Source organism: Bacteroides sp. 214 (genome assembly GCF_010501015.1).
GTDB lineage: Bacteria > Bacteroidota > Bacteroidia > Bacteroidales > Bacteroidaceae > Bacteroides.
On record NZ_QVML01000001.1, the window covers coordinates 177,188 to 292,530 of the forward strand.

The following is a 115,343-nucleotide window of genomic DNA, read 5'->3' on the forward strand; positions in this document are numbered from 1 at the left end:
TGACAAATAGTAGACAAAGTAACAGCGATAATAAATAGTAGCTTTTTCATGATTGTTATAAATGATTTTTGTGCTAAAGTACAGGTTTTTGAAAGGTTCGGATATATAAAGTTGTACACAAAACATAGAAAATTGTAAAACTCTACAGAAAAGGTGCAAATATTACACGTTGAGGCTTTTGTTTGTATTGTGCACACTCTGTAATCTTACTTCTGATTCTGTTATACATATAAGAACAGTTAAAAAACTTACCAGTTGCCACTCCTGCTCTTTTGCTCCAACTATCTTTTTGCTAAAAGCCATTTGCTTGCGATAATTCAGGGGAAACCACCCCCTGCTTCAAAAGAATCGAAGGAAAACGAGTTAAAGAAAAACATCGAAAAATAAGCTTTGAGAGGCTCTTTTTTGTGCGAATCGACGATTTGGGCATTGTGGGACGTGTTTTTCTGACTGGTTTATGTATCAAAACTCAGTCAAAACCGATATAAAACTCACTCTGATTCGTATTAAAACCCAGTCCATTTTTTTTAATCTCCTTATGGATGAACGACCGTTTGCTATAAGCAAACGCTCTGAATGCTTATGGAAGATGGGTCGCGAGCTTATGGCAAACAGTCGTTCGTCCATAAGCAAATTTTCTTTCAAACAATCGCACTCAGAAGGCTTGTGAGAGGGATTGCCTCATTCTTAAATACTCAATAGAAACAATTAGAATAATCGCAAAAGAAAGCAAATCAGGTGTGTAGGTGGGTATGCTAACCTCTTTTGCTGTCTAATTGACAGGAATGTATCTGTTTGTAAAGTATGGGAATAGTAAAAATATTTATCAATTGGATGTGCGTGCAACCTCATGAATACCCTCTTTTAAGAGTGAAAATACAATTTTTGAGTACAGAAACCGTTTATCTTACGTCTTTTAGTATAATACACAAATTACTATGAACCACATCGAACGATTTTATGCTACCGTAGAACGACGTCCGGTAGATCGCCCCGCTTCCTGGCTTGGTATTCCGGATCATGCGGCTGTACCTGCACTCCTTTCGCACTTTGGAGTAAACAATATCAATGAACTCAAAGCACGTCTGAATGACGATATTTATCCGGTTGAAATACCTTATCATTCGCCCGATAGTAATGCTATTTACGCTGCATTCAACTTTGCAAAAGGCGGAAGCCACGGAACAGACGAACGTACGCTTACCGCACCCGGATTCTTCGAAGACTATTCGGATCCTGCCGACGTAGAACGTTTCGACTGGCCCGATCCCGAGAAATATATAGACCCGGCTGAGTGTGCCCGCGTAGTGAGCGAAGTTCCCGCCGGATATGCTATTATGGGTGTATCGTGGTCGGCTCATTTTCAAGATGCTTGTGCGGCTTTCGGTATGGAAACAGCACTGATGACTATGGTCATGAACCCGGATATGTTTAAAGCGGTTATCAACAGGATCACGGATTTTTATTTACGGGCAAATGAAATATTTTACAAAGCCACACAAGGAAAAATTCATGCAGTGCTGATTGGTAATGACTTCGGTAGCCAGAACAACCTGATGGTATCGCCGGAGATGCTTCGGGAGTTCGTCTTCGATGGAACGAAAAAGATGATTGAACAAGCAAAAAAGTATAATCTGAAAGTTGTTCATCACTCCTGCGGTAGTATTTACGATGTAATTCCCGATTTAATAGAATTAGGTGTGGATGTAATTCACCCCATACAAGCCTTGGCGGCAAAGATGGAACCACAACGATTGCACGATGATTTCGGTTCTAAGGTTTCTTTCTGTGGCGGAGTAGACGCTCAATACTTGCTGGTAAACGGAAAACCGGAAGAGGTTTATGCAAAGGTAAAAGAACTGGAAGGCATATTTCCTACCGGTCTCATCATCTCGCCAAGCCATGAGGCTATCTTAACAGATATTCCTCCTGCAAACATCGAAGCTTTGTTTAATGCTATAAATAAATAGAATATATGAAGAGATATGGAAGCATCATCGGGCTTCGCCCCGAGAAACTCGAAGAGTACAAGAAATTACATGCCGAAGTGTGGCCGGGTGTCTTGAAAATGATTAAAGAGTGCGGACTGCGCAATTATAGTATTTATTACAAAGACGGTTTCCTCTTTAGTTACTACGAATACATTGGTACCGACTACGAAGCTGATATGGCAAAGATGGCTGCCGACCCCGAGACGCAACGCTGGTGGGAGGTGTGCAAACCGTGCCAACAACCGCTCGAAACGCGTGGCGATGGCGAATGGTGGGCAGATATGGAGGAGTTCTTTCACGTAGATTGATGTACTTATGAAGTCTATCTTGAAATCTTCAACCGGAAAAAGCTTCTTGGTTGCTTTTATACTTGTCTCTTCTTTGTACCTGATGTGGGGCTGTGCCCATGGCTTATTGGATGTACTGAACAAACATTTTCAGGGAGCTTTTGAGATGAGCAAGGCAGAGTCTGGCTTTGTGCAGTTCTCTACTTACATTGCTTACTTTATTATGGCATTGCCAGCCGGTTTTATTATTCGTAAGATTGGTTACAAGAAAGGTATCGTTATCGGTTTATTGCTGTTTGCTCTTGGGGCATTTGCTTTTATCCCGTCCGCTTTCCTGCATTCGCCCGTTCCGTTCCTGATTGCATTGTTTGTGTTGGCTTGCGGACTTTGTATTATTGAAACCGGTGCGCATCCTTACATAACCGTAATGGGTGCCGAAGAATATGCCGCGCAACGCATTAATATTGCAGCAGGTTTTAATGGTATTGGCTGGATTATCGGGCCTATCATAGGCGGTGCGCTGATTTTTGGCTCTTCGCCCGAAGATGAAATGGCGTTGGCAAAACCCTATATCCTTGTAGGTGTTGTAGTGCTTATTATTACCATTATTTTTGCACTAACCAAGCTCCCTCAAATAGAGATAGAACAAGATACTGTAACCGAAGGGGATGTAGCGGCAAAGAACGTGTCCATTTGGAAATACAAGGGGTTTGTCTTGGCTGTAATTGCTCAATTCCTTTATTGTGGCGCGCAAACAGGCATCTTTAGCTTCTTTATTAATTATGTTACCGAACTGGAACCGTCGCTTACAAATCTGCAAGCTTCTCAATTACTGGGATTTGGTGGCATGTTTCTATTCCTTATAGGACGTTTAAGTTGTAGTCTTATTATGCGTTGGCTCAAACCCGAAACTGTGTTGTTGACGTTTGGCTTGTTGGCATCTATCTGTATGGTAGCAGTAGTGCTTTCTATAGGAAAAGTGTCACTCTGCGCGCTCTATGCTTCGTTTTTCTTTATGTCTACCATGTTTCCCACTATCTTTGCTTTGGGAGTGAAAGGGATGAATGACAAACAAACCAAGAAAGCTTCTTCTTTCCTTGTGATGGGAGTTGCCGGCGGAGCGGTGTTCCCCATTTTGATGGGAGCAATAGGAGAAACACATATGGGACTGGGCTTTGTGTTGCCACTATTGGGATTCTTGTTTATCTCATATTTTGGATTTTGGAAGAGTAGGAGAGTTGCCGAATAATAGTTTCGGCAACACTTATTTACTTATTTCCTTGCTTTCAACCTTATCCAGCTTTATATCTTTTAATCCTTTACTGTCCGAAACAGAGAATCCATTTACTCCGCGCAATACAAAGTAGGGTGCTACCGCTGCTTTATCTGCCTTGAAGTTGCGGAAATCTATGTTCTCTACGTCCATTAATACAGCTACCGGGCGGGTATCTTCCTCTATAAACCGCATGGTAACATTATTGACTTCTATGTTTTTGGCATGGCGCACAAAGAGTCCGTAGGCAGGAAGAATCCCGAAGGTGGCAGGCTCCGGATAATCTTTTTCGCGTTCGGGAACATCATACGCATCACGTGGAGCAATCGGCTCATTGCGGGTAAAGAAGTTGTTAATCAGTTCTTCGGGTTGTTCGGCTGCGTGTTGAAGCGAAAGCCCTCCTTTGTATTCAATGTGAATATTGCTCAAAACAACGTCTTCAATGAGATGACCGGGAAGTCCGGCAATGATAGAAGCATATCGTGTATCGGCATTTCTAACCGATACATTGGATATTTGAACACGACGTATCTTGGCAACCGGAGTTGTCTCTTTTGGTCCACGGGCACGATTCCCTAAACGAATAAATAGAGGAGCGTTGGTAATATCGCGCATGGCGATGTTATTGATAGTAATGTCCTCAATAATACCACCGTCTACTGTTTCTAAAGCTAAACCACGGCAACGGTCGAACACGCAGTTGGAAATCGTAATGTTTTTGAAGCCGCCATTGGATTCGGTACCAAACTTAATGCGTCCTGTAGGACCTTCACGGTCGGGTGCATGTGTTATCGTACGCTTAAATGTGCCATCGAGTAGCGTGCCGGGGTCGTAGCCGGATACCTGGCAATTGGTGATTGTTACATTCTCTGTATCTTTTGCATAGCCAAGCCCGTAAGAGCTTTTAAGAACAATGGCATCGTCATTCAGGGTGTTTACATAGCAATTAGAAACACGAACATTGGCGCAACAATCTATGTCGAACGCGTCGCGATTGGTATCTACACGCAGGTTATCAAGTGTCAAATTATCCACACCGGTGGCAAGTAAGGCGAAGTGTCCGCACATCAGCATTGAAATGTCGCGAATGGTTACGTTTCTACACTCTTTCAGCGAAATGGCCTTATTAGCATTTCGAATTGCACCTGCACGATTGGCTCCGCGAAAGAGACCTTCTGTACCGTCTATCAATCCAAAACCTATGATTGAAATATCATGTAAACCAATTCCCCAGATTAGACTATTCTGCCAATGGCTATGCCCAAAGTCCTGATACATGTTGAATTCGTTTGGCTCTGCTTCGTCATAGCCATTTTCTTCGGTAGCTTTTGCTGCAACTATAGTTGCACCATGATCTATATAAAGAGAAATGTTGCTTTTCAGTCGAATGGAGTAGCTGAGGTATTTTCCGGCAGGTATATAAACAGTTCCTCCACCTGTTTGCGCTGCTGCTTCAATGGCTTGGTTGATGGCATCGCTGTCTATGTGTATGCCATCGCCTTTGGCTCCATATTCCTTTACATTGTAAAACGTGTTTTGTGCTGTCGTTGCACTTAATGAACAAAGAGTGGAAGCAATAAGAATGATTGTTGCGAATATATTTTTCATGTTCCTATTTTGGTTTGTGTTTCTAATTATATCCGCCAAAGTTACATCTTTTTCTTTAATGTAGCTGTGTATGAAAAGAAAAGGAGGATGCATCATGTGATGCATCCTCCTTACTATATAGGGTTTTGTTCCTTAGAACTTGTAGTCAATACCTACTCCAAATACTTTGTTGGTACGGCTGTATATGTCTTTACCAGATAAACCTGTGCCGTTGTATCCTGTTCCTGGTGTGCCGGTTGCGGCAACGCTCTTGGTGTAGTCTTCGTAATCTGTCCAGAAGTAACCAACGTTTAGTTTAACCTTTGGCGAGAAGTTGATTACTGCTCCAAATCCTACAGAGTAAGAGTCGCAATAGAAACTTGTGTCACTTTGGAAATCATCAGACAAACCATAGTTCGTATTTTGATAACCGGCACTTAGTGTTATGTATTTATGTACATCCCATTCGATACCTGCAAGATATTCGCTTGTTCCGCTTTTCAGTTTCTTTTGCTTATTGTTTGCCATTCCTGCGTCTTTATCGAAGAAGTAGTGATACTCAATTGTGGCGCGAAGGTTTGGAAGGAACTCGTAACCTAATCCTGCGGTGAGGAGGGCAGGGATATCATTGGGGGTGTTTACACCATGTGCATAATCGGCTAATGCACCTTCGGGGTCACTGTTTTTCTTTGTTTTGTTTTCAATGTTCAGGTTGGTCATAAACTCGTACTTCAAACCAAGATTGAATTTACCAAACTTTACATCGGCACCAATAATAGGGGTTATTCCCCAGCCAGTTTGGTCTACATCAAGTTCGATAGGATACAGAACAGTTTCGTTATCAGCTTTTGATATGGCAAACAAATAACCTTCATATCCGCTGTTTACATAATTCATACGTCCACCGGCAAAAACAGAAAGGATATCGTTTATTTTATAAGACAATCCCAACTGCAATCCATAAATGTATTGTTTGCCATCCATTGCAGAGTTAATGCTGTACTTATCAGGTGTAACTCCCATTGCGGCCAATCCTGCCATTACTTTGGAGTCGAACATAGGTAAACCATCGTCAAAAGAAGCCTTACCTCCACCACCGGTTACGGCAAAGCTACCCGAAATAGTCCAATCACCTTTCTTGTAAGCGGCTTGAATACTTGGAATAATAGGAGCAGAAGCGGTTCCTTTGTATTTACGTGTGCCTTGCCAAAGTGGAAAATCAGAAGCATGAATTACACGTGTTTGGAATGCACTCTGTATATTTAACGAAAAGTATGTCCCGTCTTCCAGGAAAGCAAGTCCGGCAGGGTTAGAATAAACTCCATCCAATGCAATTGAGGCACCGCGAGCAAGCATTCTGTTGAATGCGGCATGTTGATTCGTATTGGTTAAGATACCACCTGCGAAAGTTGAAATTGAAACAGTTGCCAGGAAGGCAACAAATAATGATAATCTTCTCATAATCGTTGTTGTGTTTTTATATTTCGCGGCAAAGGTATAATAAAAATGCACAAGTAGTGTAGATATGTGCAATAAAATAATCGTTTCTTGTGAAACTAATCTCTTTCTTTGCTGTTTTTTGGGGTTGAAAGCTATCAGTTCTGGCTAAATCTTTTTAATCGTTAAAAAAGAGACATTCACGAAGTCTTATCGAGATTGTTTCTTTTTTTTTGTGTATCATTGCCACACAATATATTTACATAATAATAAGATGCTTATGAAAAGAATAGCTTTCGCTTTATTCGCCCTGCTGGTTTGTTTACCAACTTTGGTTTTTGCACAAGACAATAAAAGCAAATACTTAGCAGGAGCAGTGCCTGTGGTAGATGGCAGAATTGTTTTTTCCGAAAAGATAGACCTGCCCGGAGCAAGTAAAGAACAGATTTACGAACGTATGTACTCATGGGTAGACGAACGTATGAAAGCCAATAAAAACAATAGCCGTATTCTTCTTTCTGATAAAGAAAAAGGTCAGATAGTAGCATTTGGAGAGGAATATATTGTGTTTGCTTCTTCTGCATTATCTTTAGATCGTGCTTTCACAACCTATCAGATGGTAGTAGACTGCAAGGATGCTCAAACAGAAATAACCATTGAAAAGATACGTTTTGCCTATGAAAAAGAGAGGTTCCCTGCCGAAGAATACATCGTTGATGAGGTAGCACTGAATAAAGATAAAACAAAAATTATTCGTGGTTACTCCAAATTCAGAATCAAAACGGTAGACTTTGCCGATAATTATTTTGAGAAAGCAAAGACAGCTTTGGGAATAACTAAAGTTGTACCTGTGCAACAAGTTACTTATGTAGGTGCTGCAGCACCCACTACTGTAACCACACCCGAGCCAGTTGCCACATCTGCACCTGTCGCTGTGTCTGCTCCGGTTGCTACACCTGCTCCCGTGGTTGTTGCTGAACCTATGTATGTAGGAGGCGCAGATCTTTCGGGTTACAAAAAGCTTGACCCGCAACGTATTCCGGGTAACATTATTAAGATGCTAAATGAAGACTGGATGTTAATAACCGCAGGTACCGATGCCGGATTTAATATGATGACAGCCAGTTGGGGTGGTATGGGCGTGCTTTACGGAAAGCCGGTAACAATGTGTTTTATCAATCCTACTCGCTATACTTATCAATTAATGGAGAAGAACGATACCTATACACTAACATTCTATACAGAAGCATATCGTGATGCATTGAAATATTGCGGTACAGCTTCGGGAAGAAATGAAGATAAAGTGAAAGGTTCGGGCTTGACACCGATTACCACTCCTGATGGTAGCAAGGCATTCGCCGAAGCTTGGCTTGTTATTGAATGCCGCAAGTTGGTTTCGCAATCATTGAGTCATGATGCACTTGGAGATGAGAAGCTAAAAGAGCAGTGGATGGGTAAACAACTGCACAAGATGTATATTGGAGAAATTATAAATGTTTGGGTGAAGTAAGGCGTAAGCCTTACTTCTTATGTCTGTTTGCTCTTTTTTTTCTAATTTCCGCTTTCATCTTTGCTGCTCCCGAGCCAGATTGTCCGCGAATATAGGTTGCTTTCTTGGCTTTTGTCTTTATCTTCTCTTCTTTAGGCCCTTCGTTTTTGGCTTTTCCCTTAAAAACGATGCCTTCGGTCATGGCTTTCTCTATGCTCATAGCTGAATTTATAAACGATTTCTTCGACAAAGTTACAAACTTTTAAGTCGTTGCAACTAATTATTCCATTATCTTTGCCATCATACAATATTACCAATAGATGAATAAAGGAGTATTAACCGCCGATAAAGACCCTATGGGAGCTGCTATTGCCGAGTTTCACCAAACAAAAAAAGCAGGTCGGCTTCGTGTTTTCTCTTCGCAGTTTGAAGAAGATGAGATTCCCGTCAGACAGTTATTTCGCACTGTAGATAAGATGCCTCCATTAGAGCGAAAAGCTCTGAAACTTGCCACTGGCAGTGTGCTCGATGTAGGAGCGGGTAGTGGTTGCCATGCTTTGGCTTTACAAGAAGCTGGTTTGGATGTTTGTGCCATTGATGTATCGCCACTCTCGGTGCAGGTTATGAAAGAGCGTGGTGTAAAAGATGCTCGTCTTGTAAATTTGTTTGATGAAACTTTCGTTGACTCCTTTGATACTATTCTGTTGTTGATGAATGGTTCGGGCATTGTGGGCAAGATAGACAACCTACCTTTATTCTTTAAGAAAATGAAGCAATTGCTTCGCCCCTGCGGTTGCATTTTGATGGACTCGAGCGACCTGCGTTATCTTTTTGAGGAAGAAGACGGTAGCTTCCTGATAGATATTGCCGGCGATTATTATGGTGAAATTGATTTTCAGATGCAATATAAAGAGGTGAAAGGTGCAGTGTTCGACTGGTTGTATATAGACTTCCAAACACTCAGTCTTTATGCAGCCGAAAATGGCTTTGTTGTAGAGCTTGTTGCGGAAGGAAAACATTATGATTACCTAGCTAAAATAACCCTAAAATAAATAATGATGAAAAAAATATTTCTGCTTCTAACTCTACTGTTGTGGAGCTTCAGTTACCTGTTTTCTCAAGAGAAAGAACTTACGCTAAATATTTTTCATACTACCGACATTCATGGAAACTTCTTTCCATTTGACTTTATGAATAATCGTGAGAATAGAGGTGGCTTGGCACGTGTGAGTACATTTATCGCTGAAAAACGCGCAACGATTGGACGCGATAACTTCTTGTTGATGGAAGGTGGTGACTTATTGCAAGGGCAGCCGTGTGTTTATTACTACAATTTTATTGATACCACTTCTATTCATTTGGGGGCATCAACACTGAATTATATTGGTTATGACATTTCTGTGATGGGAAATCACGATATTGAAACAGGACATTCGGTGTACGACCGTTGGGTAGATAATTGTACCTTCCCGGTATTGGGAGCAAATATTCTTAAAACAGATGGAGAGCCCTATCTTCCTCCTTACGCCATGTTTCAACGAGGTGGCATGAAGGTTGCTGTGCTTGGAATGATTACTGAGGCAATACCCGCTTGGCTTCCCGAAAATCTTTGGACTGGTTTGCGCTTTGCCAATATTGAGGAGACAGCGAGAAAGTGGATTCCTATCATTAAAGAAAAAGAAAATCCTGATGTGGTTATTGCATTAATACACTCGGGTGTGAAGAGTTCTTCGCTTACAGGATTCGATGAAAATGTAGGTATGAAGATAGCGCAAAACGTACCAGGCTTGGATGCAGTTTTCTGCGGACACGATCACTCGTTGTTTTGCGAAAAAGTAGTGAACTGCGTAGGAGATTCGGTCTTGGTTATTGACCCGGCTAATAGTGGAAATCATATCTGTGATGTTACTGTTCGGGTGAAGAAAGCAGGTGAAAAGGTAATAGAAAAGACACTAAAGGGAGACTTGGTCGATATCTCTTCGCTTGAACCGGATGCAGCATATATGGAGCAGTTTTCCAAGAGCTTTGAAACGATCAAGAATTATGTAAATGCAGAAATTGGTGAGTTTACTAATGCAATTTCGGCACGCGAATCATTCTTTGGGCCTTCTGATTTCATTGATTTGCTACATACCTTACAGTTGAAAGTAGCGGATGCGGAGATTTCTTTAGTTGCGCCACTTTCGCAAAGTACATACATTGGCGCAGGTAAAATCTATATGCGCGATATGTTCAATCTTTATCGTTACGAGAACTTGCTCTACACCATGAATCTTACAGGAAAAGAGATTAAAGACGCTTTGGAATATTGTTATGGGATATGGACAAATCAAATGACTTCCCCCGACGACCATTTGCTGCTTATACAAAAAAACACGCGTAATGACCGTTATAATTTTATAAATCCTTCGTTTGGCTTTGACTCTGCTGCAGGTCTGTTGTATACAGTTGATGTGACTAAACCTGTTGGCGAAAAGGTAACCGTTGCAAGTATGGCAGATGGTACTCCCTTCTTGTTGGATAAAACTTATCGGGTAGCTGTAAATTCCTATCAAGGAAGTGGCGGCGCGGGAATTCTGACCGAAGGAGCTGGTATTTCACGCGAAGAATTGGATAGACGAATAGTTAAATCTACGGATAAAGACTTGCGCTACTATCTCGCCGAAGAGATAAAAAAACAGCAAATAGTACATCCACAACCATTGAATCAATGGCGCTTTATTCCCGAAGAATGGGTAAAACAAGCTTCGGAACGGGATTATAAATTGATGTTTGGCAATTATTAACTTAGAAAGCAATCGCGCAGTTCACCCATTCATTGTCAAACGTGGCATTGTATTTTTTATAAAAGTTTATTGCAGGCTCATTCCAGTCCAACACTTGCCACACCATACCTTGAAGTTTACGTTCTTTTGCTTCTACTATAAGGCGCTCAAATAGTTGGGCGCCTATTTTTTTACCACGCATCTGAGGGTCTACATAAATATCTTCGAGATACATTCGTTGACCTTTCCATGTGCTGTAACGAATATAGTATAGAGCAAATCCGTGAATAGTGCCTTCCTCTTCGGCTACAAACGCCCACCAAACGGGATTGTTGCCAAAGCCACTCTCCTCAAAATGAGATAGGGTTACGGTTACTTCTTCGGGTGCTTTTTCATACAATGCAAGTCCCTTTATCAGGGCTAACAGGCGCGGACAGTCTTCTTTTTCCGCGCGACGAATCTTTATTGCCGACATGATGTTGTTATAACTATTTTTACAGGTGGCTAAGATAAAGAAAAGAATAGGTATTATCATCATATAGATTAAAATATCCTTTGCGATCAAACAAAACGGCAATGAAATATGTTTAGTTTCCATTGAGTACCAAATACTTGATCTGAAACATTTAATAACTGAATATATGTATAACATGCACGCTAAATCGGGACAAGTTGTAATTTTGATTGCCCATCCCAACTTAAAAGAATCGGTAGTAAACAAGAGTTTGCTCGATACGGTTAAGGATATTGAAGGGGTGGCGGTTTACAACTTGTATGACGAAAAATTTAAAGAGTTTAATGTGGCGGAGTGGGGCACGATACTGTCTAATGCTTCGGCACTGGTATTACAATTCCCTATACACTGGATGTCGGCTCCCTATATGATGAAACGGTGGGAAGATGAAGTGCTGACGTATGTATCAAAAACTCCGGCAATAGCAGGAAAACCACTGATGGTAATTACTACTACTGGCTTCGACGAAAGCTGCTATCGCACCGGTGGTAAGTGTCAGTTTACTATTGACGAACTTCTTCGACCGTATCAGGCTGCTGCTATACATGCAGGTATGGTATGGACGACCCCTGTTGTGGTTTATGGTGATACTGAAGAAAACATGGGAAAGGTTATAGCTAAGGGTGCTACTGAATACAAAGAGCGTGTAGAAAGCCTTATTGAAAAAATGGAACTTCATATGAGTACAGCATGGTGGTAACACTACCTCTTACCTTATATCTCTTCAACTCTCTAGCTAAAGTAATTAACTGATCTCAATTAAACCTTTTTGAAAAAGCAAAGTCAAATAATTGTTTTCCATAATAAACAAAGTAATTTATAAACAAGACAATTATGAAGAAATTTGGCTTTTTAATGGCAGTGCTACTAGTTGCAGGAAACTTGATGGCACAACAACGTCCCGGTAGAAACATGGACCCGAAAGAACGCGCAAAAACAACCACCGAGCAAATGGTTAAGAGTTACTCCTTGGATGCAGACCAACAAGAGAAAGTGTATGCATTAAATCTTGAAATGGCAGAAGGCATGTCTAAGATAACTTCGGAAAATCGCGACGAAAGACGTGCACAAATGCAAAAGGTACAAGAAAATTACACCAAAAAGCTTAAGGAAGTGTTGACAGCCGAACAGTATGAAAAGTACGCAAAGGATGCTGAAGAAAGACGCCAACGACGAGGCGGTAACCGATCAAGAAATTAGTTCGTATGCTAGAGAGAGAGAAGATCAACAACTTCTCTCTTTTTTTTGAAGCCGGATGTAGCCAAAAGCAGACTTCAAAAGAAATGAAAGTGAACCCCGAAACGAACAAAAAAGAACCTCAAAACGAATGCAAATAAGCTTTGAAAAGTAGAACTTTTCAGTTTTACTAAAATGGCTTCAATCGCTTGTCTATTTCCGTTGCTTTTTGTTCCTTTGTGTGAATTAAAGAAGAGGAAATGAATAGTATTGCCCGAATTTTATTGTTGTTAGCTTTATTGCTAATCTTTTGTGGTTGCTCCAACAAAAGCAAATCCGAACAAAAAGATGCATATGTGCTGATGGAAAGCACTGTTGATGCGCATGGCTTGCAGAAGATGCAAGAATATAGAAACGAGTTGGAAGTAACGTTCAAAGGAAAGAATTATAAAGTGTTTTTGGCTCGTACACCAGATAGTTCGCTTCCACAAGTAAAGAGCGAAACGGGTGATATGTTTCTCGATAACAAGATAGAGTTGAAAATAACCCAAGGGGGTAGCAATATCTTTAGCAAAACCTTTAGAAAACAAGATTTCTCATCGGTTGTTGCAGCTTCTTTTATGAAGAATGCTATCTTGGAGGGTATGGTGTACAATAAAGTTTCTGCACAAGGTATTGTACTTGCTGCAAGTGTTAGCTACCCGCAAACAGATTTATATATTCCTATATCCATAACAATTACTGCCGAAGGAAAAATGACTATGGTTCGTGATGAGTTGCTGGATGAAATTTATTCCGAAGAATGAAATAAACCGTTTGTTGGCGAAAATTCTCACTGTATTCTACTTCATTTCTCACTGCTTTTTTGAAAAAAATCACTGAGAATTAGGTCAAAAATCACTGAGAAAATTACAGCGTGGAGTCATTGTTTAAAACGAAAAAAAATTGTCTATTTGGACAATCTTTTTCGTTGGGTGGCTAATGGGGTTCGAACCCACGACCTTCGGAACCACAATCCGACGCTCTAACCAGCTGAGCTATAGCCACCATGTTTTCTAATGCGGTGCAAAGATATAGATATTCTTTTATTTTACAACTATCTTGCGGGAATTTTCTATAAAGATTTTCATTTTTTCCTGCTCGTTAGTGCTTAATGAGTCTTGTGGATGGTATTCGGGTATTAAGGTATGAATCTTACGATTTTGCTGATTGGGGCGTGCTGTCCACACCAGAGTATGTGCATAATTAGCTATGCGCACCGTATTGTCTTTAACCAAATCCAATCTAAACATCATTCCACCATCTCTTCCCAGTAATGACATGTTGGAAATGAAATTGCCAAGTGAATAAACCACCATGTTTTGTTCTCCGCTCAGTGTATCGGTACGTAGCTCGTAAGGTTGTATCACATGTGGATGCGCACCGATAACATGATTAACTCCTTGTTCTATCAGCCATTTTGCTAATTCTTTTTGTGTTTTATTGGGCTGAGAGTTATATTCATCTCCCCAATGCATACATGCAATAATGACATCGGGGTTTTGTGTACGCGCTATTTCAAGGTCTTGCAAGATAACTTTTTTGTCGATGTAGTTAACAATACACGGCTGTTTGGGTACTAATCCGTTTGTACCGTAGGTATAGGCAAGAAGTGAAATGCGGAAATTGTTCTTTTCGAGTAAAAGCGGATACTGTTTTTTACGTGCAATGGAGTCAGTATATGTACCGGCATGAGGTATATTGAGCGAGTCGAGTATGCTAATAGTGCGATTGATGCCTTTGGTGGCACGGTCTAAAGAGTGGTTGTTGGCAGTGAGCAATACGTCAAAGCCGGCATCTTGAATAGCAAATACGAGTTCGTCGGGCGAACTAAAAGATGGATATCCCCGATAGGGTTTGCCTCCCAAAGTTACTTCCAAATTACCAATGGCGATATCTGCCTCGCTGATTTCTTCTTTTACGTAGCGAAAACATTCAAGGTAGTTGTAGCTTTGTCCTACTCTTGCAGCATCTATCTGTGCCTGATGTTGCATAATATCCCCAACAAACAGCAAAGAAATGCTGTCGGTTGAGGATATACTGTCTGTATTTATATCTCCTTCTCTATGTTTTTCTACCTGTTTTTCTCGTGTGATGCACGAGCAAGAGAGCAGCAATAAGAGCAAGAGAAAGAGCTGCTTCATTACTTGTAAATGGCTTTCTTGCCAGCAAGTAGTGTATTCTTCATCAGCGACACAATAGTCATAGGGCCAACGCCTCCCGGAACGGGCGTGATATATGAACACTTGGGGGCTACTTCGTCAAAAAGTACATCGCCGGTTAACTTAAATCCCGACTTGGTTTTGTCCGAAGGTACACGTGTGGTACCTACATCGATAACTACCGCGCCCGGCTTTACCATGTCTGCTGTAACAAAATTAGGTTGTCCCAGTGCCGCAATGATGATATCTGCTTCCTGGCATTCCTTTACTAAATCTTTTGAACGGCTATGACAAACGGTAACGGTTGCGTCTCCCGGGTAGCCTTTTTGCATCATCAGGGTAGCCATAGGTTTTCCTACAATGTTACTACGACCAAGTACAACACATTTTTTGCCCGAAGTCTGAATTTCATAACGTTTCAACAACTCCATAATTCCATTGGGAGTAGCAGATATATAACAAGGTAGTCCGATAGACATACGCCCTACATTAATAGGATGGAAACCATCTACATCTTTGCGATAGTCAATCGTCTCAATAACCTTTTGCTCGGAGATATGTTTGGGTAGTGGCAATTGAACAATAAATCCATCTACATCCGGATCGTTGTTCAGTTCCATTACTTTAGCTAATAGTTCGTCTTCTGTTACGTCTTCTTCATAGCGCACGAGCGAAGAATTGAACCCGCACGCTTCGCATGCTTTCACTTTAGCGGCAACGTAAGTTTCGCTACCTCCATCGTGTCCTACTAAGATGGCTGCCAAGTGCGGACGCTTGCCTCCGGTTGCTACAATTTGTGTTACTTCGGCTGCTATTTCTTGCTTTACTGTATCCGAAACAGCTTTTCCATCGATGAGTTTGTATGTTTTATCTTCCATAATCGTATGTTTTTATCTTCTCATTTTAGGCATTTTACCGGGCTTAGCAGTTGTAACCATTTTCATCATTTTGCGTGTCTGGTCAAATTGCTTCAACAAGCGATTTACATCTTGTATGTTTGTTCCGCTTCCTTTAGCAATTCTTGCTCTGCGTGAGCCATCAAGAAGAGCAGGGTTAGAACGTTCGGCAGGGGTCATGGATTGGATAATAGCTTCGATGCTTTTGAAAGCATTGTCGTCTAAGTCAATATCCTTAATTGCTTTACCTACACCCGGAATCATGGAAGCCAAATCTTTTAGGTTACCCATTTTTTTGATTTGTGCAATTTGCTTCATGAAGTCGTTAAAGTCAAACTGATTCTTCGCAATCTTCTTTTGCAGACGCTTGGCTTCTTCTTCATCGTATTGTTCTTGCGCACGTTCAACAAGCGAAACGATGTCTCCCATTCCAAGAATACGGTCGGCCATACGCGAAGGGTGGAACTGGTCTATGGCTTCGAGTTTTTCGCCGGTACCAACAAACTTAATAGGCTTGTTTACTACCGTACGTATAGAAAGCGCTGCTCCACCACGTGTGTCTCCATCCAATTTGGTTAGAACTACACCGTCAAAGTCAAGACGTTCGTTGAATTCTTTAGCTGTATTAACTGCATCCTGTCCGGTCATGGAATCTACGACAAATAGAATTTCATCCGGATTAATAGCTGCTTTGATGGCTGCGATTTCGTTCATCATCTGTTCGTCTACAGCAAGGCGACCGGCTGTGTCGACGATTACTAAATCGCATCCTTTGGTTTTGGCTTCCTTAATACCATTTACGGCAATAGCAACCGGATCTTTTGAATCCAGTTCGCAGTACATGGGTACTTCAATTTGTTCGGCAAGTATACGTAATTGCTCAATAGCTGCGGGACGATATACGTCGGCAGCAACCAACAACGGGCGTTTACCTTTTTTGCTTTTCAGCATTTTAGCAAGTTTGCCCGAGAAAGTGGTTTTACCCGAACCTTGTAACCCGGACATGAGGATAACAGCTGGTCTACCTTCAAGATTAAGTTCGGCTGTTTCGCCACCCATTAGTTGTGCCAACTCGTCGTGCACAATTTTTACTAAGAGTTGGCTGGGTTTCACGGCAGTTAGCACGTTCTGCCCTAAGGCTTTTTCCTTTACGGTATCGGTAAATGTTTTGGCTACTTTGTAGTTCACGTCGGCATCAAGCAATGCTTTGCGAACATCTTTGAGGGTTTCGGCAACGTTGATTTCGGTAATCTTTCCTTCGCCTTTCAGAATCTTAAAAGATCTCTCTAATCTATCACTTAAATTATCAAACATATCGGGATTTATTTATTTCTTACTTCGAGGACGCAAATTTAAGAAAAACCCCGCAAAGTTAAATCCTTTTGTTTTGCCAATTTGCTTTCTTGAGGTAAATAATACTGGTTATTAAGAGCATGGAGTAATAAACAATCTCGCTGGTGAAGCAAATTTCTACCGGTTGGCGCAGATAAGATCCAACAAAGAGAATGTAAAGTACATAAAAGACAAGTGTAAAACACTCTAAATATAGTGCGGGAAGTGTGTTGCCTGTGCCCGATATGCTATTGAACACTACATTGGAAACCGATGCTATCAGCATGGCAAAGCTAATCACATAGATGGATGGTACGCAGTCTTGAATAAGCGAAGCATCATTGGTATAAATAGAGAGAATCGTCTGAGGAAATAATGCCATCAACCCCGCCATTACCAACATAATTGCTAATGACATCGTTGCAATTCGCTTCACTAAATTGATAACCTGCTTAATTCCTCCCGCCCCAATAGCATTACTCACCAAACTGTTGGCTGTGGTTGCAAGTGAATTAACCGGGATAAATAATATGATGTAAATGCTTCGTACGATATTTGCAATAGCCAACTCACGCTGCCCAATACGTTCCACCACTACAAAGAATACAAAGAAAGTACCCATTGAAAGGAAGTATTGAAGCATGGTAAAACAAGAGATATTCAAAATGCGCCCGAGCAGCTTAAAATCAATCGAAGTAAACTTATTCAATCCGTATTTCTTGAAGTCTACTGTTATATATGTGTATATTAGGAAGAATAGCATTGAACTTGCTTCGGCAATAACAGAAGCAATAGCTGCTCCTTCTACACCCATAGCCGGACATCCAAACTTACCAAATATCATGACATAGTCTAACCCTACATTGGTTATTGCCATAATGATGGCATTAATAGTCATTACTTTTGTACGGGTAATACCGATGTAGAATGCTCGGAATATTACATTACCGAAAGAAAAGAAGAAACCAAGGATACGCCAGTTGAGGAAACTCATCGTGGAATCGTAGATTTCTTCGGACGAAACCAATAAATACATGATGTTCCCACCAAACAGACGGCTCATGGTATAAAGGAAGGCAGCCAGCACCAACAAGAACAAGCTTCCTTGAATCATGACAGGTCCTACCTGCGCATAGTCTCCTTCTCCATTACGACGGGCAATAACAATTTGCGAACCTACACTAAAACCGAATGCTATTGTAAAGATGCAGATGTAGAAAAGCCCGCCCATCGCTGAGGCGCCGAGTGCAACTTCGCTGACATGTCCCAGAAAAGCTGTGTCGGTAACATTGATAATGTTTTGGGCAAGTAGACTTAAGAGTATAGGATAGCTAACACTCCAGATTCTTTTATTATTGTACATATAAAGGGCTTACATTTTAGAAAGCGCAAAGGTGCGTTTTTTATTCGGATGCTTGCAATGGATGCGAAATAACGATTGATGGTCCGCTTGTTTCGTTTATAATCAACTTGTATACTCCCCGGAAACGCTCAAAGAACATACGGTTGATTTCATTGCGAATAATAATCTCCTGTGTTTGCAACTCAGGGTCGGCAAGAGGAGTATTAAGAACTTCCAATAAAACATTTTTGTGGTCTTTTGAAAGCTTTATTTTTACCGTAATGGTACGTTCTTCTTTAATTTCTTCGTTTGAATAGGTGAATAAACTAAGCAGTGCGCCTATAAAGCGGGTGCTGTCTGTTTGTACATTGATTTCTTGTTGCGGATCTTTTTCAATGTTTATCTGTATTAACCCTTTATTCTTTGAGTTAGCCATGTAAAGTGCATCATTGCACAAATTGGATATTTCGTACTCGGATACAGTGTACTTCATCATGCCGGATTCCAAACGTGATAAGTCTAATACATCGTTTACCAATCTCATTAATTCATCCGAATTCTTCTTGATAATAGCTGCGTACTCTTTACGTTGCTCATCCTCCATGTCTGGGTCGGCAGCTATAAGCTGCGAAAAACCAACCACGTTATTAAGCGGTGTGCGGATGTTGTAACTCATATTAGACAAGAAGCGGTTTTTTATCTCATTGGTTTCCTCAGATGCTTTCATCGCTTCCTTTACATGTTCTTTGGAAGCTTTGAGCGACCTGCGTACTATAAATGCGCGGATGATAAAGGCTAATAATAAGGCAAAGATGGTAGCAATACTTGCAAGCACAATTTGTTGTCGTTGGTTTATAACAATCTCTTGTTCCATCATCAACTTGTTTACGTTGTAGATTTCTTGGATTTGCACCATCTGTTTATTGGATACGCTATAGCTAAGCGAGTCCTTGCGTTGTGCAAGAAACTGATATACAGCAATAGCATCGCTATAATTCCCTGCTTCTGCGAGGATTTTTGCTTTTGTAGACAGCAACTCAGTGGAATTCTCTTCGAGTCCGGCCTCTTTTAGAATGTTAATGGCTATATCAATACTTTCCAGTGACTTAGTATATTCCTTTGTTTTACAATAAAACGTTGCTTTCAGCTCATAAAACTGACCTTTGTACATATAGAATGAGTTCTCATTAATAAGCTCGTCTGCTTTTTTTATGTGTACTAAGGCTTTGGAAAGATCATTCTTTTCTTTAAGGTAATAATAAGCATTATATATTTCTACAAAGGCATATATGTTATTGTAAGATTCGCTGAAAGTAGTTTCGGCAATGTGTTTGTCGAGCATTTCTTTAAGCAATGTGTTGTACTCCATCATTTTGTTGTAGTCATTGGTATGATAGCTTGCCATTACCAGTACACCTAATAAATGAAGTCTGTTGGTGGAGTTTTCTTCTTTAGGTAAAAGTTTGTAAGCTTCTTCCAGTTCTTTTTTACCTTCTTCCCAGCGTCCCGTAGAGGAGTACGCTGTGGCAAGTGAAGTCTTGGCTGTGATAATCCCGTTTGTGTTTCCCATCTTCATGGCCTTTTCTTGTGTTCTTAAGGCATTATTGATGGAGAGTTCAAAATTTTCGTCGAAAATGTGTAGGTTATTGCGTACCATTTGTACCTCAAAGTACAAATCCCACAAGCCTAATTCTTCTGCAATAGGTTCTAGTATGTTAGCATAGTATAGCGTACTGTCTGTTTGTTGCCTATTGTAGTAATATATAGCACCAAAATAGGCTGCGCGACATTTATAATAGTCATTTTTCATACGCTCTGCCTCGTTCATCCATTGCTGTACAGTTTGTATTCCTTCGGGAGTACCTTGTTTAATAATAGCCAACTGGTTGTATAGACTTAACCGCAGTGTGTCGCCTACAGGAAGAGTTTTGATTAGGTTTTCCAAGCTATCGATATTATTATTCGTTTGCGCGCTGTAAGCCGATAGCTGAATTCCTATTATGATGGTTATGATGAGGATAAATCTGTTCATAGGTATAGTTACTTTTTCAGAGGGTGAGTAAAGCAGAATCTTGAGCCGTCGGTATAGGTTGGGTCAATCCAGATATCACCTCCCACGTGGTTTACAATTAACTGGCAGATAGATAGCCCCAGTCCTGTACCCTGTGCCATTTCATTGAGTTTCTCAAATCGTCCAAAGATCTTACTTTGTTTTTCCAAAGGTATACCACAGCCGGTGTCTGTAACAGTAAAGAGCGCTTTCCCGCGGTCGTTTATTGTTAGCTCCAGTGTGATGGAACCGCTTTGTGTAAACTTGGTTGCGTTTACCAGCAGGTTGATTAATACTTGTTGCAAACGTGCTTCATCAGTGTGTAATATGAGCTCTTCCAACTGGGTTGCAAAGCGGATGTCTACACTGGTTTGTTTTATCTTACGTACAGTATCCACTACATTACGGCAGATGGACACGGCATCATTGTCTTTAAAATTGAACTGCATCTTTCCAAACTCTAAGCTCGAAAGGTCAATTACGTCATTGATTAGTTTTAGTAGCAGCTCGGAGTTCTGTTGAATGATTTCATTACACTGATTACGGGTTTCATTGTCAATGGAATCTTCCGTCAATATCGCAGAAAATCCGGTAAGAGCATTAAGCGGTGTGCGTATTTCGTGACTCATGTTAGACATGATCATACTTTTGGCTTTTACCGATTGGTCGGCTTGATTTTTTGCATTTTCCATCTGTTTGCGCGAGCGCACCAGTAGTTTATTGCTGTATATAATATAAAGCGTTAGAGCAATGGCTAATAGCAATAGTCCACTGCCGAATGCAATGGCAAGTGAATGTTGTTTGTTGCGTTGTGTTTGTGTATCAAGTTCTATTTGGTTTACTTTATAGCTGGTACGCAAGCTATTTACCTGACGTGAATAGCTTTTTGCATTGATAGAATCTTTGGTATTGATGATTTGTTCGTATAGTTTAGTTGCCTCATTGTTCTTACCCATCTCTATTAGCAAATCGACTTTTTTTGCAGCCAGTAATGAAGATAGGGTGGTGGAGAGCAATTTCTGATTCTGTTCATTTATTCCGTTAAAAGCCAGCATTGCCTCTTTGTAATCTTTTCGTTTGCTGTAGTAGAAACCGATTGTATAGCTCAAAGATGCAGAAAGAATGCTTTTTTTCTCTTTTTGGATTTGTTCTCTTGCGTGGTCTAAATATTTTTTTGCCTCGTCCAATTGGTTGTATACGGTATAGTAATAGGCATTCAGCAAGGTAAGATATGAAAAGAGCGGATCGCCTTCCTGAATCAGTTGATTTGCTTCTTCTTTGTAGGGAGTTGCGTCTTCGTTTTCTTCCAGGCAGAGGTCTATTGTTTTTAGTAGTGTTCTTTTTTTATAGGTAACAGCGCTAGGTAGCCTGTCCCAAATGTCTATTGCTTCTTTATAAGATTCTATGGCTTCTTTTCTCATGCTTGCCGCGGCATACGCATCTCCTACACCCTGACAAGCTAAGGCAATACCTACATAATGATAATTTAGCTTGTTGGCTTTGTCGAGCATCTGTTGCACCTTGTCTATGGCAAGAGTAACATCACCCCGGGTACAATAGGCATTTGCTAATAATAACTCCAGTTCAAAAAAAGTGTTGTATTCTGCTCTTGTTTCGAAAATGTGGTTAAGGGATTCGCCCCAACAGATTACGCTGTCAAGCGGAGTTTCCTCATCATACGTTATATTTCTCTCAGAGAGAGATAACAGCGCATTAAATTTGTCCTCATTCCCTGCGTATAATGAGGTTGCTGATAGTATGATGGCTAAGGTTAATAGAAGTTTTACAATCTTCACAATAGGTTTTCTTAAAAGTTTGCGAGAATAAAGATATAACGATTTTTACAAACAAAGAACTATTTGAGCAAAAAAAGCTCAAATAGTTCTTTTTTATGTTCTATTTCTCTTGATTAGCTGTTCATGCTCATTAAAAACTCGTCGTTGTTTTTAGTTTTTTCTAAGCGGTCTTTCACGAAATCCATTGCTTCGATAGGGTTCATGTCAGAAAGATATTTGCGTAGAATCCACATGCGGTCGAGTGTTTGCTTGTCGAGCAATAAATCATCGCGACGTGTACTTGAAGCAACAATGTTTACGGCTGGGAAAATACGTTTGTTGGATAAGTTACGGTCGAGTTGCAATTCCATATTACCTGTTCCTTTGAACTCTTCAAAAATAACTTCATCCATTTTTGAACCGGTATCAATCAGTGCGGTGGCAAGGATGGTTAGTGAGCCACCGTTTTCAATGTTACGAGCAGCTCCAAAAAAACGTTTGGGCTTGTGTAGCGCATTTGCGTCTACCCCTCCCGAAAGAACTTTACCCGAAGCTGGCGAAACAGTGTTGTATGCACGAGCCAAACGAGTGATTGAGTCTAAGAAGATAACCACATCATGTCCACACTCTACCATTCTTTTTGCTTTTTCCAATACAATGCCTGCTATCTTAACGTGGCGTTCTGCCGGTTCGTCGAATGTTGAGGCTATTACTTCTGCGTTTACACTACGTGCCATGTCTGTAACTTCTTCGGGGCGTTCGTCAATCAGTAGCATAATCATATATACTTCGGGATGATTGGCGGCAATAGCGTTTGCTATGTCTTTCAGCAAGAGTGTTTTACCGGTTTTTGGCTGAGCTACAATCAAACCGCGCTGTCCTTTTCCAATAGGAGAGAAGAGGTCTACCACACGTGCCGAGAGAGAATCTCTGTAATCGTCGCGGCAGAGTTTGAATTTCTCGTCGGGAAAGAGTGGAGTCAGATGGTCGAATGGCACACGGTCTCTTACGTATGCAGCGTCTCTGCCATTAATCTTCGATACTTTTACTAATGGGAAATATTTCTCTCCTTCTTTCGGTGGACGGATAACACCTTCAACCACATCGCCTGTTTTTAGTCCAAACAATTTGATTTGTGATTGAGAAACATAAATATCATCCGGAGAAGCAAGGTAGTTATAATCTGATGAGCGCAGGAAACCATATCCGTCTTGCATAATTTCCAAAACGCCTGTACCTACTAAAATATTATCAAACTCGAAAGGCCTTTCGCGCTCCATCGGTCTGCGCTCGGGGGCGTTGGGTTGGTTGTTGCGAGGCTGATTGTTATTGTTGGGTTGATTTCTTTGACGTTGTTGCTGTTGTTGTGCGGGTTTTTGTTGTGGTTTCTCTTGCGGCTTCTCTAGTGGTTTGATGGCCTCTGCCTTGGTTGCTTCAAATTTACCAAGTAGTTCGGTTGGGAGTTCTATTTTTTCAGAAGGAAGATTCTCAATAGGAATGAAATCTATTTCCGGTTCCCGGGTAGTAACAGCTTCGGGCGCTTGAATTGTTTCAGGCTTTTTTTCTTCTGTTTGAGGTTTTGCCGATGCTTCTTCTTTGTTTAGAACTTTATCTTCTGTTGTTTCTTTTGTTGCTTTTTTGGGTTTGGTTGCAGTTTTTCTTGCTGCTGGTTTTTTTGCAACGGGAGTTTCTTCTTTTTCGATAGCAACTTTTTCTACAGGTTGTTCCGGTGCTTTCTTTTCGGCTGCAACAGCAGGCTTTTCTTCTGCTTTTTTTACCTCTCCGTTTTTCGTGGCGGTGAATACTTTTGTGTTCTCTTTCTTTACACTTACGCGAGAGCGTTTCTTCTTCTCCTCCATTTTTTCTTCCTTTATTTTGTCGGCTGCAACTTTCTTAGTTGCTCCGGCGATAGCTTGTTCGTCTAGTATTTTGTAAACAAGTTCTTCTTTTTTGAAAGAATCGGCTTTTTTAATTCCTAATTCTGTGGCAATGGTTTGAAGCTCCGACAAGTTTTTGTCGTTTAATTGGATAATGTTATACATAAAAATTAGTATGGAATAAATTTATTTTATTATTGTCTTTTTAACTAAAAAAGCATGTTGATATGCAAACAGCGTTGTTCTTGTAACTGTTGTTTGATGTTTTTTTGATGTCTTGGGATGTTTTGTTGAATAGAATTTTCAGGATTTCCAGTAAAAAAGAAGTTGCCTGTTTTGTTTCAACGGTGCAAAGATAGCAATAACTTTTGGAATAATGTTGATTTAGTGAATTTTAACGCGATTTAGGACGCTTAGGAGAGTTCTTAGAGGCAATGTTTTTTTGCCTATGGCTGGCGGGTTGTCTGCTTATGGTTCTCGGGCCGTTTGCTTATGGCATTTGCACCAAATGCTTATGGCAGACGAGACAAATACCATAAGCATTTGAAGTAAGAGCTTTAAGCTGTGTAAATTCTGACTGTTTTTTGCTTCACTTCTGACTGGTTTTCGAACCATTTCTCACTGATTTCTTACTACAAATACAGTCAGAAAAATCGGTTGTGAAGACTCTGTGAAGGATAAAAGAGGGGGTCTTCACGTGTAACTCGCTCACCATCATTTGGTTACAGCGATATGTGAAAGTGAAGACCTATTTGCTAAAACTACGTTTGGAGTATATGTAGCCCTGTTCTGTATTCGGCTATTCTTTTACTTTGACCAAAATAATCTCATGGGTAGATGGGCTTATGCGGAAGCTGTTGTCTGTTCGCTCGCCTATTATCCAAGCAATTTTATCTTTACTACAAAGAACCCATTGGTTCTCTTTTTGAGCAATTGATAACTTCCTGTCTGTGAGAAAATCACTCACCAACTTCTTGCCCTTCATACCAAACGGGGTAAATTTGTCTCCCTTTCTCCATCGGCGAATTGTATAAGGTGGCTGAAATTTATCAGCATCAAAACAAGCAATGTCTTTATTACGTGGAATAACAAAGGAAGAATCGTATGCGGCTTTCTCGTAAATCAACGTGAATGGCGGAGTGTCGCTCTTCTCTTTTTCTACAATCTGTTCAAGAACTAAAAACTCTCTATCTTTAATAGCTCGCCAACCTTTGCTGCTGATGAATTGTTTCCCCGGCTGACCGCTTAGTGCTGTGAGGATGTCGTTGATTTGCGAATCGTTGAACCCTAACGGATAGAGGATTTCAAACAACAAAGCGTGTGGAAAATCTTCTTGCAATAATTCGGCTATACGTACTCCTTCGGGCGTTTGCAATTGGGTTATTCTTTCGGTTATATACCTATTATATATAGAGGCTGCTTCTCCAAGGTGCTTGGCAGTGGCAAGAATGTTTTGCTTTGCGGCAGGATTTATGGCTTGCAATTGGGGAATTACATTTAGTCGCACTTTGTTGCGCGCATAGTCATCGGAGAGATTGGTACTGTCTGTGACATAAGGTTGCTTTATCTCTGTTAGAAAAGAAATAATTTCTTGGCGTGTCAGGCAAAGAAGTGGGCGTACAATGCTGTTGTTCTTTGGCTTAATTCCCAGTAGCCCGTTGATGCCTGTACCTCGCACCAAATTTAGTAATATGGTTTCAATGCTGTCGTCCTGATGATGTCCAACAGCTATACATGTGTAACCGTGTGTTTTTTGTAGGTCACTGAACCAGTTGTATCGCAGTTCTCTTGCTGCCATTTCTATAGAGAGCTTTTGCTGAGAAGCGTATTTTGTTGTGTCGAAGTGGATAAGATGCAGGTGGATGTTGTTCTTTTTGCAAAGTGCTTCCACAAAAGCCATATCCTGATTAGATTCTTCGCCTCGGAGATGAAAGTTGCAATGAGCAGCTTCGCAGTTATAGCCCATTGTCAATAGAAGATGCAATAATGCAATAGAATCTGCTCCGCCGCTTAGTGCAATAAGGATTTTGTCTTCTTTGCAAAGAAGGTTCTCTTGTTTGATGTAATGCGCAACTTTATCTTGAATCATTTCACAAAGATAAATTTTTCTTTTGTTTTCTGTTTTAGGAACACTATTTAATTCTTTTTTTCACTATATTTGCTTCCTGTAAACCCCCAAATCAAATCCATATGAGAAAATTATTTCCTATTGCACTTGCAGCATTATTCCTTTATGCTTGCTCCGGTGGAAATACCTCCAATCCGGTAACCGAAATTTCCCAAGAAATAACCGCAAAATATGTACCCGACAAACGTGTGGGTGTGTTCAAAATTACCTCGGAAGTAAGCGGTAAGCAGGTTCTGCTGAAAGGTAGTACAGATCACCCCGAAGCTATATCCGAACTAATAACCCGCTTGGAGGAACAACAGTTTCAGGTTGTTGACAGTGTAAGAAGATTGCCCGATGCAGGTGTGCTCGAAGGGAAAACCTATGGTGTAGTAAATATTTCTGTTTGTAACCTACGTATTAAGCCCGATTTCTCGGAAGAGATGGTAACGCAAGCTCTGCTTGGTATGCCGGTTAAATTGTTGGATAAAAGTGGCTGGTATCATGTACAAACCCCCGACAATTATCTTGCTTGGGTGCATAGGGTTGGTGTTCACCCAATGACAAAGGAAGAATACAATGCTTGGAATTTCGCAGACAAAGTAGTAGTAACCTCACATTACGGTTTTACCTATGAAAAGGCGGATGAAAGTTCACAATCTGTAACCGATGTCGTTTCGGGTAATCGCTTGAAGTACGAAGGAACAGAAAAAAACTTCTATAAAGTATCTTACCCCGATGGTAAGATGGCTTATATCTCCAAGTCTATTTCTAAAACAGAAAAAGAGTGGAGAGCGTCGTTAAAACAAGATGCCGAAAGTATTCTTAAAACAGCTAAAACACTAATGGGTATTCCATATCTTTGGGCGGGTACTTCGTCGAAAGGAGTAGACTGTAGCGGTTTTGTACGCACAGTACTCTTCTTGCACGACATAATCATGCCACGCGACGCTTCACAACAAGCCTATGTTGGCGAGCATATTGATATTGCATCCGACTTTAGTAATATGCAACCCGGTGATTTAATCTTTTTTGGTCGTAAAGCTACTGCCGAACGAAAAGAGCGTGTAGTGCATGTAGGTATTTACATTGGCAACAAAAACTTTATTCACTCGCAAGGTGATGTTCGTATCAATAGTTTTGACCCCGCACACAGCAATTACGATGAATATAACTTGAATCGTTTATTGTTTGCCACCCGCATGTTGAACGCTATCGGTACGCCTCAAATCAATACAACATTGACAAATACTTATTATTTACCTCAATAAAAATCTATATGAAACAGAACAGAAGACAATTCCTGAGAACTATGGCATTGGGTGCCGCAGGTTCGGGTATGATACTTAATGGAATAACCTCATGTGTAAATAAGCCGGCGGTTGTTTCTATTAACCGCAGAGGGCTCAATGCAAAAATGAAACTTACCTACGAGCCTTTTGAGGTGAAAATTAAACATGTTTTTGGTGTTGCGGGCAATACGCGTACTTTTACTCCCGACGTGCAAGTACAAATCGAATACGATGGTATCATTGGTTATGGAGAAGCTTCAATGCCTCCCTACTTGGGCGAGACCCAGGAATCGGTGATGAATTTCCTGAAGCTTGTAAATCTGGAACAGTTCAATGATCCTTTTCAATTAGAAGATATTCTGGCTTATGTAGATGGCATTATGCCTGGCAATACCGCTGCTAAAGCTTCTGTTGATATTGCTTTGCACGACTTGGTTGGAAAGTTGCTGGATGCGCCTTGGTATAAAATATGGGGGTTGGATAAAACGAAAGCACCATCAACAACCTACACCATTGGTATTGATACAGCCGAAGTTGTTCGCGAAAAAACAGAAGAAGTAAACGGCCAGTTTAATATCCTGAAGATAAAATTAGGAGGTCCTAACGATAAAGAAATGATCGAAGCTGTTCGTTCAGTTACAAATGTACCGCTTATTATAGATGCTAATCAAGGATGGACGGATAGACAACATGCTCTTGATATGATTCATTGGTTGAAAGAAAAAGGCATCGTAATGGTAGAGCAGCCCATGCATAAATCTAAATTGGATGATATTGCATGGATTACTCAACACAGTCCGCTACCTATCTTTGCCGACGAATCGCTGCAGAGATTAAGTGATGTGGTGGGGCTGAGAGGTGCTTTCAGTGGTATTAATATCAAACTGATGAAATGTACCGGTATGCGCGAAGCATGGAAAATGGTTACACTGGGTCGTGCTTTGGGAATGGGAGTTATGGTAGGCTGTATGGTAGAGTCGTCGGTGGCATGCACAGCAGCAGCACAATTCTCTCCGGCGGTTGACTATGCCGACCTTGATGGACCAGCGTTGATTGCGAATGATCCGTTCAAGGGCGTGTACTTTGAAAAAGGACAGATTATGATTCCTGAATTGCCTGGTATTGGAGTAGTTAAAATTTAGTCGTAGACGACCATCACGAGTATTTACTCTATTATACATAATAGAGCTATATATAATAAGGTGTGTCGCTCTTGACACACCTTTATTTTTTACCATAAAACCAATACGAATCAAATCATGAAGAATGTAATAATAATAACCAGTATCGTAGCTTTGCTTTGTGCCTGTTCCAATAAGCAGAACGATGTTAATTCCGCTTGGGAACAAGAACGAATGGAGCGTATTAAAATAGATTTCTCTCGTTCGGAAGAACAAGTGATAAACTATATAAAAAGGTATATACCCGATGTAACCACCGAGCAGATTGCCGCATGGGAAGAAAGTAAAGCATTGGAGTGTATGATGATAGATGGCGAAAAAAAATACTTCCGTAATGCAGCTCCCAATCTGTTTCGGGTAGATTCCGTAGCGCGAGCAATTAAGATAGCTAAAGATGGAGATGCACTAAGTAAAAGAGAAGAAGTAACTAAAACAGATATCCCCGCCATTATAAAAGCAGCAAAGCAAACGGGCGAAAGCCTTGTGTTGCCTCAGCGAATACGGGTGACTTATACACTGACTGTAAACGCCAATGAAGTACCCGAGGGGGAGATTGTGCGTTGTTGGTTGCCTTTCCCGAAAGAAAATCAAACGCGACAAAAGGATGTGAAATTAATAAATACTAACGAGGGACGTTATGTTATTGCTCCTGCGCAATACGAGCACAGTACAATCTATATGGAGAAGATAGCGGTAAAGGACGAACCTACCGTTTTTCAAGAAGTGTTTGAATACACGACCAGTGCGGCGTATTATACTTTGAAACCCGAAGATGTAAAGCCCTACGATACATCTACCGAACTTTATAAAAAATATACTTCGGAACGTGATACACATATTATCTTCTCATCGCGTATAAAGAAACTTGCCGAAGAACTTGCCGGCGATGAGCCCAACCCATTGTTGAAGGCTTACCGTTACTTTACCTGGATTAGTAACAATTTCCCGTGGGCGTCGGCACGCGAATATTCCACTATCACGAATATTCCCGAATATGTGTTGGATAATCATAAAGGAGATTGCGGACAGGTAACACTGCTTTTCTTGACGTTATGCCGGTATAGTGGTATCCCAGCACACTTTCAAAGTGGCTTTATGATGCATCCCGGCGCTTGGAATTTGCACGATTGGGGCGAAATCTATTTGGAGGGTATTGGTTGGATACCAGTTGATCAATCTTTTGGGATTTCTACTTTTCTGAATAATGAAGAGGAGAAGATGTTCTTCTTGGGAGGCTTAGACCCATGGCGGATGATTGTGAATAATGACTATTCCATGCCGCTGTTCCCCGAAAAGAAATATCCCCGCAGCGAAACAGTAGACTTCCAGCGTGGAGAAGTAGAGTGGGAGGGTGGAAACCTTTACTTTGATAAGTGGACGTATGACATGGATATAGAATACCTGACAGAGATTACGCAATGAATGTAAAAATGGCAGTTACTGTCGTTAAGCGCTGTTAAGTAGCATATTACCTCTGTTAAAAGAGAAGAAAAATAGATGTCAAGCTGAATAATCGAATAGTTTTTGTTGTTATTTTAACCTCAGAATGTTAAATCAAACAGAATATTAACAATATAATAAATTAAGATTATGAAGCGAACAATAAAAAACATCTTTGCAGTAGCTGTTGTAGTATTATTGAGTGCTGGTGTTGCCGGTTTGACAACATATACCATCATGCAGAATAATGCAGAGAAAGACAGCAGTGTGGTTTCTTTTAATGAGCAGTTTCAACAAAATCCAAATGTGAAGTTAGCGGCATTTACTGCTACCGAAGCACAACCGGTAGATTTGACTGTGGCAGCAGAAAATACGGTACATGCTGTTGTACATATAAAATCTACACAGCTTTCTAAAACAAAAACCATCAGACAAGCGCCAGATATCTTTGATTACTTCTTTGGTGATGGTTCAGCCCGCGAGCGTCAAATTCAAACTCAACCCCGTGTTGGTTTTGGATCCGGAGTAATCATCTCTAAAGATGGTTACATTGTTACCAATAACCATGTAATAGAAGGCGCGGATGAAATAAGTGTGATATTGAACGATAACCATGAGTATGCCGGTCGTGTCATAGGTTCTGACCCTAATACAGACTTAGCTTTGGTGAAAATAGAAGGAAAAGACTTTCCAACTATACCGGTGGGCGATTCAGATAAATTGAAGATAGGCGAGTGGGTACTTGCCGTAGGTAATCCGTTTAATCTGACGTCTACAGTAACAGCAGGTATTGTAAGTGCAAAAGCCCGTTCGCTGGGTGCATACAATGGTGGTATTGAGTCATTTATTCAAACCGATGCGGCAATCAACCAAGGAAATAGTGGGGGAGCGCTGGTTAATGCCAAAGGCGAATTGGTTGGTATTAACGCGGTATTGGCTTCTCCAACAGGTGCGTATGCCGGATATGGATTTGCTATTCCAACCAGCATTATGACGAAAGTTGTGAGCGACCTGAAACAATACGGAACCGTTCAACGTGTGATATTAGGTATTAGAGGCGGAAACATCAGTGGTGCTAATATGCCCGAAGACGCGAAAGAAAAGAGAAAAGAACTGGGTGTTGTAGATGGTGTTTATGTAGATGAAGTTATCGAAGGAGGATCTGCCGAAGCAGCAGGAGTAAAAGCGAATGACGTAATTACAGAACTGAACGGAAAAACCGTGAAGAGCTTTGCCGATTTACAAGAGGAACTTTCAAGACACCGTCCGGGCGATAAAATAAAAATCAAAGTAGTACGCGAGAAGAAAGAAAAAACACTCGAAGTAACGTTGAAAAACGAACAAGGAACCACTAAGGTAGTTAAGCCTACCGGAATGGAAATACTTGGTGCTGCTTTCCAGGATGTATCCGAAGATTTAAGAAAGCAACTACGACTTCCATACGGAGTACAAGTTACAGGTGTAGACAAAGGTAAGATGGCAGATGCTGGTGTGCGCAAAGGGTTTATTATCCTCAAAGCCAATAACAAAGAGGTAAAAACGGTAGAAGACCTGGAAGCTATTTTCAATGCAGCCGTGAAGTCGCCCGAACAGGATCAAGTGTTATTCCTTAGTGGTATATTCCCATCGGGAAAGCGCGCCAACTATGCTATTGATTTGGTACAAGAATAATAACGGATTGTAAAAAATCGCAAATCAAACTAATAAAGTAAAAAGAGAGTGCCAACTAATCAAACAAGTTGGCACTCTCTTTTGTTGAATATCTATAAAAAGTGAAATGCAAATTGATGAGATACAAATAATTTGTGCTAACTTTGCAGACTAATTTGTTTTAGAAGAATGAGACAACTAAAAATTACAAAGAGCATCACAAACAGGGAGAGTGCCTCACTCGACAAGTACTTACAGGAAATAGGTCGTGAAGACCTGATAACTGTGGAGGAAGAAGTGGAACTTGCTCAACGCATCCGTAAAGGAGACCGCGCTGCACTTGAAAAACTAACCCGTGCAAATTTGCGATTCGTCGTTTCAGTAGCTAAACAGTATCAAAACCAAGGATTAAGTCTGCCCGACTTGATTAACGAAGGGAATCTTGGATTGATTAAAGCTGCCGAAAAATTTGACGAAACCCGTGGGTTTAAGTTTATCAGTTATGCGGTTTGGTGGATTCGTCAGTCCATTCTACAAGCATTAGCGGAGCAGTCCCGTATTGTTCGTCTTCCATTGAACCAGGTAGGATCGCTGAATAAAATCAGTAAAGCCTTCTCTAAGTTCGAACAGGAAAACGAACGTCGTCCCTCGCCCGAAGAGCTGGCGGATGAATTGGATATTCCGGTAGATAAGATTTCGGACACGCTGAAAGTTTCCGGACGTCATATCTCGGTAGATGCGCCGTTTGTAGAAGGAGAAGACAACAGCCTATTGGATGTATTGATCAATGATGATTCTCCTATGGCAGACCGTACTCTTGTAAACGAATCACTTCAGAAGGAAATTGATAGAGCTCTTTCTACGCTGACCGATAGAGAAAAAGACATTATTCAGATGTTTTTTGGTATCGGACAACAAGAAATGACATTAGAAGAAATCGGCGATAAGTTTGGACTCACACGTGAGCGCGTACGCCAGATTAAAGAAAAAGCAATAAGAAGATTAAGAGGTAGTAATCGTAGTAAATTGCTCAAGTCTTATTTGGGATAAATAGACGTATCAATTTTCGAGAAAAATTAAGCAACCGGCTTTCTCTGTTACAAGGAGAAAGCCGGTTGTTCTTTTATCCCTGTTAATTAAAAGCATTTTAGTTTCGTTTTTTATGTAAATGATTATCTTTGTCCATTGAATTAAAATGAATTAAGATATGAAGTTTCTAAAAATCGCTCTTGCCATATTATTTGTTGGTCTATTATGTTCTTCCTTTTCACTAAAGAAAAAAACAGATAAAGTAGTATATGCATTTGGCGTATCTTCTTCTTTTGCTGACTCTGTGGTATACTACACCGAAATACAAGTACTGGATAGTGTGACGTTAGATAAACATGGTTTCTTACCCGAGATGCAAATGTACAGCTACCAATTGAAAAATTATTTAGAGTATCAACGTGGACTGAAGAATAGAACATGCATGATTTACTACGGTAAGAATAAACAAAAATTGGCAAAAGAGCAGACAAAAGTGTTGAGCAAAATAAAAAAGAAAAACAATGTGCTCTTTCAGGAAATAAAGAACTCGGATTTTATATTTACTAAACCACAAGAATGATCTGATGATGAATAGAATAAGCTTTGTTTTTTTACTATCCCTAGCATTTGCCTTCTTCGCTTGTGGAGGAGGTTCGGAGCCAACCCCGCCGCCACCGGATAAGGGAACGCAACGTACTGTACTTGCTTATTGGGTGGCAGATAATGGCAGAACAGATCTCTCTTCTTATGCCATTAGCGACTTTAATGAGATGCTTGTGGGTATGGAGCAGGTAGATGTTACTAAAAACAATCTGATAGTTTACTGTGAAACAAGAACGGATTACCCGCATCTGATTCATGTAACAAAAGATGCGCAAGGGCTTGTTGTGGCCGATACACTTAAGACGTATACTGAGCAAAACCCACTAAATGTAGGTGTAATGTCGTCTATTATGCAGTACGTGTTCGAAGAATATCCAGCCGAGAGCTATGGATTGATTTTTGCTTCTCATGCTGATGGATGGATTCCGGCTACTGTTTCGGCAACGCGTCATATGGGCGATTATCGGAATACGCAAATGAATGTAACCGATTTTCGTAAGGTTCTTGAAGGGCTTCCTCATTTAGACTTTATCCTATTCGATGCTTGCTATATGCAATCAATAGAAGTAGCCTACGAGTTGCGCAACTGCACAGACTACGTTATTGCCTCGCCTACCGAGATTCCCGGTCCTGGTGCTCCCTATCAGGCTGTTATCCCACTCGTTTTTGCCAATAAAGCAGATGTGGCGGTAGATATTGCTCAGGGATATTATGAATACTACGGAGCAGCAGATGGATCGCTGATTACAACGGCTACATATATCAATGGTAATAGAACGTATACTTGGCCTTATGGCGTTTCGGTATCAGTACTGGCTACCTCTACTTTAGGAAATTTGGCAGCAAAGACCAAGGCTGTTTTAACAAAATATCTGGCAAGTGAAGAATATGTAGATGCCTCTTCTTTATTTTACTATGGTCGTAATGAAAGCTCTACATGCTATTATTACGATATGGAGAAACTCATAGAACAAATTACGGGTGCAAACGCCGATTATTCAGAATGGCTCTCTCTCTTTAATGCTGCACAGCCTTATTTCAAAACAACAGTAACCAACTGCGTTAACCGCAGAAACTCTAATTGGACAAGTATGGATGGTGCTTCGGGAGTTTATATGTACGTACCTCAATCAAGAAGTCTTTCTTTGAATACATTCTATAGTACCTACGATTGGTATAGTGATGGAGGATGGGGTAGTCTAGGTTGGTAACTTCTGACTGCTTTTTACATCATTTCTGACTGGTTTTCGCTCTGTTTTTCACTGCTTTCTTTATACTAAAACAGTGAGGATTTAATAAGAAAAGAGGTCATCTCATCAATTTTGAGATGGCCTCTTTTTCCTAAATATTCGAAGCATATCATGTTTTTTGCCAGTGCATTGGCAAAGTTGTGCCAACGCACTGGCACTACTGTGCATAAACACTGGCACGACAGTGCCAACGCGTTGGCACAACCTACTTTGTTATAATGAATTTTGCACGCAGCTGTTCTTTCTCTGTGGTCAAAGAAATCCAATAGATTCCCGGAAGGAGGTTGCCTAAATCTACCGGGAGTTTGTATTCTTCTCCGGCAGCAACGGGGAGAGATGCTAAATTCCGAATCTTACGACCTTGTATGTCGAATAGGGTAAGGTTTGCCTGCGAAGAGTCTTGTGTAGTAGAGAATCGGATGAGTGCATGGTTTTGTGCCGGATTAGGATAAATACTCATTCCTGCTTCAATACTTGGCACTTTGTCTATTCCTACAATATCGGACGAGCAGTCAATGGGACCTAAATCTCTACTGGCCGTACGAGGTTTGAGCGCAGAACCAAAGACGTCCTTTTCGCCAATCTCCTGTGGGAGAGGAGCTATCAAACCAACTTTAGCCTTGCCTATCAGATTGCTTCCTTCTCGCAGGCGGGCAAACTTCTCGGGGAAGCTTCCATCTTCTCCACGAGGTGCTTTGGCATCAGCCTCTTCGAGACTTACGTAATCGGCAGTGGAGAAATTTCGTTCTACCACGTTCAACCAAGCTTTGCTGGAAGTTGACAACATAGCGTTATTTTCATCAGCAGCTCCTGCATGTATCTCAATATTACCTAAGCATACGTTATTATAATACTCGCATTGATTGCTAGATTTCTCAAACATGAAATCGTATCCATTGCCAAATCCCAAACAGTTTACAACTTTTACTCCACCGCCATGACTGTTTTGATCAAAACCTTTTACTGATCCCGATTTATTACAATTGAATGCTACAGAATTCCATACTTCATGTTTGCCTTTCGAGGAGCCACCGGTTCCGTTTCCTCCCAATTTGATTCCGTTTCCATTACCTTGGAATGAACCCGAAGCATCTACCCAATCAAATAAGCTGGCTCTACCAGAACCCCATGCCCAACAATCAATCAGATAGACCGGATAATCTGTTTCGTATAAGTCCCAAGCATCATCGGAGTTATCCCAAGCACGACAGCGGATGAACCAATTTTCGCGTCCATTGTGCATTTTGCAAGCAAAACCGTCTGCATCGCTTCCGAAATTATCTGAATCACAATTCAGGTAGGAGTCACAGTCTATAATATAATTGTAAGAGCAATAGGAACCGTCGTTATCTCCGATGCCGGGATGAGTATCCGAGAATTTATGCCCGAATCCGAGTTGGATACCAGTGTCGTCGTTCTTGTAGAGAGTGCATCGCTCTATGATATTGTGATTTCCCTCTAATTTAATACCATTATCTCCGGCTTCGGTTATATGAAGCCCGTAAATGTGCCAATAGTTTCCATCCAACTGAATACCACGCACGCTTACTTTCTTAGGTTGATCTTTGAAGTTGAGTATTGGAGTTTCGTCAGGATAAGCCATGATGGTTATTCGTTTTCCGGCTTCACCCGAGTGGTTTAAGCGGATGGTTGTTTTCGAACCGTCTTTCTTCATGTTGGGATAGTAGGTTCCTCCGCGACAAACAATGAAGTCTCCCGCAACTGCTGCATCCACAGCTTTTTGCAGATTGTACCAGGGAGAATCATAAGTTCCTTCATTCTCGTCATCTCCGTTAGGTGCAATGTAGTAGGTCTTGGCATCTGTGTCCGATCCGGTTCCCGAGAGAGTCAGTTCCGAACTTGCGCCTCCTCCTGCCAGAGTAAGAGATAGAGTGTAATCTTTCAATTCGGAGGGAGCAAACTGTACATATATAGTTTGTGCTCCTACTTTGCTTTCTGAGTATGAAATGTTGAGCGAGTTCTCAAAGCCGGTTGCCGATTGAGTTGATATCAGGAAGTCGGGTGATGAAGTCAGCGTTATAACTCCATCTGTGGAGTTCAGGTATTTTGCCGAAAAAGAGAAACTGCGTTTAGCTGTTGTTCCTGTTTTGATATCGCCAAATTTAATAGCGGTAGGTTTTAGAGAAATGCTCGGAACTTCGGCTGTTCTTTGTTCTAATCGCCCTACAGAGGTCGTCAGATAATTACAAGCATCCTTCGTACCATTAAATTCAAATACTACAAAGTGATAGGTTTCTCCTGCTTCCAGTCCATTTACTACAAAGTTATCTTCATTTCCAGCATAAACAACTATAACATTGTCATCAACCTGCTTAGGTAAATTTTTATAAGCGGTTCCATCTTCGGGTAACCAAGTGGTAGCTTCCCCTTTGGAGTAGGCTAATAGGCGATTTTCTCCATTTCCTTTGGTAAATGAAATTTTCATAGATGTTCCGGTTATTTCCGAAGCTGAGAGAGTCGCTTGCTGAGAAGGCTCGTCTCCTATGTTGGAGCTACTAATCAAAATATTATCCAGATAGATTGTAGCTGAAGTGCAGGTAAATCGAACTAATACGTTTTTAGTTCCCGGTTCTCCAACAGAGAGGGACGATGATCCATAAGAAGAAGAGGAACTTACGGTTGCGCTTCCGATGCTTTTCCAAGTGAGTCCATTGTCAATGGATTTTTCTACGTTCAGAACTTTGCCATTTCCGCTACCTCGGTGAACGAAAGAAAGCTGCGTTGGTTTATCAATAGGAGGGGTTATCAAGTAACCATTTGCAGACATTGTTGCACGTGTGCTTCCATTGTCGGTTTTTGCATAAACTCCCTTTACTTTCCATGTACCGGAAGATAAGGTATAACTGGTTTCAACGGATGGAGCTGTGGATGGTAGTCCTGTTTCGAATTTCTCGTCAATAGCTGTGTTTTGGGCAACCCCCACAATGCTGAACACAAAAATAAAGATGGATAAGAGAGTAATCTGTTTCATGTTGTATTTGTTTTATCATGTATTTGCTCCAAAAGAACAAAAAGTTTTTGATATAATAAATACATTATTTGAAATTTAGTATGGGTTTTCTTGAATAGAAGTCTTTGTGTTGCGAGATAATAGTTGTGACTAAAAAAAGAGACCATCTCGTATTCCGAGACAGCCTCTTTCCTAATCATTTTTTGTACTACTTCTTAAAAGGAAGATACCATTTCTCTTGCGTGGAGAAATCGGGCATTGGAATTCCCGATAGCTCATATTTACCGCTTAAGTTTTCTATCAGGTAAGCATTACCATCTCTTCCTTCCTTATTCATTCTACGTGCAACACGGGTTAGGTCTCCCCAGCGATGTCCTTCAAAACCGGTTTCGAGCGCTGCTTCACGAATCAGCATTTTCTCCAGAAACAGGATGGAGTCATTCGTGGTAGTTGCTGTTTCGGGAAACTCAACAGGTTCGAGCATACAACGACCGCGAACTCCACCATTATCGCGCCATGGACGACGGTAGTAAGGTTGATCGCTTTGACGTGCATCGAAGTAAAATGGTTCCGGGTAGTAATTTCCCGGTGCCCAACCGCTTTGCGATTGTTCGGCAAGCAATGCACCTTCCCACGTATAGGCATTTTTTATTCCTTTATTCAGCAAGGCATACGCCAACTTAGGATATCCGGCACGGTTAGCTGCTTCGGCATAGCGCAAGTGTAGCAATCCGGCACGATATAAGAACCACTTACCCGATTGTTCGAACGGTTTAGTGGAGTCATAGTTATATAAGTATTTCTGTACAATATACTCTCCATTAACCATTTTGAATGAAGATTCGCGTCCGCGTCCGTCAAATACAAAACCATTCTGTTGTACCTGTGCTTCCCACAATTTGTCGATGGCATATTGCGAGGGCTTTAGTTGGTAAGTACCTCTGCCATAATTGGCAAATAAATTGATAAACGGATAAGTTGGCTCAAATGCTTTATCATAACTAATTGTCCAGATAAGCTCCTGATTGGCTTTCGAGTTTTCGGCAGCTAGTTGGAACATATCCAACCATGTGTTACGATATGAGTTGATGTCATAATCCATGTAGCGGAAATAGGTAACCTGAAAAATAGGTTCATTAGAATCATTCCACGGCCATGTACGTAGTTTGTACATATTGTTGTTGCTCGAAGCATCGGTATGATCCTCATCCGTTGCCAATACAACACGATACATGGTGGCAGCATTTACGAAGTCGGCTTGACTGCCTCCTCTCCATAAATACAAGTCGCCTGCCAACAAGTATTTGTTTACGAAAAAGTTCTTCAAACTGTAACCATCGAGCGTATATTTAACCAAAGGAGAGTTAAGATAAGGATCCAATGTAGGTAGTTTCTCCATACAGTCAATCAGCTTATCCAGTAAATCATCAAATTTGATGGTAGGCAGCTTGGCTGCTTCCGTTACATCATCAATGGTTATCAATGGATCGGTAACATAAGCCACCTCGCCAAAGTGCATTCCTAGTTGCAGGTATACCCAACAACGCAATGCGGCTACATCCGAATAACGCTCAGCGTAATCTTCATTGGTCATTTTATGGGTTTTAAGCATCTCGTCCATATTGTATAATAGGTCATTACAGTTCTGAATGATGCTATAAAACAAGGTTGGGTCTGCATATTTGTTGCCTTTCGAAGGCGCACTCAAATTTATCTCCTGAAGGTCTTTGGAGGAGTTATAAGTTACATCCATTAAATCACCGCGCAGTTCGTTCAATACCACGACATGTTCTGCTAACTTCATAAACTCTCCGTACAATCCCAAAATGGCATTGTCGGCATCGGCTATTGTTTGATAATGGTTCTCATAATCCAATACTTCTTCCAAGTCTGCATCTACACAAGCAGTAAACAGGCATATCGAAGCAAAGATTGCAGTTAGTATTTTTATTCTTGTTTTCATTGTTATTGCTCTTTATTTGTATTATAATCCAAACTTAACACCCACATAGAACGTACGGCTCGAAGGAGTAACAAATGCATCAATACCATATCCTAATGGGTTTGTACTTACACTGAACTCGGGGTCGTAGCCTTTATATTTGGTTAAAGTCGCAAGATTTTCGCCTACAGCATATACTTGCAATCCGGTAAGTATGCTGGATTTTATAGGAATGTCATACGCAATTGTTAGATTCTTGAACTTAAGGAACGAACCGTCTTCAATCCAACGATCCGAGAAACGTGCGTTACCCATCGGGTCACCTAAAGTGGCTTTCGGTGTGTCGGTTGCTTGTCCTTCTACCTTCCAACGGTTCAGAACTACTTTCGTTTGGTTGGCAAGGGTAGACATCGATTCCAGTTCGCGACGTGTGTAATTATAGATATCGCCACCTACCGAGTAACTGAACATAGCTGATAATGAGAAACGCTTCCAACGCAAAGCGGTAGAGAAACCACCGTAAACATCTGGATTAGGGTCGCCAATAACTACCATGTCTTTTTCGTCAATGAGGTCGTCATTATTCATATTCACAAAGCGTACATCACCCGCACCGAATGCTAACTTACTTAGTCCGGACATATGGTGTAAGTTTTCGGCTTTAGCACTAGCTTCCGTAGCATATACGCCATCAGTTTTGTATCCGTAGAACAATCCCATCGGACTACCTTCTTGAGTTAAGATAACAGCATCGGCAATTTCCGTTTGGTAAGAGCCTCCGGGTATACTTATTACCTTATTCTTGTTGAATGAAGCATTGGCTGCTACATCCCATTTGAGCGCAGGTAAATTCAGCAAACGCGCATTAATCGCTAGTTCAAAACCTTTGTTCTGCATTTTTCCTCCATTAGAAACATAGGTAGAGAATCCTGCAATGGGTGATACCGGTGAGTAAGTAATCATATCGCTGATGCTGTTCTTGTAGTAATCCATGCTGATTGACAATCGTTCGTTCAGAAAAGCCATATCCAATCCAATGTTGAATTTCGCATTCTTTTCCGGTTTCAACGATAGGTTTACCAAGTTACCACGCACCAATCCGTAGTTTCCTAATATGTTCTGTGCTTTATAATAATGACGAGCGGCATAGTTACCTATATCATCATTTCCACTAAGAGAGTAGCTGGCACGTAACTTCAACAAATCGAATGCTGGCATGTTTCTCATAAACTCTTCCGAAGAAATTAACCATGCAGCCGATATAGCGGGATATGTTTGGTAGTTGCTGATGTTTTCACCATAACGGGAAGATGCATCAAACGAAGCAGTACCTGTTACAAAATAACGATTCTTGTAGGCGTAGTTCACATTGGCATACCAAGCCAACCAATTCCATTCGCCCAATGAACCACCTGCTTGGCGCAAGGTATTGAGACCGTAGTTGATAGATTTGAAATCATCACTGGCGGTGTTGTATCCTTTTCCCCAGTCGTCTTCCACATTTGTGTTTTGATAACGCATCCCTATAGTTGCATCCAACTTGTTGTCAAAACCGAATGAGTGCACATAGTTCAAACGAGTTTCGTTAGTCAGCATCATCAAGCGCTCCACACGGTGTTGTGTCTGGTTGGTGACGATAGCAGTAGAAAGAGTATCGTAATTAATTCCACTTTGGGGCAAGAAAATAATTTCGCGCTCCTTGCTGAAACGAAGTCCTACTAACGTACTTGCTTTCAGCCCTTTCACTATTTCATAGTCGGCTTCTACTGCACCTAAGAATGTGTAATTAGAGTTTTCCATTTCTACATTCTTGGCAATGGCTCTTGGGTTTGAAAAGCCAAATATATCCACGCCTTCTAAGTTGGGCGACATCAGATTGGATTCGTTATACACATTGGGCGACATAAACGGTGACTTTACCAACGAAGAATAAATGGGGTTCGTTGACTTCAGACTGCCATCTTCGCGCAAATTCTTTTTGCCGTATACAAAGTTCATACTGGTATGTACGTTAGCTTTCAACGACAAGCGAATATCTGTATTGATACGTGCGTTAAAACGTGTATAGTCGGTTCCTTTAATTAATCCTTCGTTGCGTTGAAATCCTAATGTAAGAGCATATACCGCAATATCATCTCCACCGGTTACTGCCAATGAATAGTTCTGTTTAAAACTTTCGTTAAACAATTCATCTTGTTGCCAATTGGTGCTTTTGTTATAGCGATAATAATCGCGATTGCCTTCGTAACCCCAGTTTTGTTCTACCGGTTTTTGCTGGTTGATGAAGGGTAAGTTCTGTATTTGCTCTGTTGTATATTTACCTGTGCTTTGATACAAATCGGTCAGGTATTTCTTTTGTTGCGAGCCATTCAGCATTGGGATGCTTGCCGGAGTCATGTTCATACCGGTTATCGCTTGGATACTGATGCGTGTAGCCACCTCTTTGGAACGAAGTGTTTCAATGATAATTACACCATTAGCCCCTTTTACTCCATATAAAGAACCACCATCTTTCAACACCGACATACGTTGAATATCTTTTATGTCGATGATACCCAGCGGAGTAGAAACATATCCATCTGCCAGAGAGACACCAGCCGACTGATTCTCAATCACTACTCCATCAATCACCAACAGCGGTTGGTTATTAGAATAGATAGAGTTAAATCCGCGCAAGAACATATTAGTTCCAGCACCTTCGGCACCCGATCGTAGTATTGTATTTAATCCGGCTACATTCCCTTGCAGTAATTCACCGGCGGTAATAACCGTAGCGAAGGAGTTATCTCCATCCAGCATGGTAACGGCATTAGTCAGTTGACTGTTATTCATATTTCCCAATGGCGTAAGCACATCTTTGTACACTGTGTTAGCCGATTGGTCGTTCAGACGTATCACGATTTCCTTTTTCCCTTTGGTAGCTACCCTTTTCTGTTGGTAGATAGGTCCACTGATAAGTAATTCTACACTATACGAAGGTACTTTAATGGTAAAATCACCGTTATCATCTGTCATTGCAGCACTTACTCCCGGAAGTGAAATTCGGATACCCGGAAGGGGTGTTGAGGTAGCAGCATCTATCACTCTACCTGATATTTTCAAATCGCTTTCGGTTGTTTGCTGTGCATTGGCAGTGCATATACCAAATGCCAAACATACTACAAGCAATATATATTTCATTGTCATATTCATTTGATTCGTTTGTTATTAATCCTCGTCATCAATAATAGGTTCCAAGCGGATGTAATCCAAGAACAGTGTTCCTGCATAACTTCCGTTATAATGAGTTGTGTTGCATACCCAGAATGTGGCATTACCCATACTTGGTGAGATAAATATCTCGGGTGCCGATCCGTCACTCATTACGTCCTCTTCGGTTAGTTCACGTTCCAAATACTGGTTGTTGCTATTGTCTACTTGATATTTGGTAAGCTGTACTTCTTTGCGAACGCCTGCTGTAGAGCTTGCTGCGAAAGCATATAGCGATCCCAAATAGTTATTCAATAGTTTGCTCGAAGAGTTGCGCGATAGCTTCGTTTTACCCGGCAATGATATCAATAGTTTCTGCCACAACTCTAGTGTGGTGTCAGGGTAACCGCCACTGTTTACATGATTGGGATTGTCGTTGTAAGACATCCAATGTATTTTGTACTTGGCAGATAATACCGGTACATTGTATTCAACATAAAAGTTGGTATTTGTAGAGCGATAGGTAGAAGTCAGGTTGTGATAGTAGTATGTAATCTTAATAACATTGCCACTTTCATCAAGTACTGGATTGCCATCTATATCCAATGAGTCGCGGTCCTGACGGGTGCTGGCTGCTACCATCATATCTTGTCCGCCACTCGCCCAAGTACGTAACCTGTTGAAGGTGTATTTTGCATCGAGCGTAGCCGACCAGTTTTCTCCTTCAATAATAATGTCTTTAATCTTGTTGTTTTTTAACTTGATATTGGCATCTTGTACAATACGCACGACACCATTAGAGGCGATATACTCCTCCTGTACGGCAGCATTACTGAAATCGACGGCTACATCTGTAAGCGCTACTTCGGCTGCGCCTTGCGGATTGATGTCTGTACCTGCGAATACTAAGTCGCACAGCAACTGATCGGCAGCGATGGAGTCGGTTCTCTCTTGAGAGTCTTGCACCATGTACTTGGCATAACGGGAAGAGATGCGTGTGAAATCTTCGTCAGTAACCAATACGAATGTATAGAGTGAATCTTCGTTGGCAAGCGGCATTTTATCCAAAAAGTGGTTACTGTAAGCCCAAACGGTATCATATATCGCAAATCCCTCATCATTCACTCCAATTTGCACACTCTTATCCATATCCATAATTCGTTTGGAGTGGCTAAGTAGTGTATCCAGTTGGATGGAGTGTCCCATTCCTTTGGCTTCCAGGTATTCGTAAATACTCATAGCAGGCTCTGTTACTTTATTTACAGAGTGAATAATACCGTTGTTGCAAAGCACATCTTTATTACTTATACTTAAACCACTTAGCGTAAGGTTCTTTCCATTAACCATTTTCAAACGATCTTTACCTGCCAGTGCTGCGGCATTGTACGCAAGGTAAGCTATGTGATTACTTACAATGTTTCTTTTATCGTCCAGACTACTGCTTGTGTATGCAGCTAATGCACTGTTATCGGGTGCCAACAACGTGAAACTATTGTCGCTTTCCAGCAGGGCGTCATATCCAGTTTCAACTACCATGTTATAAAAAGTAGAGAGGTTGGCTTGTCCTTTCAAAGCATCCAAGACTGTACCCGAAAGTTCCGGGGTGTCAATTCTTACATGGTCGTCCCACTGGTTGGTACACCCAACCAGTAGTAGCGACAATGTAGCTATAGAAAATAGAATTCTTTTATAGATTTTCATGTTCTGTATCTTTTTTGAGTTCGGCTTAATTATTCGCAAGCAAGGTCATACGGCCATATTTCGCATGGAGGTGTATTGGCATAAATCAATGATCCGGCTACATCTACCATAGGCCATATCTGATCTTCGTCTATTGGAATAAATTGAATCTGGTCATAGCGTGCTGCTGCACCACCGGCTGCAGTAGGTTCGAGGCGCAATGTGTGGCGTCCTGTACTTGTAACTTTGATAACTCCCCATAGGAATCCTGCCGATTTGTTGGTGATGTTTCTGGGGGTGTATTGCTTCCAACCTTCTTGTTCCATCTTGTCGTAGTCTAATTTGGTCTTCGCAGCATCCAAGAAGTGACGGGTGGAGTAACTCGTAGATTTGAAGATATTCGACAAAATCTGGTCTTCTTCATTCTCTTGCTTGAAGATAGCACGTACGCTGGTTCCTTTACTTTGTCTGCCGTAAGTTACCCACACTTTGTAGTTACCTTCAATCAGCAGCGGAAGTTTCATTTCAATCCATTGCACTACTTTGGTGCACACACGAATATCAACACGGTCGCCGTAGGTAAATAGATTATTGTCGTCATTCTTTGAAGGCATGCTGCAGATATAAGTTACCGAAGGTTTGTTCTGTCCGTCCCATGTCATTTCCGAAAGTTCTCCTTTTTGGAACGAAACACTTGTTCCTGTCTTGCGGAATCCTTTCAGTGCTCTCATTTCGGGTTGATCCATTTCCCAATATACACGATATGGTTTACGCTTCTTGATTTCCAAACTTCCTTCTACCAAGTGTATTACACCATTGGCACATGTTAAGTCAGAGTATTCACTTTCTTTTATTAATGGCATACCGTCTTCATCAATTTCATCTACTTTGAATTCATTGATAAGGATATCCAGCTCTTTTGTCATTTTGAAAGTTAATACTTCATTTGAACCGTACGTACTAAGTGCCGACGCATACATTAAGTCAGTAATGTATTTACGACCCGGTACGCAATGGTATTTAATGTAGTTGAGCAGCAGCTCATCATCTTCGGTCACATCGGGGGTGTTGCTGCGCAGACGAACCAGTAGGTCTTCTTTGGTTTCGATACCTAACTCAGCTAGTGCTTCATTGGTATGCAGGAAGTACGTAACATATTTCTCATCATCCTTTACCTCTGTACTCGTGGAGCTATTTACCTTAGCTAACACATCCTCAAATCCGGTTTCAAGAATCCATTCTTTCATCATGGAAAATTGAGCATCGGGTAGTTCGGCAATTGTCTCCGCTACAGTTTTTGTTGCCAGTTTCAACGCTTTATCTATGACGTTGATATAACCATTACCTAGTACAACATCTTTCGTTAATATGCGCGACTCGCGGTTTATCTCAATATACACCTCACCGCTTGCGTCCGATTTGGTCGCTGTGGTAAGGTAGTGTTTCTTGATATTTTGCGAAGGCATACGTCCATCCACAAATTCGCTGGTAGGAATACTGTCATTGATGATGTGGAAACCTACAATAGCTTCTGCCGCTTCTTTACTGATGGTTTCGAGTGACAACCCTTCTTTGTTGAGGTATTCTTTAACAGCCTCATCGGTTGGCACAAAGCAGGTGTATGAACCATATGCATGAAGCATACCGCGATAATCGGCTTTCTCAACCAACGCGAGAAAAGAAGTGAGGTTGTTTTGCTCCATATATTCGTCAATCATGGGAACCTCCGCCGTTTTGTACGTAGAGTTTGCCAGATCGTCTTCGCAAGCAATAGTACCTGCTATCAGCAGTGTCAGAACCATCAGATAGCTACACCATTTGGTGTGTGCTTTATTCATTACATTATTCAAACGTTTCATAATGGTATCATTTATGGGTTAATTTTTATAGAAATTGTTTTGTACGAGCAACGGGTTTGCTTCCAACTCATCTTTATAGATGGGCAGGTAGTGGCTCTCGTAATTCTTGTACTTTGTTTGCAAGCTCTGTACCTTTTCGGCAGGAGCACTCCACAATGCCAGTTCCATGAGGTAATCCAGCCCGTCATAATTATTGCGTTTGGCTTGACGCAATACATCAAACCAGCGTTTGCCTTCGTAAGCCAGTTCACGAGCTCGTTCTTGTAGTATAAAACGCTCCATGGTGCTACCGTCGTAGGTGGTTTCTCCATAAGTAAGGTCGGTTGCCTCTACAGCATTGGCTCTGGCACGTACCTTTTCAAGTGCTTCTCTTGCCTCTTGCATATACTCCTGACTATCGGCAGCAACAGCCATTTGAGTCAAGGCTTCCGCTTTCATCAGGTATATTTCCGCCAAGCGGTAGATAATGTAATTGGCAGTCATTTCTGTTTCAGCTCTTTCGGCTGCACCAATTCCTGTTCCGGTATATTTCCAGATGTAACCTCTGTTGGACAATAAACCTTCGCGAATGTCATAATAGTCCTTATCGTCTTTATTGGTTGGAATAAAGAATTGATCCGACAACACATCTGTTCTTGCCATAATCGTACCTCTACTTAGTCTCATTAAGCTCCAGAAAGGATTGGTATGCTCGGTAGAGAATTGCAATTCAAAGATACTTTCCACACAGTTGCCCTGAAAGTACATCACATTGAACAACTCTTGTATATCCGATTCATTGGCATGATAAACAACATCGAAATCTTCTTCTGTTTCGCCTTCGAGAAGTATCTCTTCGCGTTTTACGGGAACAAGAGCGAACTGACCCGATTTGATGATTTCATCGCACAGTTTGTTACATTCCTCGTAGTTTTCCATCCACAGATAGATGTCTGCCAGAAGTGCCTTTACAAACCAGACAGTTGCTTTTCCTTTGTTTTTTTCACTGCTGCCGTAGCTATAAGGTATATTTTTCTCGGCAGCTCTCAGGTCGGTAATTAAGGAGTTTAGAACCGTTGCAGCCGGACTTTTGGCAATGTTCATGTTTTGCGATGTATCAATATAAGCACCTTCTGTAAGTGGTACATCGCCAAAGGTACGTACCAAATAGAAATACATCAAACTACGTATTGCAACGGCTTGGGCTTCATACTCTGCCAACATTTTATCCGTAAACGAGGGGTCTTTGGCTTGTACACCCGGTGCAAATTCCAATACGGTATTACACAGGTTAATGGTGTTGTAGAAGCTGTTCCACTTGCAATATACATTTTGGTCGGAGATTTCACCCTCGATGGCACGTTGCACATCGGCTATTTTTCCGGTGGTACCCGATTGAATCAAGTCCGCGCGAAATTCTCCGTAGAAGAACATACGTGTAACGAGGTCTTTGTTTATGCAAGAAGCATAAATACCTGTTACGGCAGCGTGTACATCCTCTTTTGTACGCCAGAATTTACCTCTGGGAACTCCGTCGTTCGGCTCCAGATTGAGCCATTCTTCACATCCTCCCATTGTTAGCGCAAGTGCCGACATGAGTAGGAATACGTATATGTTTTTATATCTTTTCATTTATCGTGTGAATTTAGAAAGTTGCACTAAAGGTTAATGTTATATCTCTGGAACGAGGTACTGTGGCATCATCCACTCCTCCTGCGAAGGGGTCGGACTTAATCTTGATTTCCGGGTCGAGACCTGTGTAGTTCGTCCAGATATAAAGATTCTGTACAATGGCAGAGATGGAAGCATCTTTGAACATCGTCTTGTTCAGTAGCTTTTTGGGGAATGTGTATTTCACAGTCAGCGACTTCCAGCGCAAGAACGAGCCATCTTCCACATATCTATCCGATCCTAAGTAGTTGTACCCTTTTTTATAGAGTGCTCGTGGCAATAGGTCGGCAGGCGCTTCGGATTCATCGTTGTAAGGATGACGCCAACGCTTCAAAACGGCCGTACTTTGGTTATTGAATGTATACATGCTCTCCATATTCATCTTGGCATTGTTCATAATGTCGTTACCATAACGGAAGTTGAAGTAGGCATTTACCGTAATGTTTTTATATTTAATACTCGGACCGAAACCTCCCGTAAAACGAGGGTTGGAGTTACCTAAGTACACAATGTCTTGATAGTCTATGTTACCATCTTTGTTGATATCTTCGTACTTCGCATCACCCGGTTGGAACGCATAATCAAGAGAAGGATAACCAAAGCGCATTTGCACCGGTATTCTCTCACCGCTATCGTTGTAGGTGTAGATTTTGTTTCCTTTGGCATCGCGGGCAATGGTTTGGTCTTCGTTCAGATACACACCTTTATATCTGTATCCATAGAACGAACCAATCGGTTGATTCAGCTCAAAGCGACGCAGGTATTTGCCATTGGCAACAGTAGAGCCTTTTTCCATCGGATATTGCTCGGATATTTCGCGAATGGTATTTTGGTTGTGTGCAATGTTGAAGTTGAAGCTAACTCTCCAATTCTTATTGCGATAAGGCACTGTGTTGATAGAGAGCTCCCAACCTTTGTTATCCATCACACCAGCGTTGATATCGGTAGTGGAAAACCCTGTTGTAGAAGGTATTACTAAACCATAGAAGAATTGATCTGACGATTTTTTGTTATACCAGTCGAATTCTACGTTTATACGATTCTTCAGCACAGCGAAGTTTACCACGATATTGTGTTGTGTCGATTTCTCCCAGCGAAGGTTTACACCCTCCAGATTGGCAGGATAAACACCGGCCTCGCCCAAATAGGTGTAATCGTAAATAGAGTAGAGGCTGATGTGTCTGAAGTCGTACTTAGGCTGATTCCCGTTTATACCGTAGCTATAGCGCAAACTAAACTCATCCAGAAACGAGCTGGTAAGTGCTTTCATAAATGGTTCGCCCGATACGCGCCAACGTACAGATGCACTAGGGAAGGTACCCCAACGATAGTTCTCTCCAAATCGGGTGCTGGATTCTGTACGAACATTGGCTCCCACAAAGTAACGATCCATAAATCCGTAGTGCATGTCGGCATAAGCGGAAACGCTACGACTAAGCGATTTGGACGAAGCAATTCCAATAATGGTTTGTCCAGCCACACGCGAAGGATTGGATGGGTCGGTCATATACGGACTGGCATTGTTACCGGTTGTGGCACGATACATTTGCGAAGTCTTTTCGGATGTGCTCAATCCAAATACTCCTGAGAAGCTATGATTCTCTATCTCATGACTGAGAATCAGCTTGTTGAATGTTTGGATAGAAAAAGCTTCCTGGTCTTTGTCATCGGCACGGTTTACACTGATTTCATTCCATGGACGACCCGTAGCTGTTTGTGGCAAGAAAGCTTTTGATTTGTCATTCAGGATATCCAAACCTACATCGAGTTGGTAGCGCAACCATGTCAACGGGTGATAAGAAAGCGATAGATTCGATGTGATACGGTCGTTTGTAATGCGATACATACCTTCGTTTGCCATAGCTACGGGGTTATAGTAACCACCTTTAGCTGCGGTAGAGCTCCACTGTCCCTGAGGCGATGTAAGCGGAGTAAAGTAATTGCCGGTGAGTTGTCCCAAGTGATTGTATTCGTAAATACTCATATTGGGCATACGGTTGTATGCCATACCGCTCACATCCACGTTCTTGTCTAAGTAGCTAATGTAGTTCTTGTCGTTTACTCCATGCGTATACGCCATACTTGCTTTGAACTTTATCTTTTCGGATACGTTGTAGTCTACATTCAAACGCGCGCTGATACGGTTGTAAGAGGTTCCGATTACACCACCTTTCTGGTCGTAATAACCAGCCGACGCACGATATTGTGCTTTTGATCCACCTCCACTGATGGATACGTTATGGTCTTGGGTAAAACCGGTTTGTCTTACAGCATCATACCAGTTGGTGTTTTGTCCGTAGTTGTAGAAGTAAAACGGTTGGTTTACATCATACGCAAACTCCGGATAAGCTTTAGGGTCGTAGAGCGTTCCACTGTTATAGAGTGCTTCCTGAATCATGGTTACATACTCTTCTCCACTCAGGGTAGGGATGGCTTTTACTTTTTCTTTGAAAGTAGCCTTGAATGAGTAAGATACACGTGGTTTGCTTACCGCACCACGTTTGGTGGTGATTTGCAATACCCCATTGGCTCCTTTAGAACCCCAGATGGCTGTTGCTGCCGCATCTTTCAATACGGTAATTTCCATGATGTCTTCGGGAGCAATACTCAACATTTGCGAATATTCCTCTTCGTCGGCACTGGCAAAATCGAAGTCGGCAGATATTTCTGTTTCAAACGGAAAACCATCTACCACGATAAGTGGTTGTGTGTTTCCATTGATGGAACTTGTACCACGGATACGAATGTCCATCCCTGTACCCGGTGCACCCGAACCTCCTACGATGTCTACCCCTGCGATACGTCCTTGTAACGCGTCGTCGATACCGGCACCTGCCATGTCATCGGCAATCTCGGAAATGGAGATGCGTTTAGCGGAAATGGTGAGGTTTTTCTCGTTAATGTTCATCATACCGGTGTTTACACGGCGTTCGGCTACGATTTCAACGCCTTCCAGTACAGCGGCGTCATCTTCCATTTCTATAGTGAAATTGGTTTTGTTCTTTATTTCTGCTTTGTATTCTTTAAATCCCATATAGGACACCACCAGCTTATCGCCGGCTTTGGGTTCGGTAAGAATACTAAAGTTACCATCAAGGTCGGTCGAAGCGTGGTTTATTACACGTTCGTCTTTATTTACTAACAATACGTTTGCCGAGGGAAGTCCTTCTTTATCGAAAGCGGCTATTACTTTCCCACGAATCATTACTTTGCTGCCTTGAGCCAAAATTAATCCCGGCAGGAAGCACAAGCATATCAAAACAAGGTATTTATTGATTGTTTTTTGCATGTCATTCATCTCTTTAATTATTGAACATGTGCTTTGAAAGCCAGGTATTTGTCGATGGCGTGAATCACCGACCGCGCACCCATATAGTTGCTCTTGGTGATACCGCGTATCACAGTTGCTTCGTTGATGCCTTCTACCTTTACTGTGTTACCTTCGGTTATGCTTTTGGGAGCAAATTTCAGTATTCCACCGGGCTTGGTAACTTCCATGGATGTTTTCTCGGCAATCAAGTCCAGCGAAGGTTCGTTTACCTTATATACCGTTGAAATGGTGTAGTTAGCGTAGTTGCCGGGCATCACTGCGGGTACACCGTCATCGGGAAGAACTGTTCCCGTAAGGAAACAGGCACTGATGAAGTCGGAGGCTTGTTTCTTGGCGGCTATATTGGCATCGGTTACATTAGCCAATGCAGGCAGGACTTTATCGGCAATGGCTTGTTCCATTTGGTCGTTCTGTGGAACGAGCACGGTGTAGAAACCGGAGTTGCTGATACCTGTAAGTACAGGATTTCCGTTGCTGTCTACTCCATGCAGTGTCTTATCTAAATAATTTTTGAACAAAGAGGCATCCGGGTTTTGAGCTACATATTCTGATATCGTAGTGTATAATCTGCGTTCTTCCCAACCCGCTACATTGCTAGGGTCGGTGGTACGCGGACTATATTGTAATAATCCGTCCATAGAGAATACCTTCCCGTTGTTCAACGTAGCCAATTCGGTTACCTCTACCCATTCGTTGCTAAGGATATTACCCATAGCTTGCAGCTTGTTGTCTTTGAAGCGAACCATATCGCCATAGTCGTTCACGGCATAACCGAAACCATCGTAACCTAACTCGGGCGAACCGCTAAAATCAACGATTTCAGCGTTGATATCTTCGTTCTTCACACGCATAAAGATACCCGAACGTAGTAACCTACGGATACGGTCATCTTTTGTGATGGTTCCCAATACATTGCTGTTGGTGTAAGTTTTGTCTATTTCGTTGTAATCGTAACCATCGGCAGCAAGCAGTGCATTAGAAGGTATGACGATGTTTACATTGTGGTCGAGTTCTCCGGTAATGGAACTTTTCATCAACTCATCGCGCAAAGAGGTTAGTGTGTTGTTCAGCAACGCATTAATCCATGTGTATTCCGGATTCAAAAGAATTTCGGAGTATACGGTTTCAAAATAGCGGCTCTTTATTACGTGGTCTATGTTGTACACAAATCCGTTGCTTGCCACATATTTACCTGTAATACCATCTTCTTCGAACGAAGGACCGGTAGATCCGGCTGCGTTGAAGAACTCGCTATTTCCATTTTGGGCTACTTTATATTTGGATGGCCACACCATGATATCTGCCTGATGCGCTTTGATGAAGTTGGTCAGTACATCGGTGGGCAGGTCGCTGATGGAGTTAGCATATTTCAGCAGTTTGTTGTTTATGAATTCGCTCATAGCTTCGTTGCTCGGCACAAACAGGGTATAACCTTGTTCTTCCGAGTTGAAAGTAGAGCCACTCATGGTGTACTCCTCTATATTAGGAGAATAAACCAGTCCGGCATATTTCTTCACATAGAGTGAGTTAATGTTTCTGTCGGGATACAAATCCTTATATACCTCTGTCAGCGCTTTGTATTCCTGATAGCTGGCAAAAAGATAAGTACCGTCCGTTTGATAATCCAACAATGACTTAAACATACTGTTTTCTTCGTGTTTTAACACTTCGTCGATGTTTTCGAGAGGATAAGGTACGGCATCTACTTCATGAATCACACCATTCATGGCATGAATATCTTTTGCCAAAACACTACCACCGGGAATGTTTAACCCCGAGAAATTGGTGTTAGGATAGAAGTGCGTGTAGTCGCTACTGTTCAATCCGTTGGTTTGGAAATAAGTATTCGTGAAGATGGGCAGGTATTTGTACGGAGTAACAACAGCCGTTGCCTCTTTCAGGTTGTCGACCACCCATTCGGTTTTTCCGTTTACCTGTTCCTGGTAAATGGTTTTGTAATAAGCGGTGTTCTTCTTGATGGAATTACCCACAATCCATTCCGAAGACTTCAATACATCACCCAAGCGCGAAGACTCGAACTTGTTGTATACAAGCGAGTAACCGATAATTTTAGTCAGTTCTTCTTTGGGGATTTGGCGAACATTCGTGTATCCTTTTTCGGCAAGGAACTTGGTGAATGCAGCATCATTTGGAGCAAATACGGTGTAGTTTCCCGCTCCATTTAATACGCGACTGTACAAGGTGGAATCTACCGCCTCAAGATACATGGAAAAATTTCCTTTTTCTTCCAGAATGGAATAAACAGAACCTTCCAACCAGTCGGGACGATCATAGTGCGAATCTACTTCATTCTCACAACTTCCGAAGAAGAGTAGTAAGAGCAAAGACAGTGCACTTGTTTTCATGGCATCTCTCATAGTTTCAATAATTGAATTAATAATATTTTGTGCGTTAATAATTTCGGTAGTGCAATGTTAGTACAATATAGGACATAGAGGCTTAAAAATAAGCACGCAGGAGGTGGAATATTTGGTCGGTTGCAAAAAATCCACAAAAAGTGTGCAGAAATTATACCTGTTGCACCATTATAAAATGATATTAAATGCCAACAAAAGTATGAGGTTATAATAGGAGAGGAGTGGAGAGATGTTCCTTGAAGGTTGAAAAATGTACAGTTACCTTTTTATGAACATGAGTAAACTGTGTAGTGACTGTTTTTGTAGTAAGAATACAGTGGGAAACAGTTCGAAAAACAGTGAGAAGTGAAGCAGAAAACAGTCAGAAATGACACGGCTTAAAGCTCTTATTTCAAATGCTTATGGTATTTGTCTCGTCTGCCATAGGCATACGTCCTGTCTGCCATAAGCATACGAGTCATCTGCCATAAGCAAACGAGCCGTCTGCCATAAGCAAACGACTCGTCGTCCATAATCATATAATAAAAATGAAGGGTGATTTTTTATTTTTTACACTGTTCAATTAAGAATTGTGTTCCTTTTGCTCTGTGTTCGGGGTGTGTCCAATGTCCTGTGTTAAAATCTAAGTTCAAGGACTTTTCTCCCGGTATTACATTATACGCCGCATGCATGGAAGTGGGAGGGCAGGTAGGGTCGTTGAATCCCCAGCTATACCAACCGATAACTTTAACACGACGTGCAAAGTTCACTACATCGAAGTATGCCAGTGTTTCCAATTCATTTGCTTTAGGCTCTACTGTTCTGAAATAATGTGGCCATCCACCTGCACGTTTTTGTACATAGCCTGCGTGGTCGCACATAGCAGGATAATAAGCGTTCAGGAACTTGATGCGCGAATCCAGTCCGGCAGTGATGATGGATAATGCACCACCTTGGCTACCACCACTTACTCCCAGTGTTTCTCCGTCAAATTCGGGGAGCTGATAGATGAAGTCGATAGCACGCACACAACCTGTAAACACACGTTTATAATAATGTAAATCGCGGTCGTTCATGCTATAACGGTTATAATTTTGCAGCGCACCCGCACCAAGATTACTATATACCTCTTGTGGTAGTGTTACGGGCATTCCATGAATACCTATTTGCAATGAAATGATATCATCTGCGTAGTTGTGTCCGCTATATGGGCGAATGCCTGCACCGGGAACGGTTAGTATAGCAGGATATTTGCCGGGTTTCTTGGGAGTGATTAAGATTCCGTACATTCTTGAACCTACGCGTTGATTTTGAAAACTCACTTCATATACGTTTTGTGTAGAGGTGCATAGCTCCGGCTTTAACGTCATTTTGGGGTCGAGCGGTGTTTTCTGAGCTTCGGCAATGGCTTTAGACCAAAATTCGTCGAAATCTTTTGGATCAAGTGTGGCAGGCTGTATCTTTTCTATATCGTACCCCACGGTGGTTAGTGCTTCGTAGCGCATTCCGTCATCTTTGGCTATAACACGGCAGCGAAGAAAACCGGGTGTCTTCATGGATGCTTTCAACGTAAGTTCGCCATTTTTTAATACTACGTCCTGTTTCTTTTCGGTTGGGAATTGTTCAGGACCAAGTTCATAGTCTATGGCTACGTTTTTCATCAATACATTATCCCTATATACCTGAATGCGGAATGTAGCTTCCTCTTTTACTTTATACTGCCAGTTGGCATGGTTGGGTGAGATAATGATAGTTACGCGCTTTTGGGTGGGTTGCGCAATGATGTTGCCCAATGTAATAAAAAGGGCACAAGTAAGGTAAATGATTCTTTTCATGGTTGTGTTCTTATTATATTGTTTTGTTGTTAAAAACTCTTCCTGCAAACAAAGGTATAAAAAAATACGGTAACTGCTTCGTTTGATAACGAGATTGCAGCTACCGTATCTACCCATTAAAAACAATTGATCCCTAATCCCTTTATTTAAGTTTATACATTTCGCTTCCGGCAAGCAAGAAACAACCTACGCCGTAGTCTTCAAAATCGGCTACACTGGTGTATGTCACTGGTTGTCCGTCTTTTGGTTCCTTACCTGTTCCTTGTACATATCCTAAGAATCCATTTGGATGCACAGCATCTTTTACCATAGCGTTCCATGCCTTGGTTATGATAGGAAGATATTCTTCTTTATTGAGAATTCCTTTGTTGATACCCCATGCCATACCATAGACAAAGAGAGAGGTTCCTGTAGTTTCTTTTCCACCGAAGTTAGTGGGGTCGTGTAAGCTTGCATTCCAAAAACCATCTTCGCGTTGACACGCTTTCAAGGCTTTGGTCATAGCGAGGAAGTCGGCAATGTAATCGTTGCGGTGTGTTTCGTCGGCAGGTATTTCTTGGAGTACACGTGCCAATGCTGCATATACCCAACCGTTTCCGCGCGACCAGTAACAATCTTCGCCATTGGGTTCTTTGTAAGGAGGGCAGAAGTCTGCGTCACGCCACCATAGTGCATCTTCCGGATTGTAAAGTCCTTTGCCTCCATGTGTATTGCGCGAGTATTCATACATATCCCACATTTTATCATAATACTTTTGTTCGCCATACATTTTTCCGAATTTAGCTAAAATAGGCATAGCCATTTGTATCGCGTCAATCCATGTCCAGTCATTTACCTGTGGAGTGTTTACCAACATATCCATAGATATTTTAATGTTACGAATCATTTCCGGATTCGATGGACACATATTATATAGATCTATGTAAGCTTGTCCGCAACAATGGTCGTCGGCATTACGAGTGGTGTTACCGTTTCTCATTCCCCATTTATGGAAGCTTCCCCAATCGTACGCGTATTTATAATAATCTTCGCGTGGAAAGATGGTATGTAAGGCTAACAGTCCTTCGTAATACACCCCACGAGTCCAGATGTTACTGGGGCGCACTCTTCCTACATTGGATGTGGCTGTGTAGTCGGCATATTTTTCCATAAAGTAATCGTTTACTTTAATACATGCGCGAAGAATTTCTCTTTGGCTAGGTTGTGTTGTCTGTGCTTGCACGTATGCGAACGAGCAAATAAGCGTTAGGAGTAATGTTACTGTGATTTTTTTCATGGCATATTATTCTTTGTATATTATATCGGTTGTTTACTGCATACAAAGTAAGCGTATGTCACTTGCTTTTGAAATAGATAATAATACAGATTGATTGCTTTCCATACAAATTGCATAATGCGAAAATCCTCCGGATGTTCTCTGTCATTATTCTAGGGCATGTAATATTGTACAAACATGTAATATTGTACAATATGGCTTCTGGTTATGAAATTACAGACATTTGTACAATCGTCTATTCTAGTTCTTTAACTTCCGGTGTATTTTTGTTGCACAATTTAATGAAGCATCATTGGATTGTACCCGATTTTTAGATAATATATCGAGTATTATTAATTTTTTGTTAAACTAATATTTAATATGGAAAACAGTCAGAAAAGTTTAAGGCATTTCTGCCTTATGGACAAATTCCCTAGAATTTTGTTTGTAATGTTATTCCTTGCGGCATCTACGCTTGCGTTTGCACAAGGAAAGTCTGTAACGGGGGTTGTTGTCGACGGTCTTGGCGAAGCCATTATTGGCGCCAATGTTACTGTGAATGGAACAACAAACGGTACTATTACGAATGTGGATGGTCAGTTTACACTGAACAATGTTGCCGACGGTGCTACCCTTAAGGTAAGCTACATTGGCTATGTAACACAAACCGTGCGCTTAGGTGCTTCCAACAACATCCGTGTTGTATTGAAGGAAGATACCGAAATGCTAGACGAAGTAGTGGTTGTAGGTTATGGTGTACAAAAGAAGAGCGACGTAACGGGAGCTATGGTTAGTGTAGGTGAGAAAGAACTGAACGCTAAGCCCGTAGCCAATGCTTTTGAAGCACTTCAAGGTAAAGTTGCTGGGGTGGATATCACTTCTAGTGAACGTCCGGGTACCGTAGGAAGTATCCGTATTCGTGGTACACGTTCTATCACGGCTGGACAGGGCCCATTGTATGTAGTAGATGGTGTGCCTTTGATCTCTGGTAGTATCGAATCCATCAATCCCCGCGACATTGAATCTATTGATATTTTAAAAGATGCCTCTTCTACTGCTATTTATGGTAGCCGTGGTGCCAATGGCGTTGTTCTGGTAACAACCAAACGTGGTAAAGTAGGTGCTTTGAAGTTGAACTATTCAGGTTCTGTGACTTTTGAAAATTTGAAAGATAAATCTCCTGCCATGAGTGCTAGCGATTATATTACCTGGCGTCGTTGGGCTAAACACAACGTCAATCCTACAGGTAATCCACGCGGTGACGAACCAGATCAAGCGAAAGACCTTGACTACTTTGGTGGTGATGACCCTTGGGCTACTGCCAATGTGATGAAAGGTTGGGTGAATGGTCAGTGGGATGGAAGTAAGGTAACTGACACCGATTGGGCAGGTATTGTTACGCAAACCGGTATCACCACCGAACATACCTTGAGTGCTACTTCGGGTACAGAAAATGCTCAGTCATTCTTCTCTCTCGGATATTTGAAGAATGAAGGAACTCAAAAAGGGCAGGTGTACGAACGCTACAATGCTGCCGTATCTGTTGATATTCAAGCTAAGCCTTGGTTCAAGATGGGTGGATCTGTAAATGCTTCTTGGTCTGTTCAAGACTATGGTTACTCACGTACAGGTCAGGTAGGGACCAATTCTGGTCCGGTTGATATTTATAGTGCTGCTAAAGCTATTCCTCGCTATGGTGTACCTTACACAGACGAAGGCGAAATTATTAACAATCCTTGTGGCTCTGTAACCAATGTGTTGACTGTAATTGATGAATGGAAAAAATCTACCGATAATCGTGAAACTTTCCGCGCATTGGGTAGTTTTTATGCACAAATAGATTTCGGTAAACTGTGGGAACCTCTGCAAGGCTTGACGTTTAAGTCTTCTTTTGGTCCTGATTTTCGTCACACACGTCAAGGTATCTTCTTAAGTAAAGAATCTGCAGGTCGTGCCGGTGGTAAGAACTATGCTAGTTATAATACTACACGCTACCTTTCTTGGACGTTGGATAACTTGATTACTTATAACAAAACCATCGACGATCATGCGTTTACTGTTACTTTGCTTCAAAGTGCAGATACACACAATGCAGAAAACGGCAAAATGAGTGCTTCGCAAATTCCTAACGAACACTTTTGGTGGTACAATATGGGTAGTGTGGACATTACAGACGCTGCAACTTATGGTGCAGGTATGGGTACTGGCTTAACAGAAAAGCAAATGGCTTCTTATATGGCTCGTGTAAACTACTCGTACAAAGATCGTTATTTGTTGACCATATCCGGTCGTTATGACGGTGCTTCTCAGTTAGCTAAGGGCAATAAGTGGGATTTCTTCCCTTCGGCAGCTTTGGGTTGGCGTATTGACCAAGAAGACTTCTTGAAAGATGTTTCTTGGATTAGCCAGTTGAAACTTCGTTTAGGCGTCGGTGTTACCGGTAATTCTAATGTAGGCGCTTATGGAACACTGGGTAACATTCAGGCTTTCTTCGTTCCTTTTGGTAATGTGTTGTCACAAGCTTATGCTACCAACGAACCTTACTATACTAAAGATCAAGTAGGTATGTCGAACAAAAAATTAGGCTGGGAGAAAACAACTCAGTTCAACTATGGTGTTGACTTTGGCTTTTTGAACGGACGTATCGGTGGTGCTCTCGATATCTATCACTCTAATACCAATGACTTATTGCTAGATATGAAAATACCTACCCTGACAGGCTTTAGCTCTACTGTTGCCAACGTGGGGGAAACAAAGAACTTCGGTATTGACCTGTCTTTGAACCTAATTCCGGTGCAAACAAGAGACTTTGAGTGGGTTTCTACTATCAATGCTTCTTACTCTAAAGAAGAAATTGTAGAGCTCTCTAACGGTAAAGAAGATGATATCTCTAACGCTTGGTTCATAGGCGAATCTATCCGTGTACACTACGGTATTGAAAACGAAGGCATCTGGCAGGTAGAAGACCAAGCTGAGATGGATAAATTTAATGCCAATGGTCATAAATTTACTGCTGGTAGCGTTCGCCCAAAAGACCAAAATGGTGACTATTTAATTGATGATGAGGATCGTGTTATTTTGGGTGATAAAGATCCGAAATGGGTGTTGGGTTGGACTAACAACTTCAGCTGGAAGAACTTCGAATTGAATATTGAATTGAACGGTCGTTTTGGCTATATGATTAGCACTGGTGGTGAAGCTCAATATGGTATGTACAATCAACGCAAAATAGACTACTGGACACCTAATAATACAAATGCTGATTGGCAGAAACCAGTATATAACACAGCCGGTGGTGACTCTTATTCCAGTTTGTTAGGCTATAAAAAAGCTTCGTTCTTGAAAATTCGCAATATTTCTTTGGGTTACAACTTCGATCGCTCTCTTTGTAAGAAGATTGGTATTGAATCATTGAAACTCTATGCGCAAGGAAAAAACTTGGGTAATCTTTATTCATCAGTTGATTTCATGGACCTTGACTTGGGTACTACATACTATAACCGTGGATTCACATTTGGTGTGCAAATTGGTTTCTAAACGTAATGTGTTCTTAAGTTTTATATTCTATAAATATTATACAGAATTATATGAAAAAGATAAATAGTAAATTAATTATTGCGGGCTTGGCCATTATAACTTTGGCGAATTTATCTTCGTGCAGCGAAAGTTTCTTGGACGAAGACAACCGCACAGCCTATACTACTCAATATTTTGAGAGTGCGCAAGGTATTCAAGATTTGGCTACCGCTTTGTATGGAAACATTCGTTGGCACTTTGGCTACGAATGGGCATATGGCATTACTCTTTATGGTACAGACGAGTTTACTAACGGTTCTGACTTAACGGCTGAACCTTGGAATGTATATGACAATCGTTTAGGTGCCATGGATTGTACACCGGCTACAGGTGCTGCTAATAAGAACTGCCCCCCGGTATCGGGATTGTGGGATCAGATGTACTTTGGAATTGCTACTGCCAATCAAATTATTACTTATGCCGACCGAGTAACGAATGAAGCCATTCGCAACAAATGCTTGGGCGAGGCTTACTTCCTGCGCGGTTACAATTACTATCGTTTATTTGCTCAATATGGTGCAGTGGTATTGCAACTTAAGGCAACCGAAGATGTAATAAAGACCTTTGAACGTGCTACTGAAGAAGATGTGTTGAATCAAGTGATAGCCGACTTTGAAATGGCTTACAGCCTGTTGCCTGCTAATAAATGGCGTGGAATAGGTACATGGACCAAATATACAGCTGCACATTTCTTTGCTAAATCCTTGCTTTATCGTCAATCAGAGCGTTGCAGCGGATGGAATTCAACCTATCCAGCAGATACAGACTTAAGTAAAGCCGTGTCTCTGTGTGATGAAGTGATTGCTGCATGTCCTCTATCTGCCGACTACAATAGTCTTTACTCCATCTGGACAGGTACAGATTGTAAGAATGAAGATCAACCAGAAATCTTGATGTCTTGTCAGCATACCAATTCTGCTACAGGTCGTTATGGTAACCGTACTTACAACTATTTCACTCCGCAGTTCTCTAACTTCTCCGGTGGTTGGGTACAACGTGGTCAGTATATTGGTGGTATGGACTTCCAACGCTGTCGTCCTACAGAGTATGCTTACTCTATCTTCGACAATGTGAACGATTCTCGTATGTGGAAGACCTTTAAAACGGTTTATGGTATTAACCATTGGGCTACATTACCTAAATATGTAGCTGCCGAAAATACTCCCGACTTGGGCGATCTTGGTATTGCTTTCATCTTGAACAAGAAGAACGATCCTCGCTTTCAAAACGAAACTACGTACGGAACTTTTGGACGTGCAGGGCAAGAACATACTTTTGTACATCCTGAAACAAATAAATGGGTTCCTAATGTGTTTCCTGTCTATTTGGGCGGTAAATATGCTATGTACAATTACGGTGCTAGTGGAAAATCTTCAGACTCTAATGTGTTCTGTGGTATCAATAAAACTGATGACGGTAGCCGCACAGGTGAAAAAGGTGATGCGCACCGCGACGTGATTATGGCTCGTACTGGTGAAACATACCTGATTAAGGCAGAAGCACAAGTTCGTATGGGTAAGTTTGCAGAAGCTATTGCTACGGTAAACCAATTGCGTAAGCGTGCCGAGTGGAAGAACAATGAGGACCGCGAATATTACACCGATGGTTCAATGGCTTTCTTGAAAGAATATGGTGGTGATGCTGATAACTCTACAGCAGATGCTACTACCCCAAAGAAAAACAAAGATAAATCGGGTAAGATATTGACAAACCGTGATGCTTTCAAAGTTTCATTCATACAGAAGAGTACTTACTATCTATCAACAGGTATTGAACGCACTACTGATGCTTCTAACTTGCAAATTGCCAGCTATTCTTCATTGCCCGAAGAAGATGAAGCTATTCTCTCTTCTATGGGAGTAAGCGGTGACAAAGAGCGTTTGATTAACTTTATTCTGAATGAACGCACACGTGAATGTTTAGGTGAATGGAATCGTTGGGAAGAGTTGAGCCGTACCAAAACTTTAGTTAAGCGTGCCAAACTGTTTAACCCAGAAGCAGCAGCTAATGTGTCTGATAAGCATTTGCTTCGTCCTATTCCGCAAACATTTATCGATCAGTTGCAAAATGAAGATGGTACTAATCTGTCTAACGAACAAAAGGCAAAATGGCAGAATACAGGTTATTAATGTAATTTAATAACAGGATTCGTTCATTGAAAATAAAGAGACTGGGTTTTACCTTGTGAAAGAGTGTAGAATTCGGTCTCTGTTTTTGGAGGGATTCTTTTATGATTAATAAGAAATGTATGATGAAGAAAATAATAGGTCGTTGGCTGACAATTTCTGTGGTGTTTTTGGTGTGTGTTACAGGATGTATGCAGTCGCCAAAATCGCAGCACTATGAGTTAGTGGGTGGTACTCCCGAAATAGATTATATTGATTTTTTGAATGACACATTGTGTCGATACGTTGTCCCTGGTCCACTGACTTTTACTACCCGATACACACAGGAAGGAGATACTTATATTATACACATTAACTCAACAATAAAAGCCCGCCTGTATAAGACGGATGAAGGAAACCTTCGGGGTGAAGCGCCTTTTTTTGAAGGAATATGGGTTAAGAAGAAGTAACTAAACATCTAACTAACCAGTTTAACATCCAATTAATTCACAGGAGTGCGCCACGGCGCACTCCTGTCTTTTTATCCCTACACCCTCCATTTATTGACGTTTATTTCTCTTTCTTTTGGGGTTTGCTTTCTACCTTTTTGAACCTCACTTTCTCTCTCTTTGAGGTTCATAATTCACACCTTTATCAACGAAGCATCCAACCGTGTATTATTTTCCATAAATATGTACCATTTTATCTACTAGCTTTCCTTCTTTCCTCTTATTTTTGTACCCATTAAACAATAAATTCAAAACAAACATGAATATCTTGAAAAACACTTCGTTCTTATGCGGCGTATTGCTGTTGCTGTCGTGTACAACTTCCAAGCCTCAGTACGAAACTATTACTGTGGAAGCGCCTTTCCACATGGAACCAATAAAAGTCTTTATCTATCCCGAAAAGGATTTCTCTATAGCCGACTTTGGAGCTGTGGCAGATGGTAAAACCATGAATACCGAAGCCATTGCTAAAGCCATAGATGCTTGCAACCAAAAAGGAGGTGGTAGGGTAGTAGTTCCTGCTGGTGAGTGGCTTACAGGACCAGTTCATTTCAAAAGCAACATAAATCTACATTTAGAGGAAGGTGCGGTATTGCGCTTTACGGACAATCCTGCCGATTATCTTCCTGCTGTGATGACCTCATGGGAGGGTATGGAGTGTTATAACTATTCTCCGTTGCTCTATGCCTTCGATTGTGAGAATGTTGCCATCACCGGAAAGGGTACGTTGAAACCCTATATGGATAATTGGAAGGTATGGTTCAAACGACCAAAACCACACATGGATGCTTTGGCACAACTATATCATTGGGCATCTACCGATGTGCCGGTCGAAGAACGTCAGATGGCAGTGAACGACAATAATCTGCGCCCGCACCTTATTCATTTTAACCGTTGTAAGAACGTGTTGCTGGAGGACTTCGTGATTCGCGAAAGCCCTTTCTGGACAATACATCTTTTTATGTGCGACGGTGGAGTGGTGCGCAACCTCGATGTGTATGCTCACGGTCATAACAACGATGGGGTAGACCTTGAAATGTCACGCAACTTCCTGATAGAAGATTGTATTTTTGACCAGGGAGATGATGCTGTGGTTATTAAAGCAGGCCGCAACCGCGATGCGTGGCGACTGAATACCCCTTGCGAAAACATCGTGGTTCGTAACTGCGAAATACGCGACGGACATACGCTGCTGGGTATCGGAAGCGAACTCTCGGGGGGTGTACGCAATGTCTATATGGACAATTGCCATGCAACGAAGTCTGTGCATCGTTTCTTCTTCATCAAATCAAACCACCGTCGTGGCGGCTTTGTAGAGAACATAACTATGCAAAACGTTACCTGTGGCTCTACCTTGCGCGTACTCGAAATAGATACTGATGTGCTCTATCAATGGAAAAATCTTGTGCCAACCTATGAAACAAGCATTACAAAAATAGAAGGTATCTACCTTAACAATGTTTCTTGTGCCAATGCCAAAGCCATCTACGACCTCAAGGGCGATGAACGGCTGCCGATACGTAACGTAGAGATAAAGAACGTACACGTAGATACAATTACCGAGTTTGTAAAGCACGTACAGTTTACGGAGAATATCGTGGAGGAAAATGTTAGTTTCGATACCTTCACAGGAGATGCTAAGGTGATGTTGGAGTATCCGGACTATAATTAGGAAAAACAAGTTTTTTTCCTTATCATTGCATATCTAATGCAAATGAAACGCAATCATCTCATAACATTATTATTGTTGTGCTTGTTCGCAACCGTTCGAGCACAACAATCCTACTTTTTTAAACAATACACGGTCGAAGATGGCTTTCAGCAAAACACAATAAGCTCTATACTGCAAGATCATAAAGGGTTAATGTGGTTTGCCACGTGGGATGGCATCTATCGTTTCGATGGTTACAGTTTCCGGAATTACAAAAACTCTGTCAATCCTCAGAGCCATTTTCTCAGCAACCGTATTCTTTCTATAAAAGAAGATACCTTTGGGTTTATATGGGCGTTGGGTTATGACAATAGAATTTCACGACTCAATACGCATAAAGAAGATATATCTGCCGTACTCAAAGAAGATGAGTATGTAAAGGATTATTTCGTGCTTCCCAACGGACAAACATGGCTCATAACCGAACACAATGGGTTAATTCTATATACAACCAACCCTAAAGACCAAGAGATTCAGCCTCGAAACATTTCGCAGGAACTCAATTTATCAACCAATAGTAAAGACTATCACAAAGTATTTGCCGACAATGATGGAAATAGTTGGCTACTTACCGGAATGGGGCTTTACAGATATACAGAAAACGACTCTATTTACTTCCCTATACCCATAAAGCAGGCCTTTTTAGATATGCAGGAAGGAGTCGAATATCTTTACTTTGCCTCCGAAAATGGAGAAGTGTGGAAATACCACAAAGCAACGGGGCGTTATGAAATATTGCAACTTCCCGTCAGAACACGCATTATAAACCTACAGCTACTAACCAGTGGCAAACTCTGTTGTGGTACCGAAACAGACGGTTTCTTCCTGATGAACACTGATGGTAAAGAGAAACAGCATTTCTCCACCGCAACCCACAAAGTGATGTCTGATAATGCAGTTAGACTCATATACGAAGATGCTTACGGTGAATTGTGGATACAGCAAAAAGCAAATGGTGTAACACACTTCAACCCACAAACGGGCGAAATGAGGCGGTATGAAATACACGACAGGCATGGAAATCTGATTACCGACGGACGCTATCCACAAATAATAGTGGAGGATTCGTACGGAAATCTATATATACACCCCACAGGAGGAGGTTTTGCCAGTTACGACCGGAAAAATAAAAAGCTCGTTCCCCTGTACAACAAACAACTGTTGGACGGTTGGCGCGATTCTGATTTGGTAATGTTCGTCTACATGGATAGGCAGGATAATGTGTGGCTTAGCTCACAATCCAATGGAATAGAGAAGATAGCCAGCAAAAGCGAACATTTCGCTTTTCATGCTCCACCCCAGCTAAGGCAGGAGCAAATAAACAATCGATCCGTATTTATGGATCGCGAAGGACGCACATGGGTAGGTTATGCACATCGTGGTATTGGTGTGTATGATAAAAATCACCAATTCTTAGGTTATCTGCAAAAAGACGGGACGCTATCCAAAACCAAGAACACATTACGTATTCGTGCAAATACCATCGTACAAGACCACGAAGGTACTATCTGGATGGGATTTAAGAAATATGGTGTCATGGCTCTTACTCCCGGAAAACAGCCCAATACATTCACCATATCGCATTTCTTGAATGATGAAAAAGATATTTTCAGCTTGAGCTACAACGATGTGTTTCATATATTCGAAGATGATGAACAGCGCATGTGGTTTGTAACCTTGCTTGGCGGTATCAATTACCTCGAAAAAGCAGAAGACGGTACTTACCGCTTTATTAATTGGCGCAACAAACTCAAGAATTATCCGGTAAAAATAAGTAGGACACGCCACATGATAACCGACCATAATGGAAAGTTATGGCTTGCCACTACGGATGGTATCTTTGTGTTCGATGAGAAGTTTGAAAACCCTTCTAAACTGCAATTCGAAAACATTAAGAATGAATCAGGAAACCCATACAGTTTAGGCAATAGCGATGTGCAATTCATTCTTAAAACCAAACGTGGCGAAATATACGCGGCAACCTTTGGTGGAGGGTTTAGCCGTTTGCTCTCTTACGAACACGGGGAAGCGAAATTCAAGACCTATACACAGCAAGATGGGCTATTGTCGGACATACTCCTCTCTATGATCGAAGACGCTCAAGGCAATATCTGGATTGTAGCAGCCGAAGGACTCTCTAAGTTCAATCCCGAAACCGAGCAGTTCGAAAACTTCTCTACCAAGGACTTCCCCGAATCAATACGCTTCAATGATGGCGTGGGTTATTATTCGCAAGAAAACGCCACTCTAATGCTCAATACACAGCAAGGCTTACTCTGCTTCAATCCCGAAACAGTAAACAAATCAGCCTATATTCCGCCCATCGTTATTTCTCAGTTGCAGCTAAGCGATAAAGTAATTACTCCGGGCGATGCCACACACATCCTTTCGAGTAATATAGACGAAATATCCAAACTGGTGTTGAGTCATAAGCAGAAGTCTTTCAGCATCCGGTTTGCTGCTATAGATATGACCAACCCGCACAACATTTCCTATATGTATCGGCTGAAAGGTTTTGAGGAGCGTTGGAACCAAAGCGGTAAAATACCAGTAGCCAACTACACCAATATTCCTAAAGGGAATTACACTCTCGAAATACGCTCTACCAACAGTGACGGTGTATGGGTGGATAATACACGAGCACTCGCAATACAAATATTACCTTCGTTTTGGGAAACTCCATGGGCATATCTAATCTATGCATTTGCTTGGATGCTTTTTGTGTTTGCTGTGGTCTACATACTCTTCACATTCTATCGCTTGCGGCATAAAGTGAATATGGAACAGAAAATGTCCGATCTTAAGATTCGCTTTTTTACCAGCATATCGCACGAACTACGCACACCGCTCACGCTTATTTCGGCTCCTGTGCGGAAGGTGCTTAGTCGCAACGATTTAACTCCCGAAGCGCGGGCAGACCTACTGTTAGTGGATAGAAATACCAATCGGATGAATTTCTTGATTAACCAGCTACTCGACTTCCGGAAAATACAAAATCATAAAATGAAGATGAGGGTGCAGCAAACGGAGATAATCGCCTTCACCCGGCAGGTGATGGATTGCTTTACCGCTTTGGCTGTGGAACGGCAGATAACCTTTGTTCTGCAAACAGAGCTAACCGCCGCTCTTCTTTGGGTAGATGTGGAAAAGTTTGAGAAGATGCTCTTCAACTTGATAGCCAATGCTTTTAAGTACACGCCAAAGGGACGAAAAATAGAAATAGTAATCAAGGAAAACAATCACGACATACAAATAAATATCTGTGATGAAGGAATAGGTATCCCCGAAGAAAAACAAAAACATCTTTTCGAACGCTTCGAAACAGCCATTACCGAAAATGTATTCAATCAGGCAAGCACAGGTATCGGACTCTCGCTAACCAAAGAGTTGATAGAGCTGCATAATGGCAGAATATCTTTAGACAGCCAGCCGGGGCAGGGGAGTGTTTTTACCCTGACGCTTAAAAAAGGAAAAACACATTTTGACCCCTCCACAGAGTTCCTGCAAGAAGACAATGAGGTTGCCTATGTTTATAACGTAGATACTGTTTCGGCATTGGGCATTTCCGCCAAAGAGTTAAAAGAACCTCTCGCCACCAACAACGAAGCTGAAAAAAGAACCCTCCTCATAGTAGAAGACAATGAAGACCTGCGACTGTTTTTGCGCTCCATCTTCGAGTCCGATTTCTTTGTGATTGAAGCCGAAGATGGAGAAAAAGCTTTGGCATTGGCGCAATTGCATGTTCCCGAACTAATCATCAGCGATGTGATGATGCCTGTGAAAGACGGTATAGAAATGTTATCCGAATTGCGTGCCGATGTAGGAATAAGTCACATCCCGGTTATTCTGCTAACGTCACGATCTACCGTAGAAAACCGTATCGAAGGTATTGAACTTGGTGCCGACGATTATATCACCAAGCCCTTTGATGCCAATTACCTCCATGCCCGTGTACTGAACTTATTAACTCAGCGGGGCAAGCTGCAACAGTACTATCGGTCGTTGCTTCCTGCCGATACATCTACTGCAGAGCCACTTACAAAAACTATTCCTTCCAATAGCCAACTCTTTATGGCACGTCTTCTTAAAGCGATAGAAAAGCACATTGGCAATGGAAATCTCAAAGTAGAAGATCTGGCACAGGAAATAGGTATGGGAAGAAATCTATTCTTCAAAAAGATTAAAAGCCTGACAGGCCTCTCGCCTGTGGAATTTTTAAGAGACATCCGCTTGAACCGTGCTGCTGAAATTATCAAAACTACCGACCTCACTATTTCGCAAGTAGCCTACGAAGTAGGGTTTAACGATGCGCATTACTTCAGTAAATGCTTCAAAATGAAATTTGGAGTAACACCTACCGAGTATAGAGAATAATTTTTCAGTCAGTTTGCTACCAGAAGCCAGTGAAATAATTCAAAAAAACAGTCACTCCTGAGGTAGAAAGCAGTCGGAAAGGTAAAATAATTACCCTCGATTAGTAGAATATTTACCCTCAATGCAATAAATCTACCTTTATACGTACGATTATTACAGATATTTTAACAACCACATCTTAATATTGCAGGTAATTTGTACACGGTGCAAACAAAACTAATATTGTATTAATAAACACATTTATCAAAATGATGGAATCTAATTCTTTGAAAATGAACCGAAGCAAACTGCTTGCAGTTGCATTGCTTTGTTTTGGCTTCATGGCTGGGAGTCCACTTTTAGCAACAGCTAACAGTACCTCCACACATGCCACACAACAAACCTCCACAGTAACCGGTACTGTTGTCGATGCTACGGGCGAAGCTGTCATCGGTGCTTCTGTTGTAGTGAAGGGAACCACCAACGGTGTTATTACCAATCTGGATGGTAACTTTACTCTCTCTAATGTGCCCGAAGGTGCTACGCTTCAGATAAGCTACTTGGGTTATCTTCCTACAGAAGTAAAAGCTACTACCGGAAAAGCACTTCGTATCGAATTAAAAGAAGATACACAAGTGCTGGACGAAGTAGTGGTAATTGGCTATGGTACTGTGAAGAAGAGCGACGTAACAGGTGCCTTGACACGTATTACCGACAAGACAATTAAGGAACGCCCCGTTCAGAACGCTCTGCAAGCATTGCAAGGAAAAGCTCCCGGTGTACACATCACTACCAATACCCGTCCGGGTGAGCTTGGCAATGTACGTATTCGTGGTAATCGTTCAATCAATGCTACCAACGACCCACTTTATGTAATTGACGGTATTCCGATGACAGCGGGTTCGGTGGGCGACATCAACCCCAATGATATCGAATCTATGGAAATCTTAAAAGATGCTTCTGCTACAGCTATTTACGGTTCTCGTGGTGCTAATGGTGTGGTACTTATAACCAGTAAGAAAGGCAAGACAGGCAAAACCACCATCAATTACGATGGAACGGTAACTTTTACTGATATTCACTCCCTGACAGACTGGATGGACTCGGGCGAACTCATTGATTGGAATCGTCAAGCATACATCAATACAGGTGCTTATACTGGTAGTTACGGTAATGCTCCCGATCCGAATATCGACGGTAACCTACTCTTTGGGGGAGTTTCAAACTATCCTTATTTGAACCAATATTTCCAGAAAGCATGGGAGTATAATGCTGACGGCTCATACAAAATGCGCGCGGCAACCGAACACGAAAAGAATGTATTGGGCTACGCCGATCAAGTACCGGTGTACAATTCCAGAAACATTCCAACCACCCCTTGGACAGACTATGTAACCCGTACAGGTGTTACTCACAACCATCAGATTTCTATATCTGCCGGAAGCGAGAACTCAAAGCTCTACATCTCTATGGGCTATTTGAATCAGGAATCACCTATGTTCGACCAGTATTACCAACGTTTCACTGCCAATATCAACGGAGAAATTCAAGCAACAAAATGGTTGAAAGTAGGTATGGGTATGAATGCCAATACATCTAAACAAGATTATGGTATTATCAGCAATACTTCGAATACTACGTACAAAGACTCTTACGGATATGCCATCTCTAAAATGCCTTATGCACCTGCATACGACGAAAATGGTGTTCCACTCAACGTAACCGATGGTCCTTCCAAGTATAACCCAATGTTAGACATTGACCAAGCCACACACGAAACCCGTAACTATGGTTTGATGTTCAGTTCTTATCTGGAAGCAAAGATACTACCTTGGCTGAAGTGGCGTACGAACCTTGGTGCACAATACCGTAACTCTCGTTTGGGTAGCTACTATGGCAATGATTTCTCTAATCCTATTGCTCACTCTGCGTATGCTCCTAATACAGCTTACAACAATCACTCCATTCGTACTGCTTGGACGTTGGAAAACTTACTTTATGCAGACAAAACTTTCAATAAGATACATACAGTTAGTGCTACATTGATGCAGTCTGCTGAGTATTACCGCACCGAAGGCTTAAATGTACGCGCATACAACTGTACATTCCCTACAGCTTTATGGTATAGCGTAGGAAACTCTGATACTACTAAGGCTGGTATCGGTTCTTCTTTCTCAAAGCAACTTCGTGCTTCGTACATGGCTCGTATCAATTATTCATTGATGGATAGATATTTGCTTACTGTTACCGGTCGTTACGATGGTGCTTCTGTGTTGGCAGAAGGAAACAAATGGGATTTCTTCCCTTCTACAGCCATTGCGTGGAAGATGAATGAAGAAGACTTTATGAGTGGCATTGAGTGGATAAACCAATTGAAACTTCGTGTGGGTTATGGTGTTACAGGTAATGCTTCTATCGGCGCATATACCACTTCGGGCTCTATGACTACTTCGGGTGCAGCTCAGTTCTTTGGTGTGGGAGACATCACAGCAATCACTACCGGAGCTAAAGCATCTGTACTTCCGAACAAAGATTTAGGTTGGGAAAAGACTGCTTCTACCAATATCGGTGTAGACTTTGGCTTCCTGAACAACCGTATCAATGGTAGCATTGAGTACTACGTAGCCAATACGTCGGATTTGTTAATGTCTAAATCGCTACCACTGATGACAGGTTATACCAACATCACCACCAATATTGGTAAAACACGTAATAAGGGTATTGAAATAACCCTCTCTACTACCAATATCAAGACAAAAGATTTCACTTGGAAAACAGAATTCACCTTCTCTAAAAACAAAGAATCTATCGTAGAATTGGCAAACGGTAAAGTAGATGACACAAGTAACGGATGGTTCATCGGTAAACCGATTGACGAAGTTTGGACATACAAATACGACAGATTGTGGCAGAACACAGACGAAGACCTCAGGTCATTGGCTCTTTACAAAGCTATCTCCAACACCACCATGCTTCCGGGACAAGCTAAGCTTGTAGATCAGGATCTGGTTGAAGTATCAGCCGGTACTCCGGGATCTGCTACCAAAACAATTACCTATACCGATGCTGCCGGAAACTCACGCACGGAAGAAGTTACTTATATGGACAATGGTTACGGTACCATCAACTCGGATGATAACAAGTTCTTAGGATCATTCCAACCCAAATGGATTGGTGGGTTCACTACTACGTTCACTTATAAAAACTGGGAGTTAAGTTCATTTATCTATGCTCGTATGGGCAATCTGTACTACGGGTTGTTACAAACTTACGGTCGTCGTATAGAGTCCAATGTTTGGAGCGAAGACAATCCTGGTGGTAAGTTCCCACAACCTCGTTCGGGTGGTGTTACTCACACTAGCTATAACGATTATATGAACTACACAAAAGGAAACATGGTTGCCGTTCGTAACATTGCTCTCTCTTATAGCTTCCCCGAACAACTGTTGAAGAAGATGGGCGTAGGCAGTTTGCAGGTGTACGGACAAGTACTGAATCCATTCGTATTTGGTGGAGAGTTAGTTAAATCGGGTATCAACCCTGATGATACAACTGGTTGGACAACAAAGACTAACGCCACCAACTACATTGGTGGTCAAACCAACAACACTGTGCTGCAACGTAGCTACGTGGTTGGAGTAAGAGTTGGATTTTAATAATGCTTAATTAGAGATTAATATGAAAATGAAAAAATATATAGTAGCATCTATGATTGCCGCAACCCTTTTTACCTCTTGCGGAGATGACTTCTTGAACGAGAAGATGGTAGCAACCATTACACAAGACTACTTTGAAACAGAAATAGGGCTGGAGCAGTTAATCGTTGGTACCTACAGTACACTGCGTGTTACCAAACAATATAATCAAGGCCCGTTCGCCCTTCTTACAGGAGTAGATAATATGACCTGTCGTACGGCTACGTATGGTATGTATTCGGGTTCGGTATGGAACTCCACCGGTAACGAAGCAAACTATACAAACGCACTCTGCGGAGAGTTGACCAGTAGCCAGTTATTGGGTTACTATCCTTGTATCAATGACGCCAACCGTGTAATACAATCCATTGACGATGGAAAAGCGCAAGGCAAATTTGCTTCGGATGCCACTTATGCACAAATGCGCAAATCGGAAGCATTATTCAATCGTGCATACTCCATCTATATGATGAACACACTCTTGGGTGATGTATATGTACCTTTGCAATACACACAATCTTTACCAAGTAATTACGCCTACAAACGCGAAACATCCGAAAATCTCTATAAACAGATAATTGGCGATTTGCGTTATGCTTTCAATCATCTTTCTACGGCTGCAGAATTGGGAAGCAGTAACTTCGGACGTATAACCAAAGGCGCGGCAGCTCACTTCCTCGCTAAGTTATATCTGCAACGCGCACAATCTACCCAATATGGAACAGCAGCTTACGGACGTAATGCTGATGGTAGTATTGACAATACCAACGAAAAGTCTTACTTGGGTATGCTTTATAAAGGTGATGTAAGTACCGACTTGGACTCCTGTCTGCACTTTGCCAATTATGTTATTGCGCAAGATGGTTACTATAAGCTCGAAACCGACTATGGTAAGATCTTTGCTCATCCGATGGATGACTACTCCAACGAAGAGAGTCGCGAAATAATCCTGGCTTGTGTTTATGGTATGCCTGCCAATAGTGGCAACAATGGTCGCTATGGTAATCGTCTGAATGCTTTTATGTCTCCTGTCTACACAAGTGCTTCTTGGGGTATTCCTGATAGAACATGGGAGAATGCAGGAAACGCAAACAGTACCGTAGCTTTGTCAAACGACTTTGGGTTCGACATCTATACCAACAAACATGCCGATTCTCGTTTTCAGAAATCCTTCGGTATTGAGTATAAAACAGCGCTACGTGGTGGAACCGTATCTTCTGTTCCTGCTCCCGATGTAGATTACCATGCATACAACAATAGCAAGAACGCTACCTACACATGGACTGCCGATATGGCGAATTACTTTAATGAAAATGTTTGGGCTGGTTACGATCGTGCTTCTTGGGGAGGACGTAAAGCTGTAGCCGGTGAACATAAAATGGGATCGGGCGATATTGCTTTCGCTTTCATAGAAAACACCAAAGCAACAGCTATTACGATAGAAGAGGCGTTGGCTCAACCATTTGTGATACGTGCCCGTTGGATTAAAGATGGCGACAAATACTACTACCGCGTTCCGTTGAAATCAAATGGTAGCTCGTATACCTACGATTCGGGAACATACAATGGTTTGGATAAATTGGTATCGGCAAGTACACCTGCAACCACCAAGTATATTGATCCCAACAGAAACGCTTACGATTCATACTACTCTTCTCGCGATGTGCCTTTGTTCCGTATTGCCGAAACATATCTTATTCGTGCGGCAGCTTATGGCTATAAAGGTAACTATTCAAATGCTATTCAAGACATCAATGCGGTACGTGTACGCGCAGCTTACAAAACTGGCGAAACACGTAATGAGGTTATTGCTCGCTTATATCCCGGTGCCGAGAACTTGCCGACAGTCGAAAGGTCGTGGCCTTACGAAGTACAAGACGACATGAGTACTGCGATGAAAATTGACGCAACTTACTTTGATGGATCATCAGCTAATGCCAAGGCTGAGAAGTACCCGGCTACGGCTTCGTCTACTGCCGATTATTTCGTAAACTTTATCTTGAATGAAGTAGCGCGCGAAATGAATAGTGAGTTTATCTACTACGAATGGTTGCATCACTCGGGATGGCAATACGACCGCGTACGTTTCCACGACCAACTGGGTTCTTCCGAGAAAGGTCTTTGGGATTCGGCAGATAACTTGGTTGGTGGCACAGGCCCTACAGGTAATGGACTCGGTGGATTCAAACCGGCTTATACACTGAAGCCGTTCAGACAGTCATTGCTCGACTTGCTAACCGATGAGAATAACACCTTGCTGGATGCAGATAGCAAAAAAGCATACCAAAATTACGGTTATTGATAAATTTGTAGAATGCAGAGTGCTTATCACGTTTGTACTACACAAACGTGAAAGCCTCTGTATTTTACTCCTCTAAAAAAAGAATAAACATCCCAATAGCATGAAGCGTACATATATTCTTCTTATACTATTTGCCTTATCGTGTCTTAACAGTTACAGTATAGAGCGCCGGAAATATAATTTCAACAGTGAATGGCGGCTATGTCTGGGAGATTATCCCGCTGCTAAGGATATTAATTTTGATGACACGGCGTGGAAGCAAGTAACCTTACCTCATGCCTTCAACGAAGACGAAGCATTCAAAATAGCAATAGATCTCCATACCGACACTGTGATGTGGTATCGTAAAGAGTTCAAACTGGACGGATTGAAAGGCAAAAAGGTGTTTGTAGAGTTCGAAGGAGTTCGCATGGCAGGAGAGTTCTACCTGAACGGACACTACTTGGGGCTTCATGAGAATGGGGTAATGGCTGTGGGATTTGACCTGACTCCTTACCTCAAAAAAGGAAAGAATGTACTTGCCATACGCATTGATAACGACTGGAAATATCAGGAGAAAGCTACAGGTAGCCATTTTCAGTGGAACGACCAAAACTTCAACGCAAACTATGGTGGAATACCTAAAAATGTATTTCTGCATGTAACAGACGAAGTGTATCAAACGCTTCCGCTTTATAGCAACCTCAAAACAACAGGTGTGTATATCTATGCCTCCGATATCAACATCGCTAATCGCAAGGCGGTCATTCATGTCGAGTCGCAAGTAAAGAACGATGCTAGCAAATCGCGTACCTTCCATTACGAAGTTACGCTGATTGACGCAGACGGCAAGCAGCTGAAGCGATTCGAAGGGGCAGAGATTACTCTAAATCCGGGAGAGACAAAGAATGTACAGGCAGCTTCAACAGTGGATGGATTGAATTTCTGGAGCTGGGGATACGGTTATCTATACCGGGTAAAAACAACACTGAAAGATGCGAAAGGAAGAGTCTTCGATGAGGTAATTACCCGTACAGGATTCCGAAAGACACGTTTTGAGGAAGGAAAGATTTGGCTGAACGACCGGGTGTTGCAAATGAAAGGATACGCGCAACGTACCAGCAACGAATGGCCTGCCGTAGGACTATCGGTTCCTGCCTGGCTAAGCGACTACTCGAACGGACTCATGGTAGAGAGCAACGCCAACCTTGTGCGTTGGATGCATGTAACGCCTTGGAAACAAGACGTAGAGTCGTGCGACCGTGTAGGGCTTATTCAAGCCATGCCTGCCGGCGATGCAGAGAAAGATAGTGAGGGTCGCCAATGGCAGCAACGCATGGAACTCATGCGCGACGCGATTATTTACAATCGCAACAATCCCAGCATCATCTTCTACGAGAGCGGTAACGAATCCATCAGCCGCGAACATATGCTCGAGATGAAAGCTCTGCGCGATAAGTACGATCCGCATGGTGGACGAGCCATTGGCTCGCGCGAGATGCTCGACATTCGCGAAGCAGAGTGGGGAGGAGAGATGTTGTACATAAATAAGAGTAAGCACCATCCTATGTGGGCAACGGAATATTGCCGGGACGAAGCGTTGCGCAAATACTGGGATGACTTTAGCTATCCGTATCACAAAAATGGCGATGGACCTGATACGTACAAATCTGCCATGACCAACGAAATCAAAAAACGTGCGGATGCCAGTGTTTACAACCGCAACCAAGATACATTTGTGATGGAACTGGTGAACCGGTGGTACGATTACTGGCGCGTACGTCCGGGAACAGGGCTTCGTGTGAGTTCGGGTGGTACGAAAATCATCTTTTCCGACTCCAATACACACTATCGTGGTGCCGAAAACTATCGTCGTAGTGGCGTTACTGATGCTATGCGTATTCCAAAGGATGCCTTCTATGCGCATCAGGTGATGTGGAACGGATGGGTAGATACCGAGAATTATCAAACCCACATAGTAGGACATTGGAACTATGCCGACACCACCGTTAAGCCTGTCTACGTAGTATCCAATGGCGAATCGGTAGAGCTTTTCCTCAACGGACAGTCCATAGGAAAAGGAGCACGTAGTTCTAATTTCCTCTTTACCTTCGAAGGGGTAGCTTTCAAAGCGGGTAAGCTCGAAGCCGTAAGCTACAATGCTGCCGGAGAAGAGCTGAGTCGTTGCGAACTCTGCACAACAGGAGAGCCTGCTGCCCTGAAGCTTACAGCTTTGCAAAACCCCGAAGGCTTTCGTGCCGACGGTGCCGACATGGCGCTTCTTCAGATAGAAGTAGTAGATGCCTTGGGCAATCGCCATCCACTCGACAATAGAACTGTAACATTCTCCATAGAAGGAGAATCCGAATGGCGTGGTGGTATCGCACAGGGCGAGAATAATTATATCCTTAGCACCCATCTGCCGGTAGAGTGTGGCATCAACCGGGCACTCATCCGTAGTACTACCAAAGCCGGAACGGTTGTGGTCAGAGCCGAGGCAGAAGGAGTTGCTCCTGCAACAATAACCCTGCAAACGCTTCCTGTTGAGGTTACAGGAGGATTGAGTGATTACTTGCCGCAAGCCACCCTGAGGGGGTGGTTGACCAGAGGTGAAACTCCCTCCACTCCTTCGTACAAAGATACTAAACGTGATGTCGCTATTCGTTCCGCTATTGCCGGTGTGAATCAAAACGCGGCAGTCAATAGTTTCGATGATAACGAGCTTAGCGAGTGGCGGAATGACGGTCGCCTCAATACCGCTTGGATTACCTATCAGTTTGAGAAGAAGTCGAAAATAGATGAAATCACCCTTAAACTTACCGGCTGGCGTTCGCGTAGCTATCCGATTGAAGTATATGCCAACAACGAGCTGGTCTGGAGTGGTAACACCGAGAAGAGTCTTGGGTACGTTTATATCCAATTGGAAAAACCGGTAACGACAGACAATATGACCCTTCGCCTGAAAGGAAGCACTACCGAACAAGATGCTTTCGGACAAATCATAGAGGTAGCGCAACCTGTTGCCAATGAACTGGATTTGTTCAGGGTGCCGGGATCCGAAAACTCACGCAACGAGCTGCGGATTGTAGAAATAGAGTTCATTGAACATTTATAAATATTAGTTTAACAAAAAGTTTTTAGTAGGTACAGGTGCATCCGGAGTGTTAGTGATAACATTCCGGATGCTTTTTTCTATGCTAACCAATTTAGGGAATACCCTGTCAACAATTAGGGAAATCTTCTTTTAAGAGGGGTTTCCTGTTCATAATTTTATTGGCACAAGATAACACTATAAAAATACGATTATGAAACGGGTAAGTTTATTTGTATGCGCCATGTGCATATTGTTCTTACAACAAGGTTGCGAGAACAGCGTTAAGAAAGAAGCTGTAAATATAAAGAAGGAGTACACGGAGGAAAAAGCCGAAACTGTAAAGGAGACCGAGAAGCCTCTTGTTGCAAACAGCGATAGCATTGAAAAAAGTTATGTGCCACTACTACGCAAAGAACAGAGCACCCCAAGGCAAGAGGAAGAGATCCAACCATCCCTGTCCGACAAAGAACTGCTCTCTTTGCCGGATGAAGAACCTCGACTGTGGCTGCAAAGAAACGATGAACCTGTAAGCTTGTTGAACGAAGAAGAATGGAACCTTAATACTCCTGTGTATACCGATTATGTAGATGAATACTATGTGGATGAGTATTATGTAGATAACTATTATACAGATAATTATTATCAGGAATACTCGTACATTGATTATTCTTGGGATATATATACACCAACCAAACCCTACCGTCCTTATCGTCCTCACCGACCTTATCATCCTGCTACACCAGCCAAACCTCATCGTCCTCATCATCCATCCAAACCAGACCATCCATCCAAACCTGATCACCCCAATAAGCCGGAGGAAAAACCAGAGGAAAAGCCCACGCATCGTCGTGACCGTGAAGACCGTGATCGTCGCGAAGGAGAAGAACGCAGAAAGAAAGAAGAAATACAGAAGCGTGAAGCACAGGAACGTCGTGACCGCGAAGACCGTGATCGTCGCGAAAGTGAAGAACGCAGAAAGAAAGAAGAAATACAGAAGCGTGAGGCACAGGAACGTCGTGATCGTGAAGACCGTGAACGCCGCGAAGGAGAAGAACGCAGAAAGAAAGAAGAAATACAGAAGCGTGAAGCACAGGAACGTCGTGACCGCGAAGACCGTGAACGCCGTGAAGGAGAAGAACGCAGAAAGAAAGAAGAGGCACAGAAGCGCGAGGCACAGGAACGTCGTGACCGTGAAGACCGTGAACGTCGTGAAGGAGAAGAAGGCAGAAAGAAAGAAGAGGCACAGAAGCGTGAAGCACAGGAACGTCGTGACCGTGAAGACCGTGAACGTCGCGAAGGAGAAGAACGCAGAAAGAAAGAAGAAATACAGAAGCGTGAAGCACAAGAACGTCGTGACCGCGAAGACCGTGAACGTCGCGAAGGAGAAGAACGCAGAAAGAAAGAAGAAATACAGAAGCGCGAGGCACAAGAACGTCGTGATCGTGAAGACCGTGAACGTCGTGAAAGTGAAGAACGCAGAAAGAAAGAAGAAGCACAGAAGCGTGAGGCACAGGAACGTCGTGATCGTGAAGACCGTGAACGTCGTGAAGGAGAAGAACGCAGAAGGAAAGAAGAAATACAGAAGCGTGAAGCACAGGAACGTCAAGCATCAGAGCGTCGCAATGCCGAAAACCGTCAGCGTGAAGAACAACAGCGTAGCAGTAGCAGCAGTAGCCGTAGTGGAAGTAGTGGGAGCAGTACGAGGCGATGAAAATAGTGCTATTCTGTACAGAAACCGATATATCTGTACGAAATTACAGTTCCGTACAGTACGGTTTTGTTTATTTTTGCATCAATGTTTCACCACAGAGTAACACAGAGTTACGCGGAGTTTTTAGTTACGATGCCGCATGGATAATAGCCCTTCGTGTAACTCTGTGTTACTCTGTGGTGAAAATGTGATAAAATAGGAAAAATAAATATACAATGAAAAAATTATCATTACTAATTACATTAATCTTCTCTTTGTCGGTAGCTGCGCAAACCACCGAAACCCTTTACCTTTCGGGCAAAGGATTGGGAGATACCAAAACGTGGAAGTTCTACGTAAGCGATGGCATGAATAGTAAAAAATGGTCCAAGATTGAAGTACCCTCACAATGGGAACAACAAGGCTTTGGCGACTACAGTTACGGACGTTGGTACACCATCAAAGGTGCCAAGCCACCGGTAGAAACCGGTATTTACCGCACTACATTTACTATTCCGTCAAATTGGAAAGAGAAACAGGTAACCATTATCTTCGAAGGTGTAATGACCGATACCGAAGTAATTGTAAACGGACAAGCTGCCGGAGAGATTCATCAGGGTGGTTTCAACCGTTTCTCTTACAACATTACCAACAAAATAAAAACAGGAAAGAACGAACTGGAGGTAAGAGTTAGCAAGGAATCGAGCGACAGACACGTGAATGCCGCCGAACGTAAAGCCGACTGGTGGATATTCGGAGGAATCTATCGCCCCGTTTACCTCGAAGCAAAACCACTTGCCAACATAGAAAGAATAGCCGTAGATGCACGGGCAGACGGATCGCTCTATGCCGATATATTTACCTCACAACTCGAAGCCGGATATACACTATCGGCAAACTTAGTACCGCTCACAGCAACAAACACACCCGCTAACCAACCACAACCCATAGCCCTGACAAACGGCACACAACACTCCGCACGCTTCCAATGGAATGACGTACAATTGTGGAATACCGAAACTCCTAATCTCTATACCCTCGAACTAACTCTCTCTAAAGATAACAACCCGGTGCATGTATACAAAGAACGTATAGGATTCCGTACGGTGGAGTTTCGCGTAAAAGACGGAATCTATGTAAACGGAACCAAAGTGGTACTCAAAGGTATCAATCGCCACTCATTCCACCCCGACGGAGGACGCACCACCAATAAACAAATAAGCATTGATGATGCGTTGATGATTAAGGAGATGAATATCAATGCTGTGCGTACGCACTATGCACCCGATAAACATTTTATGGAGGTGTGCGACTCACTCGGTATCTTTATGATGCCCGAACTGGCAGGCTGGCAAAATGCCTACAATACCCCGGTTGGCTCCAAGCTGGTGAAGTCACTCGTTGCCCGTGATGTAAACTCACCCTCCGTTATTCTTTGGAGTAATGGTAACGAAGGTGGGTTCAACTACGATCTCGACTCATTGTTCAGAGAGTACGACCCACAAAAACGTCACGTTATTCATGCTTGGGCCGATTTCGATAATTTGGATACACACCACTACCCAACCTACCTCACAGGAGTGGCACGCTTTACAAACGGCTATAAGGTATTTATGCCTGCCGAGTTTCAGCATGGTATGTACGATCAGGGACATGGAGCAGGCTTGGAAGATTTCTGGGCGCGATATACGGCTCATCCGCTCTTTGCGGGAGGTTTCATGTGGGACTTCTCGGACAATGCTGTGAAACGCTCCGATAACGGAAAACTCGATTCAGACGGCTCTAACGGAACAGATGGAATTGTAGGACCGTACCGCGAGAAAGAGGGAAGCTACTACACCGTTCGCGATGTGTGGGCACCTATTCAGTTCAATCAGCTCTACATCACACCCTCTTTTAACGGAGAGTTCTTGGTGCGCAACGACTACTTGTTCTCCAACCTAAATAGTTGTCGCATGGAGTACAAAGTGATAACAGCTCCTTCGCCTTTGGCAAAAGGAGAAACATCCAACGTAATAGCCACAGGAGTAGTTGCCCTGCCTGCCATAGACCCACACGAAGTAGGCAAAGCTCGTATGCAACTTCCTGCCAACTTCTTCGAAGGCGATGTATTGGAGATAACCGCGTGGGACAGACACAACAAAGAAATATGTACATGGACGTGGCCCATACACTATGCAGCGGCATATACCGAACAACAAATAGCCAAAACGAACCAAACAGGCAAAGCAGTTGTTAATAAGAAGGATAACGAAGTGAGCCTAACGGCACAAGATGTATTGGCTACATTCGACGTTACCACCGGATTGCTGAAGTTCGTAAAGAACGCTCATGGCGAAGTGTCATTCAATAACGGACCTATCCCTGTAGGTATGAAAGCACGTTTCAAGGAAGCCAAATTCCGTCAGGAAGGAAACAATGCCGTGTTTACAGCCTACTATCTGGGAGGTATCGATTCTATCCGCTGGGAGATGACCCCGGCAGGATTGCTGAATATGCATGCCGTTACACTGAATAGAGGAAGTGGCGGTCAAGGTTTCGACGAAGCGGTTTTTGAAGATAAAATTACTAACTTTGGCTTCTCATTTTCGTATCCCGAAGAAAAGGTAACGGGTATGGAGTGGTTTGGTCGTGGCCCTTACCGTGTATGGCGCAACCGTATTCGCGGGGCAAACTATGGTGTGTGGAACAAAGCGTACAACAACACCATTACAGGAGCCGATTATGAGAACCTCGTGTATCCCGAGTTCAAAGGATATCATGGCAATATGTATTGGAGCACGTTGAACACCAGCGAGTCGTCCTTTACCGTGCACAGTGCCAGCGACGGAGTGTATATGCGCGTCTTTACACCAGCCGAGCCTACGGACAACAAAACAAATTGGAGCGCTAATCCGGAGTTCCCCGAAGGAGACATCTCCTTCCTGTTCGAAATACCGGGTATGAGATGCTTCAAACCGATAGAACAACAAGGACCCAAAAGCCAACCCTCTAACATTCGTATAAAGAAAGGAGACGAAGGGGTGAAAATGGATCTTTGGTTTGACTTTAGAGCAATGACAGAAAAAAATTGATATGAGGAAAGAATTTCAGGTAAAAAGAATGTTTAGAAAAGGAACACTAACCGCGCTACTAGGTGCGGTTAGTGTTTTTGGGATAGCACAACCCGCTTCTTCCATTGCCTCCCTAAATGAGGCAAAACACTTATCGCCACGTGTGTTACGTTATTCACCCGTTGGTGAGGATTTTGTAATAGTAAACGGCGATAAGCGCTACAACCGGGCACTGTATGGTGGACATACGGCTTACCGTTTGGAGACGAGCGACCGCCCTATATTTGCAGCCTATCAAAAGAATGGTAGTCAGAACATCAGCTTCCGGTTAACCATCCCTGGTCATGGAATGGTGCTCCTTGAAGAAGTACTGTTTTGCGAATCTCGTTATACGGCAGGGAAACGAAGCTACAAACTAACCGACCCACTCTGGGGCAAAGGTGAAATAGAGATTACCGCACTGGCACTCTATGAAGAAGAAGGAGCCATCTGGAAAATAGAAGCCCGCAATATGCCCAAAGGGGCAGAGCTTATAGCCTCCCAAGCAAAGATAAAAGCCCCCCGACTAAACCGAAACGGAGATATGGGGGTAGACCCAGAAGATAGCTTTGATAAACCCGATGAGCACTCTTATATAAGAAGTCGCGGGTGGACGATAGATGGCGAATATTTTGTTGACTATTTAATGCTTCGGGGTGTTGATTTGGAATACCCTATGTATGGAATAAATTACGAAAAAGAGCTGTTCGAAAAGACCGAAGCAACCCGTGCCGCGCTTGCCGGACGTATTAAGTTCTCTACTCCCGACCCTTACATCAACCCCATAGGTGGCGCGCTTGCTGTGGCTGCCGATGGTATTTGGGATGGCGAAGTATGGCTACATGGCGCTGTTGGCTGGCGTATGCCCCTTAGCGGTTGGCGTGCTGCCTATACGGGCAACTTCTTGGGGTGGCACGACAGAGCGAAGAAACACTTCGATGCGTATGCTGCCAGTCAGGTAACAGAAGTTCCCAACACTATACCTCATCCGGCACAAGACCCAGATATGAACCTTGCGCGTTCTATCAAAGAGTGGGGCACACCACAATATAGCAACGGGTACATCTGTCGCAACCCCAATCGCAACGACCAGATGCACCACTACGATATGAACCTGTGCTATATAGACGAGCTACTTTGGCACTTCAACTGGACGGGCGATGTGGAGTATATGCGTCAGATGTGGCCTACACTTACCCGTCATCTTGCTTGGGAAAAACGAAACTACGACCCCAATGATGATGGACTGTATGATGCCTATGCCTGTATCTGGGCAAGTGACGCACTCTATTATAACTCGGGAGCAGTAACACACTCCTCGGCATATAACTACCGAGCCAACAAACTGGCTGCCCAAATAGCTCAGAAGATTGGCGAAGACCCTACACCCTATCAAAAAGAAGCTGAAAAGATACTCGCTGCCCTAAATCAACACCTGTGGATGCCCGAGAGAGGACACTGGGCAGAGTTCCAAGACTTCATGGGACACAAACGTTTGCATCCCAATGCGGCTGTTTGGAGCATTTATCATGCCATAGACAGCGATGTAGCCGATCCTTTTCAAGCCTATCAGGCTACCCGCTACGTAGATACCGAGATACCTCACTTTGAGGTAAAAGCCGACGGATTGCTGTATGAGGGATACAAAACCATAGCTACTACCAATTGGTTGCCTTACTCATGGAGCATTAACAACGTAGCCTTTGCCGAAGTAATGCACACGGCATTGGCCTATTTTCAGGCAGGACGCAACGAAGAAGGCTTCTTGTTGTTGAAAAGCTCTGCGCTGGATGGTATGTATCTGGGTGGAAGTCCCGGAAACTTCGGGCAGGTATCTTTCTATGATGCCGCGCGTGGAGAGTGTTACCGCGACTTTGGCGACCCCGTAGGTGTTGCCTCACGATTGTATATACAAGGATTGTTTGGTATAAATCCCGATGCTCTTAACGGACGTTTGGTGGTTCGTCCCGGATTTCCTGCCGCATGGGAACATGCCGCACTGCAAACGCCCGATATAACCTTGAACTATAAACAAGAAGGTAATACCGACATTTACAGGGTGGAGCAACGCTTGCCCCAAGCACTGGAATTATCTTTGCAGGTACACGCCCGCATGAGTAAAATAGCCCATGTAACTGTAAACGGAGAAGCTGCCGATTGGAAGTTAATTGAGAAATCGATAGGTTGTCCATCGCTAGAAATACTTACCCAAGCCACCGAAGCAGATATCCGAATAGAGTGGGGAGGAACACCCATTGTACAGAAAACTGTTTCCGCAGTAAAAGAATATGGGAACAACGACCCTGTACGTGTACCACTCAATGGCTCGTTTAGAACCGTTTACGATCCGCAACGCATTCTTAAAGGAGTAAGTATAAACACCGATCAAACAGCCCTCTTCTTAAAAGTAGAAGGAGAAGCCGGGCATCGCACTTTGTTTGTTCAAGTACAACAAGATGATATGACGTGGTGGCAACCCGTGGATGTTGAAGTAAAAAAAGAAGAGAATCCTCAGACGCCCGCTTTTGTCAATGTAGTAACAAAGAAGTGCGCGCAAGTGAATATGGATAATCTTTTCAACTCCTCGGTAACAGATATCTTCCGCAACGAATATCTCACACCGCGCTCGCCCTATACCACATTGCAACTGCCTATCCAAGGAATTGGGGAGTGGTGCCATCCTAAAATGACGGCAGAAATTGACGATAGCGGACTACGTGCTTCTCTTAAAAAGGGACTGTTTGATACCCGGTTGGGTGTAGCTTTCCGCTCACCGGCAAGTGGTAACAACATAGCCTACACTTCTCTTTGGGATAATTATCCTGATAAATTGCAAGTGCCTTTGAAAGGGAAAGCAACAAGAGCTTACCTGATGATGGCAGGAAGTACTAATCATATGCAATGCCACATGGTAAATGCTACGGTAACTGTGTACTACAAAGACGGCTCTTCGGGTCTGTTGGAACTGACCCCTCCTGATAATTGGTGCCCTATTGAACAAGACTTCTTTGTGGATAATATTTCTTTCCGCCTGAATGCACCTCGTCCGTACCGTGTGCACCTGAAGAGTGGTTTGGTAAGCAACGATCTTGAAAAGGATTTGGGTATTAAAGGAGTGTATGGTCGTGCCATTGATGGTGGCGCGGGTGTTTTGCTCGACATGAAACTAAACCCCGACAAAGAGTTGGACTACCTCGAACTCGAAACAATTGCCAATGATGTGGTAGTGGGATTGATGGGGGTAACCTTGCAACGATAACAATAGTAATAAATAAACAATACAACCATGAAACGATTGAAAATTTACATGCTGCTTTTTGCTTGTATAGCAAGTATGGCAACTTCTGCCAAAGAACTATTCCCCGACGGAACTCCTGTTCCCGATTGGTTTAGAGAGATTGAGAAAACAGACATCAGTAAGCTGGGTAAGCAATATCGAATTACCGACTTTGGTGTGGTCAATGATAGTACAATTCTACAAACCGAGAAGATACAAGCCGTTATCGACCAAGCGTATCAAGCGGGTGGGGGTGTTGTGGTTGTTCCACAAGGCACGTATCAAAGTGGTTCACTCTTCTTCAAGCAAGGTACACATCTGCATGTAGAGGCAGGTGGTGTTTTGAAAGGTAGCGATGATATAGCAAACTTCCCACTGGTAATGACTCGTATGGAAGGACAAACCTTGAAGTACTTCGCCGCATTGGTTAATGCCGATGGTGTAGATGGATTCACTATATCGGGTAAAGGAACGATAGATGGAAATGGGTTGCGCTATTGGCGTGCTTTCTGGTTGCGTCGTCAGTTCAATTCCAAATGTACGAATATGGACGAAATGCGCCCCCGTTTGGTGTATATCTCTAACAGTAAGAACATACAGCTACAAGACGTACACCTGAAGAATTCTCCTTTCTGGACGACTCATCTTTATAAATGCGAGTATGTGAAGCTCTTGGGACTTCGTATCACCTCGCCCGAGAAACCGGTAAAGGCACCCAGCACCGACGCAGTAGACTTGGATGTGTGCAGCAATATTCTTATAAAGAACTGCTACATGTCGGTAAACGACGACGCGGTAGCCCTGAAGGGTGGTAAAGGTCCACAAGCCGACAAAGACCCCAGCAATGGTGGCAACTACAATATCATTATCGAAGATTGTACATATGGTTTCTGTCATAGTGCGCTCACTTGTGGTAGCGAAGCTATTCACAACCGCAACATTATCTTCCGTAGAGTAACAGTAGACTCGGCAAAGCGTATGTTCCAATTGAAGATGCGTCCTGATACCCCGCAGCACTACGAATATATTCTGCTCGAAGATATAACAGGGAATGCCAGCAGTATGCTCGACACCAAACCTTGGACACAGTTCTTCGACCTGAAAGGAGAAAACGGTATGCGTCTCTCCAAAGCGAATGATATTGTATTCCGCAATGTGAAGCTGGAGTGTAAAACTGCTTTTGATGTGATTGATTCAGACCAATACCAACTATCCGACTTTACCTTCGAGAACATGGATGTACAAGCCGAACGTATCTCGGCACGTGGCACAGAAATGTTCAAAGGGTTGGTATTGAAAAATATGAAGATAAATGGAACTGTATTCAAAGGAGAGAAAGCGCAAGCTAAGGAAGAAGCTCCTAAGAAGGCTCAGTGGAATGAGTAAAACAGAACTAGGAATAAATGGAAACCCCGAAAGTTAGATGAAAACTTTCGGGGTTTGTTTTTGTTAATAATAACAGGTTTTGGCTAAAGCCAAGATAGGAAATGTTTTACAAATCCGGCAGCTGAAGCAGCCGGCAATTGATGCTAAACTGGTTATTGATAAGCTTCATATGCCTCACAAAGTGCCTAACAACTTCACAGTTTGCCTAACAAGATGCCTAACAAAATATTCTGTGGCTCACAAAGCGCCTAACAAACTTTATGAGGTAGTAGTTATGCCTCACAAGATGCCTCACAACTTTACAATTTGCCTAACGGTCTGCCTCACAAGATGCCTCACAACTTCATAGCTTGCCTCACAAAATGCCTAACAGCCTCACAAAGTGCCTAACATTTTTTGTGTTCCATCAATTGCCGTCGGTTTTAACCGACGGATAAAGTAGTTGTTCTTGCTTTGGCTTTAGCCAAAAGAAATGCTTTACAAAACCTCTTAGAACAAACTTTTACGCTTTGCCAGTGTATCGTAGTTGTTCTTCAGATTTTTCCAATCTACTTTCTTGGTCGGGTCAATACCATTGATGTACTTTTCGATGTTGGTATAACCATCACCATTGCAATCTTGCGTGGCATCCGAAGGGTCGTTCGGGTTCAGACCATATTTCTTTTCCCAAGCATCAGGCATACCATCTCCATCAGTATCTACATACGGGGTTCCATTGTATTCGGGCAATCCACCTACCTGACGAATATCGGTAATGATACCTTGTTTGTATGAATCGGCAGGGAGTCTTCTTTTTACATACTTCGGATCAAACTCATAGTCTGCCGCATTGTCTACATAGAAAGGTTTACCAGTTCTTACTGTTTTCACAATGCGTTCATCTACCGCGTCGCGTTTTGGGAAAGTGGCTCCTACATTGTTTAATACAAATTTATAGGCTTCTTTGGCGCTCATAATGGTTACATGCGCCATTGGCATAGCTTCGTTTACACGAATCTGGCTCTCGAATTTGCCGGCATTGGGCATATCGTAGATTTGCACTCCACCATCCCAGTTGTTTTTGGTTACATGCGGATAACCTTCGGTGATGTTACCATTTACATAGGCTTTACCAAAACTATCGGGTTTACTCTTGTCGCGACTGGATTCCGGTTTCAATATACGGTGAGCAATTGGTTTGTCTTTCGGAGTAACAGGTCCCGGCTTGAAATAATTATTGATGATATTGAAGAAGCTCTTGTCGTCTCCACCATCTACCGAACGGTTCCACCAGTTGAACGTGATGTTGTTGACAAAGTTAAAATCGCCATCCATACCTATAGAAGAGTTACGGCTTATGTTAGAAGCGAAAAGATTGCGGGCAAACATACTGTTGTGTCCGCCGATGGTTGCGCCAAAAGCATGGTTGTAACAATCCAATGCCTCGGTGAAAGCAGAATTCTGAATCGTGATGTTTACCGTAGGCAGCTTCATGCCATATCCGTCTTTCTGACGATTATATACGTGGCGGTACATAGACATATTCTCGTCCAATCCCCAGCTTGCCGAAACGTGGTCAATCATAATATTTCCAACTCCGTTGCCACCCAATGCGTCATCACGACGATTCACATCGTGCGCTCCACGACGAAAACGCATATGACGAACAATCACATCGTGCGTATCAATCAGGAAACTTTCGCCTGTAACACACACACCATCACCCGGTGCTGTTTGTCCGGCAATGGTAACATAAGGGGCACGAACATTGATTGGGCTTTTCAACTGAATAATACCTGCTACATTAAACACGATAATACGGGCACCACCTGTTTCGCATGCTTCACGAAGCGTACCGGGACCTTCATCGGCAAGAGAAGTAACAACAATTACCTTTCCACCTCGTCCGCCTGCAGTGTACATACCACCACCCTCGGCACCGGGGAAAGCAGGGATATCCGCTTTGAGCAGATCTTCGGGTTTAGCAGCCCACGGTCTATATGGACGACCTTTTTCTGCCTCTTCCATAACAATTGGCAAGGCTTTCTCCCAAGCCTGCTTGGATTTACGCCCAATTTCGGCATCCCTTCGGGCGCCTTCGGCTTTTACATCTTCAGGAATAACAGGATACTGTGCAAACAAAGGAATACAGAGGGCTGCGCATCCCAAAACAGCCACAATCTTTTTCATGTAATTCATAAAATAATGGGTATTGGTTTATTTTATATAAGGACGGGCGAAGGTGGTTTTTGTAATAGGAGGGGTGGGGAGTCTAATAAAGAGAGGGCGTGTCATTTTTTTGTTTGACACGCCCTCTCTGAAATCTAACTATACACCTACGTTGTAGGGTCTACAAATTCATCGTCATTACCATTGTCTTCGCCAGTAGAGCTTGATGTTGTTGTAGTTCCTTGAATATAGAATTCTACATTGTTATCTCCACCACGTGTGGTTGCGTTACTGTCGTTAAACAGACGCAATGACGTATCAGCCTTAAAGCGGATATTCACTTTTTTAATGTTGCGCACCGTACAATCCTTTTCTTTTTCTGTTCCGATGCAGTTAAAACTCAGATAGAAAGTTCCCAATCCATCTATATGCACTCTATTGCCTTCTATTAGAGTCTCTTTCAATTCTACGACTAAGGCTCCCAACACGTGTATAACATCTTCGGCACTTAATGCACCGGTTCGCTCTATTCGGCGAGCCAGTTTCTTAATATCATACACTTTGTGGCTTTTTGCCACAGGTTTCAAGTAATAAAGCTCCGGAGTGCTTTTGTCTCCGATTCTTTGGTTGCGTAAAACGCGTTCTACGGGTATTCCCATATCTTAATTTTTTTTGGTTAATACTATAGGGTGTCTTATTCCCTTTTTGTTTAAATCCATGCACCTAATACAGTTGCTGTATTTGGTTGTTTTGTTTTCAATTTGTTTTCTATGTTTTCATCATTTGTTACTTTTTAGAATTAAACATTATTAATAATTTATTTCTTGGAAATTCACATTTATCTACATCTTGAAAGTGCGCATTTTTGTAGTTTCTTCTATAATTCAGCAATGAGAATCATGTCTTAAATCGAACTATTACATATCTGTAGGCAGCTTTCTTTTATTGTAGTTAACTACTTCCATACCTATTATACCACAACAGCCTTTTAAATTCACTTTGAAATTGCTTAATAGTTAATAAGTGTTTCGTTTTTTTAAGGTGGTTTGATGACTGAACTATACGTTTCTCTGGAGAAAAAACATATTCTTTAATCTTCGTTCGATAAGAACTTTAAGATGGATATAAGATGGTTTTATGAAAAGTAACAGTTTTTAGTGTTTCTTTTTGGAAACTTGGAAATTATAGTTACATTTGCGATGCTTGTTGCATTACAAGCGGACATATTTTAAACATACGAAAGTGTTTAGCTTATTTCTCAAAAGGAAAATCTGGTAAATTTAACTTGGGAGAGAATAAGTCAACTTTTCGCATCATATCTATATGGTGCGGGCTGTTGCTTATTAATTCCCAAGGCCTTACCAGAGCCCTCCTTTTTTAATAAGTTTCAGACCCGCACTTTCCGCATTTAATAATTCTTCTTTGGGGTCGGGGAGGGTAATTATACTTTATACTATGGGATTTTTAGACAATGTTACAAACGAATTTGGTAAAAAAACAGGAAAGGCGATTGGTAATAAACTGTATGGCAGGCATGCTGATGACGTTAGATTGGGTCAGCGAGTAGATGCTAATGTTAATTATGGTGCGGCAAATGTAAAACAAAGTGAGCCAGATTATGGTGCTATAGAAAGGGAAAAACGAATAACAATGCAGCATGAACAAGATGCCAAATTTTTGAATGCAATTATCAACATCCAATTTAATCCACAAGACAAAGATGCCATTATTACAGAATTAACGGCATTATCTTCGTATGTGGATTTGTGGATAAAAGAATCAAATCAAAACTTGAATGCAGCAAAATCAAAATTTGACGCAGGATTGGCAATGTTAAGGTCAATAGAACCAAATAACACGATGATTGCTTATTTTGAAGGCAAGAAAATTGAATGGCAAACTTTTATTGAACAACAAAAGAAGAAGAAACGTACTACTATTTTAGTTATTGCTGGTGTTTTGCTTGTGTTTGTTATAGTGTTAATCATATTTGCTTGATTCTTGGAGTTCTAGCTATTGATAGTTATAAAATGATTTTGTAAAAAGCAGTAGCTTTTAGGCTTTAAGAATAATGGTTACATTTGTGATGCTTGTTGCATTATTAGCAAACATATTTTAAGTACACGAAAGTGTTTAGCTTATTTCTCAAAGGGAAAATCTGGTAAATTTAACTTGGAAGAGAATAAGTCAACTTTTCGCATCATATCTATATGGTGCGGGCTGTTGCTTATTTAATTCCAAGGCCTTACCAGAGCCCTCTTCTTTAAATAAGTTTCAGACCCGCACTTTCTGCATTTAGTAATTCTTCTTTGGGGTCGGAGAAGAGGGATTAAACAATCAAGTCATGAGGATAGAAAAGTTTTCGCAAGCTATTTGCGAACGTATAGGATGTTATGTTTACATTCTAATTGACCCGAGGGATAAAACTGTGTTTTATGTTGGGAAAGGAGTAGCTAATCGTGTGTTTGACCATGTAGGATGTGCTTTGGATAGTGAAACCGAGAATGACAAGTACAACCTAATACGAGAAATAACTTCGGAGGGTTATTGCGTTGAACATCTGATTCTTAGACACGGAATTGACGAAAAAACAGCTCTTGAAATTGAAAGTTGCGTAATTGATTTATTCGATTACCTCTATATAATTACTGGAAAACCCTCTCTTACTAACATCGTTAAAGGGCATAATTCATGGACGAGAGGACTAAAAACTGTTGATGAAATAATTCAACTCTACGATGCTAAGCCCGTTACCCTGGAAGAACCCTGCATAATTATTAATATAAACAGGAAATATGATGCACACATGGATGACGAAAAATTGTATGAAGCAACTCGTGCATCTTGGGTACTTGGCCCAAAAAGAAATAAAGCCAAATACGTAGTGGCTGCTTACAGGGGGTTGGTAAGAGAAATTTATGAAATAGAGAGTTGGAATCCTATATATGACCGTTGGGAATTCTTTGGGAAAATAGCAGACGAACCTATCAGAAGCAAATATAAAAATGGTTCTCTCGAAAAATACATCAAAAAGGGAGGTCAGAACCCTATACGATATTCTTTTTAATAATGCGACTTAAAACTACATTACTTTAACAATAAAATAACGATTAATTATGTACAATGAACAATTAGAAAACCTAATCAATGCGGCACTAAGTGACGGTGAATTGACGGAGAAAGAAAAACAAGTCCTTTTTAGAAAGGCCGAGTCGTTTGGAATTGACCTTGACGAGTTTGAAATGGTATTGGATGCCAGATTATACGAGAAGCAGCAAGCCATGAAGCAGAATTCTACTAGCCAGTCTTCGGCTGCTCCGAAATCCAACAAAATAGGAGATGTGAAAAAATGTCCTGCTTGCGGTGCAATACTGCAATCTTTTTCAATTCAGTGTTCAGATTGTGGCTATAATTTTTCAAATATTGAAGCCAATACTTCTATTCAAAAATTATTTCAAATGCTTAATGAGGCGGAAAATGAGAGAAAAGATGCTGGAATGTCTGTTGGCAAAGTAATTGGAAAAGTATTTGCTCAACATTTCGGCTTGAGCAGTGGAGATAAGGTTCAATCTAAAAAAATTACCATTATTTCTAATTTTCCCATACCAAATACTAAAGAAGATATTTTAGAATTCTTATCTCTTGCATATCCGAAAGCTCAATTAAAAGGAAGCTTCCTAACAAGAAATAATCCAGAGAATGTTGATCATAATGCGTTCGTAGCCGTTTGGAGAGCAAAATGCGAACAAATTATTATGAAAGCTAGATTCTCGATGAAAGATGACAAAAAATTATTAGATGAGATAAATCGATATGCTGAAGAATTAAATATAAAATAATTAAGCATGGCATTATTTGGTAAAAAATCAGAAGGCGGGTTAATGGATGTAATCCGCTGTGATGAGCAAGAATACCTTGTATGGAAATGGAGACCTTCGGGGGAAGCTAATTCTACAAAAAGGGAAAATGCAATTCGCTACGGAAGTAGTTTGCGTGTAAAAGATGGTGAGTTGGCTGTATTTGTTTATAAACAAGATGATGGCTTGCAGGATTTTATAATAGGTCCTTATGACCAAACTATAAAAACGGCAAACTTTCCAGTCCTGGCAAATATAGTTGGGACTGCTTTTGGAGGTGCATCTCCTTTTCAGGCAGAAGTATACTTCATCAACCTTTCGGGTAATGTTCAAATACGGTTCGGTGTTCCGTTTTTTGATGTTTTCGATCCAAGATTTCTTGATTTTGCTGTTCCTGTTGCTGTTAGAGGCACAATTACATTTAATCTTACAGATTATAAGGGTTTCATTAAATTGAATAGATTGATAAACTTCAATCTGGAAGACTTTAACAAACAGATAAAGGATGCGGTAACTAAATACGTAAAGGGAGTTGTTACCAATATTCCTTCTGACAATGGCATACCTGTACTTCAGATGGAGCGCAAGATTCTAGAAATAAATGAAATAGTTGGTTCATATCTGAAATCTCGCTTGGAGATGGATTTCGGGGTTAATATGAAAGGACTGGATTTAGCCTCTATAGATGTAGATAAGGAAAGCGAAGGATATGCAGAGCTACGAAAAGTAACAGCCGAACAGACCACAAAAACAACTGTTGCTCAAGCCGAAGTAAACATAAAGAACATGCAGGATACACAAAGTATTAATGCTCAAAATATGGAGGAAACTTTGCGTATTCAAAGAGAAGAGGCTCAGCGAGCTCAAAAATTACAGACCGAAACCAACTTTATGGGTGCTCACTCTCTGAATCAACAGACCGAAGTACTTAAAACCGCTGCAAGTAGTCTTGGAAGTATGGGTGCAATGGATGGCGGCGGTGGTATGAATCCGGCAGGTATGATGACTGGCATGATGATGGGGGGTGCTATGGGAACTCAAATGGCAGGTATGATGAACCAGATGGGACAAAATATGACACAGCAACAAAACATGCCTCCACCTCCGCCACAAATAGCCTATAGCATTTCTGTCAATGGGCAAGCTTCTGGTCCATATAATTGGAGTCAATTGGAACAGTTAGTACAATCTGGTCAATTAATGCAGAATACTTATGTATGGAAAGCAGGAATGTCTGGATGGGAACTTGCTGGCAATGTTGTGGAACTATCGCCATTATTTGCTACTGTTCCGCCACCACCGCCTGTACTATAACATGAAAAAATAAAACGAGTAATTTATAAAAACAGAATACTATAAAATATTATGAATGAGAATAGTTTCCTCTCAATAGAAAAGTTGGTTGAATTTGGTATGAGTCTTGCTGTTGCACGTCAAATGGTAAAGAGCATGAACCAGACCATTACTGGTATGCATATTCCGGGAGCAATGAATCCTATGCAGTCAACTACTCCGCAGTTCTACTATGCAATTATTGACAATACACAGTCTGGTCCGTATTCTGAGCAAGAATTATCGCGGCTTATCTTGGATAAAAAAGTTCATAAAGAAACATATATCTGGAAGCCGGGAATGAGTAAGTGGGATGTGGCAGAAAATATTCCCGAAGTTCTAAAGCTTGTTATCTTATCGCCTCCTCCTTTTAATAATAATAGCCTATGAAACCTAACATACCAAATTTAGCTATTGCAACTTTTATTAGCTTATTAATCTCTTATGCATTGTACAGTTGGCATAAAGGAGACAATCAGATGTTGCTAAGTATAGGGAGCTTTTTATCATTGGGATTAATGTTGAATATGCTTATTGGCATTAACTTTAATATGGGGAGAACCTCCGTCAATATTAAAGTCGTGGCAGGGGTGTTTTTTGTAGTGTCGTTGGCCTGTAACCTCTTTTTTACCTTTATTCGCTTCTCTGTTTCGACTTACGTTATTGTCAATGGGTTGATTTTGCTTCTTTTCATTTTTATAGTCTATTCTTTATACAAATCTCGCCAATAAGTAACATCTTATTTCTCTATTATTTCCCCTAAAAAACAATAACCGTTGTTGGAGCCTCCAACAACGGTTATTAAAGCCTTCTACAACGGTTGTTGAAAATATCTACAACGGTTATAGAAATCGTGGTTCTCTATTAGTGATTATGCTTATGCTTATGCCCTGTTTCACTTCCGGAGCAACCTCCGCAACAAGCTTTTGCTGCTTGGGCTTCTCCTTCTTTCTGTACTTTAGCTTCCATACCAATCTTTTTGAATGCAGCGAGTACTTTTGCTTCGTCGGTACGGTCTGTACGATAGGTAACAGTTGCTGTTTTGGTAGCTAAATCGCATTTCAAATCGGTCACACCTTTTTCGAAGGCGATGTTCTTCTCTATTTTCTTCACACAGTTAGCACAATCCATTCCTTCGACAAGGAGGGTAATGGTTTCTTTCTTGTCTTTCTTTACAGTATCCTGCGCGTTTACTTGCGCAAACGAAAACAACGCACAAAGCGTAATTAAAATAACTTGTTTCATAATTTTGATGTATTAAAAGGTTGTTAATAAATTTATCGTTCAAGATTAAATCGCATACCGATGTAGAGTTTCCGGCCATGTACCGGCCCCCACACCATGGTACCGTCGAAGTTTTCGCCACGTGGGTTGGCGGCATCTACGATGGGGTTTGATTGCGAGTAGTCAAAGAGATTCTCCGAACCTACGTAAACAGACCACTTGCGGAAATACTTGGTAATCTGTGCGTTCCATACTTGGAAAGAACCGAACTTCTTATCCCAAAGCGGATTAACCGCATCCGGCTCGGGCATACGTCCACCACCGTTGAATTGTCCTGTAACATCAACCTGCCATTTTTTGAGTGGAGTTTGATACGAGGCGGTAATTAGCCCTTTATAGTCGCTTACCAATGGTTTCTTCATTCTGCGCACTTCTCCTAAGGCGTTCTTGTAGTCGGTTTTGGCATCGGTGTAGCGATAGGCCGCCGTTAGTGTGAATCCGCGGAAGAAGGGATATGTAAGCTCTACCTGATAGCTGTTGGAGTATGATTTTCCGTCCAGATTGTAAAAGCGAGCGGCGTGTGGGTCGCTGTCTACATCTACCACCACTTGTTTGTTGAAGTCGGTGTAGTACCATTCGGCATTAAGGTTTAATTCTTTGCCGAAGAGTGGAATGTAGAAAGAGGCATTTAAACCTGTGTTCCAAGCTTCTTCCTGATCGAGGTTAGCAGCAATTTCCAACTTACGGCTACTGGATAACAGGAAGTTGTTTTCTGCTAATATGTTTGCAGTGCGATATCCTTTACCTGCCGAAGCGCGTAGGTGTAACCACTCTACGGGGTTGTACTTCAGGTGGATACGTGGTGTAACAAAGAAATCGTACAGCGAACTGTGGTCGGCACGAATACCTGCCAATGCCACGAACTTATCGTTCAGGTTGAATGTGTACTGCACGTAAGCTCCGGGCACTACTTCGTCGCGGTTGAAATTTTGACGCACACTGTTCTGTGTGAGATTCTCGGTGAAATCGTCGTAGTTCAAACTCAATCCGGTGCTCAGGCTGTGCATAGGTGTAAATTCCTTTTCGTACAGTAAACTGGCGTAGATGTTGTTTTGATACACGTTGTAGGGCGTACGGTCGTACCAGGATTGTTGCTCGTGATACGAACCCGATAGGATGAGCGCTACACTTTCCACCTTTTCATTATTAATAATATAGGCTTGTTTGGTGTATCCTTCTACACGGTTGGTGTTCAGTTTGATACGATACGGGTCGGTGATGTGGCTGTTTCCATGTTTAGTGGTTTGCCCCCCTTTGCGGTTTTCGTGTAGATAGCGCACCCCATATTGTGCCACATATTTATCTGTTTTATGATACCAGCGATTCATCAGGTTTACCTGTTCCTTGAGTGGCATATCCAGAAAACCGTCTTTGTTACCGTCGTGCTCTCCGCTATCGTTGGAGTAGTGTACCAGCAGTCCGCTCGATACTTTGTCGTTAAGATGCCATGATGCGTCGGCATTTATTTCATAACGTCCGGCATCGCTCAGGAAGGCATTTGCCGATACGATGTCTGCTGTAGGAGGTTTCTTAAACTCTACGTTGATTTGTCCTGCCAGTGCCTCGTAGCCATTCTTTACAGAAGATGTTCCTTTGGATACCTGAATGCTTTCCATCCAGGCACCGGGTACATAATCCAATCCATAGAGCGAAGCTGCCCCACGGAAGTTAGGATAATTCTCGGTTAGCATCTGCACGTAAGTTCCTGATAGTCCGAGCAACTTAATCTGTTTGGCTCCCGTAGCTGCGTCGGCATACGATACATCTACCGAAGGATTTGTTTCAAAACTCTCGGCAAGGTTGCAGCAAGCTGCGCGGCAAATCTCGGCAAAGGTTATGGTTTGCGATTGCATTACACTTTTGCGCGATGAGATGGTTCCCATCTCGCGTCCGCTAACCACGACTTCGTCCAGCATATTGTCCTCTTTCATGACAATGCGCAACGGCTCTTTGGTCTCTTTAATAGTCGTTAATACACTGGTGTAGCCCACAAAGCTAACCTTTAGTACCAGATTTTTGTCTGCTTGTGCCAGTTCAAAGTAGCCATCGGCGTTGGTAGTTGTTCCGGTGTGTGTACCATCCCAGATAACGGTTGCTCCTGCCACCGGTTGATTTGTCTCGTCGAATACATATCCCTTCACCAATACGCTTGCCGCCGAAGCCGGAGCGAGGTAGAATAGGCATCCGAGTATTCCTATAAATAAATTTTTAAGCATTTCTTTATACCTTTATTGTTTAACATTAATATACGCGAAGACACACTGCCGCGCTTCGAATATCTCAAAAATGAAATTCAAAGAGCTGCCTGCAAAGCAGCGCGAATGCTAAATCAAAAGGGTATTTAAGAGAGCGAGGTACTCCCTTGGGGGGAGTGGTGGCCCGGTGGGCATGGTAAAGTGTGCTTCCTCTGTCTCTATAAGTGGTACATGGGATAAATGACAAATCTCACATTCTCTGAGGTCTGTAACAGCAGGTTGTGGCATGTCGGCAGAAGGGTAGTCAACACCCCAATCGAACGAAATACGTTCCATTGTACAACAAGACTCATGTTCGTGGATGATGGCTTCCGTTGTAGGTCCGTATGCCACATGGTCGTGGCTGTGTTCGTGAATTTCGCAACACGTCTTCTCGGCAATAACTTCGATTCCTGCATCATGACAGTCTGCACAACAGAATGAAATGATGTTAATACCAACGCCGCCATAGCATATTAATGCGACAAGTAGTATTACAAAAGGATATGTAATTGCCTTTTTCATCTTCACAAAGATAGGGAGTTTATGATGGATTCATTATATTTTAGATATAATTAACACCCGTAAGGGAGTGATACTCTTTTAAAAAAACAGTGGGAAACGACTCGAAACCGACTGAGAAATGATAAGAAAAACAGTCGCTTCTAAGCCGTAAAACAGTCGGTTTTTCTTTTGTTCTGTACATAATTACAGTTTTTCGGATAGTATTATATATTCCAAAGCCAAAAAATCCTCTTTCTTTGTAGAATCGAAAAACAACAAAAAATGAAACACCCAATGAAAACCACATTGTTCTCAATTTTCTTATTACTGGGCGGTAGTATGTTGGCACAACCAGCCTACGACTACTCCAAGTTGAAGCGAGAGAAATTAGATCGTGGCGTTATTGCCATTCGTCACTCCGCCGATAGTGTATATGTATCGTGGAGATACCTCTCCGAAGATGCTATGGATACCGGCTTCCATGTATATCGTGATGGCAAGCGACTAACCGACAAGCCCCTGCTCACTACCACCGGATTTACCGACTACAACCCCGGCACTGCCGCTGCACGCTACAGCGTTGAACCTGTATCTGCCGCAGGCGATAAACAACCCCTCAGCGGAAGCTATACATTACCTGCCAACGCACCGCTTGGCTACCTGAATATACCGCTCGATGTGCCCGAAGGAGGTACACCTATATCGGGTCGCCCTTATACGTACGTTCCCAACGACGCGAGCATCGGTGATGTAGATGGAGACGGACAATACGAAATTATATTGAAATGGGATCCAACCAATGCACACGACAATGCGCACGACGGGTACACAGGCAATGTCTACTTTGACTGCTACCGTCTTGATGGAACCAAACTATGGCGTATAGACATGGGGAAAAACATCCGTGCAGGTGCGCACTATACACAATTTATGGTGTTCGACCTCGATGGCGACGGTAAAGCCGAAGTTGTAATGAAAACTTCGGATGGTACTGTAGATGGTAAAGGAAAAATCATAGGCGATCCTAATGCCGACTATCGTAGCCCCGAAGGACGTATCCTTACAGGAGCAGAATACCTTACGCTATTCAGCGGCGAAACAGGCGAAGCGCTGCATACCATAGATTATGTGCCACAACGCGGTAACCTGCAAGATTGGGGCGACAGACGTGCCAACCGTAGCGACCGCTATCTTGCTTGCGTAGCATACCTCGACGGTGTGAAACCAAGTGTGGTGATGTGTCGCGGGTACTACACCCGCACCGTGCTTGCCGCATTCGACTGGGATGGCAAAGAGCTGAAACAACGTTGGGTGTTCGACAGTGACGAACCTCAGTGGGCATCGTATGCCGGACAAGGTAACCACAACCTGCGTGTGGGCGATGTGGATGGCGATGGTTGCGACGAAATAATCTATGGCTCGTGTGCTATCGACCATGATGGAACAGGGCTGCACAATACCCTGATGGGACATGGAGATGCTATGCACCTCACTCAATTCGACCCTTCCAGTCCGCGCTTGCAAGTATGGGACTGCCACGAAAACAAACGCGACGGCTCTACACTTCGCGATGCCGTCACAGGCGAACTGCTCTTTCAGGTAAAGAGTCCCACAGATGTAGGCAGAGCTATGGCAGCCGATATAGACCCTACCAGCTATGGTGTGGAAATGTGGACGTGGGAGAGTGGTGGTATCCGAAACTTCAAAGGAGAAGTGGTGAACCCTGATATGAAAACTATCTCGGTAAACATGGCTGTGTGGTGGGATGGAGACCTGCTTCGCGAACTACTCGATAAGAATATTGTAAGCAAGTACGACTGGGTAGAAGGTGTGTGCAAACCTTTGACGGTGTTCGAAGGAGCCATGTCTAATAACGGAACCAAGTCTACCCCCTGTTTGCAAGGAGACATTATTGGCGACTGGCGCGAAGAAGTGTTGTTGCGTATCGAAGATAACCGTTCGCTTAGACTTTACGTGTCGGGTATTCCAACAGCGTATCGCTTCCATACCTTCCTCGAAGACCCGGTATACCGCATCAGTATAGCTACCCAAAACGTAGCCTACAATCAGCCTACCCAACCGGGATTTTACATTGGGCCCGACCTGAAGAAGGGTTCCATCTTCCGTGGATATCTTATTAAATAGTATAATCGAAATATAAAACCATGAACATGAAATTTCTTAAAAGAGCAATCTTCTTACTTGGAGCTTTTGCCCTATTGACAGTGCAGCCCATGCATGCCCAGAAGCAAAAGAAAGCCGCTGCGGTAACCAACGACACGAACACGCCGTTGCACCTGTTGAAACCCGAATATAACGTGCCCTACGGTATGCTTACCACCGAAGAGATAAAAGCTACCCTCGACAGAGTACTTACTTATCTGGAAAAGGCCACCCCCGCACGTGTAATTGACAAAACAACGGGTAAGGAAATAACCAACTACGACAATGTTAATAAGAATGCGCAACTCGACAAGGGCGACTTTCGCCTGACAAGTTATGAGTGGGGAGTAACTTATGCCGCAATGCTTGCTGCTGCCCAAGCCACAGGCGATGCTGCTTACAAAGAATACGTAACCAAACGTTTTAACCTGTTGGCAGAAACCGCTCCATACTTCAAGAAGCAAATGGAAGAGTGTGGCTATACAGATGCACAGATACGCGCATTGTTATATCCTCATGCACTTGATGATGCCGGAGCAATGTGCGCCGCTATGATTAAGACTCAAATGGATGATGATAAAGCCAACCTGCGTCCTCTTATCGACAACTACATGAACTACATCATGTATCAGGAGTATCGTTTAAGCGATGGTACCTTTGCCCGTAATCGTCCGCAGCACAACACGTTGTGGCTGGACGATATGTTTATGTCTGTTCCTGCCATTGTGCAGATGGGACGATTAACCCGTGAGGAAAAATACTACAACGAAGCCGTGCGCCAGATAACCCAATTCTCGCAGCGTATGTTTGTTCCCGAAAAGAACTTATATCGTCATGGTTGGGTAGAAAGCTCTACCGATCACCCTGCTTTTCATTGGGCACGCGCCAATGGTTGGGCTATCCTTACATTGACCGAAGTTCTTGATGTACTTCCTCAGAGCCACCCCGGATATAATAACGTGTTGGAACAATATCGCGCACATATTCGTGGCATAGCTTCGTATCAGAGCGGGGAGGGTTTCTGGCATCAACTTATGGATAGAAATGATTCATATCTCGAAACATCGGCAACGGCTATCTTTACTTATTGTATTGCGCGCGGTATCAATAAAAAATGGATAGATCCGATAGCCTATGGGCCTGTGGCACAACTCGGTTGGCATGCAGTATCTACCAAAGTCAATGCGAACGGTGGAGTAGAAGGAACGTGTGTAGGTACAGGCATGGGTTTTGATCCTGCGTTCTATTACTATCGTCCGGTCAATGTATATGCTGCGCATGGCTATGGCCCGGTGCTTTGGGCGGGTGCCGAAATGATAAACCTACTCAAGAACCAGCATCCTAAAATGAACGATAGCGCTGTGCAATACTATACAACGGAGCAAACTACGCCACAGCCTATTTTTAGTGTAGGGCGCTACGAAACGATTGGCGGAACAAGTCGCTTGAATCCCACTGCGCCGGTAGTCTTTACCATTGGCGATTCTACCATGAGAAATGGTGCGGGCAATGGCAGCAACGGTCAATGGGGTTGGGGTAGTTTCTTTCATTTATTCTTCGATGCCAATCGCATAACCGTAGAGAACTTTGCGGTAGGTGGACGAAGCAGCCGCACCTTCTATTCCAGCCACTGGAACAAAGTGCTTGCAGGCATTAAAAAAGGAGACTACTTATTAGTGCAGTTTGGACACAACGATGGTGGCCCGTTGAATACTGGTCGCGCACGTGCTTCTCTGAGAGGTACGGGTAATGAATCTCAAACAGTAATCATGGAACGTCATGGCGGACCAGAAGAAGTATTCACATTTGGTCATTACCTGCGGATGTATATTCGTCAGGCAAAGGCACGTGGTGCAAATGTTATCGTATTGTCGCTCACGCCGGGCAATAGTTGGGATGGCGACAAAATAATCCGTAGCACCGAGACGTACAACAACTGGTCTGAAGAGGTTGCCCGCGAAGAAGGTGTTCCTTATATAAACATGAACGACTTGGTGGCACGCAAATACGAAGCTATGGGCAAAGAAGCTACTAAAGCCTATTTTGCCGATAGGGTACACACACTCTTCGGCGGAGCAATAATTTGTGGTAAAGTAGCTGCCGAAGCTATTTTGCAGCTTACCGACTGTGATTTGAAAAACTATATTATTCCCCAAAATATAGAGCGTAGCTATAACGAGAACGATATAAAACGATAATATATTAAAACCATGAAAAGAGAAGCATTCAAAATGTTCCTGAAACCCGGATGCGAGGCAGAGTACGAAAAAAGACATGCTGAAATATGGCCGGAGTTAAAAGAGATGTTGTCAAACAATGGAGTATATGATTATTCCATCTACTGGGATAAAGAAACAAACATCCTCTTTGCCACCCAGAAGGTAAGAGGCACGGAGAGTTCGCAAGACATGGGCGGAAACCCCATTGTACAGAAATGGTGGGACTATATGGCGGATATTATGGAGGTTAATCCGGACAATTCGCCGGTATCCATACCTTTATATGAAATTTTCAGAATGGAATAACCCATTCCCATGACGAAAAAAGCGAGTGTCGAGGCAAGAATAAGAGAATTTTCGCTATTTTTGTCTCGACACTTATTGTAATATACTATGAATAGACACGCAGCTATAATTATCTTATTGTTGTTTAGCGTTCTGCAAGCTACGGCTTCTATCGAAATACGTTCACGACAAGTAACCATTGCCGATGGACTTGCCAATAATACAGTGCGTTGTTTTACACAAGATAGCAAAGGTTTCATCTGGATGGGCACACTCAATGGCTTGAACCGTTATGATGGTAACTCCTTCCTTTCTTATTATCCCTCGCACGACAATCCGCTCTCACTTATGGGTTGGAAAGTTTATAGTCTGGAAGAAGATAAAAATGGCTTTCTTTGGATACATCTTTCCTCCGAGCATCATAGCTGTTTCGACCTTAAGACAGCTTCTTTTGTAGATTATACCGCTACAGGCGATATGGACGAGCGTTATTCCAAGAATATACTCTTCTCCAATGGGGATGCTTGGATGTGGCACGATCGTAACGGAGCACGAAGAACTACTTATAACAATGGCAATTTTACTTCGGTAGCCTATAAAAAAGAAAAAGGGAACCTGCCACACAATACAGTAAACTTTGTTTTTGAAGAAAAGGGTAACGCATGGTTGGGTACAGCCAAAGGATTACTTTTGGTAACACGCGACGCGGAACTTCTGGTCGATAATAAAGAGAACCTTAACCATGCCGTAGAATATGATGGCGGAATCTATTTCTATTCAAACGATAACCAAATTTTTCGTTATGATAGTAATTCGCAGCAGTTGCAGCAGTTGGGCGGTTTGCCTACCGATGAAAAAATAATCAGCGATTATCTGCAACTGGGTAACCTGTGGGTGCTTTTTACTTCCAACGGTATTTATACCTACGACTTTACCACACAAAAGTTAAAAGCATCTCCCGAGTTTCTGAAAGGAGATGTTCGGAGTGGCGAAGTTCTGAGAGATAACAAAGGAAACTATTGGGTGTACAACCACACAGGCAAAGTGTGGTACATCAACAAAGAGACCGCTAAGAAAAAACAACTGGAACTCATCCCTGCCGAAAAGATGGGCTACATAGACCTTGAACGTTATCGCGTGGTACACGACTCGCGAGATGTTATTTGGATTTCCACTTACGGAAACGGGCTCTATGCGTATGATTTACTCAAAGACGAACTTAATCATTATACCACCGGAGTAGGAAGTGGTGGCTTTATTGGCTCTAATTATTTACTCGGTGTAATGGAAGACCGTTCGGGCGAAATATGGGTAAGTGCGGAGTTCTCGGGCATTTCGCGCATTAATATTATTAACGAAGGGTCATTCCGTTATTTCCCCGAAGACCCTACACTCTTCGACCGTTCCAATACTGTGAGGCTCATATCGCGAATGCACGAGGATGAACTTTGGGTAGCTACACGCAGAGGCGGGCTTTATATTTACGATTTGCAGCTTAACTTAAAGCGTTCGCGCAAGGACTTCAAAGCCAATGTTTACGCGGCCATCAAAGATAGAAAAGGCAGAGTTTGGTTGGGCACACGTGGAGATGGTATCTCGATAGATGGTGTTTGGTATCGAAACAATCCTCATGATGGCGAATCGCTCAATAATGATAATATATTCTGCCTCTTTGAAGATAGCAAAGAGCGTATGTGGGTCGGTACATTCAATGGCGGATTGGCATTAGCCATGCATACCGCGCAAGGTTATAAGTTCCGCCATTTTCTAAATAAGAGTTACGGACAGCGACAAATCCGTTTTATTTGCGAAGATAAAAACAGCATGATTTGGGTGGGTACAAGCGAAGGTGTGTACATCTTTAACCCCGAAGAGTTGCTGCAAGACTCCGAACGGTATTATCATTATAGCTACAATGGCGGCAAATTGAATGGCGATGAAATTAAGTATCTGATGACCGACAGTAAGGGGAAGGTCTGGATTTCGGCTGCTGGTGCGGGCTTTAGTGTATGTGAACCGGGTGGTGACTACAGCTCTCTGGAGTTTAAGCACTATAATACAAAAGATGGTTTGTGCAATAATGTTGTTCAGTCCATTGTAGAAGATAAAGAGGGGAATGTGTGGTTGGCAACCGAATATGGTATCTCAAGGTATATTCCTACGCTGGATATCTTTGAAAATTATTATCTTTCGGCGTCGTCGCAAGGCAATGTTTGCATAGAGGGAGCGGCATACCATCGAGAAAACGGAGATATTCTTTTAGGAACCGACCATGGTTTTATCTCTTTCAATCCCAAGGCGATGAAGAAACAATCGTCTTCTTTCCCCGTGGTCTTTACCAACCTGCATGTAAATGGAACAAATATGCTTCCGGGCGATGAAGGCTCAATTCTTAGTAAATCTTTGGCATATACGGATGGCATAAAGTTGAAGAGTTACCAGAACTCTATTCAGGTGGATTTCTCTTCGTTTAACTATGCCGATGCCAATATGACAAAATATTCGTATCAGTTACAGGGCTATGATAAAGAATGGAGTGCGCCTTCGTCGTTGAATTTTGCCGCATACAAGCAACTGCCTCCGGGTAAGTACGAGCTGTTGGTGAAGTCGGGCAATAGTCAGGGCTTGTGGAATAGTGAGGTTGCCAAATTGCAGATTGTTATTACGCCTCCTTTTTATAAGAGTGGATGGGCGTTCTTAATTTATGCTTTGTTGATAGGATTGGTGTTGTTCTTTACGTCGCGTATCTTGCGCAATTTCCACCGGTTGAACAATAAAGTAGTAATTGAAAAAGAATTAACTGAATACAAATTGGTATTCTTTACTAATATATCGCACGAATTTCGTACTCCACTTACCCTGATACAGGGAGCGTTGGAGCGTATTAACCGTCAGGGAACCCCAAGTAAGGAAATAGCTTATCCGCTACAAATTATGGAGAAAAATACCCGTCGCATGCTGAGGCTGATTGATCAGTTGTTGGAATTTCGTAAGATGCAGCACAACAAACTGGCACTTTCCTTAGAGAAAACCGACGTAATGGGTATGGTGTACGAAGTGTTCCTTAGTTTTGGAGATATGGCAGAGTCCAAGAACATCGACTTCCAGTTTATTCCTTCCAGCACCACGTTGAAGATGTATATTGATAAAGGGAAGCTCGATAAAATAACTTACAATCTGCTTTCCAACGCATTCAAATATACCCCAAGGGGCGGTAAAATTTGCCTGTATGTAACAGAAGGTACCGAACGGAATATCCTCGAAATAAAAGTAACCGATAATGGTGTGGGTATTTCCAAAGAGAAACGTGGCGAACTTTTCAAACGATTTATGCAAAGCAACTTCTCTAACGAGAGTGTAGGAGTGGGGTTACACCTCACACTCGAACTGGTACAAGTGCATAAAGGAGAAATATCATACGATGAAAACGAAGGAGGAGGCTCTGTCTTCACCGTGAACCTGCCTCTGGGTATTGATCTTTACGAAGAAAAAGACTTCCTCACTTCTGATAGTGCTTTGCTGAAAGATGATAAAAAAGAACCGTTCGTAACCGATGCCGCTCTTGCGCTGAAGGAGTTTAAGATTAACCCGCTCAACAAACAAAAGATACTCGTCATTGAAGATGATGTGGATGTGCGTCAATACCTTATCGAAGAGCTGGGCAATTACTTCTTTGTAGAGAGTGCCGACAATGGTATAGATGGTTTTAAGATGGCGCAAGAGGTAGAACCCGATCTTATTGTGTGCGATGTGCTTATGCCCGGCATGAATGGATACGAGGTAACCCGCAAGTTGAAAGCCGAATTTACTACCAGTCACGTTCCGGTTATTCTTCTTACTGCTCTAGGATTGCCCGAAAACCATCTGGAAGGTATTGAAAGTGGTGCGGATGCCTATTTGTTTAAGCCTTTCAGCATACGTTTATTACTTACCCGTATCATTAAAATACTGGAACAGCGCGAACGATTACGCGAAAAGTTCTCGGAAGAACCGGGTATTCTCCGCACAGCGGTATATACTTCTAATCGCGACAAAGACTTTGTTGAAGGACTTCACAACGTACTCGAAGATAATCTCAGCAATTCACATTTCTCTGTAGATGAATTTGCTACGATGATGAACGTGGGACGAACCATTTTCTATAAAAAAGTAAAAGGAGTAACAGGCTATTCTCCTAATGAGTACATTCGCATTATGAGGATGAAGAAAGCTGCCGAGTTACTGCTTACAAGTAGGTTCACCGTAGCCGAGGTGTCGTATAAAGTAGGTATAGAAGATCCCTTCTATTTCAGTAAATGCTTCAAAATACAGTTTGGTGTAGCACCTTCGGTCTATATGAAAGAAGGTGAAAAAAGCCAGTGAGAAAATTAATTTTCTCACTGGCTTTTATGACAAAACTGACTGTAATCTTTACTTCTTTGCAGTGTATATTTTTACAGGTCTCAGTAATCCGCTTGGCACAGGTGCCCAATGTGCGTAGCCCGTTGCTTTATAATGTATATCTACCACATTGATGTCTTTGAATTTCCTCCATTCAATGCCTCTTCTGTCCATATCGGCAATGCGGTTAGCGGGTAGGTTGGTTACATCTATTTCGATGGTATTTGTTCCTGATTTGAGATACTTGGCAATAGTGCATTCAAAAGGAACTGCCCATAGTGTTGCTACTTCTTCTCCATTGATGCGTACACGCGCACTTTCGCGCACATCACCCAAATCGAGAATCCATTCGGTCTCGGCGTCGGGCAATTCATGTTCGAACACTTCTAGTTGGAATGTGTAACGACCGGTTGCCATCGTGTTTTTAACCTGAGGAATGTTGAGTGAAGTCCACGAACCGGCAAGTACGCTTTGTACGGTGGATATCTGTGGCTCACTCTCTATGAAATTGAGTGTGAAGTAACTTTGCTCTTTGTGTAGTGCTTTGTTGTGCAGATAGCTCCATGCAGTAGCTTGCACATCGTGTGCGCTAAAGGTTTTAAGGATAGCCGATTGCCCTGAAGCTAACTGTAGATAGACCTCGGTTGCTCCATTGTTTATTCTGGTTTGTGCTTTGCCGCTCTTACCCGTCATAGGGTCGTAAATCATAGCCGACTTGGCGTGTACGCTCAGTGGCAACCATGCGTCTATTCCTTTATCATTGAGCGCACTGATAAAGTAGTGATGTCCGTCTTTGTTTACACGGCGTATGTAACTGAGGTTTTGTTCCGTTTTCATCTTTTCGGGTTGGATACCGGTTTGCGCCAGTGTTTGGTTATAATCTGTCCCGAAGATAACGCGTCCTTTTCCTTGTGTACCGGCAAGTTGCTTAATGGCTTCGTTGCTTTTGTTGAAGGCTTGGCGTCTTTCTTCGATATTTCCCCATCCCGGCACATCTTCGGGGTATTGGTCGAGGAATACGATAGTAGCACCATTGCGGGCAAGTTCAAGTAATTTCTCAATAATTTCGTTGGGCATAAATTTCACGCCGGGGATAATCAGGGCTTTGTACTTTGAACCACCCGAAGTCTTCAAAGCATTGTTTTCTATTTCGAGTGATTTGATGAAGTTGTCTGATATATAATCTACGTCATATCCGCTGTTTATAATGCGGTTCACTACTTCAATGAATCGTGGGGCACGTTTTTTCATACTGTGAATATCGAACATAAGGAGCCTGCCGCTTTGTTCGTACCACATGTCATATACGGGTAGATAGAGCAAGAAGTCGCTATCCGGTTGTCCCATTTGCAAGAAACTCTGGCAACGGGTGATGTAGTTGAAGAATGCGGGTGCGTCTTTCCAAATACTATTAGTGGGACTCATATCTATGGACGCGTAAAACTTCCATCCCGGCCACTGTGCGGTTGTGGGTGTGTAGGTTGTTCCATGAAAATACATTCTGTTTACACCCGATAAGAACATTAAATCCATGTCGGGCTTACATTGCGACAATGAGGTGCGGAAGTGTTCGGTAAGCCATGTAAATGTTTCCGAAGAAGTATAGGGCTTTCCTGCGATGTGCGCTCCCGAAGAGGCGTATTTCAACATAGAGATATCCGAATCGTTGGGACGGGTAAGAGAGTCTTTGCGCAATCCTTTGATGCCGAAATTGGATAATCCGAAACCTTCGCACTCGGGTACGTCTACGGTTGCGTAGAGGTCTATCAGGTTACCGGGTGAGCCATGTGCCTGATTACGGGTCTTTGAGCCATTCTTGTGTGCCCAGTTTGTCCATTGCCGGGTGAAGTTCTCCAACAGAAGTTCGGCTATTGTTTCGCGATAATCAGATATAATACGTGCGTGAGCGTCGGTTCTTTCTTCGGATAGAAAATCGGGCAGATGCTCTTCTAATTTATAACCACGGCGTGTGGCAAACTCTTCAAAAAGATCTTCCGTCCAATCTGCTTTGTATACCTCGTACGAATCGTTAAAGAAGTTGTGAGGATAAGATGTGTTGCTTTCTGCAAAAGCCTTCTCGAATTTTTGCAGGTAATTGCCTACAGCTTTGGCGCTGAGATGGTTCATTACATAACCTTCTCCACCGGGTGCGGCTCTCTTTACTTTTTGTCCTGTCTTACCGCAGAAGGCAGCGATGAGTTGCCAGTTACCTTTGGGGGCTTTCCAGGTTAGCTTGCCATTAACGACTTTGCTTGTTAGGTCAATGCATATACCTTTATCCGAAAATGCCATGAGGCGACTTAATTTGGCATAGCTACGGTCTTTCTCTTCGGTAGGAATAATTTCCAGCGAGTTTTTCTTTCCACCCCTAACGTCGTATTTACTAATGATAAGACGTGATGCCGCATCTTCAATAGACACATCCGGTCCACCAAAAGGCCAGCCGGTTCCATTGTTCATATCAATGAACATACCTTGTTTGTTGGCTTCGGCTTCGGTATGCTTTAACATCTCCATCCACGGGGTAGAGAGGAAAGGAATTTCGTTGACTTCATTGTTCTTTACGCCATAAATAGGAGTAATCTCTAAACTTCCCATACCGGCTGTTGCGTATGCCTCGATGTTTTTAGAAAGGCTTTCTTTGTCTACCGCACTTCCCATCCACCACCAGCGCGCGCCGGGCTTGGCTTCGGTGTTTACCGTAGGCCAGTTTATGTCTTGCGCAAATAGATTAAATGCAATAAATGCGGCTAATGCGCAGGTAAATAGTCTCTTCATGATATTTGTGTATTAGTGTAATTTACAAATTTATGAAAATTGGATGAATTGCTTCTTTGTGTTTTGATAATATTTCTTTGTGATTTGACTGCTGTAAGTAAATGTATAAAAAATGTTATCAAGTTTGGAGTTTGCTATTCTGTTATTAACTTTGTGGCACAAAGTACTTTTATAATGTAAGTATGAACACACATATTGATGACATAAAGCACATTCGCGAGATGATGGATAGATCATCTAAGTTTCTATCACTGAGTGGGTTATCGGGTATCATGGCAGGCGTAACAGCTATTGCAGGCGCTGCATTTGCTTATTTTTATTTATTGCGCGACCCATCATTAACCGATTATAGTATTTGGCAAGAAATGCTTATTTTGCTTGCCGATGCGCTTGTGGTGTTATTGTTGTCTATTTCCTTTGCCGTGTATTTTTCTTGGCGTAAAGCAAAGAAGAATAACCAACCGTTATTTAACAAAGTTACCAAACGATTGCTTTACAATATGGCTATCCCTTTGTTGGCTGGAGGAATTTTCTGTTTGGTATTGTTGCTACAAGGAGAGTTGCGGATGGTCATTGCCGGTACATTACTCTTTTACGGCATTTCGTTGGTGAGTGTCTCTAAATTTACTTTCGAGGAAGTGCACTATTTAGGACTTATTGAGATAGGGTTGGGAATTACAGCTGTTATTTTTCAGCGACAGGGATTGCTCTTTTGGACATTGGGGTTTGGTGTTTGTCACATACTTTACGGCTTTATTTTGTACAAAAGGTACGAACTGAAAAAGTAATGAAGAATATTATCGTAAATCTGAATAAGGCATTCGAGAGCCGAATACGGTTGGGCATTATGTCTATACTGTCGGTTAATGAATATGCAGATTTCAATACCATGAAGCAGGTAATGGAGTTGACCGACGGCAACCTTGCCAGCCACCTCAAAGCTTTGGAGGGGTTGGGGTATATTCATTCCATTAAGCAGTTCATCGGACGGAAACCCAACACCCAATACTATATAACAGAAGAGGGCAAAAAAAGCTTTCAAGAACACCTGAACGCTTTGGAAGAACTATTGAAATAATTTTTTTATGCCGTTACTTTGAAAAACAAAGTACTTTTAATAACATAAAACAGAAACAACATGGAAGCAAAAGAGAAGAAGATGGAGAAGCTATCACAGTCCATCACCGTGAAATTAATTGTGGTATGTGTACTAACGCTATTGTTGCTGATACCCACTGCAATGATTGAGAGCCTTATTTCTGAGCGCAAACAACGCAGTGAAGAAACAGTGGAGAAGATTAACAACAAATGGAGTAGGGCGCAAGTGCTTTGTGCGCCTGTGCTCTCCATCCCTTTTACCACTACGCATGTAGATGCCAACGGAACCGTAACTCACAATAACCATCTGTATCATATTACGCCCGAAACTTTGAATGTCGATGCCACTCTTTTCCCTGAGGAGCGTCACTACGGTATTTACAAAACAATTCTCTATAAAAGCGAACTAACACTGAATGGAGCTTTTGATATACCCGAGCTTCCCAGTGAATACAATGGTGTATTGCATTGGCATAAAGCTTATATTCGCTTAGGATTCTCGGATTTGCGTGGGGTAACCAACAATATTGAACTCAATGTTAACGGTACTTCATTCTCGGCAGCCGTTGGCAATGCGAACGATCGTTTGATGGGTAAGGAGCTTTTTGTCTATCTTGATTCGGTAATGACTGGGAAGCCAGCTACCTCTTTGGAGTATAGTTGCACTATTAACCTGAACGGGAGTAGTAGTTTGAATTTCATTCCTATAGGAAAAACCACCAAGGTACACGTGTCGGGTGCGTGGAATGCTCCGGGTTATATAGGTAATTTTACTCCGGATCATACACTCACCGAAAGTGGTTTCGAAGCCAATTGGAGCGTGCTTCGTTTCAATCGCAGCATTCCCGAAACATGGGTAGATAGTTATGTGGATGGTTTTGGTGATACATCGTTTGGGGTAAATTTGGTAGACGTGGTAGATCATTATCAACAAAATACCCGCTCGGCAAAGTATGCGTTGATGTTTGTGGCACTAACCTTTGTGGTATTCTTCTTTGTCGAGGTACTTACGAAACGAAGAATACATCCCATACAATATTTGTTGGTAGGTATTGCACTCATCCTTTTTTATAGCTTGTTATTGTCTATTTCCGAGCAAATATCCTTTGCTTGGGCATACCTGATAGCCAGTGTGTCGACCATCGGGATGATTACTCTTTATACTAAGAGCATCTTTAAGAGTTGGAGACAGACGGGTATTCTTACATTTACATTATCACTTCTCTATATTTTCCTTTATGTGATACTCCAATTGGAGGACATCGCACTACTGATAGGAAGCATCGGATTGTTTGCTATTCTTGGGGTAATTATGTATTGTTCGCGTAAGATAAGTTGGTACAAAACAGACGTATAGGCGTGTGATTTCTGACTGTTTTTTACTTCACTTCTGACTGGTTTTTGTTCTGTTTCTGACTGATTTTCTGTTATAAAAACAGTCAGAAAATAAATTCCGGCTTCTTGTATAAGAAACTCCGAGAGAAGAGTAATCTTTTCTCGGAGTTTCTTGCAATATTGTACCGTTTTGTACTCTTTTTTGGTACTATGTCTAAAATATACACTTTTAACAACGGATTTTACCACATTTCGAGCGTGTCTAATTTTATCTTTGCACGTGTTAAATCAAAATATAGAAACCAATGAAGAAAATAGTTCTTGCTTTTCTCTCTTTCTTTTTACTTGCAAGTAATGCGTTGGCACAACCTAAGAGCGGGTTGAAGCTATGGTACGATCGCCCTGCCACTCTATGGGTAGAATCTTTGCCACTAGGTAACGGTAGGCTTGGTGCTATGGTTTACGGCAATCCTGTCAACGAAGAATTCCAGTTGAACGAAGAAACGGTATGGGGAGGTTCTCCACACAATAATACCAACCCCAAGGCAAAAGATGCTTTGGCAGAAATACGACAACTTATCTTCGAAGGTAAAAACCTTGCAGCGCAAGAACTGTGCGGTCCCAATATTTGTTCGCAGGGTCCTAACGGAATGCCTTACCAGACAGTAGGTTCGTTGCATTTCGATTTTGACGGACTGGACAACTATCAAAACTATTATCGCGAATTAGATATAGAAAAGGCAACCTCTACTACTACTTTTACGGTAGACGATGTGGAGTATATCCGTGAATCATTTACCTCGTTTACCGACCAGCTGCTTATTATTCGCTTTACTGCTTCCAAGAAGAAGAAAATGAACTTTACTACTCGTTACACCACTCCATATACCGATGCTGTAATGAGTATAGATGACATGATGCTTCGTTTAGACGGTAAAGCTTCCGATCACGAAGGTATAGAGGGAAAAGTTCGTTTCACCTCCTTGGCAAAGATTGTGAATGAGGGTGGCAAAGTAACGGTAGCGCCCGACAATACTCTTCGCGTAACAGGAGCCAACAGTGTAACTATTTATGTTTCAATCGGTACCAATTTTGTTAATTATAAAGATGTATCGGGCAATGCTGAGCAAGTAGCTAAAGAATACCTCAAAAATGCAGGTAAGAAGAGCTTTGAACAATACAAAGATGAACATACGGCGTACTATGCCAAGTTTTTTGACCGTGTGTCGCTCGATCTTGGTACCAACGAACAAGCTTCCAAAACTACCGATGTGCGTGTGAAGGAGTTTGCGACTACTTTCGACCCCCAACTATCGGCGCTTTATTTTCAATTTGGACGTTATTTGCTTATTTGTTCTTCGCAGCCGGGTGGACAAGCCGCCAATTTGCAAGGTATCTGGAACTATCAGCTTCGCGCTCCTTGGGATGGCAAATACACTACCGATATTAATGTTGAAATGAACTATTGGCCTGCCGAAGTTACTAACCTCATGGAGATGCATGAACCCTTCTTGCAGCTTGTTAAAGATGTGGCAGAGACAGGTAAAGAAAGTGCCGCTATGTATGGTGCCCGCGGTTGGACACTGCACCACAATACCGATATCTGGCGTTCTACCGGTGCGGTAGATGGGCATCGTTATGGTGTGTGGCCTACTTGTAACGCTTGGTTCTGTCAACATCTATGGGATAGATATCTGTTCTCGGGCGATAAGGAATACCTCAAAGAGGTGTATCCTATGATGAAAGAAGCTTGTATGTTCTATATAGATTTCTTAGTGAAAGATCCCAGCAATGGCTGGCTGGTGGTTTCACCTTCTTACTCGCCCGAAAACTCTCCCAATATCAATGGAAAAAGAGAGTGGGTGGTAACCTCCGGTATAACAATGGATAATCAAATGGTGTTTGATTTGCTTTCCAATACCATTCAAGCGGCTACTGCTTTAGCAGATGATAAAACATTCGTCAACACACTGGAAGATATTTTGAAACAACTACCTCCGATGCAAATAGGTCGTTTCGGACAATTGCAAGAATGGATGTATGATTGGGATAATCCTAATGATCATCATCGCCATGTATCACATTTGTGGGGACTCTATCCCGGTTATCAAATCACTAAGTACGAAAACCCGGCTTTGTTTGAAGCAGCCAAAACTTCGTTGATACATCGTGGAGATGCTTCGACAGGATGGTCGATGGGGTGGAAGGTTTGCTTATGGGCAAGATTGCTCGATGGTAACCATGCTTATAAACTGATACAAGACCAAATTAAACCCACCACCGAAGAACGTGGACAGAACGGTGGAACATACCCTAATTTGTTTGACGCGCATCCGCCTTTCCA

Annotated in this window: 69 protein-coding genes, 1 tRNA gene and 2 pseudogenes (2 of these 72 running past the window's edge); 42 read left to right on the top strand and 30 right to left on the bottom strand. The window is 42.3% G+C overall.

The features are described 5' to 3' along the window. Positions 1-50 carry the 5' end (the start) of a rhamnogalacturonan acetylesterase gene (locus D0T50_RS00690; RefSeq protein WP_163220951.1) on the bottom strand. The gene continues 1,225 nt to the left of window position 1, outside the view, so 50 of the gene's 1,275 nt are visible here — the first part of the coding sequence; the start codon lies at positions 48-50; its stop codon lies beyond the left edge, outside the window. A gap of 888 nt (positions 51-938) precedes the next feature. Between D0T50_RS00690 and D0T50_RS00695 the strand changes: the two genes are divergently transcribed. The 3 genes from D0T50_RS00695 to D0T50_RS00705 are packed head-to-tail and all read left to right on the top strand — an operon-like array spanning position 939 to position 3,527. Next, on the top strand, positions 939-1,970 hold the full coding sequence (locus D0T50_RS00695; protein ID WP_163220953.1) for a uroporphyrinogen decarboxylase family protein: 1,032 nt from the start codon (positions 939-941) through the stop codon (positions 1,968-1,970). A 5-nt stretch (positions 1,971-1,975) separates the two neighbouring features. After that, positions 1,976-2,299, top strand: coding sequence for an L-rhamnose mutarotase (locus D0T50_RS00700; RefSeq protein ID WP_163220955.1), 324 nt, complete (start codon positions 1,976-1,978; stop codon positions 2,297-2,299). A gap of 7 nt (positions 2,300-2,306) precedes the next feature. Then, positions 2,307-3,527, top strand: coding sequence for a sugar MFS transporter (locus D0T50_RS00705; protein ID WP_163220957.1), 1,221 nt, complete (start codon positions 2,307-2,309; stop codon positions 3,525-3,527). A gap of 15 nt (positions 3,528-3,542) precedes the next feature. Here the strand turns inward: D0T50_RS00705 and D0T50_RS00710 are convergent, their stop codons facing one another. Next, positions 3,543-5,159 (bottom strand): glycoside hydrolase family 28 protein, encoded by a 1,617-nt coding sequence (locus D0T50_RS00710; protein ID WP_163220959.1) that lies wholly within the window; start codon positions 5,157-5,159, stop codon positions 3,543-3,545. 132 nt (positions 5,160-5,291) lie between these two features. Further along, a complete protein-coding gene (locus D0T50_RS00715; RefSeq protein WP_163220962.1) occupies positions 5,292-6,599 on the bottom strand; it encodes an OmpP1/FadL family transporter in 1,308 nt (435 codons plus the stop codon). A gap of 256 nt (positions 6,600-6,855) precedes the next feature. On the opposite strand from D0T50_RS00715, the gene D0T50_RS00720 reads away from it, so the two are divergent. Continuing rightward, positions 6,856-8,085 (top strand): DUF4468 domain-containing protein, encoded by a 1,230-nt coding sequence (locus D0T50_RS00720; protein ID WP_163220964.1) that lies wholly within the window; start codon positions 6,856-6,858, stop codon positions 8,083-8,085. Between the two features lie 10 nt (positions 8,086-8,095). Here the strand turns inward: D0T50_RS00720 and D0T50_RS00725 are convergent, their stop codons facing one another. Further along, complete coding sequence (locus D0T50_RS00725; RefSeq protein ID WP_163220966.1) at positions 8,096-8,284, bottom strand: hypothetical protein; 189 nt, start codon at positions 8,282-8,284, stop codon at positions 8,096-8,098. A 100-nt stretch (positions 8,285-8,384) separates the two neighbouring features. Between D0T50_RS00725 and D0T50_RS00730 the strand changes: the two genes are divergently transcribed. Together D0T50_RS00730 and D0T50_RS00735 are read left to right on the top strand one after the other, a co-directional pair. Further along, positions 8,385-9,116 (top strand): bifunctional 2-polyprenyl-6-hydroxyphenol methylase/3-demethylubiquinol 3-O-methyltransferase UbiG, encoded by a 732-nt coding sequence (locus D0T50_RS00730; RefSeq protein WP_163220968.1) that lies wholly within the window; start codon positions 8,385-8,387, stop codon positions 9,114-9,116. 6 nt (positions 9,117-9,122) lie between these two features. Next, a complete protein-coding gene (locus D0T50_RS00735) occupies positions 9,123-10,850 on the top strand; it encodes a bifunctional UDP-sugar hydrolase/5'-nucleotidase (RefSeq protein WP_163221300.1) in 1,728 nt (575 codons plus the stop codon). A 1-nt stretch (position 10,851) separates the two neighbouring features. On the opposite strand, the gene D0T50_RS00740 is transcribed toward D0T50_RS00735, so the two are convergent. After that, positions 10,852-11,367, bottom strand: coding sequence for a GNAT family N-acetyltransferase (locus D0T50_RS00740; protein ID WP_203558153.1), 516 nt, complete (start codon positions 11,365-11,367; stop codon positions 10,852-10,854). A gap of 112 nt (positions 11,368-11,479) precedes the next feature. Here D0T50_RS00740 and D0T50_RS00745 point away from each other — a divergent pair, with 112 nt between their 5' ends. The 3 genes from D0T50_RS00745 (at position 11,480) to D0T50_RS00755 (ending at position 13,325) form a co-directional block, all read left to right on the top strand. Further along, complete coding sequence (locus tag D0T50_RS00745) at positions 11,480-12,043, top strand: NAD(P)H-dependent oxidoreductase (protein ID WP_163221302.1); 564 nt, start codon at positions 11,480-11,482, stop codon at positions 12,041-12,043. Between the two features lie 134 nt (positions 12,044-12,177). Next, complete coding sequence (locus D0T50_RS00750; protein WP_163220970.1) at positions 12,178-12,543, top strand: DUF4890 domain-containing protein; 366 nt, start codon at positions 12,178-12,180, stop codon at positions 12,541-12,543. Between the two features lie 236 nt (positions 12,544-12,779). Next, positions 12,780-13,325 carry a DUF4738 domain-containing protein gene (locus tag D0T50_RS00755; protein WP_163220972.1) on the top strand — a complete coding sequence of 182 codons (546 nt, stop codon included), beginning with the start codon at positions 12,780-12,782 and terminating at the stop codon, positions 13,323-13,325. 167 nt (positions 13,326-13,492) lie between these two features. Here the strand turns inward: D0T50_RS00755 and D0T50_RS00760 are convergent. The 9 genes from D0T50_RS00760 to tilS form a co-directional block, all read right to left on the bottom strand. After that, positions 13,493-13,566, bottom strand: a tRNA-His gene (locus D0T50_RS00760). Between the two features lie 38 nt (positions 13,567-13,604). Beyond that, positions 13,605-14,702 (bottom strand): CapA family protein, encoded by a 1,098-nt coding sequence (locus tag D0T50_RS00765; protein WP_163220974.1) that lies wholly within the window; start codon positions 14,700-14,702, stop codon positions 13,605-13,607. Then, a complete protein-coding gene (folD, locus tag D0T50_RS00770) occupies positions 14,702-15,598 on the bottom strand; it encodes a bifunctional methylenetetrahydrofolate dehydrogenase/methenyltetrahydrofolate cyclohydrolase FolD (RefSeq protein WP_163220976.1) in 897 nt (298 codons plus the stop codon). The genes D0T50_RS00765 and folD overlap by 1 nt, the downstream gene beginning before the upstream one ends. A 12-nt stretch (positions 15,599-15,610) precedes the next feature. Continuing rightward, on the bottom strand, positions 15,611-16,930 hold the full coding sequence (ffh, locus tag D0T50_RS00775; protein WP_163220978.1) for a signal recognition particle protein: 1,320 nt from the start codon (positions 16,928-16,930) through the stop codon (positions 15,611-15,613). A gap of 58 nt (positions 16,931-16,988) precedes the next feature. Then, the gene (locus D0T50_RS00780; RefSeq protein ID WP_163220979.1) at positions 16,989-18,311 is read right to left on the bottom strand and encodes an MATE family efflux transporter; all 1,323 of its coding nucleotides are present in this window, start codon (positions 18,309-18,311) and stop codon (positions 16,989-16,991) included. 40 nt (positions 18,312-18,351) lie between these two features. After that, positions 18,352-20,322, bottom strand: coding sequence for a HAMP domain-containing sensor histidine kinase (locus tag D0T50_RS00785; protein ID WP_163220981.1), 1,971 nt, complete (start codon positions 20,320-20,322; stop codon positions 18,352-18,354). An 8-nt stretch (positions 20,323-20,330) separates the two neighbouring features. Further along, positions 20,331-22,136, bottom strand: coding sequence for an ATP-binding protein (locus tag D0T50_RS13915; RefSeq protein WP_163220983.1), 1,806 nt, complete (start codon positions 22,134-22,136; stop codon positions 20,331-20,333). 113 nt (positions 22,137-22,249) lie between these two features. Next, a complete protein-coding gene (gene rho / locus D0T50_RS00795) occupies positions 22,250-24,157 on the bottom strand; it encodes a transcription termination factor Rho (protein ID WP_163220985.1) in 1,908 nt (635 codons plus the stop codon). A 634-nt stretch (positions 24,158-24,791) separates the two neighbouring features. Continuing rightward, the gene (tilS, locus tag D0T50_RS00800) at positions 24,792-26,081 is read right to left on the bottom strand and encodes a tRNA lysidine(34) synthetase TilS (RefSeq protein ID WP_163220987.1); all 1,290 of its coding nucleotides are present in this window, start codon (positions 26,079-26,081) and stop codon (positions 24,792-24,794) included. Positions 26,082-26,182: 101 nt separating this feature from the next. On the opposite strand from tilS, the gene D0T50_RS00805 reads away from it, so the two are divergent. The 7 genes from D0T50_RS00805 to D0T50_RS00835 all read left to right on the top strand — a co-directional run bounded on the left by D0T50_RS00805 (position 26,183) and on the right by D0T50_RS00835 (position 34,505). Continuing rightward, positions 26,183-27,370, top strand: a complete 1,188-nt coding sequence (locus D0T50_RS00805; protein WP_163220988.1) for a C40 family peptidase — start codon at positions 26,183-26,185, stop codon at positions 27,368-27,370. A gap of 8 nt (positions 27,371-27,378) precedes the next feature. Further along, on the top strand, positions 27,379-28,533 hold the full coding sequence (locus D0T50_RS00810) for a dipeptide epimerase (protein WP_163220990.1): 1,155 nt from the start codon (positions 27,379-27,381) through the stop codon (positions 28,531-28,533). Between the two features lie 117 nt (positions 28,534-28,650). Then, positions 28,651-29,994, top strand: a complete 1,344-nt coding sequence (locus D0T50_RS00815) for a transglutaminase family protein (RefSeq protein WP_163220992.1) — start codon at positions 28,651-28,653, stop codon at positions 29,992-29,994. 168 nt (positions 29,995-30,162) lie between these two features. Then, a complete protein-coding gene (locus D0T50_RS00820; RefSeq protein WP_163220994.1) occupies positions 30,163-31,683 on the top strand; it encodes a Do family serine endopeptidase in 1,521 nt (506 codons plus the stop codon). 168 nt (positions 31,684-31,851) lie between these two features. Further along, a complete protein-coding gene (locus tag D0T50_RS00825) occupies positions 31,852-32,712 on the top strand; it encodes an RNA polymerase sigma factor RpoD/SigA (protein ID WP_163220996.1) in 861 nt (286 codons plus the stop codon). Between the two features lie 157 nt (positions 32,713-32,869). After that, positions 32,870-33,271 carry a hypothetical protein gene (locus D0T50_RS00830; protein ID WP_163220998.1) on the top strand — a complete coding sequence of 134 codons (402 nt, stop codon included), beginning with the start codon at positions 32,870-32,872 and terminating at the stop codon, positions 33,269-33,271. 4 nt (positions 33,272-33,275) lie between these two features. Further along, on the top strand, positions 33,276-34,505 hold the full coding sequence (locus tag D0T50_RS00835; RefSeq protein ID WP_163221000.1) for a clostripain-related cysteine peptidase: 1,230 nt from the start codon (positions 33,276-33,278) through the stop codon (positions 34,503-34,505). A 244-nt stretch (positions 34,506-34,749) separates the two neighbouring features. Here the strand turns inward: D0T50_RS00835 and D0T50_RS00840 are convergent, their stop codons facing one another. The 10 genes from D0T50_RS00840 to D0T50_RS00885 all read right to left on the bottom strand — a co-directional run bounded on the left by D0T50_RS00840 (position 34,750) and on the right by D0T50_RS00885 (position 56,634). Further along, the gene (locus tag D0T50_RS00840) at positions 34,750-37,536 is read right to left on the bottom strand and encodes a T9SS type A sorting domain-containing protein (protein WP_163221002.1); all 2,787 of its coding nucleotides are present in this window, start codon (positions 37,534-37,536) and stop codon (positions 34,750-34,752) included. A 187-nt stretch (positions 37,537-37,723) separates the two neighbouring features. Next, positions 37,724-39,478, bottom strand: a complete 1,755-nt coding sequence (locus D0T50_RS00845) for a RagB/SusD family nutrient uptake outer membrane protein (protein WP_163221004.1) — start codon at positions 39,476-39,478, stop codon at positions 37,724-37,726. 21 nt (positions 39,479-39,499) lie between these two features. Then, on the bottom strand, positions 39,500-42,637 hold the full coding sequence (locus tag D0T50_RS00850; protein ID WP_163221007.1) for a SusC/RagA family TonB-linked outer membrane protein: 3,138 nt from the start codon (positions 42,635-42,637) through the stop codon (positions 39,500-39,502). A gap of 27 nt (positions 42,638-42,664) precedes the next feature. Beyond that, positions 42,665-44,347 carry a fasciclin domain-containing protein gene (locus D0T50_RS00855; RefSeq protein ID WP_163221009.1) on the bottom strand — a complete coding sequence of 561 codons (1,683 nt, stop codon included), beginning with the start codon at positions 44,345-44,347 and terminating at the stop codon, positions 42,665-42,667. A 29-nt stretch (positions 44,348-44,376) separates the two neighbouring features. Further along, positions 44,377-46,185: a fasciclin domain-containing protein gene (locus D0T50_RS00860; RefSeq protein WP_163221011.1), complete on the bottom strand. Its 1,809-nt coding sequence runs from the start codon at positions 46,183-46,185 to the stop codon at positions 44,377-44,379. 18 nt (positions 46,186-46,203) lie between these two features. Continuing rightward, positions 46,204-47,796 (bottom strand): RagB/SusD family nutrient uptake outer membrane protein, encoded by a 1,593-nt coding sequence (locus D0T50_RS00865; protein ID WP_163221013.1) that lies wholly within the window; start codon positions 47,794-47,796, stop codon positions 46,204-46,206. Between the two features lie 13 nt (positions 47,797-47,809). Then, a complete protein-coding gene (locus tag D0T50_RS00870; RefSeq protein ID WP_163221015.1) occupies positions 47,810-51,133 on the bottom strand; it encodes a SusC/RagA family TonB-linked outer membrane protein in 3,324 nt (1,107 codons plus the stop codon). An 8-nt stretch (positions 51,134-51,141) separates the two neighbouring features. After that, the gene (locus tag D0T50_RS00875) at positions 51,142-53,532 is read right to left on the bottom strand and encodes a fasciclin domain-containing protein (RefSeq protein ID WP_163221017.1); all 2,391 of its coding nucleotides are present in this window, start codon (positions 53,530-53,532) and stop codon (positions 51,142-51,144) included. A 554-nt stretch (positions 53,533-54,086) separates the two neighbouring features. After that, positions 54,087-55,358 carry an acetylxylan esterase gene (locus D0T50_RS00880; protein WP_163221019.1) on the bottom strand — a complete coding sequence of 424 codons (1,272 nt, stop codon included), beginning with the start codon at positions 55,356-55,358 and terminating at the stop codon, positions 54,087-54,089. A gap of 142 nt (positions 55,359-55,500) precedes the next feature. Next, positions 55,501-56,634 carry a glycoside hydrolase family 88 protein gene (locus tag D0T50_RS00885; RefSeq protein ID WP_163221021.1) on the bottom strand — a complete coding sequence of 378 codons (1,134 nt, stop codon included), beginning with the start codon at positions 56,632-56,634 and terminating at the stop codon, positions 55,501-55,503. A gap of 360 nt (positions 56,635-56,994) precedes the next feature. Here D0T50_RS00885 and D0T50_RS00890 point away from each other — a divergent pair, with 360 nt between their 5' ends. The 12 genes from D0T50_RS00890 (at position 56,995) to D0T50_RS00945 (ending at position 87,382) form a co-directional block, all read left to right on the top strand. Beyond that, the gene (locus D0T50_RS00890; RefSeq protein ID WP_163221023.1) at positions 56,995-60,150 is read left to right on the top strand and encodes a TonB-dependent receptor; all 3,156 of its coding nucleotides are present in this window, start codon (positions 56,995-56,997) and stop codon (positions 60,148-60,150) included. A gap of 50 nt (positions 60,151-60,200) precedes the next feature. Further along, positions 60,201-62,318, top strand: coding sequence for a RagB/SusD family nutrient uptake outer membrane protein (locus D0T50_RS00895; RefSeq protein WP_163221024.1), 2,118 nt, complete (start codon positions 60,201-60,203; stop codon positions 62,316-62,318). A 119-nt stretch (positions 62,319-62,437) separates the two neighbouring features. Continuing rightward, on the top strand, positions 62,438-62,764 hold the full coding sequence (locus D0T50_RS00900) for a hypothetical protein (protein ID WP_239058171.1): 327 nt from the start codon (positions 62,438-62,440) through the stop codon (positions 62,762-62,764). Positions 62,765-63,062: 298 nt separating this feature from the next. Further along, positions 63,063-64,475 (top strand): glycoside hydrolase family 28 protein, encoded by a 1,413-nt coding sequence (locus D0T50_RS00905; RefSeq protein ID WP_239058172.1) that lies wholly within the window; start codon positions 63,063-63,065, stop codon positions 64,473-64,475. A gap of 42 nt (positions 64,476-64,517) precedes the next feature. Beyond that, entirely contained in the window at positions 64,518-68,888 is a 4,371-nt protein-coding gene (locus tag D0T50_RS00910) for an ATP-binding protein (protein WP_239058173.1), read from the top strand. 320 nt (positions 68,889-69,208) lie between these two features. Next, positions 69,209-72,523 carry a SusC/RagA family TonB-linked outer membrane protein gene (locus tag D0T50_RS00915; protein ID WP_370520849.1) on the top strand — a complete coding sequence of 1,105 codons (3,315 nt, stop codon included), beginning with the start codon at positions 69,209-69,211 and terminating at the stop codon, positions 72,521-72,523. Between the two features lie 22 nt (positions 72,524-72,545). Continuing rightward, a complete protein-coding gene (locus D0T50_RS00920) occupies positions 72,546-74,864 on the top strand; it encodes a RagB/SusD family nutrient uptake outer membrane protein (RefSeq protein ID WP_163221026.1) in 2,319 nt (772 codons plus the stop codon). A 100-nt stretch (positions 74,865-74,964) separates the two neighbouring features. Beyond that, the gene (locus D0T50_RS00925; protein ID WP_163221028.1) at positions 74,965-77,958 is read left to right on the top strand and encodes a sugar-binding domain-containing protein; all 2,994 of its coding nucleotides are present in this window, start codon (positions 74,965-74,967) and stop codon (positions 77,956-77,958) included. A gap of 190 nt (positions 77,959-78,148) precedes the next feature. Continuing rightward, positions 78,149-79,648: a hypothetical protein gene (locus tag D0T50_RS00930; protein ID WP_163221030.1), complete on the top strand. Its 1,500-nt coding sequence runs from the start codon at positions 78,149-78,151 to the stop codon at positions 79,646-79,648. Between the two features lie 215 nt (positions 79,649-79,863). Beyond that, positions 79,864-82,701, top strand: a complete 2,838-nt coding sequence (locus D0T50_RS00935) for a glycoside hydrolase family 2 TIM barrel-domain containing protein (RefSeq protein ID WP_163221032.1) — start codon at positions 79,864-79,866, stop codon at positions 82,699-82,701. Position 82,702: 1 nt separating this feature from the next. Continuing rightward, positions 82,703-85,978 carry a DUF4450 domain-containing protein gene (locus D0T50_RS00940; protein WP_163221034.1) on the top strand — a complete coding sequence of 1,092 codons (3,276 nt, stop codon included), beginning with the start codon at positions 82,703-82,705 and terminating at the stop codon, positions 85,976-85,978. A gap of 27 nt (positions 85,979-86,005) precedes the next feature. Continuing rightward, positions 86,006-87,382, top strand: a complete 1,377-nt coding sequence (locus D0T50_RS00945; protein WP_163221036.1) for a glycoside hydrolase family 28 protein — start codon at positions 86,006-86,008, stop codon at positions 87,380-87,382. 489 nt (positions 87,383-87,871) lie between these two features. On the opposite strand, the gene D0T50_RS00950 is transcribed toward D0T50_RS00945, so the two are convergent. Together D0T50_RS00950 and D0T50_RS00955 are read right to left on the bottom strand one after the other, a co-directional pair. Continuing rightward, on the bottom strand, positions 87,872-89,560 hold the full coding sequence (locus D0T50_RS00950; protein ID WP_163221038.1) for a polysaccharide lyase: 1,689 nt from the start codon (positions 89,558-89,560) through the stop codon (positions 87,872-87,874). A 137-nt stretch (positions 89,561-89,697) separates the two neighbouring features. After that, a complete protein-coding gene (locus D0T50_RS00955; RefSeq protein ID WP_163221040.1) occupies positions 89,698-90,189 on the bottom strand; it encodes an HU family DNA-binding protein in 492 nt (163 codons plus the stop codon). Between the two features lie 796 nt (positions 90,190-90,985). Between D0T50_RS00955 and D0T50_RS00960 the strand changes: the two genes are divergently transcribed. The 5 genes from D0T50_RS00960 to D0T50_RS00980 all read left to right on the top strand — a co-directional run bounded on the left by D0T50_RS00960 (position 90,986) and on the right by D0T50_RS00980 (position 95,109). After that, positions 90,986-91,528, top strand: a complete 543-nt coding sequence (locus D0T50_RS00960; protein ID WP_163221041.1) for a hypothetical protein — start codon at positions 90,986-90,988, stop codon at positions 91,526-91,528. A gap of 346 nt (positions 91,529-91,874) precedes the next feature. Beyond that, positions 91,875-92,597, top strand: a complete 723-nt coding sequence (locus D0T50_RS00965) for a hypothetical protein (RefSeq protein ID WP_163221043.1) — start codon at positions 91,875-91,877, stop codon at positions 92,595-92,597. Positions 92,598-92,646: 49 nt separating this feature from the next. Next, positions 92,647-93,369 (top strand): hypothetical protein, encoded by a 723-nt coding sequence (locus D0T50_RS00970; RefSeq protein WP_163221045.1) that lies wholly within the window; start codon positions 92,647-92,649, stop codon positions 93,367-93,369. A 6-nt stretch (positions 93,370-93,375) separates the two neighbouring features. Beyond that, complete coding sequence (locus D0T50_RS00975) at positions 93,376-94,701, top strand: SPFH domain-containing protein (protein WP_163221047.1); 1,326 nt, start codon at positions 93,376-93,378, stop codon at positions 94,699-94,701. Positions 94,702-94,752: 51 nt separating this feature from the next. After that, complete coding sequence (locus D0T50_RS00980) at positions 94,753-95,109, top strand: DUF4339 domain-containing protein (protein ID WP_163221049.1); 357 nt, start codon at positions 94,753-94,755, stop codon at positions 95,107-95,109. Between the two features lie 474 nt (positions 95,110-95,583). On the opposite strand, the gene D0T50_RS00985 is transcribed toward D0T50_RS00980, so the two are convergent. The 3 genes from D0T50_RS00985 to D0T50_RS00995 all read right to left on the bottom strand — a co-directional run bounded on the left by D0T50_RS00985 (position 95,584) and on the right by D0T50_RS00995 (position 98,762). Then, positions 95,584-95,964 carry a cation transporter gene (locus D0T50_RS00985; protein WP_163221051.1) on the bottom strand — a complete coding sequence of 127 codons (381 nt, stop codon included), beginning with the start codon at positions 95,962-95,964 and terminating at the stop codon, positions 95,584-95,586. 32 nt (positions 95,965-95,996) lie between these two features. Continuing rightward, positions 95,997-98,219 carry a TonB-dependent receptor gene (locus tag D0T50_RS00990; RefSeq protein WP_163221053.1) on the bottom strand — a complete coding sequence of 741 codons (2,223 nt, stop codon included), beginning with the start codon at positions 98,217-98,219 and terminating at the stop codon, positions 95,997-95,999. Between the two features lie 108 nt (positions 98,220-98,327). Continuing rightward, positions 98,328-98,762, bottom strand: a complete 435-nt coding sequence (locus tag D0T50_RS00995) for a hypothetical protein (RefSeq protein WP_203558154.1) — start codon at positions 98,760-98,762, stop codon at positions 98,328-98,330. 261 nt (positions 98,763-99,023) lie between these two features. Here D0T50_RS00995 and D0T50_RS01000 point away from each other — a divergent pair, with 261 nt between their 5' ends. From D0T50_RS01000 to D0T50_RS01015, 5 genes and pseudogenes are all read left to right on the top strand, one after another. Then, positions 99,024-100,886 carry a rhamnogalacturonan lyase gene (locus D0T50_RS01000; protein ID WP_370520846.1) on the top strand — a complete coding sequence of 621 codons (1,863 nt, stop codon included), beginning with the start codon at positions 99,024-99,026 and terminating at the stop codon, positions 100,884-100,886. A 20-nt stretch (positions 100,887-100,906) separates the two neighbouring features. Beyond that, a pseudogene (locus tag D0T50_RS13685) lies at positions 100,907-102,328 on the top strand (glycoside hydrolase family 105 protein); the annotation flags it as partial. 21 nt (positions 102,329-102,349) lie between these two features. Next, positions 102,350-103,102: a rhamnogalacturonan acetylesterase gene (locus tag D0T50_RS13690; RefSeq protein ID WP_255489960.1), complete on the top strand. Its 753-nt coding sequence runs from the start codon at positions 102,350-102,352 to the stop codon at positions 103,100-103,102. A gap of 12 nt (positions 103,103-103,114) precedes the next feature. Next, positions 103,115-103,429 (top strand): L-rhamnose mutarotase, encoded by a 315-nt coding sequence (rhaM, locus tag D0T50_RS01010; RefSeq protein WP_163221061.1) that lies wholly within the window; start codon positions 103,115-103,117, stop codon positions 103,427-103,429. Between the two features lie 87 nt (positions 103,430-103,516). Continuing rightward, positions 103,517-107,770, top strand: coding sequence for a two-component regulator propeller domain-containing protein (locus D0T50_RS01015; protein WP_163221063.1), 4,254 nt, complete (start codon positions 103,517-103,519; stop codon positions 107,768-107,770). A 48-nt stretch (positions 107,771-107,818) separates the two neighbouring features. Here D0T50_RS01015 and D0T50_RS01020 read toward each other — a convergent pair whose 3' ends face one another. Beyond that, the gene (locus D0T50_RS01020) at positions 107,819-110,566 is read right to left on the bottom strand and encodes a glycosyl hydrolase (RefSeq protein WP_163221065.1); all 2,748 of its coding nucleotides are present in this window, start codon (positions 110,564-110,566) and stop codon (positions 107,819-107,821) included. A gap of 182 nt (positions 110,567-110,748) precedes the next feature. Between D0T50_RS01020 and D0T50_RS01025 the strand changes: the two genes are divergently transcribed. From D0T50_RS01025 to D0T50_RS13695, 4 genes and pseudogenes are all read left to right on the top strand, one after another. Further along, complete coding sequence (locus D0T50_RS01025; RefSeq protein ID WP_163221067.1) at positions 110,749-111,354, top strand: hypothetical protein; 606 nt, start codon at positions 110,749-110,751, stop codon at positions 111,352-111,354. Continuing rightward, positions 111,354-111,644, top strand: coding sequence for a transcriptional regulator (locus D0T50_RS01030; RefSeq protein ID WP_163221069.1), 291 nt, complete (start codon positions 111,354-111,356; stop codon positions 111,642-111,644). Before D0T50_RS01025 ends, D0T50_RS01030 begins: the two co-directional genes overlap by 1 nt. A gap of 60 nt (positions 111,645-111,704) precedes the next feature. Next, positions 111,705-113,021, top strand: coding sequence for a cell envelope integrity protein CreD (gene creD, locus D0T50_RS01035; protein WP_163221071.1), 1,317 nt, complete (start codon positions 111,705-111,707; stop codon positions 113,019-113,021). A gap of 283 nt (positions 113,022-113,304) precedes the next feature. Beyond that, a pseudogene (locus tag D0T50_RS13695) lies at positions 113,305-115,343 on the top strand (glycoside hydrolase N-terminal domain-containing protein) (its annotated part continues 409 nt past the right edge of the window); the annotation flags it as partial.

Bases quoted from the DNA above. Each gene is read 5' to 3' on its own strand.
- D0T50_RS00915 (WP_370520849.1), top strand. From the start codon at position 69,209: ATGGCTGGGAGTCCACTTTTAGCAACAGCTAACAGTACCTCCACACAT.
- D0T50_RS00930 (WP_163221030.1), top strand. From the start codon at position 78,149: ATGAAACGGGTAAGTTTATTTGTATGCGCCATGTGCATATTGTTCTTA.
- D0T50_RS00980 (WP_163221049.1), top strand. From the start codon at position 94,753: ATGAATGAGAATAGTTTCCTCTCAATAGAAAAGTTGGTTGAATTTGGT.
- D0T50_RS01030 (WP_163221069.1), top strand. From the start codon at position 111,354: ATGAAGAATATTATCGTAAATCTGAATAAGGCATTCGAGAGCCGAATA.
- D0T50_RS00965 (WP_163221043.1), top strand. From the start codon at position 91,875: ATGAGGATAGAAAAGTTTTCGCAAGCTATTTGCGAACGTATAGGATGT.
- D0T50_RS01025 (WP_163221067.1), top strand. From the start codon at position 110,749: ATGAACACACATATTGATGACATAAAGCACATTCGCGAGATGATGGAT.
- D0T50_RS00820 (WP_163220994.1), top strand. From the start codon at position 30,163: ATGAAGCGAACAATAAAAAACATCTTTGCAGTAGCTGTTGTAGTATTA.
- D0T50_RS00970 (WP_163221045.1), top strand. From the start codon at position 92,647: ATGTACAATGAACAATTAGAAAACCTAATCAATGCGGCACTAAGTGAC.
- D0T50_RS00875 (WP_163221017.1), bottom strand. From the start codon at position 53,532: ATGAAAACAAGTGCACTGTCTTTGCTCTTACTACTCTTCTTCGGAAGT.
- D0T50_RS00695 (WP_163220953.1), top strand. From the start codon at position 939: ATGAACCACATCGAACGATTTTATGCTACCGTAGAACGACGTCCGGTA.
- D0T50_RS00840 (WP_163221002.1), bottom strand. From the start codon at position 37,536: ATGAAACAGATTACTCTCTTATCCATCTTTATTTTTGTGTTCAGCATT.
- D0T50_RS00755 (WP_163220972.1), top strand. From the start codon at position 12,780: ATGAATAGTATTGCCCGAATTTTATTGTTGTTAGCTTTATTGCTAATC.
- D0T50_RS00810 (WP_163220990.1), top strand. From the start codon at position 27,379: ATGAAACAGAACAGAAGACAATTCCTGAGAACTATGGCATTGGGTGCC.
- ffh (WP_163220978.1), bottom strand. From the start codon at position 16,930: ATGTTTGATAATTTAAGTGATAGATTAGAGAGATCTTTTAAGATTCTG.
- D0T50_RS00785 (WP_163220981.1), bottom strand. From the start codon at position 20,322: ATGAACAGATTTATCCTCATCATAACCATCATAATAGGAATTCAGCTA.
- D0T50_RS00895 (WP_163221024.1), top strand. From the start codon at position 60,201: ATGAAAAAGATAAATAGTAAATTAATTATTGCGGGCTTGGCCATTATA.
- D0T50_RS00700 (WP_163220955.1), top strand. From the start codon at position 1,976: ATGAAGAGATATGGAAGCATCATCGGGCTTCGCCCCGAGAAACTCGAA.
- D0T50_RS00740 (WP_203558153.1), bottom strand. From the start codon at position 11,367: ATGATGATAATACCTATTCTTTTCTTTATCTTAGCCACCTGTAAAAAT.
- rhaM (WP_163221061.1), top strand. From the start codon at position 103,115: ATGAAAAGAGAAGCATTCAAAATGTTCCTGAAACCCGGATGCGAGGCA.
- D0T50_RS00950 (WP_163221038.1), bottom strand. From the start codon at position 89,560: ATGAATTACATGAAAAAGATTGTGGCTGTTTTGGGATGCGCAGCCCTC.
- D0T50_RS00750 (WP_163220970.1), top strand. From the start codon at position 12,178: ATGAAGAAATTTGGCTTTTTAATGGCAGTGCTACTAGTTGCAGGAAAC.
- D0T50_RS00890 (WP_163221023.1), top strand. From the start codon at position 56,995: ATGGAAAACAGTCAGAAAAGTTTAAGGCATTTCTGCCTTATGGACAAA.
- D0T50_RS00735 (WP_163221300.1), top strand. From the start codon at position 9,123: ATGAAAAAAATATTTCTGCTTCTAACTCTACTGTTGTGGAGCTTCAGT.
- D0T50_RS00945 (WP_163221036.1), top strand. From the start codon at position 86,006: ATGAAACGATTGAAAATTTACATGCTGCTTTTTGCTTGTATAGCAAGT.
- D0T50_RS00720 (WP_163220964.1), top strand. From the start codon at position 6,856: ATGAAAAGAATAGCTTTCGCTTTATTCGCCCTGCTGGTTTGTTTACCA.
- D0T50_RS00885 (WP_163221021.1), bottom strand. From the start codon at position 56,634: ATGAAAAAAATCACAGTAACATTACTCCTAACGCTTATTTGCTCGTTC.
- D0T50_RS00960 (WP_163221041.1), top strand. From the start codon at position 90,986: ATGGGATTTTTAGACAATGTTACAAACGAATTTGGTAAAAAAACAGGA.
- D0T50_RS00855 (WP_163221009.1), bottom strand. From the start codon at position 44,347: ATGAAAATCTATAAAAGAATTCTATTTTCTATAGCTACATTGTCGCTA.
- D0T50_RS00900 (WP_239058171.1), top strand. From the start codon at position 62,438: ATGATGAAGAAAATAATAGGTCGTTGGCTGACAATTTCTGTGGTGTTT.
- D0T50_RS00780 (WP_163220979.1), bottom strand. From the start codon at position 18,311: ATGTACAATAATAAAAGAATCTGGAGTGTTAGCTATCCTATACTCTTA.
- D0T50_RS00805 (WP_163220988.1), top strand. From the start codon at position 26,183: ATGAGAAAATTATTTCCTATTGCACTTGCAGCATTATTCCTTTATGCT.
- D0T50_RS00710 (WP_163220959.1), bottom strand. From the start codon at position 5,159: ATGAAAAATATATTCGCAACAATCATTCTTATTGCTTCCACTCTTTGT.
- D0T50_RS00835 (WP_163221000.1), top strand. From the start codon at position 33,276: ATGATGAATAGAATAAGCTTTGTTTTTTTACTATCCCTAGCATTTGCC.
- D0T50_RS01015 (WP_163221063.1), top strand. From the start codon at position 103,517: ATGAATAGACACGCAGCTATAATTATCTTATTGTTGTTTAGCGTTCTG.
- D0T50_RS00870 (WP_163221015.1), bottom strand. From the start codon at position 51,133: ATGAATGACATGCAAAAAACAATCAATAAATACCTTGTTTTGATATGC.
- D0T50_RS00925 (WP_163221028.1), top strand. From the start codon at position 74,965: ATGAAGCGTACATATATTCTTCTTATACTATTTGCCTTATCGTGTCTT.
- tilS (WP_163220987.1), bottom strand. From the start codon at position 26,081: ATGATTCAAGATAAAGTTGCGCATTACATCAAACAAGAGAACCTTCTT.
- D0T50_RS00985 (WP_163221051.1), bottom strand. From the start codon at position 95,964: ATGAAACAAGTTATTTTAATTACGCTTTGTGCGTTGTTTTCGTTTGCG.
- D0T50_RS00865 (WP_163221013.1), bottom strand. From the start codon at position 47,796: ATGAAAAGATATAAAAACATATACGTATTCCTACTCATGTCGGCACTT.
- D0T50_RS00955 (WP_163221040.1), bottom strand. From the start codon at position 90,189: ATGGGAATACCCGTAGAACGCGTTTTACGCAACCAAAGAATCGGAGAC.
- D0T50_RS00830 (WP_163220998.1), top strand. From the start codon at position 32,870: ATGAAGTTTCTAAAAATCGCTCTTGCCATATTATTTGTTGGTCTATTA.
- D0T50_RS00845 (WP_163221004.1), bottom strand. From the start codon at position 39,478: ATGAAAACAAGAATAAAAATACTAACTGCAATCTTTGCTTCGATATGC.
- D0T50_RS00765 (WP_163220974.1), bottom strand. From the start codon at position 14,702: ATGAAGCAGCTCTTTCTCTTGCTCTTATTGCTGCTCTCTTGCTCGTGC.
- D0T50_RS00725 (WP_163220966.1), bottom strand. From the start codon at position 8,284: ATGAGCATAGAGAAAGCCATGACCGAAGGCATCGTTTTTAAGGGAAAA.
- D0T50_RS00730 (WP_163220968.1), top strand. From the start codon at position 8,385: ATGAATAAAGGAGTATTAACCGCCGATAAAGACCCTATGGGAGCTGCT.
- D0T50_RS00905 (WP_239058172.1), top strand. From the start codon at position 63,063: ATGAATATCTTGAAAAACACTTCGTTCTTATGCGGCGTATTGCTGTTG.
- D0T50_RS00860 (WP_163221011.1), bottom strand. From the start codon at position 46,185: ATGAAACGTTTGAATAATGTAATGAATAAAGCACACACCAAATGGTGT.
- D0T50_RS00940 (WP_163221034.1), top strand. From the start codon at position 82,703: ATGAGGAAAGAATTTCAGGTAAAAAGAATGTTTAGAAAAGGAACACTA.
- folD (WP_163220976.1), bottom strand. From the start codon at position 15,598: ATGGAAGATAAAACATACAAACTCATCGATGGAAAAGCTGTTTCGGAT.
- D0T50_RS00920 (WP_163221026.1), top strand. From the start codon at position 72,546: ATGAAAATGAAAAAATATATAGTAGCATCTATGATTGCCGCAACCCTT.
- D0T50_RS01000 (WP_370520846.1), top strand. From the start codon at position 99,024: ATGAAACACCCAATGAAAACCACATTGTTCTCAATTTTCTTATTACTG.
- D0T50_RS00705 (WP_163220957.1), top strand. From the start codon at position 2,307: ATGAAGTCTATCTTGAAATCTTCAACCGGAAAAAGCTTCTTGGTTGCT.
- D0T50_RS00935 (WP_163221032.1), top strand. From the start codon at position 79,864: ATGAAAAAATTATCATTACTAATTACATTAATCTTCTCTTTGTCGGTA.
- rho (WP_163220985.1), bottom strand. From the start codon at position 24,157: ATGTATAACATTATCCAATTAAACGACAAAAACTTGTCGGAGCTTCAA.
- D0T50_RS00990 (WP_163221053.1), bottom strand. From the start codon at position 98,219: ATGCTTAAAAATTTATTTATAGGAATACTCGGATGCCTATTCTACCTC.
- D0T50_RS00715 (WP_163220962.1), bottom strand. From the start codon at position 6,599: ATGAGAAGATTATCATTATTTGTTGCCTTCCTGGCAACTGTTTCAATT.
- creD (WP_163221071.1), top strand. From the start codon at position 111,705: ATGGAAGCAAAAGAGAAGAAGATGGAGAAGCTATCACAGTCCATCACC.
- D0T50_RS00995 (WP_203558154.1), bottom strand. From the start codon at position 98,762: ATGAAAAAGGCAATTACATATCCTTTTGTAATACTACTTGTCGCATTA.
- D0T50_RS00825 (WP_163220996.1), top strand. From the start codon at position 31,852: ATGAGACAACTAAAAATTACAAAGAGCATCACAAACAGGGAGAGTGCC.
- D0T50_RS00745 (WP_163221302.1), top strand. From the start codon at position 11,480: ATGCACGCTAAATCGGGACAAGTTGTAATTTTGATTGCCCATCCCAAC.
- D0T50_RS01020 (WP_163221065.1), bottom strand. From the start codon at position 110,566: ATGAAGAGACTATTTACCTGCGCATTAGCCGCATTTATTGCATTTAAT.
- D0T50_RS00910 (WP_239058173.1), top strand. From the start codon at position 64,518: ATGAAACGCAATCATCTCATAACATTATTATTGTTGTGCTTGTTCGCA.
- D0T50_RS00850 (WP_163221007.1), bottom strand. From the start codon at position 42,637: ATGAAATATATATTGCTTGTAGTATGTTTGGCATTTGGTATATGCACT.
- D0T50_RS00975 (WP_163221047.1), top strand. From the start codon at position 93,376: ATGGCATTATTTGGTAAAAAATCAGAAGGCGGGTTAATGGATGTAATC.
- D0T50_RS00880 (WP_163221019.1), bottom strand. From the start codon at position 55,358: ATGAAAAGAATCATTTACCTTACTTGTGCCCTTTTTATTACATTGGGC.
- D0T50_RS00815 (WP_163220992.1), top strand. From the start codon at position 28,651: ATGAAGAATGTAATAATAATAACCAGTATCGTAGCTTTGCTTTGTGCC.